Raw genomic sequence first — 97,178 nt, forward strand, 5'->3', positions numbered from 1 at the left:
CCAGGCCCTGCCCCAGGTCATCAACGGGCTGACGCCGCAGGGCCGCCGACCCACAGGGGAGGATATCCGGGGCTGGTGACCGCCCGTCAGGGCGAACCGAAGCGCATGCCGGGCTCGTAGAGCCGGAAGGTGTTGCGCCCGGAATCCTTGGCTTGGAACAGGGCGAGGTCGGCATTCCGGCACAACAGGTTGGGCTCGGTCCCGTCCTGGGGCGCCATCGCGACGCCGACGCTTACGCCGACGGTGACACTGGTGCCGTCGACGTCGATCGGCTGAGACACGACCTCGATCAGGCGCTGGGCCAGGGTCCGGATGCTGCTGCTCACCACGGGTCCGGTCTGGATGATCATGAACTCGTCGCCTCCGATCCGCGCGACGGTGTCCTCGGACCGGACCAGGGCGCGCAGGCGGTTCGCGACCGTCCGCAGCAGGATATCGCCGGCATGGTGGCCGAGGGTGTCGTTTACGAACTTGAAGCGGTCGAGATCGAGACAGAGGACGGCGAAGGTGGCCCCGCGACGCTGGCTCACGGCGAGTTCCTGGACGAGGCGCTCGCGGAACAGCGTCCGATTCGCGAGATCCGTCAGGGCGTCGTGCCGTGCCATGTGGGCGATCTGAAATTCCGCCTCCTTGCGCGCACTGATGTCGCGCGCCGCAGCCACGTAGCCGGTCGCACGCCCGCCGTCAGCATCGTAGGTCAGGTTGAAATTGACCTCGACCCAGATCCAGTTGCCGTCCTTCCGGCGGTAGCGCTGGGTCGACACCGCCCGGGTGACGCGCTCCGCGCCGAGATCGGACAGGAGCCGTCCATACGCCTCGGCATCGGCGGGATGGACCTGGTCCAGGGGCCGGGTGCCGATCAGTTCCTCGGCCTCGTAGCCCAGGAGGGTACGTGAGGCCGGCGAGACGTAGCGGCGCACGGTGTCGAGGGTGGCCCAGATCACCATGTCGGAGCTGTTCTCGGCGAGAAGCCGGTAATGGGCCTCGCGCTCCCGCAGCTTGGCCTTCGCCCGATGCAGGCTGAGCTGTGCCGCCACGACCGAGGCCAGATCTTGCAGCCGCGCGCGATCCTCCGGTGCGAACCGGCGCGGGACCTGATCGACGACGCAGAGGATGCCGACGCGCAACCCGGCCTCGGCGACGAGCGGGGCGCCCGCGTAGAACCGGACATGCGGCGGATTGATCACCAGGGGGCTCTCGCGAAAGCGCGGATCCGCCCAGGCATCCTCCACCACGAACACGTCGTCCGACAGGATGGCGTAGTTGCAGAATGCGCCCTCGCGCGCCGTCTCGTCGAGGTCGAGGCCACACTTGGCCAGGAAGTGCTGGTGGTCCTCCGCGATCAGCGAGACGTAGGAGATCGGCATGCCGAACAGGACCGCCGCCGTGCGGCAGACGGCGTCGAAATGCGGTTCGGGTTCCGCTTGCAGGATGTCGAGATCCTGCAGCGCCCTCAGGCGCTCGGCTTCGTTGCTCGCTTTGGGGTACATGCGTGCCCTGAATTCCAGCGGACCGGCGAACCCGACCGGCTGGGCCCGGCACCTCCGGGGTGCCGGGCCCAGCCGATTGCATCGGGCTGAAAGCGCTCATCGTGTAGTTGGACGGACAGTCTTCCGAAGAACCGGATGCCCATTCGCCGGACATCATGTTCGCATCCATTTACGAAATGAGCTTTAACGAGCCAGGTCCGAGCATTTCCAGAACGAAGGTGCGGCACGTCATCATCCCCCGTTATTTTGTCGGACGGATCTGGCAAGTCGCGCAAAAGAATGTCGATCGCCCGGATTGGACGATCCGCTCGATCGTGCCAGTACATCCCCGCGCTCCACAACGGTGACCAACCCGGTCGTAGACCCGGAACGCGTGTTGAAACGCGCCGCTGCCGCCATCGGTATGGGCGTAATCGCGCAGGGTCGATCCTCCGGCCGCCACGGCCTCGGTCAGAACCTCGCCGATGACCTTGGCGAGCCGCCGGGCCTTCGGTGTCGGCGTCCCGTCCGGTCTGGCGAGTTGTCCCGCCCGCATCTCGGGGTGCAGCCCCGCCCGATGAAGGGCCTCGCAGACGTAGATGTTGCCGAGACCGGCGATCAGTCGCTGGTCTAGGAGGGCGGCCTTCAGCGGCGTGATCCTGTTGCGGAACAGGCGCGCGACGGCGTCCGCGGTCAGGGCCTCGCTCAGGGGTTCGATCCCCATGCCGGCGAAGTGCCGGCTCTCGCCCAGGGCGGGGGTCGGAACGAGATCCATGAAACCGAAGCGCCGGACGTCGTTGTAGGTCACGGTGGCGCCGTTCGACATCGCCATGACGACATGGTCGTGCTTGGCGTTGCCCTGTGCGCCCTCGAGGTAGAAATCGCCGGGTGAGAGATTGCGCCCGTCCGGCAGGGCCACGTCGAAGCGCCCGCTCATGCCGAGATGCATGATCAGCGACTCTCCCGAATCGAGACCGGCCACGAGGTACTTCGCCCGACGGGCGAGGTCCGTGACCGTGCGACCCTCCAGGCGCTCGGCGAAGCGGTCGGGGAACGGGAAGCGCAGGTTCGGACGTCGCAGGATCACGCGGCTGAAGCGGGACCCCACCAGGGCCGGGGCGAGGCCGAGCCGTACGGTTTCGACTTCCGGGAGTTCGGGCATGCGTGCGATCGGGTTCTTCGGTGCGGCATCGCCGATGGGGCACGTGCGGCGTCGCCGATGGGGACTGGGCTCGGATGGCAGATGGCGATTTCGGCCACGTTTCGCTATGAGCGTCCGCGAGAGGGTGGTCCATGAGTTCGGTGAAACGGTCGGTCGATCAATCCGCGGACGAGGCGAGCACGCATTTCGGCTTCGAAAGCGTGTCCCTCGACGAGAAGCAGGGGCGCGTCGACGACGTCTTCCGCTCCGTCGCCAAGCGCTACGACCTCATGAACGACCTGATGTCGGGTGGGCTGCACCGCGCCTGGAAGTCGCACCTCATCTCGATGCTGCGGCCGCCGCGCAACCGGCCCTTCCGGCACCTCGACGTGGCCGGCGGCACCGCCGACATCGCGTTCCGCGCCCTGGAGGCCGGCGGCCCCGCGACGCACACCACCGTGCTCGACATCAACGAGGCCATGCTGCGCGTCGGCGCCGAGCGGGCCGGGGACCGCTTCACCGGGCGCATCGACTTCGTCACGGCCAATGCCGAGGCGCTGCCCCTCCCGGCGGAGCGGTTCGATGCCTACACCATCGCCTTCGGCATTCGGAACGTACCCCGGATCGACAAGGCGCTCGCCGAGGCGCACCGGGTCCTGAAGCCCGGCGGCCGGTTCCTCTGCCTCGAATTCTCGAAGGTCGACCTGCCGGTGCTCGACCGGATCTACGACGCCTACTCGTTCCACGTGATCCCGCGCCTCGGCGCGCGCGTGGCCGGCGACGCGGATTCCTACCGCTACCTCGTGGAATCGATCCGTAAGTTCCCCTCCCCCGGGCGTTTCGCCGGCATGATCGAGGCGGCCGGGTTCCGGCACGTCAGCCACCGGCCCCTGACGGGCGGCATCGTGGCGATCCATTCGGGCTGGAAGGTCTCGTGACGGCGGGTTTCGTGACGACGCGGGCGGCCTGATGCTCGGCGCCGTCGTTCACCTGGCCCGCGGCGCGCATGTCGGCTTCGTGCTGGCGCGCGAGGGCGCCCTCGCCCTGGTCGACCCGACCGAGTTGCCGCCGCACCTCCGCCTCGTCCTGCGGATCGGCCGGATGCTGGAGCGTCCCGGCCTGGGGGTCGGCGCCGGCCCGCTCCAGCGCGCCCTGACGCGCCTCGGACCGAGCTACGTCAAGTTCGGCCAATTCCTCGCCACCCGCCCCGACATCGTCGGCATGGCGGCGGCCCGTGACCTCGAAACCCTGCAGGACCGGGTCCCGCCGTTTCCGCAGGAGACGGCGATCCGTCTCGTGGAGGCGGCCCTGGGCAAGCCGGTGGCGCATCTCTTCGTCTCGTTCAGCCCGCCCATCGCGGCGGCCTCGATCGCGCAGGTCCACAAGGCCCATTGCCTGGACCTCGACGGCACCGAGCGCGTGCTGGCGATCAAGATCATGCGCCCGGGCGTGCGCGAGCGCTTCCAGCGCGACCTTCAGGTCATGCGCTTCATGGCCCGCGTGGTCCACGTGCTCTCGCCCAAGGCTGAGCGCCTGCGCCCCCGCGAGGTGGTGGAGATCCTCGCCCGCTCCGTGATGATGGAGATGGACTTCCGGCTCGAAGCGGCCGCGATGTCCGAGCTGGCGCAGAACACCCGGGACGACGCGGATTTCCGCGTGCCGAAGCCCGACTGGGAGCTGACCGCCCGCGACGTGCTCGCCAGCGAGTGGATCGAGGGCATCCGCCTCAACGACCGCGCCGCCATCGTGGCGGCCGGACACGACCCGAAGGCCCTCGGCCGGGCCGTGATCCAGTCGTTCCTGCGCCACGCCATCCGGGACGGCTTCTTCCACGCCGACATGCATCCGGGGAACCTGTTCGTCGATCCGACCGGAACGCTCGTGGCCGTCGATTTCGGCATCATGGGCCGGCTCGGGCACATGGAGCGGCGCTTCCTCGCCGAGATCCTGCTCGGCTTCATCCTGCGCGACTACAAGCGCGTGGCCCAGGTGCATTTCGAGGCCGGCTACGTGCCGGCGCACCATTCGGTCGAGGATTTCGCCCAGGCGATCCGAGCGATCGGCGAGCCGATCCATCAGCGCAAGGCCGACGAGATCTCGATGGCCAAGGTGCTCACCCTGCTGTTCGACATCACCGCCCTGTTCGACATGAGCACCCGCACCGAACTGGTGATGCTGCAGAAGACCATGGTGGTGGTCGAGGGCGTCGCCCGCTCGATCGATCCGCAACTCGACATGTGGACCGGCGCGGAGCCCGTGGTGCGCTCCTGGATCGCCCGCAACCTCGGGCCGGTGGGCCGTGTCGAGAGCCTCGGCCGCGCCGCTCTGACCATCACCGACGTGGTCTCGGACCTCCCCGACCTCGCCCAGCGCCTGCGCCGCATCCTGGTGCGCCTCGACGAGCGGGGTTCCAGCGACGCCGGTCGCCTCGACGCCTTCGCCCGGGCCGAGCGCAAGCGCGCGATCTGGTCGACGGTGGCCCTGTGGGGCATCGCCATCGGTGCGCTGGTGATGGCGTTCCGGTAGCCTGCCTTGCAACGCTCCGTCAGGCTCGCCTCCCGAGGGGTTCGACCATGACCCGCCCGCTCCAGAACCGCCGCATCCTCCTCGTCATCGGGGGCGGCATCGCCGCCTACAAGGCGCTGGACCTGATCCGGCGCCTGCGCGAGCGCGGGGCACAGGTGCGCCCGCTCCTGACCAAGGGGGCCCAGGAATTCGTGACGCCCCTGGCGGCGGCGGCCCTCGCCGGTGAACGCGCCCATACGGACCTGTTCGACCGGGCCGAGGAAGCCGACATCGGTCACATCAAGCTTGCCCGGGACGCGGACGCCATCGTGGTCGCGCCGGCCACCGCCAGCCTGATGGCCCGCATGGCCACGGGCGATTCGTCCGACCTCGCCGCCACGGTGCTGTTGGCCACGACCCTGCCGATCCTGATCGCGCCCGCGATGAACGTGCGGATGTGGCAGCACCCGGCCACGCAGCGCAATCTCGCGACCCTGCGCGGCGACGGCGTCCGCGTCGTCGGTCCCAATGAAGGCGCCATGGCCGAAGCGGAGTTCGGGCCCGGCCGCCTCGCCGAGCCCGCCGAGATCGCCGACGCGGTGGAGACGATGCTGGCGGAGGCCCGTCCAGCCTCGGGCTTCGGCTTCCTGGCGGGACGCGGCGCGACCGCCGAGGCGGCGTCCGGCCCCTTGGCCGGCCGGCGCGTGCTCGTCACCTCCGGGCCGACCCACGAGCCGATCGACCCCGTGCGCTACCTCGCCAACCGCTCCTCCGGTCGCCAGGGCCATGCCATCGCGGCCGCCGCGGCGGCGGCCGGCGCGACGGTCATCCTGGTCTCCGGGCCGGTGGCGATTCCCCACCCGCCCGGTGTGCAGGTGGTCCCGGTCGAAACCGCCCGCGCGATGCTGGCGGCGGTGGAGGCCGCCCTCCCCGCCGACCTCGCCATCTTCGCCGCCGCCGTCGGCGACTGGCGACCGGCCGAGACGCGCGCGTCCAAGATCAAGAAGGACGGCTCCGCGCCGGCGCCCCTCGCCCTGGTCGAGAACCCCGACATCCTCGCTACCATCGCGGGACGCTCGGCCGGGCGCCCCCGCCTCGTCGTCGGCTTTGCGGCGGAGACCGACCGGGTTCTCGAGAACGCCCGCGCCAAGATCGCCCGCAAGGGTTGCGACCTCATCGTCGCCAACGACGTGTCGCCGGCCGGCGGAGTGATGGGCGGCACCGCCAACACCGTCCATCTGGTCGGGCGCGACGGCATCGTCGAGACCTGGCCGACCCTCGACAAGGACGAGGTCGGTCGAAGGCTGATCCAGCGTTTCGCCCGCCTCCTCGACGCCTGATCCACAGGCTCGGGACAAGCGTGCGGAGCCGATCGCGGGCTGGCGCGTTAAGGCTTGACTAACGCCTCTCGCCGCATCATTTCGGCGTCGTTCGCACGTGCAGCAGATCCGCTCGCCCGCGCAACTCCACAGGAACTCCCGACCCCAATGCCCAGCGACAGTAGTCGATGGACCGCGCCGCCGATGGCCCTCCGCGAGACCCGCGCCTGATCGCTTGATCCGGCTCGCCCGCGACCGGCCCCGATGGCCCGGTCGAACGAGGTGAGCTCATGACCTTCTCGAATGCCTTTCCACGCCTGCGCGTCGCCGTGGCGCCCGTGCGGACCCTCAGCTTCCGCCGCGCGGATGGCTCCAAGCTCGTGCGCGTCAAGGCGCGCCGGCCCAGGACACGGCGTTCCACGCCGGGCGACGCCAGCGTCGCGCTGATCATGGCCGTGATGATGACACTGGTGTTCGGCCCTGTGATCGGCGTTCACCTGATCGCCGCCTTCGCGGCGGACGTTCCCCCGCAGGAGATGGTGGCCCGGGGCAGCGGAGCGGCACTGCCGCCGGGCTGAGCGTCCGGCCGTATCCCTTCTCCTGCACGGGGGCGGCCCCTCGCTCAGGCCCGCGCCGCCTCCAGCTCCGCCGAGAGAGCGGCCTCGGCCGCCATGATCTTGCGGACCGCCGGACGGGCGTTGATGCGGGCGAGGTAGGCCATGATCGCGGGCTCTTCCGGCACCAGCTTGAAGCTCGTGGTTCAGCTGAGCGCGGCGCCCCAGAGCACATCGGCGGCGGAGTGCCGGTCGCCGAGGAGGTAGGGGCCCGGCGTCAGCGCCTCCACCACCGTCCCCAGCACCGCGTCGAAGTCGCCGTAGGGCGACATCGCCCTCGGACCGGGCTCGCGCTGAAGTGCCCGGTCGACCACCGCCGGCTCGAAGGTCGAGCCATAGAAGACCATCCAGCGCAGGTACGGCCCGCGCAGCGGGTCGCCGATGGGCGGAGCGAGGCCCCGCTCGGGAAACAGGTCGGCCAGGTAGAGGTAGATCGCCGCCTGCTCGGTGATCAGCGCCTCGCCGTGGCGCAGGGCCGGCACCTTCCCCAGGGGATTGATCCGCAGGTACTCGGGTTCCCGCCCCCGTCCCGACGGCAGGTCCAGAACGTCCAGGGTGTGCGGCGCGGCGAGTTCCTCGAGCAGGATGCGCACGCCGGAGGATCGCGTCTGGGGGGCGTGGTAGAGCGTGAGATCGGGTTCCAAGCGGCAGACCTTCCGGGTGAATCGGTCGGCGCAGGCTCTGCGCCGGGACCGCTTAGGTCAACCGTTCGAACCAGTGCCCGATGCGGCGCCGGGCCCGGGAGGGTGCGGGTCTGCGCTCGCCTGAGGTCGCGCACGCCCGCTATCAGACTAATATCCAGGCTTGCCCGCGTCCCATTCTCGTCGGTGAGCACCGATTCGGTTCGTTCCCGGCGATTCAGCGCGAGAGGGTTCTCAACCGGTCCGCCGGACATCCGTGTGTCGGCCGCTCGCTCAACCCGATCTGTGTGCCTCGACCGCCTCGGCGAGGAGACAGAGGATCTCGAAGGCAAGAGTCGCCCCCGCGAGCGCCGTCACACCGGAGGGATCAAGGGGCGGTGCGACCTCGACCACATCGGCACCCACGAGATCCAGGCCGCGCAGGGACCGCACGATCTGCAGCGCCTCGCGCGCCGTGAAGCCCCCCATCTCCGGCGTGCCGGTGCCGGGCGCATAGGCGGGATCTAGGGCGTCGATGTCGAAGCTCAGGTAGGCCGGCAAGGGGCCGATCACGGCGCGGGCCTCGGCCAGGACCGCTGGCAGGCCGCGATCGATCACCGCCTCCATCGGCAGGATGCGTACGCCCTGGGCCAGGGCCCAGTCGAGCTCGTCCGCCGAATCGGTACTGCCGCGCAGGCCGATCTGCACCATCCGGCGGGGATCGAGGACGCCGTCCTCGATGGCGCGGCGGAACGGCGTGCCGTGGGTCAGGCGCGTGCCGTCGTACTGCGCGTCATCGGTGTCGCCGTGGGCATCGATGTGGATCAGGCCGACGGGACGCGCTCCTCCGAGGGCCCGGAGCACCGGGTAGGTGACGAAGTGGTCGCCCCCGACCGAGAGCGGAACGATCCGGGCATCCGCCAGGGGCCGGTAGAAGGCCTCGATGGCCCGGGCCGTGGCGGCCACGTCGACGGGATTGACGGGAACGTCGCCGAGATCGGCGCAGGCCGCGAGGTCGTAGGGTGCCACGCCGGTGGCGGCGTTCCGGGCGCGGGTGCCGGTGGAGGCCTCGCGCACGCCGCGCGGACCGAGCCGCGTGCCGGGCCGGTTGGTGGTCGCGCCGTCGAAGGGAATGCCGATGAGGCCGATATCGATTCGCCCCGGAGCTTCGGACGGGTCGATCACTGGCAGGCGCATGAAACTGGCGAGCCCCGAGAATCGCGGGGTCGCCATGCCCGATTGGGGTCGATGCCGCGCGATCCGCGCCCGATCCGCCTCGCTCCGCATCCGCTCTCCTCTCGCGCTCGGGTGGCGCGTCGACAGCCCCCCTGGGCGCCGAACCGACGACGGCACGATGACGTTCCGTTGACGGATCGGCAACGCGTGGCTATAGAGCCCACATCGCCGACGGACGCGCACTCCGCGATCGTCGGCTTCGCCATTGCCCGAACAACCTGCACGCGATCCACCGACACTCAAGCCCGCGGGCCCGTCGCGATCGCCTCAAACGTGACGAGGATGCCCCATGGCCAACACCGTGTCGGCCAAGAAAATGACCCGCAAGATTGCGAAGCGCACCGCGGTCAACCGCTCGCGTCGCAGCCGTATGCGCACCTTCGTCCGCAAGGTCGAGGAGGCCATCGCCGCCGGTGATCAGTCCAACGCGCTGACCGCCCTCCGCGCCGCCGAGCCCGAGATCATGCGGGCCGCCCAGCACGGCATCGTGCACAAGAACAACGCCTCCCGGAAGGTCTCGCGCCTCGCCGCGCGGGTGAAGGCGCTCGCCGCCTAAGCCATCCTTCCAGCAGAGATGCGAAAAAGCCCGGCAGCGATGCCGGGCTTTTTTCGTTTCGGCTTCTGCGGCCCTTGCGCGGAACACGCGCCCGCCGCGACCGAGACCATGCGAGACGACGCCCCTTACACGCCCGAATCGGGACAGATCCGGTGACACGGCGTTAACGCTAACTGGAATCTGTCTTGTTGCGACCTGTCGAGGGCGAGTGTAGCTTAACGATGTGTCACGATGAACCAACAAATACCCGGTCACGGCGAGTCCAGGGCGAATCGTACACAAGTTGGGAGCGTCGCCTGGACTCGGCACCGGAACCCCGCGTCGGAATTGCTGCAATTTTAGCTATCCCCGTAAGTCCCGTTGTTAGGAGAACCGTAGCTTATTGTTGATAGGCTTGCTTCATCGACAAAAGCCTTCCCGGAGGCAGTTGACTCTGGTCCGGCAATATGGGTCTCGCGAATGCCTCGCGGGGCGCAACGTCAGTCAAGTGTGCGTACGTACCGGTGGCGGCCCTCCGCTCTCGGGACGAGGAGAGCGATGATGCATGTCGACGGTAGCGTGTCCGGCAATGCCGAGATGGGCATGAGCGGCGTGAGCGGTCCCGATACGGTGGCTGCCTGGGCCCGGGTGAAGCGGCGCCTGCGGGCGGAATTGGGCGAGGATGTGTTCGCGAGCTGGTTCGCCCGCCTCGAACTGGTGGAAGTCCTGGACGGAACCGCCCGCCTCACGGTGCCCACCCGATTCCTCAAGAGCTGGATCGAATCCCACTACCTCGACCGGGTGCTGAACACCTTCCGCAGCGAGGTCGAGACCGTGTCGCGCCTCGACGTCTCGGTACGGGGTCCCTCCGCCGCGGCCCGCCCCGTTCCCAGCGTCCCGAAGACGGCGAGCAGCGCCGCGAGCCCCCTCGCCCGCCTCCAGGCCGCCGGCTCGGCGATGCCGTCGCACGGGGACGGCCTGAACGTCTCCGAGGGCGAGTCGGCCCAGGCCCCGCGCGGCGAGGCCGGCGGCGACCTCAACGGCGCCCCCCTCGACAACCGCCTGACCTTCGCGAGCTTCGTCGTCGGCCGTTCGAACGCCCTGGCCCACGCCGCCGCCGAGCGCGTCGCCCGCCACGACGGCCAGGGTGCCCTCTACAACCCGCTCTACTTCCATGCCGGCGTCGGCCTGGGCAAGACCCACCTCCTCCACGGCATCGGCCATGCCGCCCGGGAATCCGGCCGCCGGGTGATCTACCTCACCGCCGACCGCTTCATGTACGGCTTCGTCAACGCGCTGAAGACCCAGAACGCGCTGGCCTTCAAGGAGCGCCTGCGCGCCATCGACCTCCTCATCCTCGACGACGTCCAGTTCATCCAGGGCAAGTCAATCCAGGCCGAGTTCGGCCACACCATCAACGCGTTGATCGATGCCGGCCGCCAAGTGGTCGTCGCCTCGGACCGTCCGCCTACCGAGCTCGAAGCCCTGGAGGAGCGCGTGCGCTCGCGCCTGGCCGGTGGCCTCGTGGTGGAGATCGGCAGCCTCGACGAGCAGCTGCGCGCCTCGATCCTCTCGGCGCGCCTGGCCGCGGTGCAGGTCTCGCATCCGAACTTCGAGGTGTCCCCGACGGTGGCCACCTACGTCGCCCGGGCGATCACGGCCAATGGTCGCGATCTCGAAGGCGCCGTGAACCGTCTCCTGGCCCACGCCACCCTCACGGGCACGGCCGTGACCATGGAGACCGCCGAGACGGCGATCCGCGATCTCGTGAAGAACCGCGAGCCCAAGCGCATCAAGATCGAGGACATCCAGAAGCTGGTGGCCTCGCGCTACAACGTCTCGCGCTCCGACATCCTGTCCGAGCGGCGCACCGCCGCCGTGGTCAAGCCGCGCCAGATCGCGATGTACCTGTCGAAGGTGCTCACCCTGCGCTCGCTGCCCGAGATCGGCCGCCGCTTCGGCGGGCGCGACCATACCACCGTGCTGCACGCCGTGCGCAAGATCGACAAGCTGATCGGCGAGGACAACGTCCTGAACGACGAGGTCGAGCTTCTGAAGCGCATGCTGCAGGATTGAGCGCGCCGGGGTGTCGCGCCGTCGTGCGACGCCCCGAAACATCCGCGGATAGCCGGCCTCTCGCACTTGCGTTCGCCCGGAGGCTTCGCCAAGTTCGACGGCCACGGTGCCAGGGCGCACGTGGAACCGGAGCGCTTCGATCGCGCCCGTTCCGGCGACGTCCGACTAGAGACCACGAGTTCAGACCATGAGAGTCACTGTCGAGCGTGCGGCCCTTCTTCGGTCGCTCGGCCACGTGCACCGCGTGGTGGAGCGCCGCAATACCATCCCGATCCTGTCCAACGTCCTCCTCCGCTGCGACGCAGGCAGCCTGGAGTTGCGGGCGACCGACCTCGACATCGAGGTGACGGAGACCATTCCGGCCGACGTGGTGGATGCCGGCGCCACCACGGTGCCCGCCCACGTCATCTACGACATCGTGCGCAAGCTGCCGGACGGCGCCCAGGTCTCGCTCGAGACCAGCGGCGAGACCGGGCAGATGACCATCCGTTCGGGGCGTTCGCGCTTCTCGCTCGGCGCCCTGCCCGAGGGTGATTTCCCCGATCTCGCGGCCGGCGAGCTGCCGACCCGCTTCGTGATCGCGGCCTCCGACCTGAAGCGCCTGATCGAGAAGACGCAGTTCGCGATCTCGACGGAAGAGACGCGCTACTATCTCAACGGCATCTATCTCCACACCATCGAGGTCGATGGGACCCTGCGCATGCGCGGCGTCGCCACCGACGGGCACCGCCTCGCCCGCGTCGAGATCGAGGCGCCCGAGGGCAGCCGCGACATGCCGGGGATCATCGTGCCCCGCAAGGCGGTGGCCGAGATCATCAAGCTGGTGGAGGATGGCGGCGAGAGCGTCGAGATCGACCTGTCGCCGGCCAAGATCCGCTTCAAGTTCGCCAGCGGCGTGGTGCTGATCTCGAAGCTGATCGACGGGACCTTCCCGGATTACCAGCGCGTGATCCCGTCGGGCAACGACAAGTTCCTCACTGTCGAGCGCGACGTCTTCGCCAAGGCCGTCGATCGCGTCTCGACGATCTCGTCGGAGCGCGGCCGGGCGGTGAAGCTCGCCGTGCAGGAGGGCCGCCTCGCCCTCTCGGTGAACAACCCCGATTCCGGCAGCGCCACCGAGGAACTCGACGTCGATTACGACGCCCCCGCCCTCGATATCGGCTTCAACGCCCGCTACCTCCTCGACATCACGAGTCAGCTCGAGGGCGACACCGCCCTCTTCAAGCTGGCCGATCCGGGCTCCCCGACCCTGATCCAGGACCGCGAGGGCGCCGCCGCCCTCTACGTGCTGATGCCGATGCGGGTGTGATCGCCGCTCGTGGCGTCGCGGTGCGAGACAGGCCGCGGGTGATCGGCTAAGGGCAGGCGGGTGCGTCTCACCCGTCTGATCTGCCGCGACTTCCGGAACCACGCCGACCTCGACCTCGCGGTCGACCGTCGCTTCGTCGCCCTGGTGGGCGAGAACGGGGCCGGCAAGACCAACCTTTTGGAAGCGATCTCGCTGTTCTCGCCGGGACGCGGCCTGCGCCGCGCCGACCTCTCGGCGATGCCGCGGACCGGCGGGCCGGGCGGCTTCGCCGTGTCCATGACCCTGGCGGGGGATGAGACCGAGCATCGGATCGGCACCGGCTACGAACCGCCCGGCCTCGACGGCCGCGCCGCCCGCCTGTGCCGGATCGACGGGGCCACCGCGCCCTCGCCCGTGGCCTTCTCGGAGTTCCTCCGGGTGGTCTGGCTGACCCCGGATCTCGACGGTCTGTTTCGCGGCCCGGCCGGTGACCGGCGCCGCTTTCTCGACCGCCTCGTCCTCGCGGTGGACGCGAGCCACGGCGCCCGCGTCAACGCGATGGAGCGCGCCCTGCGCTCGCGCAACCGCCTGCTCGACGAGCGGCCCAACGATGGCCAATGGCTCGACGCGATCGAGCGGGAGGTGGCCGAGCTCGGCGTCGCCGTGGCGCTGGCTCGGCGCGAGACTGCCGAGCGCCTGGATCGGCTCATCGCCGAGACCCGTGACGATGCCCAGCCCTTTCCCTGGGCCGGCCTGCGCCTGGAAGGCGACCTCGACGACCTCGTGGCGGTCTGGCCCGCGATCGAGGCCGAGGACCGCTTCCGCATGGCCCTGCGCCAGGGCCGCAGCCGCGACCGCGCCGCCGGCCGAACCCTGAGCGGACCGCAGACCAGCGACCTCGTGGTCCGCCACGGCCCGAAGGACGTGCCCGCCGCCACCGCCTCCACCGGCGAGCAGAAGGCACTCCTCATCGGCCTCGTCCTCGCCCATGCCCGCCTTGTCCAGGCCATGAGCGGCCTGTCGCCCGTGATCCTGCTCGACGAGGTCGCGGCCCATCTCGATCCGCGCCGGCGCGCCGGGCTCTTCGATGCCCTCGAAGCCCTGCAGGGGCAGGTCTGGATGACGGGGGCCGACCCGGCCCTGTTCGGCGAGCTGGACGGGCGGGCCGATATGGTCAAGGTCGCGGACGGGCGGATCGCCCGGGATTGATTCGTGGCGGGACCATGCCCCTTTCCAGCCTTCTCCTCTTCGCGCTGATCTACGCCGGCGCCGTAGCCTCGCCGGGGCCTGGAATCGCCGCACTCGTTGCTCGCGTGATGACCTCGGGCACCCGCGGCATTCTGGGATTCATCCTCGGGATGATCGTCGGCGACCTCACGTGGTTCACCATCGCCGCCTGCGGTTTCGCGCTCCTGGCCCAGGCTTTCGCACCCGCCTTCGTGGCCCTGAAGGCAGGCGGCGTCCTCTACCTCGTCTACTTGGCCTGGAAGACCTGGAACGCTCCGGTGGGCACAACCGCTCCGGCTGCTTCGCCGCGCCAGGACGCCGTGCGCGCTTTCCTGGGCGGCCTCACGATGACCCTCGGCAATCCGAAGGTGATCCTATTCTTCCTCGCCCTCCTCCCCAGCGTCGTCGACCTTCCGCACCTTTCGACGCTTGGCCTCTTGACGATGGCAGCGACCCTGGTTTCGGTGCTCGGGACGGTGCTCGGACTCTACGTTCTCGCGGCCGACCGCGCCCGCCGGGCCTTCACCTCACGGCGCGCCCGCCGCCGGATCAACCAGGGCTCCGCGACCGTCATGGCCGGCGCGGCGGCCGCCATCGCCCTGCGCTGACATCCGGCGAGGGCCGATGCGATGTCGGTCTGCGAAAAGTCGTGGCCGATGAACTCCTGTGCGAGGGCCCGGCGCACCGCTTCGGTCTGGCTCGTCTTGGCCAGGTCGTCACCTTCTCGGCGAGGCGATTGACCTCCTCGCTTCGGATGGTCAGAGGCATTATGCCGATCCCCGGATCGACGCGTCACCCGTGTAGACGCGTCGAGCGTCTTGCCGACACATCGGCGCCGCAAGCGGCCCGCCCGCTCACCATCAGGCCAGGATGCCCATGACAAGCCGCCTCGACGAGGCTCGCGCCGCGTTGAAGACCACCTTCGGCTACGACGATTTCCGGCCGGGCCAGGACGAGGTGATCGGCGCCGTCCTCGACGGGACCGACGTGTTCGCCGTGATGCCCACGGGCTCCGGCAAGTCGATGACCTACCAGTTGCCGGCGCTCGTCGAATCGTCGCTGACCGTCGTGGTCTCGCCGCTGATCGCCCTGATGCACGACCAGGTGCAGCAGATGCTCGGCTTCGGTGTGGCCGCCGCGACGCTGAACTCGTCCGTCGCCGAGGCGACCTCCCGTGAGACCTGGCGGCAGATCCGCTCCGGCGACCTGCGCCTGCTCTTCGTCTCGCCCGAGCGGCTGATGATGGAGGGGCTCATGGATGCCCTGCGGGGCGCCGGCGTGCGCCGGCTCGCCGTGGACGAGGCGCACTGCGTCTCGCAATGGGGTCACGACTTCCGTCCGGAATACCGGGACCTCGCCCGGGCCCGCGAGGCCCTGGGCAACGTCCAGACCGTGGCGCTCACCGCCACTGCCGACAAGGCGACCCGGGCCGACATCACCGAGCGGCTGTTCCCGGCGGGTCGCGAACTCAAGGCCTTCGTCCATTCCTTCGACCGGCCGAACATCCGCTTGACCTTCACGCCGAAGGACAACCCCACCCGCCAGATCGAGCGCTTCCTGCGCCACCGGCGCGCCGAGAGCGGAATCATCTACTGCTCGTCCCGCAAGCGCACCGAGCAACTGGCCGAGACCCTGGCCAAGGACGGCTTCAACGCCCTGCCCTACCATGCCGGCCTCGACCAGGGCACGCGCATGCGGAACCAGGACACCTTCCTGCAGGAGGACGGCGTAGTGATGACCGCCACGGTGGCCTTCGGCATGGGCATCAACAAGCCCGACGTGCGCTTCGTCTGCCATGCCGACATGCCCTCCAACGTCGAGGGCTACTACCAGGAGATCGGCCGCGCCGGCCGCGACGGCCTGCCCGCCGACACCCTGACCATCTACGGCCTGGACGACATGGCCCTGCGCCGCCGCCAGATCGACGAGAAGGACGTGCCGGACGAGCGCCGGCGCGTGGAGCGGCGCAAGCTGGAAGCCATGATCGCGCTCTGCGAAGGGGCCACCTGCAGGCGCCAGTCGCTGCTCGGCTATTTCGGCGAGGCGAGCGAACCCTGCGGGCGCTGCGACCTCTGCCGCAGCGGCGTCTCGCTCATCGACGCGACGGTGCCGGCCCAGAAGCTGCTCTCGGCCATCGTGCGCACCGGCCAGCGCTTCGGCGCCGCCTATGTCTGCGACGTGGTGCACGGGAAGGAATCCGACACGATCCGGCGTAACGGCCACGCGGCGTTGAAGACCTTCGGGGTCGGTGCCGACAAGCCCATCGCCGCTTGGCGCGCGATGCTGCGCCAGCTCTTCGCCGCCGGGGCCGTGACCGAGAACGGCGACGGGTTCGGCGGGCTCTCGCTCACCGACAAGGGCGAGGCGATCCTGTTCGGCCGCGAGGCCATCCAGATGCGGCCCGACCCTGAGCCGAAGGTGGCCGAGCCGCGCGACCGCAAGCGCGGGGCGGCCCGCGAGGACGCGAGCCTGGATCTCGATCCCGCCACCGAGGCCCTGTTCCAGCACCTGCGCGGCCTGCGCGCCACCATCGCCCGGGCCGAGGGCATCGCCGCCTTCATGGTCTTCCCCGACCGGACCCTGATCGAGATGGCGCGCACCAAGCCCGTCGACCTCTACGCCCTGCGCACGGTCCACGGCGTCGGCGAGCGCAAGCGCGAGGCCTACGGCGAGCGCTTCGTCGCGGCGGTGGCGGATTTCCTGTCCCACGCGCCGGCCACCCGGTAGGACGTGCGGCCGGGGCGCCCCGACGGCGCCCGGATGCGCTTTCGCACTCGTCTATCCGGATCGCCATCGTGTAGGGACGGGCGCGGCCAGCGACCGCCAGCTTCGAATCGGACGGGTCCCCATCATCACGCCTTCAGAACCGCCCGCACCGGCTGCCCGTCAGGTCTTCTACATGCCGGGCTTCGATCCCCGCGAACCCGAGACCTATTGGGGTCTGTTCCGGCGGGAAGCCCGGCTCACGGCCGTCCGGCGCGGACTGGCGATCACGGTGGGCGATCCGGAGCGGAGCGCGGACGGGCTGGCCGTCGACTGGCGCGTGGATCTCGACGGACACACGACGCACTACACTCTCCTGCGTTGGGACGACATCGTCGCGGCCCGGTTCCCCCGCACCAACGGACGCCGCCTGCTCGAGGTGCCGGCCCTGTGGTGGCGCCTGATCCGGTCGGGCTACGTCGCTCCCTTCCGGCGTGAGGCCCGGCGCTTCGCCCGGGTCATCGTCGGCGTCCACCTGATCTACCTGTTCCTCGTCGTCCTGAGCCTCGGCCTCGCGTCGGCTGCCGTCGCCCTGGTGCCTGGCCTGTCCGGGATCTGGGGGCTCCTGGCGGTGCCCGTGCTGGCCTACGGGCTCCTCGCGCTGCTCATGCGGGCGACCCGCGGCAAGCCATTCTACGTGGCGCATCTCGTCGACGACACCGCCTTCACCCACGATCACGCCAGCGGCGCCGACACCCGGATGCGCGCCCGGCTCGACGCCTTCGCGTCGATCATCCGGGGCGCGGAGGGCCAGGCCTCCGAGATCGTGGTCATCGGCCATTCCTCGTCGAGCTTCCTCGGACTCGAGGCGCTCGACCGGGTGCTCGTCGCCGATCCCGAATTCGGCCGGCGCGGCACGCCGGTCTCCTTCGTGAGCATCGGCAGCGTCATCCCGTGGATCACCCTCGATCCCCGCGCCACCGAGACCCGCGGCGCCCTCGCCCGGGTGGCGGCGAGCGATGCGATCCGCTGGCTCGACGTCCGGGCCAAGTGGGACTGGCTCTCGGTCCACCAGCGCAATCCGCTCAGCGCCTCGAAGCTTCCGGCGCCCCTGGCCCATCGCCCCGTCGAGATTCACGTCCGGATCGAGGATCTGATCGAGACGCGCATCATCGCCCGGCGCAAGTGGAACCTGTTCCGGATGCACTTCCAGCTGCTCATGTCGAGCCGCGACCCGGAGGCCTTCGACTACGTCGCCTTCGTGGCCGGCCCCGAACCCGTCCATGCGCTGATCCGGCGCTGGCGCGACGTGAAGGAGCAGCCTAAGGGGCGATTCATCGCCGAAAGCCCGGAGGATTAGGGCCGCGGATCGCGCTCGCGCCACGATCGCGTGTTGCCACGGCGCGGCGTTCCGCTTTAGAGCCGTCACGCACGGCCGGACCCGGACGGGGGCGGTGCCGAGAGGGTCGCATGTTCCGCAACGATGTTCCGATCACCCCCGAACTGGTCCGCCAGCACGGCCTGACGCCGGACGAGTACGCGCGCTTCCGTGGCCTGATCGGGCGCGACCCGACCCTGACCGAGCTCGGCATCGTCTCGGCGATGTGGAACGAGCATTGCTCCTACAAGTCGTCCCGCAAGCACCTGCGCGGCCTGCCGACCTCGGCGCCCTGGGTGATCCAGGGCCCGGGTGAGAACGCCGGCGTGATCGACATCGGCGATGGGCTCGCCTGCGTCTTCAAGATGGAGAGCCACAACCACCCGAGCTTCATCGAGCCCTACCAGGGCGCGACGACCGGCGTCGGCGGCATCCTGCGCGACGTGTTCACCATGGGCGCGCGCCCGATCGCCGCCCTGAACGCCCTCCGCTTCGGCTCGCCGGACCACCCGCGCACCCGCCACCTCGTCTCCGGCGTCGTCGCGGGCATCGGCGGCTACGGCAATTCCTTCGGCGTGCCGACGGTGGGCGGCGCCATGGGCTTCCACCCGCGCTACGACGGCAACATCCTCGTCAACGCCATGGCGGTGGGCCTCGCCCGCACCGACGGCATCTTCTACGCGGCCGCCACCGGCGTGGGCAATCCGATCGTCTATCTCGGCTCGAAGACCGGTCGCGACGGCATTCACGGCGCCACCATGGCGTCTGCCGAGTTCGACGACGCCTCCGAGTCGAAGCGCCCCACCGTGCAGGTCGGCGACCCCTTCGCCGAGAAGCTGCTGCTGGAGGCCTGCCTCGAGCTGATGGCCTCGGGCGCCGTGATCGCGATCCAGGACATGGGGGCCGCCGGCCTTACCTGCTCGGCCGTCGAGATGGGCGCCAAGGGCGACCTCGGCGTCGAGCTCCACATCGAGAAGGTGCCGGCCCGCGAGGCCGGCATGACCGCCTACGAGATGATGCTCTCCGAGAGCCAGGAGCGGATGCTCATGGTGCTCAAGCCCGGCATGGAGGCCGAGGCCGAGGCGATCTTCGTGAAGTGGGGCCTCGACTTCGCGATCATCGGGCACACCACCGACACGCTGCGCTTCGTCGTGAAGCATGACGGCGTCGTCATGGCCGACCTGCCGATCAAGGAGCTCGGCGACGAGGCGCCCCTCTACGACCGGCCCCACATCGCCAACACGCACCAGCCGGTGCTCGCCGCCGCCGACGTGCCCGAGACCGTGGGCAGCGCCGAGGCTCTGAAGCGCCTGGTGGGCTCGCCCGACCTCTCGTCGAAGCGCTGGGTCTACGAGCAGTACGACCATTTCATCGGCGGCAACACCGTGCAGAAGCCGGGCGGCGACGCGGCCATCGTGCGGGTCGAGGACGGTCCGCGCGGTCTCGCCATGACCGCCGACGTCACCCCGCGCTACTGCGAGGCCGATCCCGTGGAGGGCGGCAAGCAGGCCGTGGCCGAGGCCTGGCGCAACATCACGGCGGTTGGCGGACGGCCGCTGGCCATCACCGACAACCTGAACTTCGGCAACCCGGAGAAGCCCGAGGTGATGGGCCAGCTCGTCGGCTGCCTGAAGGGCATCGGCGAGGCCTGCAGGGCCCTCGACTTCCCCGTCGTCTCCGGCAACGTCTCGCTCTACAACGAGACCAACGGCGTCGGCATCCTGCCGACCCCCACCATCGGCGGCGTCGGCGTCCTCGACGACGTCACGCGCCACGCCACCCTCGACCTCAAGCGCGCCGGCGACGTCCTGGTGCTGATCGGCGAGACCGCCGGCTGGCTCGGCCAGTCGGTCTACCTCTCGGTGATCGCCGGGCGCGAGGAAGGGGCTCCGCCCCCGGTCGACCTCGCCATCGAGAGGCGCAACGGCGACTTCGTGCGCGGGCTGATCACGTCGGGTCTCGTCGACACCGTCCACGACCTGTCCGACGGCGGCCTCGCCGTGGCGCTGGCCGAGATGGCGATGGCGGGCGGCATCGGCGCCGCCCTCCCCGAGGTGCCCCAGGGCCTGGCGACCCATGCCTACCTGTTCGGCGAGGACCAGGCCCGATACCTCCTGGCCGTCGACCCCGAGACCGCACCGGACCTGCTCTACAGCGCCTCGGCCCAGGGCATCCCGGCGGCCGTGATCGGCGTGACGGGCAACGACCATTTGACCCTGCCGCACGGCGAGACCATATCGGTGGCCACCTTGCGCGAGACCCACGAGGGCTGGCTGCCGGCCTACATGGCGAGCCAACCGGCGGGCGTCCCGGCCTGAAGCCCCCCCTTTCCGACCGTCAGGAGCCAACCCGATGCCGATGGATGCGCGCGAGATCGAGGCGATGATCCGTGAGGCGCTGCCCGACGCCCGGATCGAGATCAAGGATCTGGCCGGCGACGGAGACCACTACGCCGCCACGGTCCTGTCCACGGCCTTCAAGGGCAAGACCCGCGTCGCGCAGCACCAGATGGTCTACGGCGCGCTGCAGGGCCGGATGGGGGGCGTGCTGCACGCCCTTGCGCTCACCACGGGCGTCCCGCAGGATTGAGGTCTCCCCGGAGGCGGACCGTATGGACCAGCCGAGCCTCTACGACGACGACATCGTGACCTGGGCCGAGCAGCAGGCCTCGACCCTGCGCGCTCTCGCGCGTCGGCCGGACCTGTTGAACATCCTGGATTGGGAGAACGTCGCCGAGGAGATCGAGAGCGTGGGTCGATCCCAGGTCCAGGCCGTGGAGAGCCTGCTGGTACAGACTTTGGCGCATCTGCTGAAGCGGTTGTCCGCGCCGGACGCAGCAGCCCTCGACCACTGGTACCAGGAAGCCGGGACGCTCCAGATCACGGCGATGAATCGATACGAGCGCTCCATCCGTCAACGCCTGGACTGGGATAAGATCTGGTCGTCTGCGCAGTTCCTGGCGAAGTTGAGCCTGAGGCGCTACGGCGATACCTTGATTCCGAACCTACCGGCGCAATGCCCTCTCGGTTCGGACGAACTTCTCGTGCTTCCGTGTGATTGGGATGCGGCACTGCGTCGGATCGCAGGATCGACGGCCTTGAAATCCGCGCCGGAATCCTGAACTCAAGCGCGAGCTTCCACGACCCGAGACGAACGAGGACTCCCATGAGCGACGTCAACACCGCGATCGAGAACGAGATCAAGTCCCAGGACGTGGTCGTCTTCATGAAGGGCACGCCACAGTTTCCGATGTGCGGTTTCTCGGGCCAGGTCGTCCAGATCCTCAATTACCTGGAAGTGCCGTTCAAGGGCGTCAACGTCCTCGACGATGCGGCGGTCCGGGACGGGATCAAGGCCTTCTCCAACTGGCCGACCATTCCGCAGATCTACGTGAAGGGCGAGTTCGTCGGCGGCTGCGACATCACCCGCGAGATGTTCCAATCGGGCGAGCTGCAGCAATTCCTTTCCGAAAAGGGCATCCCCGTGAAGGCTCCGACCGCCGCCTGAGGCGCGCCGCCCCTGGGGAACGGAACGAGGGCGCGCGAGCGCCCTTTTTCCTGTTCCGGGGGGCCTTCACCGAACCTCCCCCCGTGTCCGACCGTTGATCCTCGGACAGGTCAGGCCGGGGAGCGGGCGATATGCGCGACGTCATCATCGTCGGCGGCGGCCCGGCGGGCCTCAACGCTGCGCTCATCCTCGGGCGCTGCCGCCGCGACGTGCTCCTCTGCGATTCCGGCCAGCCCCGCAACGCGGTCACGCCGCGGAGCTGGGGGGTCTTCACCCGAGACGGCACGCCGCCCTTGGAGCTAAGGGCCCGGGCCGAGGCCGATCTGGACCGCTATCCCACGGTGGAGCGCCGCGCGGTCGAGGTCACCCAGGCCCGGGGCTGCGACGAAGGCTTCTGCGTCACCCTGGCCGACGGCAGCCACGAGACGACGCGCAAGCTGGTGTTAGCGACGGGCCTGCATCAGGCCCTGCCCTCGGTGGAGGGCTTCGACCTCTACTGGGGCCACGGGGTCCATTCCTGCCCCTATTGCGACGGATACGAGAATCGAGACCGGCCCCTCGTCGTCTATGCCCATGGCGAAGCGGCCAAGGGCATGGCCCTCGAGTTGACCGTCTGGAGCGACGACGTCACCCTCTGCACCGATGCGCAGCCGACCGTTCTCTCCGACCACGATCGCGCGCGTCTCGCCCGCCACGGCGTCCGCATCGTCGAGACGCCGATCCGGCGCCTCGACGGCGACGGCCGCCAACCGCAGCGCCTCACCTTCGCGGACGGCACCAGCCTGCCCTGCCACGCGGTGTTCCTGATGACGATGCCGTGCGAGCCGTCCGACCTCATCACGCAGCTCGGCTGCGACCTGACCCGAAAGGGCGTGGTGCCGACGGGCGAGTACGAGACCACCAACGTGCCCGGCCTGTTCGTCGCCGGGGACGCCTCCCGCCGGGTGCAATTCGCCGTGGTCGCCGCCGCCGAGGGGGCCATGGCGGCCTTCGCGGTCAACACCGAGCTCCTGCGCGAAGACGTCGCCTGACCGACGTCTCCGGAGCGGAGTGCCGCTCCCCCGTTCAAGCCCCTGCCGAGCCCGGAGCCCGACCCGATGACCCTGCGCGTCCATCCGCACACGCCCCGCGTCGCCGTTCCCTGCCGCTGCGCACTCGGCGAGGAACCGACCTGGGACGCCCGCTCTGGCACGCTCAGCTGGGTCGACGTCGAGACGCCGACGATCTGGCGCTACGACCCCGCGAGCGGGGCGACCCAGCGCTATCCGCAGGACGAGAAGCTCGGATTCGCGCTTCTCACGGAAGATCCCGGCACGGTGCTCGCCGGCTTCGAATCCGGTGTCGTGCGGCTTCACTTGGAGAGCGGCCGTCGGGATCCGCTGGTGGCGCCCGACGATCATCGCTCGGGCAACCGGCTCAACAGCGGCCATGTCGGACCGGACGGCGCCCTCTACTTCAGCACCATGGACGACGCCGAGGCGGAGCCCACCGGCACCTTCCACCGCTGGCACGGTGGGCGCCTCGATGCCTTCGGAGGGCGGGTCGCCGTGTCGAACGGACCGGTGATGACGGCCGACGGCAGCCGGATCTACACCGCGGATACCGCCGAAGGGGTGATCCGGGTCCATCCCATCGCGGAGGACCGCATCGGACCGCCCCAGCCCTTCGCGGCCTTCGAAGCCGATTGGGGCAAGCCGGACGGCCTGACGGTCGATGCCGCCGGGTATCTCTGGGTCTGCCATTACGGCGGATCGCGCATCACCCGCTTCGATCCGGAGGGGCAGATCGAGCGCGTGCTGCCGGTGCCCACCGCGCTCGTCACCAAATGCGCCTTCGGCGGCCCGGATCTGACGACCCTGTTCATCACCACCGCCCTGCGCGGGCGCGACCCGGCCGACGACCCGCTGGCCGGCCACCTCCTCACCGTCGAGACCGACATCCGGGGCCTTCCCGCGGCGATCTACCGGGATGCGCAAACACTGTAATCAGGTGCGCTGCCGCACCGGGTTAACCTTCGGTCCGGCGCAGAGGTGAATTAACGGTAAATAATCGTGGGCTTTCGGAACTTATTGCCGCTGTCCCCATTATCTGCCAATGACGGGTCCTGAGGCTCCCTCCGGGGGCCCTTCAGGACCTCGGGTCCGGTGACCGCCATGCCAGTGTTCGAAGCCAAGAACCTCGATTCCGACTTCGAAGGCTTTGCCTTCTTGACCGCCATCCTGCATCCGTCGGCGGAAGCGCAGACGCGGGCACTGACCCATGGGCGCAACCGCGCCGCGCGGGGGTCGATGATCGCGGATCGCCTGACGATCGAGCCCCGCTTTCCCGTGCGGAACGCCGAGACCGAGATCGAGGCCCAGGCGTCCTGACCGCGGTTCGTCAGGTCGGCCGAACTCGGCCCGGCATCACCACGCTTGCGGGGTGATGATGCCCTGCTTGGTGACGACGACCCAGCTCTTGCCCCGCCGTTCGATGCCCTCGATGCGTCCGACACCCGGAACGGTGTCGCCCGGGCCGACCTCCACGAGGCGGCGTTTGCGATCCTCCAGGACCGCCACCCCATCGTAGACCTCCCGCACCGCCCAGCCCTCGGCGGGCGACGGTTTCGGCTTGTCCGGAAGCGCGCCCGTTTCGGTGGGCTCGGGGGCGGCAGATTTGGCGGCCTGGGGCGCGACGACGGGCGGCGGAGCCGGGGCCGCCGTGCGCTTCTCGATCTGCAGGGTGAGGGCGGCGAGGCGGGCGCTCTGGTCCTTCTCCGCCTGCTCGAGGCGGTCACCGGTGGCGGCGAGCTTCGTGGCGAGGCCCTGCTCCGCGCGGCCGAGGCGCTCGGCGAGATTCGTGTGGCGCGCCTTGGCCTCCTGGCGGCCGGCTTCCGCAATGTCTTGAAGTTGTGCGAGGCCCTTGGCCAGGCGCTCGACCTGCCGCTCGGATTCGGTGCGGCCGATCTCCATCTGGTGGCGGATCTGCGCCAGGGTCTCGCTGCCGTCCGCCCCGCGCGGGGCTGCGAGGCTCATCGCGCCGGCCCCCATGAGGGCACCGAGCCCGAGGCTTGCCGCGGCGATGGCGAGGAGACGCGGCTCGGGGCGGAGCTTCGCGGTCCAGGGGGCGCCGCCGGCGACGGGCGGCGCAGCGGCCTTCTCGGCCGACGCGCGGGCGCCGAGGATCGCTTGCTTGAGCAGGGTGTCGGGCGAGGGGTCGGCCGATGCCGCGAGGGCCTTATCCGTCATGACCAATGCTTCCTGATGGGGCAGGAAGCATTGGTTAAGGCTGTTTCTTTACGAAACCGTTACCCTGTCTCCCGCGTGGCGGGTCGTCAGGCCGCCAGCCCCCGCTGGCGCAGGAGCGGGTCGATGCTCGGCAACCGCCCCCGGAAGGCGGTATAGGCCTCGCTCGGATCACGCAGGTTGCCGGACCCGTACACGTACTTGCGCAGCCGCGCCGCGGTCTCCGGATGGAAGATGTCCCCGGCCTCGCGGAAGGCGTCGAAGGCGTCGGCATCAAGCACCTCGGACCAGAGGTAGCTGTAGTAGCCGGCCGCATAGCCGTCGCCCGAGAAGATATGCGCGAAATGCGGCGTCCGGTGCCGCATCGCGATCTCGGCCGGCATGGCGATGCGCTTGAGGGCGTCCGCCTCGAAGGCCGCGACGTCGAGCCCATCCTCGCCGGCGCTCGACAGGTGCAGCGTCATGTCGACGATCGCCGAGGCGGTGTACTCGATGGTGGCGAAGCCCTGGTTGAAGGTCCGGGCCGCGAGCAGGCGCTTCAGCAGGTCCTCGGGCATCGGCTCACCGGTGCGGTAGTGCCGGGCGTGCTTGCGCAGCACCTCCGGCTGTTCGAGCCAATGCTCGTAGAGCTGCGACGGCAACTCGACGAAGTCGCCCGCCACCGCGGTTCCGGCGAGCAGCGGGTAGGTCACGTCGGAGAGGAGGCCGTGCAGGGCATGGCCGAACTCGTGGAACAGCGTCCGGGCATCGTCGAAGGAGAGCAGCGTGGCCTCGCCGTCCGGCGCCTTGGCGAAGTTCATCACATTGACGATGATCGGTTTGATGTCGCCGTTGAGCCGCTCCTGCGACCGGAAGGCGCTCATCCAGGCGCCGCTGCGCTTCGTGGCGCGGGCGAAGTAGTCGCCGAGGAACAGGCCGACCTCGGATCCGTCCGCGTTGCGCACGGCCCAGGCGCGCACGTCCGGGTGATAGCGCGGCACGTCGGGCAGTTCTTCGAAGCGCAGGCCGAAGAGCCGCTCGGCCGTGTCGAAGGCCGCCGCGATGACGCCGTCGAGGGGCAGGTACGGCTTGATCTCGCTCTCGTCGAGGTCGTGCTCGGCCCGGCGCAGCTTCTCGGCGTAGTGACGCCAGTCGTGCTTGGCGAGATCGAAGTTGTGGCCTTCCGCCTGGACCAGCGCCTGCAGCCGGTCCCGCTCGGTGGCGGCCTGGTGGTGCGCCGGCGTCCAGACGTTGCGCAGGAGGTCCATCGCCCGGTCGGGCGAGCCCGCCATCGTGTCCGAGAGCTTGAAATGGGCGAAGCTGTCGTAGCCGAGCAGTCGGGCCCGCTCGGCTCGCAGCGCGACGATCTCGGCGATGAGGCCGCGGTTGTCGGTGGCGCCGCCGCTCTCACCGCGGCGGGTCCAGGCGTCGTAGGCCTTCTCACGCAGGTCCCGGCGCGTGGAGAAGACGAGGAACGGCTCGATCAGCGAGCGCGACAGGGTGATGACGTGGCCGTGCGCGCTGGCCCGCTCCCGGGCCGCCGCCGCCGCTGCCGCGCGCAGAAAGGGCGGCAGCCCGGCAAGATCGTCCTCGGTCTCCAGGGGCAGGGCGAAACTGCTCTCGTCGGCGAGCAGGTTCTGGCTGAAGCTGGTGCCGAGCTCGGCCATGCGGGCGGCGATCTCAGCCATCCGATCCTTGGCCTCGGGCGCCAGATCGGCACCCGAGCGGCGGAAGCGGGTCCGGTAGCGGTCGAGCACCCGACGCTCCTCCGGTCCGAGCTGCTCGGCCCCGGGATCCACCGCGGAGATGCGGGCCCAGAGGGCGGCATCGAGGTAGATCGCACTGCCGTGGCGGGCCAGGCGCGGGGTGATGGCCCGCTCGACCGCCTGCAGCTCGGGGTTGGTGTGGCTTCCACTCAGGTTGAAGAACACCGAGGCGACGCGGTCGAGGTCGTGCCCCGCTCGCTCCAGAGCCGCGACCGTGTTGGCGAAGGTCGCCGGGGCGGTGTCGGCCGCGATGGCGTCGATCTCGGCCCGGTGGCTGGCCAGCGCCGCCTCGAAGGCCGGGAGATAATGGGCGGGCACGATGTCCTCGAACGGCGGCAGGCCGTGGGGCGTCGACCAGGCCGGGTCGGCGAAGGGGCCGATCCGCGCCGCGGCGGCGGTCGTCTCGTGAGCCATCTCCTGGGAAGCGTCTGGCGTGCCAGTGGTCATTCGCAGTCCTTCGTCCGGTTCATCGCGCGTCGCGCCGCAAGGTAAGCACCCAGGCGCGAAGCGCAAATGCGGGCCTACGCCCGCAAGCGACACGGCGTCGGTTTCGTCTCTGGGTTGACGCGGTAAAGGCCCCGCTCGAACCCGCAGCGCCTCCCGACCGTTACCGGCGGTCCGGGGCCCCGGACCAGATGGAAAACGAGATGCGTCACCGACCCGCCCGTCGCCTTGCCGGAGCCGCGATCCTCGTCCTCGCCGGCCAACTCGGCCTCACGCGCGACGGTTCGGCGCAGGAGAAAGGCGTGCCGTCGGATGCGACGGCGATCCCGATGCTACCGCCGGCGCCCCCGCCGCGCCCAACCGAGCTCGCCCCGCCGGCCCAGGTCGAAGCGCCGCGCCCACCCGAACGACCGGCGGAGCTGTCGCCGCCGGCGGGGGTGGCAAAGGCGCGCGAGGCCGAACCGGTGAAGCCCACGGACGGCGGGGAAGTGCCGGCACCGCCCCCGCGACCCGCCGAACTCTCGGCCCCCGCCCTGGCCATCACCGTGGCGCCCGTCGACGACGGCGCCTGCCGGCGTCGCCTGGAGCGCCTCGGCGCACGCTTCGAGCCTCTGCCGGCCATCACGAACGGTCAGTGCGGGGCAGCCAGGCCCCTGAAGGTCACGGCGCTGGCCGACGACCTCACCCTGGCGCCGCCGGTGACCCTGGTCTGCGAAGCCGCCGAATCCCTCGCCCGCTGGGCGACGGAGGCGCAGGCGGCCGCCGAGCGCGACCTCGGCCAGCCGCTGAAGGGGCTGACGATCGGCACCTCCTACGAATGCCGGGGCCAGAACCACGATCCCGATGCCAAGCTCAGCGAACACAGCTTCGCCAACGGCGTCGACGTGATGGGCTTCACCTTCGCCAACCGCCCGGCCCTCTCGGTGCTGGCCGCGCCGGAGGGAACGCCGGAGGCGAACTTCCTGGCCGCCGTACGCGGCCGGGCCTGCACGTTCTTCCGCACGGTCCTCGGCCCGGGCTCGGATGCGGCCCACGCCAACCACCTCCATCTCGACGAGCGGCAGCGGAATGCCGGCCACCGCCTCTGTCAGTGAAGGGCGGAACGCCGGACGGCCCCGCGCGCTTACTCCCGCGCCATCAGGCGGATAGCGCAGGAGTTCTTCGGTGATCAGGTATCCTTCGACACGCATCGGCGGCGGTCTCGCCGCCCTCGCCCTGGTCGCCCTGGCGGGCGGCGCGCAGGCCGAGACGAAGGACAAGGCGGAGGGACCGGCGCTGACGCGCGAGGCGGTGGAATCCGCAGCCCTGGCGCCGACCGGGGATGCCGCGAAGGCCGACGCCCAGGGCGGCGAACCGAAGACGGGCGCGGCGAAGAGGACGGACAGGGCCGAGTCGAAGGGCGAGGCGGCCAAGCGCAGCGGAGCGACGCGCCCGGAGCCGGCGCTCGTGAAGGCGCAGATCCTCCTCGACCGGGCCCATTTCTCGCCCGGCGCCATCGATGGCCGGGACGGCGACAACCTGCGCGGCGCCTTGGCGGCCTTCGCCTCCGCCAACGGCCTGAAGGCCGAAACGGAGATCGCGCCCGACCTCGCCGACACGCTTCAGGCGACGAGCCGTGATCCGGTGCTCACCGAATATACCGTCACGGAGGCCGATGCGGCGGGGCCCTTCGTCGAGAAGATGCCGGCGAAGATGGAGGAGCAGGCCGATCTCGACGCGCTGGGCTATACAAGCCCCCGCGAGATGCTGGCCGAGCGCTTCCACATGGCCCCGGATCTCCTCGGCGCGCTCAACCCCGACGCGGATTTCGGCAAGGCCGGTACGGTGATCCTGGTCGCCGCGGTGAAGCCGCTGGAGACCGGCAAGGCGACGACGGAGGAGAAGGCCGCGAAGAAGCAGGCGCAGGAGGCCGGCAAGACGGAATCCGGCAAGAGAGATTCCAGCGAGAGGGAGTCCAACAAGGATACCGGCAAGGCGACGGACACGAAGGGCTCGAACGCCCAGGCGGTCGATCCCGAGGCGCGCGACGCGAAGGACGTGACCCGCATCGAGGTCGACAAGGAGAGCCGCGCCGTGCGGGCCTTCGACCGGGACGGCAAACTCGTCGCGTTCTATCCGGCCTCGATCGGCAGCGAGGAGAAGCCGGCCCCGTCCGCCGAGGCGAAGGTGGAAGGCGTCGCCTACGCGCCGACCTACACCTACAATCCGAAGTACCAGTTCGCCGGCGTGAAGGCGAAGACTAAGTTCACCATCCCGCCCGGCCCCAACAATCCGGTCGGCGTGGTCTGGATCGACCTCTCGATCCCCTCCTACGGCATCCACGGCACACCGGAGCCGGAGAAAGTGGGCAAGACCGAATCCCACGGCTGCATCCGCCTGACGAACTGGGATGCGCGCGACCTCGCCAACCGCGTCAGCCGCGGCGCGCAGGTGGTGTTCAAGGACGAATAGCGCGCCACCCGCCGACGCCGGCCAGCAGCGCGGCGTCGGCCAGGAACGCCAGGGCAGCCGTGGCGGCGGTGCCCTGGAGCATCGCCACGGTGTTCTGGTTCTGCAGGCCCGACACGATGGGCGTGCCGAGGGTCGAGGCCCCCGCCAGGGCGCCGACGGCGGCGGTGGCGATGGCGAGCACCAGGGCGGTGCGCAGGGTCTCGACGATATCGGGGGCGGCCAGGGGCAGTTCGATCCGTGTCAGGATCTGGAGCCGGGTCAGGCCGATCGCCCGTCCGGCCTCGCGGACCTCCGGTGCCACCCCCGCGATGGCGCCCGCCGTCCCCCGCAGGACCGGCATGATTCCGTAGGCGACGAGGGCGAGCAGCGTCGGGGGACCTCCGAAGCCGAGGATCGGCAGGGCGAGCGCGACCACGACCACCGGGGGCACCGCCTGCGCGGCCGCCGCGAGTCCATCGATCATCGGCCGCCAGGGTTCTGCGAAGCGGCGCGTGATCAGGATGCCGAGGCCGATCCCCAGGACGGCCACGAGGGTGAGGCCGGTTCCGGCCAAGGCGAGGTGCTTCCATGCCAGGTCGAGGAGGCGCTCCACCGACAGGGGACGCCGCGCCGGCTCCCCCAGGGCCTCGGTGATCCAGCTCGCCACCCTGGGATGACTGGCCACGGCGAGGCCGAGGCCCATGAGGGCGAACCCGAGGGCCGCGGTTCGTCGCGACCGGCTCATGCGTGCCACCGCCGCCGCGCGGCGGCCTCCACTCGGCTGAGACCGCGCTCGGTCAGCAACGAGAGCACCACGACCGGGATCGCCCCGAGGAGGATCAGGTCGGGCGCGAACTGCGCCATCCCGTCGAAGACGATGCGGCCGAGGCCGCCGGCCCCGACAAGGGCGCCGAGGGTGGCGAGGCCGAGGCCCTGAACGGCCGCGACCCGCACGGCCCCGACGAGGATCGGCGCACCGATCGGCAGACGGACCCGCGCCAGCACCTGTCCCCGCGAGAGGCCGAGGGCCTCGGCAGCCTGCAGGGTGTCGTCGTCCGGCGCCCGCAGGGCCAGGGTCAGCCCGCGCCAGAGGGGCAGGGCCAGATAGGCGGCGATGGCGACGATGGCGGGGACGGGGCCCAGCGCTGAGAGACCGAGGTCCCGCAGGATCGGAACGGCGCGGAGGAGGCCCGACATCACGGCGACCATTCCCCCGAGGAGGGCCACGGCGGGCACGACTTGAATCCCGCCGAGGACCAGGGCCACCAGCCCCTGCGGGAGCAGCGACAGCCCGACCGCGAGGAGACCCGCGAGAATGAGGGACGCGCCCGCGAGGGCGAGATGCTCCGCGAGCGCCGCGTTCACCGTCTCGCGCCGCGCCGCGTACTCGACCGCGAGCGAGAGGGCATCGAAGGCGCCCGACCACCCGAGGACGACGAACGCCAGGCCCAAGCCGATGCCGATGGCGAGGCCGAAACCCGGTTTGCGAGACCGCCGAACCGCGAGGCCGAGGGCGCCGGCGAGGAGGAACAGGCCGAGCAAGGATCCCGATCCGAGACTGGCCCGCGCGGCCGGCGGGAGTCCGGCGAGGGACCGGACGGCGCCGGCGCCGAGGCCCTGTCCGAAGGCCAGGATGGCCAGGAGAAGCAGAAGCGTGGCAAGCGCCGCCGCCGCCCGCTTGCGCGAGACCACGAGGGCGATGGCGAGGGCGGTCATTGCGAGAACCAGGGCACCGGTTGCGCCGAGCGCCTCCGAGCCGGTCCGCGGATCCCCGAGCGCGAGCCGGTTCCGCGCGATGGTGAGCACCGGCAGCCAGGTCAGGGCGAGCGCCAGGGCACCGAGCCAGGCGGTGCCGACGAGCAACGCGAGGACGCGCCCGATCCCGACCGTCCGCAGCGCGCTTCCCGATGTCCCCGCCGTCACGGCAGCAGCCCGTTCTCGGACAGGTAACGGGCTGCCACCGCTTCGGCCACGTCGCCGTCCACGGTGATGCGCGCGTTCAGCCGCCGCAGGGTCTCGGCGTCGAGGCGGGTGAACACGCGCGCCAGGGCGGGCGCGATCTCGGGGTGGCGGACGAGGTCGGCCTGCCGGATCACCGGGGCCACCTCGTAGACGATCTGGGCATCCAGGGGATCGCTCATGACGACGAGGTCGAGCGCCGCGAGGGCCCCGTCGGTCCCGTAGACCATTCCGGCATTCACGCCGCTGATCCCCTGCGCGGCCGCTCGCGCCGTGACGGACGTGTCACCGCCGGGCAGACTGATGATGCGATTCAAGGGCAGGGCGAAGCCATAGGCCGCCTCGAAGGCCGGCAGGGCCGCCGGACTCTCCACGAACTCGGTGGAGGCGGCGAGCCGAATGAGGCCGCGGCGGACCGCTCCGGCGAAGTCGGTCATCGTGGTTAGGTGCTCGCGCCGTGCCAGGTCCCCGTTGACGGCGATCAGCCACGTGTTGTTGGCCGGTGCCCGGGTCAGCCAAGCGAGGCCGCGCTCGGCGTCGCGCCGCCGGATGGTGTCGTAGGCGCCCTGCGGCGACTTCCAGATCGGATCGGTCTCCGTGCCGGTGAAGAAGGCGCCGTTGCCGGTGTATTCAGGATAGATCGCGATCTCGCCGGACAGGAGGCTGTTGCGAACGATCAGGGTCGGCCCGAGTCCGAGCTTGCGCAGGACGGGCAAGTTCAGTTTCTCCAGAACCTGGGCGATCATGGCGCCGGTCAGCGCGCCCTCGGTATCGCTCTTCGAGGCGACCACGAGGGGAGACCCGGCCGTGGCCGAGTCGGGAGCCCGCACGCCGGAGAGCGCGAGCCAAGCCATCGCGGACCGTCGCGTCCAGTCTCGCACCCCGGACCGTCCCGTTAACATAGGTTGTTGGCATTCCAGGGGGGGCTGCCTACCGGTAGGAGTCGGTGGCGCAGAAATGTTTCAGACCGTAACATTGCTGCCCCGCAGACGGCCTTTGACGAGGTTCAGGCGCTTGACACGCCCCACGGAACGGGCGACGGCTCGCTCTGTGCCGGGCTGTTCAAAGGGCCTTGCCGGCTTGCTCAGGCCCTGCATCATTCGCATGTTGCGAGCCTGATTGCACACGGTGGGAGCGAACCCCTGAACACCTTCGGCGGAAGGCGTTCCGGATTTCCAAGTCGATCGAAGGGAAGAAGCCCCGGCGTGAGTGCTCAAGTGGACGAAGACCTTCTCAATGGGGCTCGCGTGCTTGTCGTCGAGGACGAAGCCGCGATCTCGATGCTGCTCGAAGACATGCTGCTCGATTTCGGTTGCACCGTCGTCGGCCCCGCCGCGCGTCTGTCGACCGCCCTCGAGATGGCGGAGAACGAGAGTTTCGAGGTCGCCATCCTCGACGTCAACGTGGCGGGCGAGCCGATCTATCCGGTGGCCGAAGCCATCGTGAAGCGCGACCTGCCCATCGTATTCTCGACGGGCTACGGCGGCGCCGGCATCCGTGAGCCGTTCCGCGATCGTCCGGTCGTGCAGAAGCCGTTCAGCCAGGCCGACCTCAAGCGGACGCTGATCGCAGCCGTGGCGGCCGCGCGCGCCTGAGATCATCGGATCGGAAAGGCGTCGGCCACGTGCCGGGGCCAGGCCCAGGGCGAGACGAACACCGCGTCCGCCCGAAACGTCGCCGCGTCGGTGTTCGGGTGCCGACTGATCCAGGCCCGGACAGCCCGCGAGAATCGGGCGACCTTGCGGGCGTCGATGGCGCCTTGCGCCGCCTCCAGCGTGCTGCGCGCCTTCACCTCCACGAACGCGATCGTCGCCCCGCGCCGGACGATCAGGTCGATCTCGCCCCCCGCCGCGCGAAAGCGCGACCCGAGCGGCCGGTACCCCTTCAGCATCAGGGCGAGGAGCGCGAGGGTCTCGGCCGTCCGGCCGCGCAGCTCAGTGGCGCGCCGGCGCTCGGCCGCAGGGCCCTCAGGTCTCATCGTCGCGCCGGGCCAGGGCCAGGGCACGGGCATAGACGACCCGGCGGGGCTGGCCGGTCTCCTCCGCCACCAGGGTCGCGGCGTCCTTGATCGAGTGCCGGGCGAGCGCCGCCGTCAGGGCCGCATCGAGGCCCGCATCCGTCTCGGCGGCGTCGGGCACCTCGTCCTGCGTGCCGATGATCACCACCACCTCGCCCTTCGGCGCGCCCTCCTCCGCGTAGAGCGCGGCGAGATCGCCGAGGCTGCCGCGCCGGATCGTTTCGTAGAGCTTGGTCAGCTCGCGAGCGACCGCTGCCGGGCGCGTGGGCCCGAGGACCTCCACGGCGTCGACCAGCATCTCGGGCAGGCGATGGGGCGATTCGAACAACACCAGGGTGCCGGGGATGCGCCCGAGCGCCTCCAGGCGGTTGCGCCGCGCGCCGGACCTGGCCGGCAGGAAGCCCTCGAAGAAGAACCGGTCGGTGGGCAGGCCGGCGGCCACGATGGCGGTCATCACCGCCGAGGGGCCCGGAATGGGCGTGACGCTGAGGCCGGCCTCGATCGCCGCCTGCACGAGCTTGAAACCCGGATCCGACACGAGGGGCGTGCCCGCGTCGGAGACCAGGGCCAGGGCCTCGCCGCCCTGCATCCGGGCGATCATCCGCTCGCGCACCGCCGCGTTGGAATGCTCGTGATAGGCCACCAGGGGCGTGGTGATCCCGTAATGCATCAGCAGCGTGCGGGTGACGCGGGTGTCCTCGGCCAGCACCGCATCGGCGGCGGCGAGCGTCGCCAGGGCGCGGAACGAGACGTCCTTCAGGTTTCCGATCGGGGTCGCCACCACGTGGAGACCGGGCTCGATCGCCTCGGCCTCGGCGGCGAGCCCGAAGGCCGTGAAGGTGGCGGGTGGGCGGGCGCCGGGCCCCGTCGCGGCCGGGTCGCGCCGCCGCCGGGTCCGCGTGTCGATCTTCTGGGTCATGGCCGCGACCTTGCCACGATCGGGGCTCCCTGCGGAATGCTCGGCGGCGCGTCGGTTCACATTTACTTTTGGCCCCTAGGCTGCAAGCCTGGGTCGTCAGCCGGCGACAGGGGGGCCACCGATGACGCACGCCAACAGGCTGAAATCCGGGCTGGTCGGGATCTCGACCCTGCTCCTGCTCGCGGCCTGCGTCGGAGTGCCGGACGGCGGCGGTCGCGTCTCGAACCGGGTCCCGCCACCCCAGGCGGAAGGCCCGGGGCCCGACGCGCCGATCGCTGCCGCCGGGGGGCGGATCGGCACCGGATCGGTAAAGGTCGCCCTGGTGGTGCCGCTCACCGGACCGGGCTCGGCGGTGGGCACGGCGATGCGCAACGCGGCCGAAATCGCCATCGAGGATTTCCAGAAGTCCGACCTGCAGATCCTGGTGAAGGACGACCGCGGCGCGCCGGACGGCGCCCGCGAGGCGGCCCAAGCCGCCGTGGCGGATGGGGCCGAGGTCGTCCTCGGCCCGCTCTTCGCCGCCAACGTCCAGGCGGCGGCCGGCGTGGTACGCGCGGCGGGCAAGCCCCTCATCGCCTTCTCGACCGATGCCGGGGTCGCGGCCCGCGGCACCTACCTCCTGAGCTTCCTGCCCCAGGCCGAGGTCGACCGGGTCGTCGACGAATCCGTCGCGTCCGGCCGCAAATCCTTCGCGGCGATGATCCCGGATTCGAGCTACGGAAACGCCGTGGAGGCGCAGTTCCGCGAGGCGGTAGCCCGCAAGGGCGCGCGCCTCGTGGCGATCGAGCGCTATCCCGTCGGCAATCCGGCCCCCGCCATCGGGCGCCTCGGCGGGCTGATCACCGGGCCGGCGGCTCAGGCCGACGCGTTGTTCCTGCCGGATACGCCGGATGGCCTCGCCACCGTCGCCCCGGCCCTGACCAAGGCCGGGTTCGCCCCCGGCCGGGTCCGGCCGATCGGCACCGCCGTCTGGAACGATCCCCGGATCTTCGCCCTGCCCGCCCTCCAGGGCGGCTGGTTCGCGGCCCCGGACGCAGCCGGCTTCACCGGCTTCTCGCAGCGCTACCAGGCGCGGTTCGGCTCGGTGCCGCCGCGCGTCGCCACCCTGGCCTACGACGCGGTCTCGCTGATGGCGGCCCTGTCGCGCCAGTTCGGCTCGCAGCGTTTCGCCGACACCACGCTCACCAACCCGTCCGGCTTCTCCGGCGTCGACGGGACCTTCCGGTTCCGGCCGGACGGCCCGAGCGACCGCGCGCTGGCGGTCTACGAGATCCGTTCGGGTGCGCCGGCCATCGTCAGCCCGGCGCCGCGCACCCTCGGCCCGTCGGGCACCTGATCAGGCGGCGAGCGCGGCCACCAGCGCGTTGAGCACCGGCGCGCCGGCGGGCGTCGCGGCGATGCGGCCGCCCGCATGTCGGGCGATCAGCCCCTCGGCGATGAGGCCGTCGATCCGCCCCGGGTCGAGGGCCCTCCCCTTCAGGGCGGCGTAGCGCGCGGGGTCGATGCCTTCGCGCAGGCGCAGACCCATCATCAGGAACTCGTCGCCCTGGTCCGAGGCGGCCAGCGTCTCGGTCTCGACGATGCCGTGACCCCGCCCCTCTACCCGGGCGAGCCAGGCTTCCGGCGCCCGCTCGGTGACGGTGCCGATCCGGCCTGCCGCTTCGACGAGGCGTCCGTGGGCGCCGGGGCCGATGCCCGCATATTCGCCGTAGCGCCAGTACAGGAGGTTGTGCCGGGATTCCGCGCCGGGCCGGGCGTGGTTGGAGATCTCGTAGGCCGGCAAGCCGGCCCGGTCGCAGACCTCCTGGGTCACGTCGTAGAGGGCACGCGCGGCATCGTCGTCCGGCGGCACCAGCTTGCCGGCGGCGGCGAGGCCGTAGAACGGCGTGCCCGGTTCGATGGTGAGTTGGTAGAGCGACAGGTGCTCCGCCGCCCGGGCGATGGCACCTTCGAGTTCGGCCCGCCACGCGGCCGGACCTTGGTCGGGCCGGGCATAGATCAGGTCGAAGGAGTAGCGCTCGAAATGCGCCGCCGCGACCCGCACCGCCGCCATGGCCTCGGCTGCGCTGTGCAGGCGGCCGAGCTGCTTCAGGGCGGCGTCGTCCATGGCCTGGACGCCGAGGGAGACGCGGTTGACCCCGGCGGCGCGGTAGCCGCGGAAGCGCTCCGCTTCGACGCTGGTGGGATTGGCTTCCAGGGTGATCTCGACGTCGGGCGTCACGGTCCAGGCGCCGCCGATGGCGTCGAGCAGGCCCGCCACGGTGGCGGGCTGCATCAGGGAGGGCGTACCGCCGCCGAGGAAGACGCTCGACACCGTCCGTCCGGGCGTCCGCGCCGCCACATGGGCGATCTCGGCCCGGAAGGCGTCCAGGAAGCGGCCCTCGTCCACGGGCGCGTGGCGCACGTGGCTGTTGAAGTCGCAATACGGGCACTTCGCGGCGCAGAAGGGCCAGTGGACATAGACCCCGAACCCCGCATCGCGGGTCGGGTGGTCCGGGCCTGTCGGTTCGGTCATGACGCGGATGTGCGCGCGGGACCGCCGTTTGGCAATCCCGCGGCCGGTCTCAAGGGCGCCGCAGGCAGTTTACGGACGCCGCAGGCAGGTCTGGGCCAGGAGCACGAAGGCGCGGGCGCGATGCGACAGGGCGTTGCCGGTCTGCCAGTCGACGCCGTGCTTCTCCGCGGAGGAGATCTCCCCGAAGGTGCGGTGGTCGCCGTCGGGCTGGAACATCGGGTCGTAGCCGAACCCGCTCGCGCCGCGCGGCGGCACGAGTTCGCCGAAGACCCGGCCCTCGAAGGTCTCGGTGTGGCCGTCCGGCCAGGCGATCACCAGGGCGGAGACGAAGTGCGCCCGCCGGGTGGTGGCGCCGCGCTTGTCGAGTTCCGCGGCGATCCGCGCCATGGCGCCGGTGAAATCCTTGGACGGCCCGGCCCAGCGGGCCGAGAACAGCCCGGGTGCCCCGTCGAGGGCGTTGACGCAGAGGCCGGAATCGTCGGCGAAGGCCGGCAGGCCCGAGGCCGTCGCGGCGGCGTGCGCCTTGATGGCCGCGTTCTCGGCGAACATCGTCCCGGTCTCGTCCGGCTCGGGCAGGCCGAGTTCGCCGGCCGAGACCGCGTCGACGCCGAAGGGCGCCAGCAACTCGCGCATTTCGACGAGCTTGCCGGCATTGTGGGTCGCGATGACGACGCGACCCGTGAGGATGCGGTGCTCGCTCATGCGGAGACTCACTGCGCCACGGCCTGCTTCTGGAGGGCGACGAGGGACTGGATGCCGCCCTGGGCGAGGCGCATCAGCTCGAATAGCTCCTCCTCCGAGAACGGCTTGCCCTCGGCGGTACCCTGGACCTCGACGAGGCCCCCGGTGCCCGTGATGACGAAGTTGGCGTCGGTCTCGGCCGCGGAATCCTCCAAATAGTCGAGGTCGAGGACGGGCTTGCCCTTGTAGATGCCGCAGGAGACGGCCGCCACGTGGTCGCGCAGGGGGTCGACCGAGATGATCGAGCGGCCGCGCATCCAGGTGAAGCACTCGTGCAGGGCGACCCAGGCGCCGGTGATCGCCGCGGTGCGGGTGCCGCCATCGGCCTGGATCACGTCGCAATCGACGGTGATCTGGCGCTCGCCGATCGCCGGCAGGTTGGTCACGGCGCGCAGGGAGCGGCCGATCAGGCGCTGGATCTCCTGGGTGCGTCCGGAGGGCTTGCCGGCCGTCACCTCGCGCCGGGTGCGCGCGTGAGTGGCGCGCGGCAGCATGGCGTATTCCGCGGTGACCCAGCCCTTGCCGGAGCCGCGCAGCCAGCCAGGGCCGCGCTCTTCCAGGGTGGCCGTGCACAGCACCTTGGTGTCGCCGAAGCTGACGAGGCATGAGCCTTCGGCGTGGCGGGAGACGGCGCGCTCCAGGGTGACCATGCGCAGTTCGTCGTTCGCGCGCTTCGAGGACCGCATGCCGCTCTCCTTACCGGTGTCGATGGAGTGCGGCTTTACGGTTCCGGCCCCCGCCCGGCAAGCGAGGTCGGGCGGATTGCCGGCGCCGCCGGTGAGCCCGAGGTGCGGAACGCCTTCCGCGGCCAAGCGGTTTCTCGTATTCTCCCTGCGTCCGCCAGGGGCGACGGTGGACGGCATTGTGTAAAGCACGGGAGACCGTCACACTCTCCGCCTCAGGAATGGAATGTGACCGAGCCCGCCCGCCCCTTCTCCACATCGCAGCAGATGCAGGTTCTCAGCGCGCTGAACGAACGCTCGCGTGAAATCTTCCGGCAGATCGTCGAGAGCTATCTGACGACCGGCGAGCCGGTCGGCTCGCGTAACCTCGCGCGCATCCTGCCCATGGCCCTGTCGCCGGCCTCGATCCGGAACGTCATGGCGGATCTCGAGCATTCCGGGCTGATCTTCGCACCCCACGCCTCGGCCGGCCGTCTGCCCACGGAGCAGGGCCTGCGCTTCTTCGTCGATGCGATGCTGGAGCTCGGCGATGTCGGGCGTGAGGAGCAGGAGCGGATCGAGGCGCAGATGCGCGCGGCCGCCTCGGGCCATACCTTCGATTCCGCCCTGGCCGAGGCCTCGATGCTGCTCTCAGGGATCTCCCGCGGGGCCGGCGTGGTGCTCACCACCAAGACCAACGTCCACCTGAAGCATATCGAGTTCGTCCGCCTCGACCCGACCCGGGCGCTGGTCGTCCTGGTCTCCGACGACGGCTCGGTGGAGAACCGCCTCCTCGACCTGCCGGCGGGCCTGCCGGCGGGGGCTCTCCAGGAGGCCTCGAACTACCTGAACGCCCGGCTCCAGGGCCGGACCCTGGGGACGCTCCGCGCCGAGATCGAGTCGGGCCGGCAAGCGATGAAGCGCGAACTCGACGTGATCACCGAGCGCCTCGTGGATGCCGGCCTCGCCGTCAGCGTCGGCCCCTCGGATGCCCGGCAGCTCATCGTGCGCGGTCAGGCCAATCTCCTGGACGACCTGCGGGCCGCCGAGGATCTCGACCGCATCCGCCTGCTGTTCAACGACCTCGAGACCCAGAAGGACGTGATCGAACTCCTGTCCCGGGCCGAGGGCGGCGAGGGCGTGCGCATCTTCATCGGCTCGGAGAACAAGCTCTTCTCGCTCTCAGGCTCCTCGATGATCGCGGCTCCGTTCCGCGACGGGTCGCAGAAGATCGTCGGCGTGGTGGGGGTCATCGGCCCGACGCGCCTGAACTATGCCCGCATCGTGCCGATGGTCGACTACACCGCACGGGTGGTCTCCGGCCTCCTCGACCGCAAGCGCTGAGCGGAAAACGCGAAGGGGCGGAGCCTGAAGCCCCGCCCCCGACGCGGTTCCGATCGCTCGGGTCAGCCGCGGATCACGTCGACGATCTCGTAGGTGTCGGGATCGACGATGACGATGTCGTCGTCCACCAGCACGTAGCGGTAATCCTCGTATTCCGGCGCGATCCGGACGATGTCCGGCGGCAGGTCGTAGAGGGTGTAGCTGCGGGCGATAGCCGTGCCGACGGTGAGCGCGAAGGCGCCGGCGGCGAGGCGTGGGATGCCCCGGCGGAACACGCTCTGGCGGAACTCGGTGCGCTGCGGCGCCCCCAGGCGGCCATAGGCGCCGCGGACGGCGCCGCGATCGCCACGGTCGCCGCGACCACCCCGGCCCTCGCGCTCGACGCGGCCGTCGCGACCGCCGCGCTCATCGCGGTCGGCCCGTCCACCGCGCTCCTCGCGGCCGTCGCGATCAGCCTTGCCGCCCCGATCGCCCTTGCCGTCGCGGTCCGCCTTGCCGTCGCGATCTCCCTTGCCGTCCCGGTCGCCCCGGCCGTCTCGTGCCGCGGCGCCACCGTCCTCGCGGCCGCCGCGCTCTCCGGCCGCCTGACCCGGACGACCGTCCTGCCGCCCTGCGCCACCCTCGGCGCCACGGCCACCGGCCTCGCCGCGCTGGGCACCACCGGCCGGACCGGCCCCGGTCTCCGCACCGCCGGCGCCGCCGCGCGTGCCTGCGCCGCCAGCCGCACCGCCGGCTTCGCCGCCCCGCATGCCGGCGCCACCGCCCGCACCGCCACCGGCGCCACCGCGCATTCCGCCGGCACCACCCGCACCCGGACCCGCGCCACCGGCGCCGCCGCCCGCGCCCATACCGGCGCCGCCACCCCCGGCACCGCCCGCGCCGCCCCCGGCACCGCCTGCCCCGCCACCAGCGCCGCCGCCCGGCCCGCCCTGCGCGAACGCGCTCGCTGCGCCGATCACCAGGGCCGCCGCCGTCACCGTGCTCCGAAAGAGCTTGCTCATGGGATCGTTTCCACTCTCGTTGTTGTCGGACGCCGCTCGACGTCGATGCCGTCCGCAACGAGGATCTTCGAGAAACCGTTCCCGGATTTCTTGCGCTGATCTTGCTGCTGATCGCGATCAGCCTATTGACTCGGTACAGCCAAGCTCAGGGGCACGTCTTCCACAGCGTGGTTTCATCGTCATCTTGGCCGTGTCCGACAACCCGCTGATCGCTCTTTGGAAATCGCGTTCGAGGCGATAACGTCCCCGTCAAGCAAGCCGCGGAACGGCATTGTTCAGAGCACAGGGATGAGACGTATGACAGGTGGGGCCGGGACCATTCCGACCAAGGCGGAGGACGCCGCGGACAACCGACGCCGGATCAAGGCGATCGTCGCCTCCTCGTCGGGCAATCTCGTCGAATGGTTCGATTTCTACTGCTACGCGTTCTTCGCGCTCTACTTCGCACCGGTGTTCTTTCCCGCCGGTGACAGCACCAGTCAGCTCCTGCAATCGGCCGCCGTGTTCGCGGTGGGCTTCTTCATGCGCCCGATCGGCGGCTGGCTGTTTGGGCGCATCGCCGACCGCCTCGGCCGCAAGACCTCGATGCTGATCTCGGTGCTGATGATGTGCGCCGGGTCGCTGATGATCGCGGTGCTGCCGACCTACGCCACGGTCGGGCAGCTCGCGCCGGCCCTGCTGCTGCTCGCCCGGATGATCCAGGGCCTGTCGGTGGGCGGTGAGTACGGCACCAGCGCCACCTACATGAGCGAGATCGCCGTGAAGGGCCGTCGCGGCTTCTTCGCCTCCTTCCAGTACGTCACCCTGATCGGCGGCCAGCTCCTCGCCTCGCTGGTGCTGATCATCCTCCAGAGCTTCCTCACCGCGCAGGAACTGACGGCCTGGGGCTGGCGCATCCCGTTCGTCATCGGCGCCATCGCGGCGGTTGTCGCGCTCTACCTGCGTTCGTCGCTGGCCGAGACGGCGACCAAGGAAGACATGGCCAAGAAGGATTCCGGCACCTTCGCGGCCCTGTTCAAGCACTGGCGCGCCTTCTGCGTGGTGCTGGCCTACACCGCCGGCGGCTCGTTGAGCTTCTATACCTTCACCACCTACATGCCGAAGTACCTCTTCAACACGGCGCATATCGACAAGGTCACGGCCTCGCAGATCTCCACCGCCGCCCTGTTCGTCTACATGATCATCCAGCCCTTCTTCGGCTGGCTGTCGGACCGGATCGGGCGCAAGGCCAACATGCTGCTCTACAGCGGCCTCGGGACCCTGATGGTGGTGCCGCTGATGACCGCCATCGGGTCCACGCAGAACGCGGTCCTGTCCTTCGCGCTGATCATGGTCGGCCTGATCGTGATCAGTTTCTACACCGGCATCAGCGGCATCGTGAAAGCCGAGCTGTTCCCGACGCAGGTGCGGGCCCTGGGCGTCGGCCTCTCCTACGCCATCGCCAATTCGCTGTTCGGCGGCACCGCCGAGATGGTCGCGCTCTACCTGAAGCAGGTCGGCTTCGAGAGCACGTTCTTCTGGTACGTGACCGTCATGCTCGGCGTCGCCTTCATCGGCTCGCTGATCATGCCGAACCCGAAGCGTCACGGCTACCTCGACGGCGACGGCACCGTCGAGGAAGCGCTGACCCGCAAGTCCCGCCTCTCGGCCGCCTGAGCCGTTTCCTCCTCGGGCGAACGACCGGCACGCGGTGAGCGATCACCGCGTGCTTTTTTGTGCCGCCGGCATCCGACTCGGAAACGGCTTGATGCACCTCCGCGTCTGGGCTGCTGTCAACGAATATTTGATGAACTGAACCTGACCAAACTTTAAGATGACATCTCGATTGGCCAAGACCACATTTGCTTCAGAAGAGATCGCCGGCGCAGGGAGATCAGTTCGATCCACGATCCAGGCGCGGCTCTTCTTCGGAGGCAGTGTGATGAATAAGACAAGAACAGTTGCCGCTTTCCTTGCCGCAACCTCGCTCCTCAGCGGTGTGGCACTGGCCAACGATGCGGTGAAGCCCGCGACGGCTCCGCCGGTGACGGCCGCGCAGCAGGCGGCGGACAGAGACGTGGGCAAGCTGTCGAAGGACGGCGCCCAGGCCTTCCGCGACCTGCACCTCGCCCGCATCGCCATCTTCGACGCCGATCCGACCCTCGCCAAGACCCTGATCGGCAAGGCGCAGGCGTCGCTCGCCAAGGCCAAGACCGACGAGGCGATCTACACCAAGGCGGAAGCAGACCTGCGGAGACCCGACAAGCACGCCGCGATGGCGAAGGCTTCCGATGCGAAGGCTTCCGATGCGAAGGCGGCCGACGCTAAGACCGCGGAGGCGAAGGCATCCACGCAGCCCACGGCCTGGCTGCCCGTCGACGGCCAGCTGACGCTCGGCGAGGATTTCGTCGCCACGCCGACCAAGGCGGCCGCCGTGGCGACCGCGAACAAGAGCCTCGAGAAGGGTGACCGCAAGTCGGCCATCGACCAGCTCAAGCTCGCCGGCGTCGACATGAACTTCGTCCTGGCCGTCGTGCCGCTGAACCAGACGACCACCGATGTCGATCAGGCGGCGAGCCTGATCGGACAGGGCAAGTATTACGAGGGCAACGCCCTCCTGAAGAAGGTGGAGGACGGCGTGCGCTTCGACGTGGTGAACGTGCTCGGAACCCCGCAGAAGGCGCCGGCATCCGCGGCGACGACGGGTTCGACCGCCGTCCCCAAGTGATCCTTCACTCGAGTGACCCCTGATGAAGGGGCCCTTCGACGAAGGGACCCTCTGATCAAGTGATCCCCTGATCCGACCCTGCCGGCGCCGCGTCCCGCCCAGGACCCGGCGTCGGCCCTTGCGCGCCCGCGCCGCGGCGCCCGGATCTCCTGCGTGGGAGGCGTTTCGTGATGAGTATCGGGATCAGCCTCGGGCTTCTGCTCTCCGCCGTCGTCACCGGTTTCGGCCTCGTGCTGGCCTCCGGCCTCGCCGGTCATCCGGTCGACGGGCAGGTGCCGAGCGACTGGGGCTGGAGCCTCCTGATGATGGGCGGGGCCAGCCTCTTCGCCTTCGGCTATGCCGGCTGGCGCCGGGCCACGGGGCGTCCGTGACCGCGCGGCGCTTTTCCGCCCGGCCAGTAATTCAGCTCGTCTCCCCCAGCACCGCCCTGCGCTGCCGGTCCAGTTCCTCGCTGTAGCGCTTGAGGGTGTGGCTCTCGGTGAGGAGGCCGATGACCTTGCGGCTCTTCAGGTCATCCACCACCGCCAGGGCCTCGCTCTCCGTCCGGTCGAAGATCGCCGTGGCGATCTTGGCGTTCATGTCGGCGGTGAGGACGTCGTGGGTGTGGCGCAGGAGCGCGGGGAGACCCGGCGCCTCGGCCTCCGCCTCCAGCAGGGCCGCGTGGGCTTCCGGCACGAGGATGATGCCGGCATAGCGCCCCTGCCCGTCCACCATCACCACCCGGGAGGGCGAGCCCAGGGGGTGCTTGCGCAGGAAGTTGGCGAGGCTCTGGTCGAGGGCGGCCGTCGGCACCTCGCGGCGCATCAGCTTGCCGACCGTGAGGGTCCGGATCCAACCGACATCGTGCGCGCTGCGGATGCTCTCGCCGCGCAGGTGGAAGCGCCAGGTCGCGAAGGAATAGCCGAAGGTCTTCCGCACGGTCAGCGACGAGGCGATCACCGCCACGAGCACCAGGCCGGCGATCGGAAAGCTGCCCGTGAGTTCGAGGGCGAGGAACGTCATGGTCAGCGGTCCGCCGATCACCGCCACGGCGAGCGCACTCATGCCGATCACCGCGTAGGCGAGCGGGGTCAGCCCGAACGCGGCGAAGCCGGGCAGGATCATCGGCATGCCGGCGGCGAAGATCTCGCCCACGATCGCGCCGAGGAAGAGCGAGGCGAAGAAGAGGCCGCCGCGGAATCCCGACCCGATGGAGACCGCCGAGGCCGTCGCCTTGGCGACGAACAGCACGATCAGGGCCGAGAGGCCGAGGGTGGTGCCATGGGCGTCGAGGTGCAGGTGCAGCGCCCCGTGTCCGCCGGAGAGGACCTGCGGCGAGGCGATGAGCGCCAGCCCGCCGACGCACAGGCCGCCGAGAATCGGGACGCAGAGGGTCGGCAGGCGGGTGGCGCGAAAGCCGGCTTCCACCAGGGTCACGCCGCGCATGATGAGGATGCCGAGGCCGGCGCAGATCAGTCCGAGGGCGAGGCTCGGAACCGTGTCGAGGGTGGTCAGGACCGTCGTGGTCACGGCATCGGCCCGTTCCACCGTAACGAGGGAGGTCTGGGCCACCAGGGCGCGGGCGACGACGCTGCCGCAGAGGGCGGCGACAACGACCGGGGTCAGCGTGGCGATGGAATAGGTGCCGATGATGAGCTCGAAGGCGTAGAACGCCCCCGTCAGCGGCGCCCCGAAGGCCGCCGCGATGGCCGCCGCCGCGCCGCAGCCGACGAGGGTCCGCTGATCGGCCCGGCGCAGCTCGAAGGCGAGGCCGAGGCGCGAGGCCAGTCCGGCGCAGAACTGCGTGTAGGCCGCCTCCATTCCCACCGAGATGCCGCTGCCGTTGGAGATGGTGTTCTGGATCACCACGATGGTGGAATCGCGGATCGACATCCGTCCGCCATGCAGGGCGTTCGCCTCGATCGGGTCGACCACCGGGCGCCGGGGCCGTCGCTGCCAGCGCAGGGCCAGGGTGAAGAGCGCGAGCAGAACGCCGCCGAAGGCCGGCGCCAGGAGAACCACGAGGGGCGGGAGATCGGTGGCCGCGCTCAGGCGCAAGCCCGGCGGCAGACCGTAGAGAAGCTCCCGCAGGGCCTGTGTCGCGCGGTTCATTCCGGCCACCGCGACGCCGCCGCAGCAGCCAATCAGGGCGGCCAGGACGATCAGGCCGATCTCGCTGCCGCGCACGAGGGCGCGCAGCTGGCCGGGCGCTTGCACGAGCACCCGCTGGGCGAGCGGCGGTCGGGAGGGGATGGCGTGCGGTGGCATCGACCGGTGAACGGGAGCGTGCGCCGGGAGGAACGCGCGCAGGGAGATGGACCCGCGCCCTGCTTAGCCCGTCGGCGGCCCCGGCGTCGACCGCTCGGCGCCGTCGCCCGCCCGGCGCCTCGGGCTCGACGGGAGAATGGTCCACACTTTTGCCGACGATCGAACGAAGGCGGCTTGAAATGCGGCGCGGGTCGGGATAGATCGCCCGCAGTGCCGCTGTAGCTCAGTTGGTTAGAGCGCTTGATTGTGGATCAAGAGGTCCCCCGTTCGAGCCGGGGCAGTGGTACCATTCCTTCTCGATGAGATTTGTTTGGCGGTCGTGCTCCGGCATGGCCGCGTTCGGCGTTTCGCGTCCCGCCCCGTCCGGCTGCGATGTGCGAAAACGCTCTGGACACCGTGCCAATCTTGCCACGGGATTGCCCCAAACTGGGCCGTGTTGTCGCCACATCTGTCAAGCTAATCTCAATCCGTCGCTTAGGAACGGGGTTGGGTCGCGCAGATGCAGGGTCGAAACGTCGGATCGTCACGGACCGTCTTCGCCAAGGGCCCCATCGCCAAGGGGGCGCCCGTCAAGGGCTCACTCGCACCGCGCTCCGGCCTCGGCGCCGCTCCGTCGTCATCGGATGCCCTCACCCTCGGCGGCCGCATCGGACGCGATCACGGCAGCCGTCCCGCCCTGGCCCGCTCCGTGCTCTCCATGGTGCTGCTGGCGGGTGGCCTCGGCGGAGTCCTGGTCTACGGCGTCGGGCCGGACACCGGCGTGGTGCAGTCGGCCCAGGCGATGACTGAGATCACCATGCCGCGTCCGCGCATCCAGCCGGTCCCGGTCATCCTGCAGACCTCCGCCCAGGCGAGCGCGCCCCGCGCGGTGATCACCGCCGCTTCCGCCTTCGCCCCGGTCCATGACCTCGACACCGAGCTCGGCTCCAATGCGGTGGACCGCGTCTCCTACGACTACCTCCTGACCGAGAGCTCGGTCGGCGACCCGAACGAGGTCCTCGAATTCGGGCCGATGAAGATCCGGCGCCACCTCGTGCAGAAGATCGTCCGCGCCGCGCAGGCGGTGGAAACCGACCCCGTCCTGCTGATGGCGGTGGCCGACAAGGAATCGAGCTTCAAGACCGAGGTCCAGGCCCAGACGTCCTCCGCGACCGGCCTGTTCCAGTTCATCGAGCGGACCTGGCTCGGCGTGGTGCGCGACTTCGGGCCGAAATACGGCCTCGCCACGGATGCCGCCCTCGTGGTCGCGGGCGACAACGGACGCCCCACAGTCCTCGATCCGGCCGACCGGACCCGCATTCTCGAGATGCGCCGCGACCCCTACCTGTCCGCGCTGATGGCCGGCGAGATGCTGAAGCGCGACGCCGCCCGCATCGCGCTCCGCATCGGCCGCGAACTCACCTTGGGCGAGGTTTACCTCGCCCACTTCCTCGGCCCGGACGACGCCGAGGACTTCCTCGCCACCGTGGTCGACACGCCGAAGGCCGCCGCCGCGCAGATGCTGCCCGGCCCGGCCCGGGCCAACAAGACGATCTTCTTCGCCGCCCAGCGCGGGCGCCGGAAGGCCGTCAGCCTGTCGGTGGCGCAGGTGCACGAGAAGTTCGAAGCGATGATGAGCACCCGCGGCGAACGCTACCGCGACGTGCGCTCCATGGCCGGAATCCTGGCCTATGCCGACGCGACGGCGGACTGATGAAACGCACAAGGCGGACAGCGTCCGGGATGATTTCCCGCAACTGACCGTGATCTCCCGGCTTTAATGTCGGCGAGCCCTTCTGGCCCGCCTCGAGACACACACCGCGGAGGCCCTGCTTGCCGGACCCGAAAGGTACGAACGCGGACGACACGTCCGCCGTCAGCCGGACATCGCTCGCGGACACGCTGAGTCCCGGGATGTCGCTCGACCGGATCGGCCAGGCCCTCGCCGCCTTCTACGACGACCTGATCGCCGAGGGCGTGCCGGAACACCTCGCGATCCTCGTGCGCAAGGTCGAACCGGAACCGGTGGCCAAGCCCAATCCGGCCAAGCCCCGCCCATCCAAGCTCGCCCTCGTGGTCGAGGACGACGCCGCCACGCGGGCGCTGGCCGAGGCGCTCCTGAGCGACACCGACCTGACCGCCATCGGCTGCGACAGCGCGGAGGCCGCGCTCACCATCATGCGCGAGCGCGGCGGCGACGTCGCCCTGGTCTTCGCGGATGTGAGCCTGGCCGGCGCGATGGACGGGGTCCAGCTCGCCTCCGCGGTCGCCCTGCTCTGGCCGGCGGCCCGCATGGTGGTCACCTCGGGCCGGCGGGCCGAACGACCCGGAACCCTGCCGGAGCAGGCAGTGTTCATTCCGAAGCCGTGGCGCCCGTTCGATCTCCTGAGCGAGGCGGAAATCGCCAGCACCGTGCCCCAGCCCATCGTGCCCTGACCCGGTCGGATCGCCCCGCCGAGAGGCGTTTCCGCCGCTCCCGCGGCGGGGCGCTCCGGCGCACGACTTGCATCGCCGAACCCAGCGTCCGCGCCGACTAGACCACGCCGATCCGGCGCGGTGGAGCCCCTCGCCTTGCCCATCCTGTCCGTCCGTCACCGCACCACCTACCGTTACCGGCAGCCGGTGGCCTTCGGTGAACACCGCATCCTGTTCCGGCCTCGCGACAGCTACGACCAGCGCCTGATCTCGGCGACCCTGAAGATCACGCCGGAGCCGAGCGGCCTGCGCTGGCTCCACGACGTCTTCGGCAACTGCGTGGCCGTGGCCACCTTCACGGGGCGGGCCGCGCAGCTCACCTTCGAATGCGCGATCACCCTCGACCACACGCCGGAATCGGCGCCGGTCTTCCCCATCGCCGCCCATGCGGCGTTCTACCCGTTCGGCTACGGAGCCGACGATATCCCGGATCTCAGCCGCTCGATGGAGCGGCAATACGCCGATCCGCGCAACGAGGTCGACGCCTGGGCCCGCAGCTTCGTGCCCCCCGCCGGACGGATCGGGACCCAGGACCTTCTGGCCGAGATGACCCGCAGCGTCCGGCGCAACTTCGCGTATCTGGCCCGCTCCGAGAAGGGCGTGCAGGATCCGGTGACGACGCTGCGCCTGAAGCGCGGAAGCTGCCGCGATTTCGCGGTGTTGATGATCGAGGCCGTGCGGGCCCTCGGCATGGCGGCCCGCTTCGTCTCGGGCTACCTCTACAACCCACGCGGGGATCGCGATCGGCACGTGGGCGGTGGCTCGACTCATGCTTGGGTGCAGGTCTACCTGCCCGGCGCGGGCTGGATCGAGTTCGATCCGACGAACGGCATCGTCGGAAACCGGGATCTGATCCGGGTCGCGGTGGCGCGAGACCCGCGCCAGGCAGTCCCGCTGCACGGGTCGTTCTTCGGGTTTCCGGCGGACGATCTGGGCATGACGGTGAGCGTCGATGTCCAGGAAGTCGAGCCGGGGGCCGGGGGGCCTCGGGCGACGGATCCGGATCTGGCGCGTTGACGCACCGGCGCGGTAACCGCCGCCCGGTCGCAAGTGAAGAGCGTGTGTTTCTCGACAGGATCAGGTGGTGGATATGAAGATCAGGACTGGGTTCGACATCGCCTTCGAATCGGTTCAGCCAACGCCGATGATCCTCGCGTTGAGCGTGCACCCCTCACGGATGCCGGACGTCCTGACCCCCCACGTCATCCAGTTCGATCCGCCGATCCCGTCGCAGGACTATCGCGACGTCTTCGACAACATCTGCACCCGCATCGTCACGCCCCCCGGCCGCCTGACGATCTCGGCCGATTTCGTGGTCCAGGATTCCGGCCTGCCCGACGCCTATGCGCCCAACGCCCAGCAGATCGAGGTGCAGAACCTGCCCAACGACGTGCTCGTCTATCTCCTGGGCAGCCGCTACTGCGACACCGACAAGCTGTCCGAGACGGCCTGGTCGCTGTTCGGCGGCACGCCCCTCGGCTGGGGCCGGGTACAGGCGATCTGCGACTACGTGCACGATCGCATCCGCTTCGACTACATGTGCGCCGATGCCACCCGGACGGCCTGGGACGGCTTCATGCAGCGCCAGGGCGTCTGCCGCGATTTCGCGCATCTCGCCGTCGCGTTCTGCCGCTGCATGAACATTCCGGCGCGTTACTGCACCGGCTACCTCGGCGATATCGGCATCCCGCCGGTGCCTGACCCGATGGATTTCTCGGCCTGGTTCGAAGTCTATCTCGACGGGACCTGGTACACCTTCGACGCGCGCCACAACACGCCGCGCATCGGCCGGATCGTCATGGCCCGCGGGCGCGACGCGACCGACGTGGCGATCACCACAAACTTCGGTTACGCGCACCTCGCCCGCTTCGACGTCCACACGGACGAGGTCTTCTGATCCGGCGGCGGGTCGGGACGGGTCTCCGCCGTACCGCTCGCCGGGGGGACGCGACTTACCTATCGAGATCCTGCGCCATCTTGAGGTGATGCGCGAGGGCCGGCTCGGTCTTGGCCGCCCAGGCCTTCAGGTCCGGATTGTCGCCGCCCTTCGCGTAGCGCTGGAACAGGTCGACCGCATCCTTGTGCGCCTTCACCTGATCGCTGTGATACTGCTTCGTGAAGGCGTCGCCCTGCAGGCCCTTCAGGGTGTCGAGCTTGCCCTGATGCGTGCTGTCGAGGGCCGTCGGGAGGGTGGCCTGGACCTTCCCACCCTGGACCATGGCCTTCAGCTCGCCCGTGGTCTTTTCGTGATCGGCGATCATCTTCTGAGCGTAGGCCTTGGTCGGCGCGTCGCTGCGCTCGGCCGCGAGCTGGCTGGTCTGGATCTCGAAGAGGTCGCTGACCCCGGCCTGGGTCACGAAATCGGCGGTGGAGGGGCTCACCCCGATCAGCGCATTCACCCCCGTCTTCTCGCTCACCGATTGCGCCGCGGCCGGTCCCGCGAGCAGCACCGCCACGGCGATCATGGCCCTGCGTGTCATCACACCCTCCTCCAGCGATCTCATGCCCGTGAACCTCGGCATCGGCCCCGTGTTCCGATTAAGCGGGAGATCAGCCGTCCCCTTTCGGGCGCCCGAACACGCTTCGCTTCACCACGAAGTCAGGTCGCAGGGACGAAAAAGGCCGCGTCGCGCGTTGCCCTTCTGCAAGCAGGAGAGACCGAGATGGATGCACGCCTCATCGCGATGAACAACGAGGCCAACCGAATCGCCTCCGAGCGCCTGCTGGAGCAGCTCCGGGACGAAGGCCTGCGCTACCGCCTGTGGGTCACCGGGACGCCGCAGGGCGATACCCTGCACCTGCGCGTGGACCAGCTCTGCCCCGAAATGCGCCAGCGGCTCGACAAGGTGCTGCGCGGACGCGGCCTGACCCTGGAGATCGCCGAGGCCTGAGCCGGCGGCTCACGCCGGGACGGTGCCGGTCCCGGCCGCCCAGGGCGCGGCCGAGAGGGCGTGGGCCAGATAGGCGATCAGGGCGCTGACCCGGGCCGGGCGCGGATCGCCCGGCGGGGTGACGAGGTGGAGGTCGATCCGCGGCGGCGTCCAGCCCGGCAGGGCCCGGACCAGGCGCCCGTCGCGCAGGTCCTCCCACACCATGAAGTCCGGCTGGACCGCGAGGCCCAGGCCGGCACGCAGGGCGGGCGCGAGGGCATCGGCATTGTTCGCCCGCAGGGGGCCATCCGGCACCACCGTGGCCTCCGCGCCGCCGGTCCCCAGGAAGCGCCAGCGATCCGGGCTCGGCAGGTAGGCGTAGCCGAGGCAGGCATGGCCCGCGAGATCGTGCGGATGGGCCGGCCATCCGTGCCGGGCGAGGTATGCCGGCGTGGCGACGAGCGAGCGGTGAATCGCGCAGAGCCGCCGGGCCCGGAGCGAGGAATCCGTCAGCGCGGCGATGCGCAGGCCGCAGTCGAAGCCGCCGCCGACGAGGTCGATCAGATCGTCGCCCAGATGCAGGTCGATGCTCAGGCCCGGATGTGCCGCGAGGAAATCCGGCAGGAGCGGCGCCACGTGCAGCACCCCGAACGACATCGGCGCGGCGAGCCGGACCTTCCCGCGCGGCTGCGCCGCCGCGTCCTGCGCCCGGGCCTCGGCCGCCTCGCCCTCGGCGAGGATGCGCGCGGCGGCCTCCCGGGCCGAGGCGCCGGCCTCCGTGAGAGCGAGCTTGCGCGAGGTGCGGTGGAACAGGCGCGCCCCGATCCGCACTTCCAGACGGGTCACCGCCTTGGAAACCGTACCCGTGGTGATGCCCAGCTCAGCGGCCGTACGGCCGAAGGATCCGGTCTCGACCACCTTGGCGAAGATGGCCCAGGCTTCGAAATCGGGAAGCTTCATCGATGGTCTTTCAGAAACGATGCGTTTCCATCGTTTCCATTTTCGAACGCGGTGGCAAGGCGCATCTTCCGGTCATCGCAGCACGGCCGGTCCCGGCGCGGTGCGGCCCCCAGGAGATCGTCCCATGTCGCAGAATGGCATCCACCACGTCACAGCGTTTTCCAGCGACGCGACCCGCAACGTCGACTTTTACACCCGGGTGCTCGGCCTGCGGCTGGTGAAGAAGACCGTCAACTTCGACGATCCGGGCACCTACCACCTCTATTACGGCGATGAGACCGGCCGCCCCGGCACGATCCTGACCTTCTTCCCGATCGCGCATGCGGCCCCTGGCCGGGTCGGGATCGGCGAGACCCAGGAGACCGCCTTCCGGGTCCCGCGCGCCTCGATCGGCTGGTGGACCCACCGCTTCATCGAGAAGGGCGTCGCCCACGAGACCCTGGTTCAGGTGCTGGGCGAGCCGACCCTGCGCTTCCGCGACCCCGACGGCCTGATGCTGGCCCTGGTCGGCACCGAGGCGGCGGAGACCGATGCGCCCTGGACGGGCGCGGAGGTTCCGGCGGAGCACGCCATCCGCGGGTTCCACGGCGTCACCCTGCTTCTCAAGGAGGCGGAGGGCACGGCGGCGATCCTGACCGAGGTGTTCGGCTTCCACGAGGCCGGACGCGAGGGGGCGGCGACCCGCTACGCCAGCGGTGCGCCCGCGGGTGGCTTCGTCACCCTGCGGGCGGTGGGCGAGTTCCTCCGCGGCCGGCAGGGCGCGGGCTCCGTGCACCACATCGCCTTCCGGGCGGCGGACGACGCGGAGCAGGCGCGGATGGTGGAGACGCTGACCCGCACCTACGGGCTCGGGGTCACCGAGCAGCGCGACCGGCAGTACTTCCGCTCGGTCTACTTCCGCGAGCCGGGCGGGGTGCTGTTCGAGATCGCCACCGACGTCCCGGGCTTCGCCGTCGACGAGCCGGTGGAGACCCTGGGCCGCGACCTCAAGCTGCCGGCCTTCCTCGAACCCCACCGGGCCCAGATCGAGGGGCACCTGCCCGAAGTGGCCTGAACGAAACCGGCCGAAGACAAGCGCTCGCTCCGTCCGGAGCGGGCGCGCTCCAACCGATCGTCGCGAGGTTGTCATGACCGAACCATCCTGGGGGGGAGCCCAGCGCTTCACCCATCGCTTCGAGCCCGCCGCCGAGGCCGGGCTGCCGCCGCTCCTCCTCCTGCACGGGACGGGCGGCGACGAGACCGACCTCCTGCCCCTCGGGCGGACCCTGCTGCCCGGCGCCGCGCTGCTCTCCCCCCGCGGCGCGGTGTTGGAGAACGGCATGCCGCGCTTCTTCCGCAGACTCGCGGAGGGCGTGTTCGACGAGGCCGATCTCCGCCGACGCGCCGCCGACCTCGCCGGCTTCGTCGCCGCGGCGCGGACGGCCTACGGCCTCGCCGCGCCGGTGGCGGTCGGGTTCTCGAACGGGGCGAACATCGCCGCGACCCTGCTGCTCCTGCACCCGGAGGTGCTGGCCGGCGCGGTGCTCCTGCGCCCGATGGTGCCCCTGCGGGAGACGCTACCGGTGGATCTCGCCAGCCGGCCGGTGCTGATGCTCTCGGGCGCCGCCGACCCGATCGTGCCCGCGGCCAATGTGGGGTCGCTCGCCGAACGCCTGCGGGCTGCCGGCGCCACCGTCACGCACGAGACCCTGCCCGTCGGGCACGGCCTTTCGCAGGCCGACGTCGTGCGAGCGGGCCCCTGGCTGCAGCGCCTCGCCGCGGCCTGACCTCAGGCCGATGCCCGCCCCGCGCCGCGGCGGGCATCGAGGAGGGTGTAGCCGACCGCGCCCAGGACCATCAGGGCGAGGACGTACCAGGTGATCGCGTAGACGAGGTGGTTGTCCGGAAACCGCACGATCGTCAGCCCGCCCACCGGCCAGCCGCCGGGATTCGGGGTGGCGTCGGCATCAATGAAGTACGGGGCGGCGTCGGCGAGCCCCCGCGCCGCCGCGATGGCGGCGACGTCGCGCGAGTACCAGCGCCCGGCCTCGGGGGCATTGCTGCGGAGGAAGGCCCCGCCCGGTTCACTCAGGCGCAGGAGCCCGGTGACGGTGGTCTCGCCAGCGATCTGTCCGGCCGCCCGCGCGGCCGGGTCTTGGCGGTCCGCGGGGACGAAGCCGCGATTGACCAGGATCGCGGTACCGTCGCTGCGCTCCAAAGGCGTCAGCACCCAGAAACCGGCGCCGAGATCGGTGACGGCCTGAACGAGAGTCTCGCGGTCGTTGCGAAAGTGCCCACTCGTCCGCACCCGGCGATAGGCGTCGGCATCCGCCTTCAGCCCGTCCCAGGTTCCGGGGCCCGGCGCCGCGACCGGATCGGCATGGACCCGGGCCTCGACCCGGGCGATCAGATCGTGCTTCCAGGTCCGGCGCTGGACCTGCCAGGTCCCCAGAGCCGCGAGGGCCGCCACGAGGATCAGCCCCGTGACGGCGAGGGCCGCGAGCGCGAAGATGGAGCGCCGCGCCCCCGGTCGTGGGCTGGCCATCAGCCCATGTGCATGTGCTGCGGCATCATGTTCGTGTTGAGGTGGTACATCACCCACAAGGAGCCCGCGAGCGTGATGATCACCAGCGTCAGGGTGAAGATCAGAGCCAGGATGGTCCAGCCGCCCTCGGACTTCGTGTTCATGTGGAGGAAGTAGATCATGTGCACCACGATCTGCGCCACCGCGAAGCCCATGATGACGATGCCGGTGATGCGGTCGTTGCCGAGTACGTTGCCCATCACCAGGATGAACGGGATCGCCGTCAGGATGACCGACAGCACGAAGCCGGTCATGTAGTCCTTGAAGGTCCCGTGGCTGCCGCCGTCGGCATGCCCGTGTCCGTGCCCGTGATCGTCGTGTCCTGCCTTCGACGCGGCGCTCATTGCAGGACTCCCATCAGGTACACGAAGGTGAAGACGCCGATCCAGATCACGTCGAGGAAGTGCCAGAACATGCTGAGGCAGAGCAGCCGACGCTTGTTCTCGGGCACCAGCCCGCGCTTGTGCACCTGCGCCATCAGCGTCACCAGCCAGACGATGCCGAGGCTGACGTGCAGGCCGTGGGTGCCGACCAGGGTGAAGAAGGCCGACAGGAAGGCGCTGCGCTGGGGCGTCGCGCCCTCGTGGATCAGGTGGTGGAACTCGTAGAGCTCCAGCCCCACGAAGGCGAGGCCGAACAGGCCGGTGATCGCCAGCCAGATCTGCACGCGGCTGAGGTCGCCCTTCTCCATCTCCAGCATGGCGAAGCCGTAGGTGATGGAGGAGAACAGCAGCATCGAGGTGTTCAACGCCACCAGCGGCAGGTCGAACAGATCCTTCGGCGAGGGCCCCGCGGCGTAGTTCCGGCCCACCACCGCATAGGTGGCGAACAGTGCCGCGAAGATGAGGCAGTCGCTCATCAGGTAGAGCCAGAAGCCGAGCATCGTGCTCCCTTCCGGGTGATGCTCGCCCTTGGCGTCGTAGAAGGCCGTCGGATCGACCTGGGGAATCGTCACCGACGGGCTTCGGCCGGGCTCGAAGTTCATGGCAGCGGAAGACTGGGTTGCCATGATCTCAGACACGCTCCGCCAGCAGGGACGTCCGCTGGCCTTCCGTCCGGACGACCTCGTCGGCCGGGATGTAGAAGTCGCGGTTGTAGTTGAAGGTGTGGCCGATCGCGACGACCGCGATCGCGGCGAAGCTGAAGGCCGCAAGCCACCAGATGTACCAGATCATCGCGAAGGAGAAGACGATGCTCAGCACGCCGAGGATGATGCCAGCCGCGGTGTTCTTCGGCATGTGGATGGCCTTGAACCCCTGAAGCGGCCGGGCGTAACCGCGCTTCTTCATGTCCCACCACGCGTCGTGATCGTGGATCACGGGCGTGAAAGCGAAATTGTAGTCCGGCGGCGGCGAGGAGGTCGCCCATTCCAGGGTCCGGCCGCCCCACGGGTCGCCGGTCGTGTCGCGCAGCTGCTCGCGGCGCAGGACGCTGACGACCAGGGTAATCGCGAAGGAGGCGATGCCGCAGAGGATCAGCACGGCGCCGAAGGCCGCGATGATGAACCAGATCTGGAGGGACGGGTCGTCGAAGTGCTGGACGCGGCGGGTGACGCCCATCAGGCCGAGGACATAGAGCGGCATGAAGGCGACCCAGAACCCGGTCAGCCAGAACCAGAACGACACCTTGCCCCAGAAGTCGTCGAGCTTGAAGCCGAAGGCCTTCGGGAACCAGTAGGTGATGCCGGCCAGCATGCCGAACAGCACGCCGCCGATGATGACGTTGTGGAAGTGGGCGATCAGGAACAGCGAGTTGTGCAGCACGAAGTCGGCCGGGGGCACCGCGAGCAGGACGCCGGTCATGCCGCCGATGACGAACGTCACCATGAAGCCGACCGTCCAGAGCATCGGGACCTCGAACCGGATGCGGCCCTTGTACATGGTGAAGAGCCAGTTGAAGATCTTCGCACCCGTCGGGATCGAGATGATCATCGTCGTGATGCCGAAGAACGAGTTCACGCTGGCGCCCGAGCCCATCGTGAAGAAGTGGTGCAACCACACGAGGTAGGACAGGATCGTGATGACGACGGTGGCGTAGACCATCGAGGCGTAGCCGAAGAGGCGCTTGCTCGAGAAGGTCGAGACAATCTCCGAGAACACGCCGAAGGCCGGCAGGATGAGGATGTACACCTCCGGGTGACCCCAGATCCAAACCAGGTTCACGTACATCATCGGGTTGCCGCCGAGGTCGTTCGAGAAGAAGTGCGTGCCGACGTAGCGGTCGAGCGACAGCAGCGCGAGAACGGCCGTGAGGATGGGGAAGGCGGCGACGATGAGGATGTTGGTGCAGAGCGCGGTCCAGGTGAAGACCGGCATCTTCATCATGGTCATGCCGGGGGCCCGCATCTTCACGATGGTGGCGATGAGGTTGATGCCCGACAGCAGGGTCCCGATGCCGGCGATCTGGAGCGCCCAGATGTAGTAGTCGACGCCGACCCCCGGGCTCATGGCGGGCCCCGAGAGAGGCGGATAGGCCAGCCAGCCGGTGCGGGCGAACTCGCCGACGAACAGCGAGGCCATCACGGTCACGGCGCCGCTCACCGTCATCCAGAAGCTGAAGTTGTTGAGGAACGGGAAGGCCACGTCGCGGGCGCCGATCTGCAGCGGCACGACGAAGTTCATCAGGCCCGTGACCAGCGGCATCGCCACGAAGAAGATCATGATCACGCCATGGGCGGTGAAGATCTGGTCGTAGTGGTGCGGCGGCAGGTAGCCCTCGTTCGGCCCGAAGGCCATCGCCTGCTGGGCGCGCATCATCAGCGCGTCGGCGAAGCCGCGCAGGAGCATGACCAGCGCGAGCACGATGTACATGATGCCGATCTTCTTGTGATCGACGGAGGTGAACCAGTCGCGCCAGAGGGGTCCCCAGAGGCGGAAATAGGTAAGCGCACCGAGCACCGCGACGCCGCCGAGGCCGACCATCGCGAAGGTGATGAGGAGGATCGGCTCATGAAGCGGCACGGCGTCGAGCGTCAACCGCCCGAACAGGAGCTTCTGGAGATCCGGATTGGAGAACATGGGACCTACTCGTGAGAGGAGTGTGCCGAATGGGGGTGCGGGCGACCGAAGCGTCCGCGTTTATCGATTCAGTTGACCGGGCGCGACGGAGTCCGAGCCCTTGGAATCCTTGCCGTCACCGGCCGGGCCGCCGTGGTGACCGCCGTGGTCGTGCCCGGAATGCTCCGGTGCCGAGTCCGGCTTCACCTCCGGTGCGATGCTCTTGGGCTTCATGCCCTCGGGCTGCTCCCGGCTGTGGGATTCGCGGCCGGAGCCGCCGACCGTGGCGCCCGGCGCCTCGATGCCCTGCTCGGCGTAGCGGTTGTCGTATTCCAGCCGCTCGCGGTTGGCGTGGCTCTCCTTGCCGGCCCCGCCCATGGCGTCGATGTGCATCATCTCGTTCATGCACATCTTGCCCGGCACGGCGCACATGTTGAGCACCGCGCCGTAGAGGCCGTTCTCCACGGTGGAGAAGTAGCGCACCGGCTCGCGCTCGCTCGGCTTCTCCAGGGCGAGGTAGCCCTGGCGGTCGAGGGGCTTGCCCTCGGCCCTCACCTTGGCGACCCACTGGTCGAACCCGGCCTGGTCGAGGCCGTGGAACTTGAAGTTCATCCGCGAGAAGCCGGAGCCGCTGTAATTGGCCGAGAGGCCCTCGTAGGTGCCGGCCTTGTTGATCACCGCGTGGAGCTTCGTCTCCATGCCGGCCATGGCGTAGATCTGCCCGGCGAGCGCGGGGATGAAGAACGAGTTCATGACGGTCGCGGAAGTGATCTTGAAGGAGATCGGCACATCGACCGGAGCCGCCAGTTCATTGACGGTGGCGATGCCCTGATCTGGGTAGAAGAACAACCATTTCCAGTCGAGTGCGACGACCTCGACCGTCAGCGGCTTGACCCCCGCCGGCAGCGGCCGGTCTGCGTCGAGGCGGCTCAGGGGACGGTAGGGATCGAGGGTGTGGGTGCTGATCCAGGTCAGGGCCCCGAGGGCGATGACGATGACCAGCGGCGCCGACCAGATCAGCACTTCGAGCTGCGTCGAGTGGTGCCAGTCGGGATCGTATTCGGCCTTGGTGTTCGAGACCCGGTAGCGCCACGCGAACAGCAGCGTGAAGGCGATGACCGGGATGATGATGAGCAGCATCAGGCCGGTGGAGGCCAGGATCAGGTCGCGCTGGCGCGTTGCGATGTCGCCGGAGGGCTGCATCAGGACCATGTTGCAGCCGGACAGGAGTCCGAACAGCGGGAGGAGCGCGAGCGTACGAAGGGTTTTGACCGGCATGGACTCGTCTGGCACCATCTCGGATGAGCGACGTCCAACGGCCCCGATTGACCGAAGGCGTTATCGTCGGGTCTCAATTCGCTGCATTGCATCAATCTGACAAGTCGCATGCGGCGCGTCTGATCAGCGCTGCGGGCATAGCCGATGCAGGACAAAGCACGCTATGGACCCTGCCACGATTTCACGGATCGCGCCAAAACACCGCGCTCTTTGTCCCGGGGCGCGTCACGCTGCGCTTTGACGCAGACAAATGGCAGGGCGTACACGTGTCCCATATCCCAGGGCCTCACGCGCCACCCGCGCCTGATTCGGCCTCGAACGCATGAAGCGAGTACGGTTTCCTTGATGAGCGCAGACTCCGCATTGCCCTCCTCCTCATCGCTGGAGCGCGACGCGCACGAGGCGTCGAGCGATCACAAAGTGGCGCCGGGCGAGATCGCCATCGGCGTCGTAATCGGGCGCGCCGCGGAGTATTTCGACTTCTTCGTCTACGGCATCGCCTCGGTTCTGATCTTCCCCGGCGTGTTCTTTCCCTTCGCCGATCCGCTGACCGGCACGCTCTACGCCTTCGCGCTGTTCGCCCTGGCCTTCATCGCCCGCCCGATCGGCTCGGTGATCTTCATGGAGATCGACCGGCGTCACGGGCGCGCGGCGAAGCTGACGATCGCGCTGTTCCTGCTCGGCGGTTCGACGATGGCGATCGGCTTCCTGCCGAACTACCACCAGCTCGGCGCCCTCTCGATCTGGATCCTGGCCGCCCTGCGCTTCGGCCAGGGCCTCGCCCTGGGCGGCGCCTGGGACGGACTTGCCTCCCTGCTGGCACTGAACGCCCCTGAGAAGCAGCGCGGCTGGTACGCGATGATCCCGCAGCTCGGTGCACCGGTCGGCTTCATGCTGGCGAGCGCCCTGTTCGCGTTCTTCCTCGGCAACGTCTCCAACGCCGACTTCCTCGACTGGGGCTGGCGCTACCCGTTCTTCGTGGCCTTCGCGATCAACGTCGTGGCGCTCTTCGCCCGCCTGCGGCTCGTGGCCACCGAGGAATTCTCGCGGATGCTGCAGATGCAGGAGCTGGAGCCGACCCCGGTGCTGGAGCTCCTGCGTACGCACGGCCGGTTCGTGCTCATCGGCGCCGTGGTGCCGCTGGCGAGCTTCGCCCTGTTCCATCTCGTGACGGTGTTCCCGATCAGCTGGATCCACCTCTTCACCGGCCGCTCGGCGGGCGAGTTCCTGCTGGTGCAGTGCTCGGGCGCCTTCCTGGCCGCCGGCACCATCGTGCTCTCCGGCGTCCTGGCCGACCGCATCGGCCGGCGGACCCTGGTTGGCGTGGCGGCCGGCCTGATCGGTCTGTTCGCCCTGGCCAGCATCGCCGCGCCCATCATCTTCGGTGACAGCGAGCTCGGCCAGACCATCTACGTGCTGATCGGATTCGGCCTGCTCGGGCTCTCCTACGGCCAGACCTCGGGCTCGGTGACCGCAAATCTCGGCACCCGCTTCCGCTACACCGGCGCCGCCCTCACCTCGGACCTCGCTTGGCTGATCGGCGCGGGCTTCGCGCCCCTGATGGCGCTCAGCGTCTCCAGCCGCTTCGGCCTGTCCTGGGTCGGCGTCTACCTGCTCTCCGGCGCGGTCGCGACGCTTTGCGCCCTCGCCTTCAACCGCCGCGAGACCGCCCGCCTCTGAAGGCCGCGCCGCCCGTCATGGATCGAGCCCCGGACGGCCGCTGCGCCGCCGGGGCTTTTTTCGTGTCCGAGCGACCGACCCGCCCCCGCAGGGCCGTTTCGGATGGAAAACCGGCCGCTTCGCGCGCGCGGTCTCTGCGGTAGGATGCCGGGGCGAGGCCGTCGGAGGCACGACGCCCGAGGGGGACGGAGGCACACTGCATCGTGGCGCAGCTCATCTACACCCGCCTCGAGGACCACCCGCGCGAGACCTACGTCATCACGAGCGGGGCGCTGATCGTCGGGCGGGTGGATTGCATCCGCGACGATCCCCCGCCCGCCGCGCAATGGACCTGGGGCCTGCACCTCGACATCGGGGCGTCTCCGTTCCGGCGAGGCGCGACCGTGTCCTCGCGGGACGCGGCCGTGGCGGCCCTGGAGCAGGCCTGGACCGAGTGGAAGCTCTGGGCCGGCCTGTGCGATGCGGATGGGCCCGACCCATCGGCCGGAACGCCGGCACCCCGCATCCTGCGCTGAGGCGGCGGCCTCGCGGCCGTCCTTCGTGGACGGCCGGGGAGGTCCTGTCGCGTCGGCCCGCCCCGGGCGGACGCCCGCCACGCCTTCGCTTCCGTGCCGTGGCCCGTCCCGTCGCCGCGACCGGAAGCGGAGGGTCCGGAGTCCCCGTGGCGTCACATTGATCCACCGCAAGGTGCGCGCCGGCCCCGCGGTCATCATCGCGACCGCAAACGGCAACAGGAGGCTCCGGTGACGATCGTCTTGCGATCCGCTTCCGTCCGGTCGGTCCAAGCGACGGGCGTGCCGCACATCCTCGGAGCGCGACCGTCGGCGGATCCGATCGTCGCGGACCTCTTTCGCCACCGGAGCATCGGCAGCCTCCAGGCGCTCGGTCTTGCGCTCCTTTCCGTGGTCGTGACCCCCACGCCGCTCCGGCTCATGCTGGCCCGTCCGACGTGAAGGCGAAGGGGGCCGCGGCCCCGATGCGGACGGCGCGGGGCGGCACCGACGATCGAGAGGATACGGGAGACGCCGCATGGCTGTCGACGACGAGCGAGTCTGGGGATCGCGGGGCCGGTCCGGACGCCCCCTGCCGCGCTGGTTGCGGGCGCGGCTGTCCCGGCGGCGGCGGACGACCGTCGACGGCCAAGGGCACGCCGGGCCGCGGGGCCAGGGGCCGGCCGAGCCGGCAGCGCCGCAGCCGGACGCAGGGACGGACCGTCCGATGGACGTCGCAGCCCTGCTCCGGGTCGTTCGGTCGGTGGCCGCCGAGGGGTTCGGTCCCGGTCCGGTCCCCTTGGCGAGACGCCTGCGCGATTAGGGGTCGCGAACAGGCCGGCACCACCACGCCACACCCCACCCCTTGCGATGGATCAAGGACCGGGCGGAGGGCGCGCCCCACGATGTCCCGTCCGGTCCGGACGGCCGGACCACGGGAGGCAGAGATGAAGATTTCGAGCGTCATGGTGTCGCTGGACCTCGGCGCGGCCGCCGCGGATCGGGTCCAGCTCTCCGCGAGCCTGGCCGAGCGCTTCGACGCGACCCTGACCGGTGTCGCCGCGCGGCAGGTGCCCGCCCTCATCGCCGTCAGCGACGTCCGCGAATCCGAACGCATCTACGAGATCGAGGACCGGCGTGCGCGGGAGCAGCTCGCGGAAGCGCGGGCGGTGTTCCTGCGCGAGGCTGGCCGCGGAATCCGCACGGCCTGGCGGGCGGCGCTCGCCGAACCCACGGCCTATCTCACGACCCAGGCGCGCGCCGCCGACGTGGTCGTGGTGGGTCGTCACGGGCCGGTCGACGGCGATCCCGGTCTCATGGGCATCGCCGCGGGCGCCCTCCTGATGGCGGTCGGCCGCCCGGTGCTCGTGGCGCCGCCGGGCGTCGAGCGCCTGACGGCGAAACGGATCGTGGTGGCCTGGAAGGACACGCGGGAATCCCGCCGGGCGGTGCAGGACGCCCTGCCGTTCCTCAGCCGGGCCGAGGCCGTCCACCTCGTGGTGGCGGGGCCCGGTGCCCACGAGGAGGGTGCGGAGGACGTGGCCGCCTACCTGTCCGGGCATGGAGCCGCGGTGACCACCCATCTCCTCCCGAGCCCCGGCGCCGAGGCCGCGGAGACGGTCCTGCAGTTCGCGCGGCGCGCCGACGCCGACCTCATCGTGATGGGCGCCTACGGGCATACACGGTTGCGCGAGTGGATCTTCGGCGGGGCCACCCGCGACGTCCTGCAGGCGACCACCCTCTGCTGCCTGATGAGCCACTGATGCGCCGGACAGCCCCCTCCGCCGCCTGGCACCTCCTGCTGGCCTCCCTCGCCCTCGGCGGCCCCGCGCTGGCCTGGGACCGGGCGGTACAGCGGGGCGCCACGATCGCACGCACCGACTGCGCCCGCTGCCATGCTGTCGAGCGAACTGGAGCGAGCCCGCTGCGCATCGCACCGCCCTTCCGCGAACTCCACGCCCGCTACCCTGTCGAGAATCTCGGCGAGGCCCTGGCCGAGGGAATCCGCACGGGTCACCCGAGCATGCCGGAATTCCGCTTCGATCCGGACGAGGCCGCGGCCCTGATCGCCTACCTGAAGTCCCTGGAGCGCTGACGCCGAGAAGGTCTCGCGTGCGAGCGATCGGTCCCGTCCGTGGCTCGTCCGGCGACAGCCCGGGCCGGGACCGGCATGCGGTTGAGACAGATCAAGGCCGGGCCTCGCCGCGGGCCGCACCCTGACGGCCTCTCGCGGTCGAGCCCAGGAGCGGATCCCATGTCCTATGCAAGCCTCATGGTCGCGGTGGATGACGGGCGTCACGCCGCGGCGCGGGTCCGCCTGGCGGCGGAACTCGCCCACCGCTTCGGCGCCCGCCTGATCGGCGCGGCCGGCTGCCTGCCGGAATATCCGCAGGGGTTCGGGGAGAGCATCGTGCCGGCGGGCATGGCCATCGAGGAGATCCGCCAGGCCGCCCTCGATCGGCTCGCGGGCGCGGAGCGGGTCTTCCGGCAGGCATCCTGCCTGAACGACCGGGTCGCCTGGCGCTCCGACCTCGCCGCCCCGGTGCCCTTCCTGGAGCAGCAATCCCGCGCCGCCGACCTCGTCGTGGTCGGGCGCGACGGGGAGGAGGCGGGCGTGTCGCCCGGCATGGCGGTCCCGGTCGGCGACGTGCTCATGGGCCTCGGTCGCCCGGTCCTCGCCGTCCCGCCGGGTCTCGAGCACCTCGCCGCGCGCCGGATCGTGGTCGGCTGGAAGAACACGCTCCAGACCCGCCGGGCCCTGTCGGACGCCCTGCCCCTCCTGCGTCGTGCGGACGCCGTCCAGGTGGTGCGGGTGGCCGAGACCCGCGACCGTTCCGAGATCGAGGACGTTGCCGCCTACCTTGCCCTGCACGACGTGCCGGCGACCGCGGAGGCGATGGCGCCCGCGGGTTGGTCCGTGGCCGAAACCCTGGAGGGCGCCGCCGGCGCCTTCGGGGCGGATCTCATCGTGACCGGAGCCTACGGCTACAGCCGCCTGCGCGAGTGGTTCTTCGGCGGGGTCACCCGCGATCTGCTGGCGCGGTCCACCGTCTGCTGCCTGCTCTCCCACTGACCTCGGGACGGGCCGCCACCCGCCCCGACCGAGCCCGGGCGGGACCCGTCTCGCCCTCCGTGGGGATGCCGGACGCGGAACCGACCCGCCGGCCTCAGGTCCCGAGGTGGAGCGCGCCCCCGGTGCGGGCGACCGGCCCGTTCAGGCCGAGATAGGCACCATCGAAGGTGGCGAACGCGCGCAGTTGCGCGAGATCGGGGATTTCCACCCGGCCGCGCGACAGGCACGCAAGTCCCGCCTCGCGCAGGATCCGCAAGGTGCGGTTCAGGTGGACGGTGGACAGCCCGACCGCATCCGCGAGGGCGGCCTGTCCGATCTCCAGGCGGAACGCGCCGCCCTCCGCCAGCCCCGCGGCCTGCAGGCAGGCGTGGAGCTCGCAGAACAGGTGGGCGGTTCGCTGCGGCGCCGGCATGGTGCCCGTGACGAGCCATTCCCGGGCCCGCGCGAGCTCATTCAGCGTCATCCACCAGAGGATGCGGTTGATGTTCGGCCGTTCCCGGGCCAGGGCCGTCAGGGCTTCGATCGGGATCTCCCCGACCGCGCATCGGCTCAAGGCCCCGATGTTCCAATCCGAGGTCTTCGGCGGCGCCTCGGGGAGCCGGCACAGATCCCCCGGCAGGACGAACGATGCGATCCGCCGCGAGCGGCCGTCCATGACCCGATACCGGCACATCACGCCCTGGAGCAGGACGAGCACCGTGCTGCGCCCCGGCTCGGCCGAGAGGTCCTGGCGGGCGGCCACGACGCGATGATGCGCGACGATCGACGCGATGGCCGCGCGATCCGCCGCATCGGTGTGGCCGCTGTACTCGAGCTTCGTCAGAAAGGGACCGTTCACGCCGCAGCCTTCGAGGGTTCGGGGTTTCGGGGCGATCGGTCGCCCCGATCTCATGCATCCCCGGCGCCGGGGGAAAAGCGGCCCACGATGGTCACGCCGATCACGCCGCATCGGAGCGCCGGACCGGCACGGGATGCCCCGGACCCGATGCCGTCGCCAGGGCCCCGAAGGCTCTGACGAGGTCCCTGTCGACTTTGCCGACCATGCCGGCGAGGATGCCGTAGGCCTCGCCGGGGTCGAGGGGCGCCTTGTAGGGGCGTCGTTCGATCAGGGCGCCGTAGATGTCGCAGATGGTCACCAGCCGGACGAGATCCGGGATGTCCGGCCCTTCGAGCCCGTCGGGATAGCCCGATCCGTCGAGGGCCTCGTGGTGCGAGCGGACCACGGCGAGCATGATCTCGGGGAAACCGCCCTGCTCCAGCAGCATCGCGTGTCCCAGGGCGGGGTGGGTCCGCATCACGGCCTGCTCGGCAGGATCCAGGCGCCCCGGCTTGTTCAGGATCGCGTGCGGGATCTGCGCCTTGCCGAGGTCGTGCAGGAGGGCGGCTTCCGTCAGTGCCCGGCAATCGGCCATCTTCAGGCCGAGATGGCGCCCGAACCCGGCTGCCAGACCGGCCACGAGCAGGCAGTGCTGGTGGGTCGCGTCGTCGAAGCGCCAGACGACGTCGAGCCAGCCCCGGATGTCGGCCTGGTCGAGGGCGCCGAGGACGAGGGTTGCGCCCTCCGCGAGAAGCGCCGGGTTCGGCGCCTGGCCCGACCGGCCGAGATCGAACAGGCGCGTCAGGGATTGCGCGGCCCCCGCCGCGGCCGTCGCGACCGCCGGCGCGGGGGCAGGCTCGGCGACCGGCTTGGGGGACGGGACGATCTCGGCCAGGAGGGCGGCGATCCGTTCGAAGGGATCGCGGGCCGAGATGACCCGGCTCGCGCCGAGGGCGTGGGCCTGGGCATGGGCGCGCGGCGATTCCTCGTGCAGGATGCAGAGGTAGGGGCGATCGACGGCGCCGAACCGCGTCAGGTACCGGCGGACCGAGCCCACCTCGACGGAATTCGCGAGGGGCACGTCGCTGATCACGGCCGCCACGGACGCGGGATCGATCGCCGTCGGTGCCAAGTCCGGATCGAGTACATCGACGACGATGATCTGCCAACGACCGAAGCTGAGGTCGTTCAGTCTCTGACTTCGCGCCGGCGAGTTGGTGAGCAGGACAACGGATCTCACGAATTCCTCGTCGTTCCCGAATTCGATCTGGTCGAACCTTAGACGGCTGCTCTCAAAGAGTCGTGAAAGGCAGTCCGGAATCGCCGGGGTATCGACGGGATGCGGTCGCGGTCGCGTGACCGGTATTGGACTTCTGGCGAATGGTTTCCCGGCACCATGCTCGATATCCTCGCATTTGAGAGCTCGTTCGGAGCCGCGTGGAAAGACCGATGCCGACCCGATCCCTGATGCGCAGCAACGCTGCCGCCGGACACGGCGGCTTTCGGGGCATGTCTTCGCGCCACTTCCTGAAGATGATCGAGGATACGGGCGAGGTCGGCTTCTGGTCGGCGGACCTGCGCAGGGACAAGCTCGACGCCTCGATCGGCCTCTATCGCATTCTCGGACTCGATCCCTCCACCGAGTTCACCTTCGGCTTCGCCCTCGACATGATCCACCCGGAGGACCGGGCGGTGCACGGCGACCAGATCGCGGTCCTGCGCAGCGGGCAGCCGATCAGCCGCGAATTCCGCATCATCCGGCCGGACCGGACGCAGCGCTGGATCCACCACCGCGCCGAGGTACTCCTCGGGCCGCAGGGCGAGCCCCATCAGGGACTGGGCGTGGTCTTCGACGTCACGGCGCGCCACGACACCCGCAAGGCGGTCGAGCAGCGCTTCGACCGCTACAACGCCCTCATCACCGCGACGGCGGCGGTGGTGTGGATCGTCAGCCCCGACGGGGAAGCGCTGGAAATGCCCCTCTGGCAGACCCTGACCGGCCAGAGCCACGGGGCCATGCAGGGTCAGGGCTGGCTCGATGCCATTCACCCGGAGGACCGCGAGCGCACGGCCGCCGCGTGGCGCACCGCCGTCTCGCACGTGGCGCCCTACAACACCGACTTCCGCGTGCTCTGCGCGGACGGCGTATTCCGCTGGTTCAACTCGCGGGGCGTTCCCGTCCTGAACCGGGACGGCTCGATCCGCGAATGGGTCGGCGTCTGCCTCACGGTGCCGGGGCAGAACCGCTTCGGCGCCCCGCGGATGCCGGACAAGCCGGCCGAGACCGGCCCGGGCGCGGGTCCGGTGATCACCCCGGCCCAGATCCGCGGGGCAAGGGGCATGGTCGGCCTGTCGAAGGACGAATTGGCCCGCCGCTCGGAGGTCTCCGTCTCGACGATCATGCGGCTGGAGGATGCGGCCTCCGGCGTCCGGCCGCGATCGGAGACGCTTCAGGCCGTCCGGCGCGTCCTGGAGCAGGCCGGGGTCGCGTTCACCTTCGAGCCGGGCGCGAAGCCCGGTCTCCGGGAGGCCTGAGGCCGGCCTCACCCCCGGAACGTCAGGCGGCTTGCGTCGACCGCGGGGTGGCGCAATTCGCCGGATCGCAGGCGGGATGGGCGATCACGCGGTCGATCTCGTCCTTCGGCATCGGCTTGCCGAACAGGTAGCCCTGTCCGAAAGCGCAGCCCTGGTCCGAGAGCCAGCTGGAACTGTCCTCCGTCTCGATCCCCTCCGCCGTGGTGACCAGGCCGAGGCTGGCGCCGAGCTTGATGATGGCGTCGACGAGCTTGGCGCGCTCGGCGCTCATCGTGACGCTGTCGACGTAGCTGCGGTCGATCTTCAGCTTGTCGAACTTCAGTTCCCGCAGGTGATACAGGCTCGAATACCCGGTCCCGAAATCGTCGAGAGCGACCCGGACACCGAGATTCTGCAGCGAGGTCAGGGTTCTGCGGGTTCCGTCCAGATCCTGGATCAGGGCCGATTCCGTGATCTCGACCTCCAGCCGGTGCGGCGGAAACCCGGTCTCGGTCAGGATCGCCAGGATGCGCTCGGCCATCCAGGCGTCGAGGAATTGCTGCGGGGCGATGTTCACCGCCAGGGTCAGCTCGGCCGGCCATTCCCGGGCGTCGAGGCAGGCGCGGCGGATCAGGCTGGAGCAGAGATCCGCGATCGAACCAGTTTCCTCGGCCACCGAAATGAACTCCGATGGGGCGAGCAGGCCCCGGATCGGGTGCCGCCAGCGCGCCAGCACCTCCACGCCGATCAGCTTGCGGCCGGGCAAGGATACGACGGGCTGGTAGAAGGGCTCGATCTCGCCGTTCTCGATGGCGGCCCGCAATTCCGTCTCGAGCTGCGCGCGGGCCCGCAACTCCTCGTCCATGGCGCTCTTGAAGACCCGGACGACGCCGCGGCCGTCCTTCTTGCCCTGGTACATGGCGAGGTCGGCGGCGTGCAGCACGGCATCGGCATCGGCGAGTTCGCCCGTCACGAAGGCGATACCCACCGTGGCGCCGACCTTCAGCTCGTTGCCGTTCCACAGGACCGGCGCCGAGAGGCTGGCGATCACCCGTTCGGCCAGGCGGAGCAGGCCCTCGCTGCCGCCCTCCAGCCGAAGCAGCATGGAAAATTCGTCGCCGCCCATGCGGGCGGCCATGCCGTGACGCGGCAGGACGGCACGCAGCCGGTCGGCGACGGCGCAGAGGACGGCGTTGCCGGCCGCGTGTCCGTAGAGGTCGTTCACCGGCTTGAAGCGGTCGAGGTCGATCAGGAGCACGGCCGAGGGTGGTCCCGGCTCGGGCTTCGTCTGCCAGCATCCGAGGGTTTCGAGGAAGAGCCTGCGATTGGCGAGCCCCGTGAGGGCGTCATGGCGGGCGACCTGTTCGGCCTGGGAGGCCGCGGCGTCGCGCTCGGCCATCGTCCGTCGCAGGATGATCGATTTCCGCACGAAGGCCCCCATGAGGGCGGCGCCCATGAAGGTCGCCAGCATCAGGAACTCGAGCAGGTTGTGCGCGAGGACGAAGGTGGTCAGCGTGTCGAACAGGCCGAGGGACACGCAGATCATCCAGAAACTCGTCCCGATGGAGAGAAGGCAAAGGCTCTCGTAGACCTCGCCCTGCCCCCAGGAATGGCGCACCGACGTTTTCGTCATCATCTCTCTCGCGAAGCAGGATCCGGGTGTCGAAGCGCCCCGCGCAGGAGGCCGCGCATTTCAGGCAGGGAGAGACGGGCTGACCCGGCACCGGCCGGAACGCGCGACCGCGCCGGGGTCGTCGTTGTGACCGACCGGAGCGCGTGGGGTCTCGGAGAGGGCGCGGTTGCGCAGGAACAGCCCGTCGATCGTGGCGATCAGATCCTTCACGCAGGCGATCAGGTTCGCCACGGCGTTGCGTGTCCGGAGGGCATCGGGATCCGGTTCGGGCCCGTCGCGGAAGACTTCGCCGGTCGTCCGCTCCAGCGCCCCGAGCAGGTGGGCGAGGGAAGCGGAGAGCGCCGCGATCTGGGCGCGCCGCGATCCGAGATCCACGCCGGCCGCGAAGTCGTGCTCCAGCTGCGCCTTCAGACGAGAGAGCCCGTCCGACGTCGTGGTTGGCGGAAATGCGAGGATCTGGGCCATGTCGAATTCGCTGTGCGCGGTGGACGATCGGGGAAATGGCACGGCGGGACCGAGCCTTCGCGGTGCCGGGGCGGTTTCGAATGTCGCTCCGGGTCGGGTTCCGTCTCATCGCCGAAGCGTATCGCCGGGGATCGCGAAAGCCGCATGCCGCGCAGACCAGGTTTTTGCGGCAAGATCTCCGATACCGGAAAGACTGAGATCGCGGGACCTCGGCTCTGACAACTGGATCTCAGCTCCGAAAATCATCGTCTCGATGTGATCCAAGATTACGTTGACTTTCGATGATTATCTTTTTGCGCCTCCTAAAAGAGTCTGAAAGCGATTATCCAAACCCGGCTTCCCGACCGACGTGTTTCCGAAGAAAAACAGAGCATTCCTGGATCAGTGCCCGCGCTGCGGCCGAGATGCCGGGAAATCGTTCATGAGGCGCTCAGGCTGTCGGAGGCGCTGCCCTTTCGGTCAGGGGGCGCGTTCCGCGAAGCAGACCCGGTTCCGGCCGGTGCGCCTGGCGGCGTACAAGGACCGGAATCGCCGTGACGGCCGGTCCGCTCCGCGGGGGCTCGAGATCCGACGACGCCGGGGCCCGGTACAGACCGGCCCGACCGTCCAGGGAAGCGACGGGAGTCGGGGCCTGAAACGGCCCCGACCCATCCATCCGGTACGGATCCGAAAGGTCCGGTGCGTCCTCGGAGAGGCCCCGGGTTCGAACGCTCCCCGCTTCCAGCAGGGCCGCCACATGGACTTGGACCCCGCGCGACAGGCCGCCGAGGTCGTATCCCCCCTCCAGCACGGAGACGAGGCGGCCGCCGCAGACCCGCTCGGCGAGGGCGAGGAGGTGATCCGTCGCCCAGCCGAAATTCTGCCGGCGCCCGTCCGAAAGGAGCTTGTCGGTTCGCACGACCCCGGAGACGACCTTGTGGAAGGTCGTCGCCCGGTCGCCTTCGGCGAAGATCTCCGCGTTGGCGGCGACGGTGCGGCGCATGCCGTGCACCGCATCGCGCGTCGCTGCCGGAACGATGGAATCGGTTTCCTGCGGAACGAAGACGGGCTTGAGGCCCATGGCGGCGAGAGCGGTCTACATGGACACCTCCGGACAACGGGTCGTGATTCCCTGACTGGGCTCACGGGAGGGACGGCAAGATTCCGGGTCTTCGCTCAAGGGGCTTTACGGACGCGCTCCCCGCCTCGGGACGATGCCGCGAGGGCCTCGTGGATCCCATCCAGGAGGGAGCCGTCCTCGAACGGCTTGTCGACCACACGGCGGAAGCCGGCGGCCTTGGCCCGGCGCTGCAGGTCGTCCGTCGGGCAGCCGGTGATCAGGATCGCCGGAAGATCGACGGCGCGGTCCCGCAGGCGCCCGACGAGTTGGACGCCGTCCATGCCGGGCATGCAGTAATCGACCAGCAGGCACCCGGCGGACGGCAGGGCGGCGTCGCCGAGGAGGTCGGCGCCATCCGCGTAGAGGCGGACGGCGTAGCCTTCGAGTTCCAGGATGAACTGGAGCGAGTGGCGGACGGCCGCATCGTCATCGACGACGAGCACCGGTCCCGTGTGCTTCGGCATGGTCGCGCCCGTTCTTGTTTCACGGGCATCTGACGGCGCCTGTCGGCGGCGCGCCTTGATCTGCCGCAAGGGGCGGCCCCGGCCGCGCCCGGACCGTCCGGCACCTCCCGGCCATCCGCTCGGCGCCCTCCCCGGGGGAGCCGTCGCGGCACGCGGCGGATCGGGGGCCGCGGCCGGCTCAGGGGGCCGGATCGCGCGACACCTCCATCACCAGGCGGGTTGCCAGGTAGAGGCGCGGCGTGATGCTGGCGAGCACGGCGAACTCGTCCGCGCTGTGATAGTGGCCGCCGACGATGCCCAGGGATTCAAGGAGGGCGGGCCTTGCCGGACTGTCGGGCTGGAAGGCGTAGCCCGCATCGGTGCCCCCACCGATCTCGGCGAGGGCGAGCGCGGAGCCGAGTTCGCCGTAGATCGCCCGCGCCCGTTCGCCCAGCGCCTGCGTCGCGGGGTTCTGAGGCAGCGGCGGGCGGCCCTTGGCAAGGTCGAAGCTCACCTGCGTGTCGGGAACGCGGTGCGTCCCGATGATCCGGCAGGCCTGGGTCAGCACACGGTCGTACTCGCTCGGCACGAAGTAGCGCATGTCACCCTCCGCCCGGGCCGCCTCGGGGATGATGTTCGGCTTGGTGCCGCCCTGGACCACGGTCCAGTGCAGGCTGGTGCCCTTGCCCGGATCGCCGAGGTTCTGCAGCTGCAGGATCTGGTGGGCGAGCTCGACCACCGCGTTGCGGCCGGCCTCCGGCGCGCCGCCCGCGTGGGAGGCGCGGCCCTTCACCGTCAGGCTGGCGTAGTTGATTCCCTTGGTCGCCACCGTGACCGCATCGACGCCGGCCTCGGCGAAGGAGGGCTCGAAGGACAGGACCACGTCCTGGTCGCGGGCGATTTCGGCGATGGCGTCGCGCGACCCGCGCGAGCCGCGCTCCTCGTCGGGGTTCAGCACCACCGTGAGGGTGCCGTAGCCGTCGAAGTGCAGTGCCTCCAGGGCGGCCAGGACGTGCAGGATCATGGCGACGCCGCCTTTCGCGTCGGCCACCCCGGGTCCATAGGCCCGGCCGTCCCGCTCGGTGTAGGGGCGCTTGGCCGCGTCCCCGGTGCCGAAGACGGTGTCGTAGTGGACCAGCATCATGATCCTGCGCGTGCCCTTGCCCGCGCGCGTGCCGATCAGGGTGTTGCCGCCGAAGGCGGGGGCGGCCCGGGTGCCGACCGTGAGCCCCGAAGCCTTCAGGCGCGCCGTCAGGATCGCCTCGACGGTGGACAGGCCGGGAACGTCGCCGGTGCCGGTATCGACGTCCACCAGACCCTTCAGGGTCTCGCGATAGGGGCCATCCTGCGCCTTCGCCGCGGCGAGCACGGCCTCGTTCGGTGCGGCCAGGGCCGGGACGGGCGCCGAGGCGAGGAAGAGCGCGAGGGCGAGACCGGCATTCGTGCGCATGGCGATCCTTGAAGTCGGAGCATCGGAGGGCATGGCCCTCGCAATGCTCCGAAAACGCCCGGGCCGCAATTCGCCGCCCCGGACGGGACCGCCGCCGGGCGAGGCCGGATCGGAACGTCCGCCCCGCGGCCCGCGCCGGAGTCGAAGGCGGGGGTCAGACCATCCCGAGGGCCTGCATGTAGAGCTCGAGGATGGCTTCCTCTTCCTGGCGCTCGGCATGGTCCTTCTTGCGCAGGGAGATGATCCTGCGCAGGGCCTTGGTGTCGAAGCCGGTGCCCTTGGCCTCGGCGTAGACATCCTTGATGTCGGAGGCGAGGCCGGCCTTCTCCTCCTCGAGGCGCTCGATGCGCTCGATGAAGCTCTTCAGCTGGTCGGCGGCGACGGAGGAAGCGTCGACGGCGGGTGCGGCGGATGCGGCCATGGTCGTCTCAAGTCCCTGATCTGCGAAGCGCGGGAGGCTGCGCCGGAACCGCCTCGATAAGCCGTCAAGCTTACCGGGACCTTAGTGCGGCCCCGCTGCGGCCTCAGTGTGGCTCCGCCGCAGCCTTCGCGAAGGCCGCCTGCTGCTCGGGCGTCGCCTCGGACTGGTGCAGGCGCTTCCACTCGGCGAAGGGCATGCCGTAGACGGCCTCGCGGCTCTCGTCCTTGGTCATCGGCAGGTCCTTGGCGTCGGCGGCGTCCTTGAGCCAGTTCGAGAGGCAGTTGCGGCAGAACCCGGCCATGGTCATCAGGTCGATGTTCTGCACGTCCGTGCGGGTCTGCAGGTGGGCGACGAGGCGCCGGAACACGGCGGCCTCGAGCTCGGTGCGGGTGACGTCGTCGATCTCGGTCATGCTGGGTCTCCCAATCTCCACCTGAGGTCGGCGCGCGCAAGCCTTCCGTCAAGCGCGGATCGGCAGCATCGGCCGGAGGAGGCGCGCGAATCGCTCCGCCCACGCGGCCTGTCCCGCCTCCGCGGCGATGAGGTCCTGGCGGATCTCCACCAGCGCGTTCGGCAGGCCGCGCGCCATGGCGTGGCGGTCGATGGTGTCGCCGGGCAGGCCCCCGCCATAGGGCTCGTTGTCGCCCACCGTCAGCCCGGCCGGATCGGCCCGCAGGCCCGCGATCAAGGGTGCGCTCATGCGGTCGTCCCGGTCCCACAGGATGCCGACCTCCCAGGGCCGCGGCACCCCGCGCCAGTAGGGCGTGAAGCTGTGGATGGTGACGATGGCCGGGCGCGTGCCGGTGGCCTCGGCCTTGGCGATCCCGGCGTCGATCGCCGCGTCGAAGGGTTCGTAGAAGCGCCGGATGCGCTCGGCCTTGCCGGCCTCGTCGATGCGGGCATTGCCCGGCACCACCGCCCCGTCGGAGAGGCGCATCACCAGGGTCGGGTCGGCCCGGCCCCGGTTCGGATCGATGATCAGGCGCGAGAACCGGGTCAGGATCGCCGGCACCCCGAGGGCCGCCGCCAAGGCGCGCGTCACCGCGGCGGCGCCGATGTCGTAGGCGATGTGGCGGGCGAATTCATGCTCCGGCACCCCGAGCTGGTCCAAATCCTCGGGGACGTGGTTGGAGGCGTGGTCGCAGATCAGGAGCAGGCCCCGGGCGGGATCGCCCAGGAGGGTCTCGACGGGATGCGGTGTCTGCATGGGGAGGCACGGTCCGGTTGAGCGCGGGCGGCATCGTTGTACCAGGCGGGACGCAAGGCTCCGGCCGCATCGCGGGGGATGCCCGCGCACGCGCGGCTTGCCGAGGCGGCGAGCGTCGGGCACAGCACGTATCGCGGATCGCGCCGCGACGGCAACAATCCGGCACCATGCCGGGGGCACAACACTCCGGAGGAGAACCACCGGGCCGCCTTCGCGATCGACCACCGGAATACGGAAACGCCATGACCGACTCCCCCTCGACCGAGACCGCCTCGACCGACGCCCGCCGCGCCCTCCTCCTCCACTGCCTCGACGAGGCCATCGCCGCCGCCCACCCGGCGCGCTGCCTCGTGCCGCACCTGCCAGCGCCCGGACAGGGCCGCCTCATCATCCTGGGGGCCGGCAAGGCCGGCGGCAGCATGGCGGCGGTGGCGAGCCGGTTCTACCGGGAGGAGCACGGCGTCGATCCGAGCCGCATCGTCGGCCTGGCGGTCGCCCGCCACGGCTACGGCGAGGAGGCGCCGATGATCCGCATGGTCGAAGCCGGGCATCCGGTGCCGGACCAGGCCGGCATCGACGCCACCATCGACACCCTGAAGATCGCCGCCGATGCGGGGCCGGACGACGACGTGCTGGTGCTGCTCTCCGGCGGCGGCTCGGCCAACTGGATCGCCCCGGCCGGGGAGCTGACCCTCACGGAGAAGCAGGCCATCACCAAGGCCCTGCTGCGCTCCGGTGCGCCGATCAACGAGATCAACTGCGTGCGCAAGCACCTCTCGCGGATCAAGGGCGGCCGCCTCGCCATGATGGCGCGCAACGCCCGCTCGATCCTGACACTGGCGGTCTCCGACGTGCCCCACGACGACCCGGCGGTGATCGCCTCCGGCCCCACCGTGCCGGATCCGACGACCCTGGCCGATGCCCGCGCGATCTGCGAGCGCCGCGGCATCCCCCTGCCCGAGACCGCCAAGGCGTTGCTGAACGATCCCGCCAACGAGACCCCGAAGGTCGGCGACCCCGCCTTCGCCCGGGCCGAGTACCGCATCATCGCCCGGCCCATCGACGCCCTGGAGGCGGCGGCGGCCGCCGCCGCCGCGGCCGGCTACGAGCCCGTGATGCTCGGGCCCGACCTCGAGGGCGAGGCCCGCGAGGTCGCCGCCGAGCATGCCCGCATGGCCCTCGACCTCGCGGGCGCCGGCCGCAAGGTCGCGATCATCTCCGGCGGCGAGCTCACGGTGACGATCCGCGGCGAGGGCCATGGCGGGCCAAACCAGGAATACGCGCTGGCTCTCGCCCTCGCCCTGGACGGCGCGGACAACATCCTCGGCATCGCCGCCGACACCGACGGCACCGACGGGGGCCGCGGCGAGGCCACCGACCCGGCCGGCGGCCTGGTCGACCCGACGACGCTGGCCCGCGCCCGCGCGGCCGGGCTCGATCCCGCCGCGATGCTGGCCGACAACGATTCGACGAAGTTCTTCGCCACCATCGGCGACCTCGTTCAGCCGGGTCCGACACGCACCAATGTCAACGATTGCCGCATCATCCTCGTCGGCTAGGGCGTTCGCGCGCCTGATGGGACGCACGCGTTTCCAGTCCCGATTAACGCGCGTTCCCCTCTCCCCTTCGCGGGAGAGGGTGGCCCGCGAAGGGGGTCGGGTGAGGGGAGCGCCTGACTCGGAGGGGGCGCCCTCCTTCCCGCCTGCCCCGCAGGCACCCTCCCCCGCCGAGGGGAGAGGGACGAACCCGTGCCTGGACCGGCGCTCGTCGGAAATGGATCCCACCGCGCCGAACGGCTCGCCTGACCGCAGCGGGAGCCCTGTTCGGCTCGATGCCCGCGCTCCGATGGACCGCCCCCGGCGCGTCGGCAGCGCGCAGCGGGCCTTCGCGGGCGCGTCCCTCCTGGCCGTCACGCTGCTCCCGGTGCCCGCCCGGGCCGACCTGCGCATGTGCAACCAGACCGCCAGCAAGGTCGGCATCGCGCTGGGCTACCGCGATCCGCAGGGCTGGGTGACGGAGGGCTGGTGGGACGTGGCGCCGAAGGTCTGCGAGACGCTCCTGAAGGGCTCCCTCGCGGCGCGGTTCTACTACGTCTACGCGGTGGACTACACGCGCGGCGGCGAGTGGAACGGCCGCTCGCTGATGTGCACCAAGGACCGCGAGTTCACGATCCGCGGCGTCGAGGACTGCCTCGCCCGCGGCCTCGACCGCAACGGCTTCTACGAGGTCGATACCGGCGAGCAGAAGAGCTGGACGATCCAGCTCACCGACCCGAACCAGCCAGTGGCGCCGACGCCCTGAGGCGTGGCGGGGGTTCGGCTGTGGCGGCTTCCGGTCTCACGCTGTCGATCCGGTTCGTCTCGAGGGGGGTATGGCCTTTTTTCCAAGCCTCCTGCTGCTGGTTCGGCTGGGATCGGCAGCGAGCGGCGACTTTGGGGGCCATGAGCGAACGGTCCGTCTTCGACCCACCCCAGTCGTACGGGCCCGCGTCGGTGCTTCCCGAAAGCGGTGATTCGCCGGACGTCCGGCTGCTTCGGTTCGGGGTGGTCAGTAGACCCTGGCCTTTCTCCTCGAAGCGGACGTTCCGCCTCTGACCCAACAGTCGATGTCGACTGCGCAGCTACCGTGACGGGTCTGCGGGGATGCTTTCACCGGACCGGGCATCGACCAGCCTGCGGATCTGCTCCCTGACGGACGGCGTGGTGGAGTTGTAGACGATCAGGCCGAGATCGGGGCGACCGTCGACGGCGAAGGACGAATATTCCAGCTCGATGGCGCCGAGGATCGGGTGCTTCAGCCGCTTCGTCCCCTCACCGTGATGGTGCACATCGTTCTCGCGCCACAGCGACGCGAAGTCCTCGCTCGTCCGGCACAGTTCCTCGACCAGCGCGCCGACCTCGGACGCCGCGCCGGCGCGGGCGGCGTCCGCACGGAACGCTCCGACCACGTACCGGGCCACGCTGTCCCAGTCGTGCTGGATCGCGCGCACATGGCTGGAGCCGAACATGCGGCGCAGGATGTTGCGCTCCTCCGGAGGGACCGTGTCCCAATCCGTGAGCACGACGGCAGCCGCCTGGTTCCACGCGACGACGTCCCAGGTGGCGGTCTTGATCAGCGCCGGGCTGGTCTCCAGCGTGTCGAGCAGCCGCTGCAGCCGGGGCGTGATCCCTTTGGCGGCCGCGTAGCGGACCTCCGGCGGGCGTCCGAGGCCGAGCATGAACAGGTGCTCGCGCTCGGCATCGGTCAACATCAGCCCCGCGGCGATGCGGTTCAGCACGTCCGCGGAGGGCGCGCCGCCGCGGCCCTGCTCAAGCCACGTGTACCACGTCGCACTGATGTTCGAGCGCTGGGCGACCTCTTCCCGGCGCAGGCCCGGCGTCCGCCTGCGGCCCGCGAACCCGAAGGAGGACGGGTCCAGCTTTGTCCGACGGTCCCGCAGATAGGCGCCGAGGGAGTTCTCCGAGCCGGCCGGCATGGCGATCCTGTAAGCAATTATACCCTGATACGGTCACGTATTTTATGGTGTCGGGCGCTGCGGGAAAGAGGGTCTCCCTCATGACGCGGACGAACACACATGCGCGTATTTCTCACTGGCGCCACCGGCTTCATCGGCTCGGCGCTCATCCCGGAACTCGTCGCCGCCGGGCATCAGGTCATCGGACTGACGCGGTCCGAGGCAGGTGCGGCGGCGCTGCGGACGGCGGGGGTCGAGCCGCATCGGGGCGACCTCACGGACTCGGACAGCCTGCGCGAGGGAGCCGCCCGGGCCGACGGCGTGATCCATGCCGCGTTCGATCATGACGACTTCTCGGACTTCGTGGCCAACTGCGAGAAGGACCGGCGGGCCATCGAAGCCCTCGGTTCTGCGCTCAAGGGCTCGGACCGGCCCCTGCTCATCACGTCCGGCGTGGCGATGGGCTGCCCGGCGCCCGGCCGTCCGGCCACCGAGGACGTCTTCGACCTGGACCACCCGAACCCCCGGGTCGCCTCCGAACGGGCGGGTGCGGCGTTGCTGGACGCGGGCGTCAACGTGTCGGTGATGCGGCTCCCGCAGGTGCACGACACCGTGAAACAGGGACTCGTGACCTACCTCGTCGCCCATGCCCGGGCCAAGTGCGCCTCCGCCTATGTCGGGGATGGCGCGAACCGCTGGGCGGCGGGGCCGAGGCGCGACGTCGCCCGCCTCTACGTGATGGCCCTGGAGCGTGCCGAGGCGGGGGCCCGGTACCATGCCGTCTCCGAGGAGGGCGTCCCGCTCCGGGCCATCGCGGAGGCCGTCGGCCGGGGCCTGGGCGTCCCGGCGGTCTCCGTGGCGCCCGACGCGGCCGCCGCGCATTTCGGATGGCTGGCGGGGTTCGTCGGGGCCGACATGACGGCGTCGAGCGCACTGACGCGGTCCCGCCTGGGCTGGCAGCCGAACGGCAGGGGCCTCATCGCCGACCTCGACGCGATGGATGACGCCCGCGGGACGGCGTGAACCACTCCCGTCCGCCCGTACCGTCCGCGACGGTCGGGCGTCCGGATGGCGCGCTCCGGCTATGGCCGCGCGACGGTGTGTGGCGTGATCGTGTAGCCGAACGGGTCACGGAACGCGAAGTAGCGGCCGAACGGCCCGTCCTTGGGCGGGAAGACGATCGTCGTGCCCCGCTGGGCAAGGTGATCGTGCAGGGCGTCGGCGTCGTCGCAGCCGAACCAGATGGCGATGCCCCGGCCAAGGTCTTCCGCGTCCCCCAGGTCGATCACGGGGGTTCGGACGGCGAACGGGATGGGCTTGGTGTCGAAGACCACGGCGCCGGGCGGACTTTGAGCGGCTGCCTTCAACCCGACGACGTCCGTGTAGAAGGCCCGCGCGGCCTCAATGTCGACGACCTGGATACCGATGAAATCCGGTCCAATCAGATGAGGCACGATGGGTCTTCCCTAAGCCGACGCTCGACGCTATTGTCAGGGCCCTGATACATATAAGGGAACTGATATGTCAAGCGAGGCCGCCGTGTCCGGCATGGGTGATCCGTACGAGACCGTCGGGTTCGCCTTGAAGCAGGCCCAGCACGCGCTCCGCGTCCGTCTGGACGCCGAGCTTCGTGAAATCGGGCTGACCATGCCGCAATACGCGGTCCTTGCCTGCCTTCAGGGCAAGGCGGGCGCGTCGAACGCCACGCTCGCGAGGACCGCCTTCGTCACCCCGCAGACGATGCAGGCGATCCTCGTCGCGCTCGAGCGCAACGGCTTCATCGTGCGGACGGCCCACCCCGAGCACGGGCGCGTTCTGAAGACCGAACTGACGGCGTCGGGTCGTGGCATCTTGGACAGGGCTTCCGGGATCGTGACCGATACGGAAGATCGCATCCGGACTGCCGTGGCGCCCCTCGACCCCCGTATCGTCACCGCGACGCTACTCCGGATCGCGGAAGCGCTTCGTTAGGCGGCGCACTTCCGCGCAGGTCGAACGTCCGGTCCAGCTGTCCCACGTTTCGAAGCAGACCGGCGGAAAGCGACCGACTCCAGCCTTCGGTTCTGACTTTACCCATTGCCACGACGCGGACTTTTCCGGGGCGCAGCGGGTTGAGGCGAGCCCAAGCGTCGGCCCATGACAGTACCCATCCGGGAAGGGTCCGTTGAGTCGCAGGACACGACTCGGTCGCTCTCACCCCGGTACGGGCCGCCATCAGGCTGGCCACCGACGGTATCGCGACAAGCGTCCGCCATCGATCACGGCCAGGATACCGCACGAAAATCTTGACAATATTCCTATTGTATGCTCTTTTGCCGTCACTCGCCTCCCCCGATGGGAGGCCCGCTGGCGGACCGGGTCGGCGGGTTTGGGAGGAGGAGACGGCGCCCGCGTCGATGGCCCGGTCTCGCCATCGCCCCGGGCGGCACCGCGCGACGCAAGGTGTTCCGGATGGAGGGCCGTTTCGGCGGCCCGGCATCTGGGGCATCCCCAGACAACGGACGGCCCGCCCACTACGAGGCGGGTCCGGGGCCTTGGGCCATGATCAGCCGGCCGCCGGGGCCGTCGATCCCGCAAGGGATCGGGGCACCGGAGGGGGGCCGCCACAAGCCGAGTCGCCAGCGCCGTAGACAGACGTCGTGACGTGACGGGTTCGGGCCTCCGGGGCCGGGCCCAGGGACGCCGGGGAACCGGCTTTCGTTCTGTTCCCGTGGTTTCGCGGCGTCCCGCGTCTCCCGCCATGGATCCCCCGCGCCGGAATCGGCGGCGGGGCCGCGCGCGCATGCAGGCAGCGCAGTGCGACGGCGTCCGTCGGGCGCCGGCACGGTCCGGCGTTCTTGACGCGCCGGCCCCATCGGTGCTTGTGGCCCTTCGCTCAACGCCGGTCGTCCGAAACCGGCGAGGCTGGTATTGGGGATGGAGACCACAGTGAAACGTTCACGCCGCACGAAGATCATCGCGACCCTGGGCCCGGCCTCCGACACGCCGGAGATGATCGAGAAGCTGTTTCGCGCCGGCGCGGACGTCTTCCGTCTCAACATGAGCCACCTTCCCCGCGAGAAGCTGCCCGAGAAGATCGAGGTCATCCGCACGATCGAGCGCGAGCTCAAGCATCCGATCGCGATCCTCGTCGACCTCCAGGGGCCGAAGCTGCGCGTGGCCGCCTTCGCCGAGGGCGCCGCCATCCTGCAGAACGGCGCCACCTTCGTGCTCGACAGCGACCCGACGCCCGGCGACGTCTCGCGGGTCTACCTGCCCCATCCGGAGATCCTCTCGGCCCTGGAGCCCGGCCACGTCGTTATCATCGACGACGGCAAGCTGCGGCTGACCGTGACCGAGGTGTCCGAGGGCCGTGCCGTGACCCGCGTCGAGATCGGCGGCCGCATCTCGAATCGCAAGGGCGTCTCCCTGCCCGACACGGTGATTCCCGTCGCCGCCATGACCGAGAAGGACCGGGGCGACCTCGAAGCCGGCCTCGCGGCAGGCGCCGACTGGATCGCCGTCTCCTTCGTGCAGCGTCCCGAGGACGTGGCCGAGGTGAAGAAGGTCGCGGCCGGCCGGGCGCTGGTGATGGCCAAGATCGAGAAGCCGCAGGCCCTGACCCGCCTGGAGGAGATCATCGAGATCTCCGACGGCCTGATGGTGGCCCGCGGCGATCTCGGCGTCGAGATGCCGCTCGAGCAGGTGCCCGGCGTGCAGAAGCGCATCACCCGCGCCTCGCGCCGCATGGGCAAGCCGGTCGTGGTCGCGACCCAGATGCTCGAATCGATGATCACCGCCCCGGTGCCGACCCGCGCCGAGGTCTCCGACGTCGCCACCGCCGTCTACGAGGGCGCGGATGCGGTGATGCTCTCGGCCGAGAGCGCCTCCGGCACCTTCCCGATCGAGGCCATCTCGATGATGAGCCGGATCGCCGAGCAGGTGGAGCGGGATGCCCTCTACTGGACCATCCTCACGGCCCAGCGCTCCGAGCCCGACGCCACCGCCTCCGACGCCATCGCGGCGGCGGCGCACCAGATGGTCGACGCCCTGAACCTCACGGCCATCATGGCCTGGACGCATTCCGGCTCCACCGCCCTGCGCCTCGCCCGCTCCCGGCCCAACGCGACCATCATCGCGCTGACGCCCAAGCGCGAGACGGCGCGCCGCCTCGCCCTGTGCTGGGGCACGCACCCCATCGTCACCAAGGATGCGAGCGACGTGGACGACATGGCGTTCCGGGCGGCGAAGTTCGCCGTGCGCGAAAACTTCGCCGAGATCGGCGGCCGGATCATCGTGGTGGCCGGCGTGCCGTTCGGGACGCCCGGCGCGACGAACCTCGTGCGCATCGCCTTCGTCACCCGCGAGCACGCGGCGAAGGCCTGACCCGGCCGGGGGCGCGCCGGGCTCCGGGCCCGACGCGCCTCAGGGAGCGGGCAGCGATTCGGCGAGGCGCACGACCTCGTCGACCACGGCCTGCGTGGCGACGACGTGGACCATGTGGCCGATCCCGGGCAGGACCACGAGCCGGGCCCCCGGGATTAGGCGTGCGAGCGGCCTGGCGTGCCGGTCCGCCGGGACGATGCCGTCGCAGTCGCCCGTGATGATGACGGTCGGCGCGGTGATGCGGTCGTAGGCGGCGCTCTGGCGCGTCAGGGCCTCCGGCAGCGCCATCAGGTCCTGGACGTTGGCGAGCATCGTGGCCGGACGCAGGACCAGGGCGGCCCGGCTCGCCTCCAGGTAGCCGGCCGGCGCCTCCTGGGGCCGGAACACCGACCGGCCCGCCGGCGCCAGGTAGTAGAGCCCGATCGGCGTCGCCACCGTCCGGCTGAGGAGCCAGGTCACCGGCGGGACCAGGGCCAGCCGGTAATACCAGGGGATCGGTCCGAGTGCGGGCAGCGGCATCACCGCCGGCGCGAGGAGGACGAGGCCCGCGACCCGATCGGGATGATCCAGGGCGAGCGCGGTCGCCAGGGCACCGGCCCAGGAATGGCCGACGATGAGGGAGGGCCCGACACCGAGGTTCGCCAGGGCCTCGGCGATCGCCGCGGCCTGGGCCTTCGGCGTCGCCATGGCGCCGCCGGTCAGGCGGTCGCTCCAGCCGAAGCCCGGCCGGTCGAGGGCGACGACGCGGAATCCCTCCGCGGCGAGGCGGCGGCCGAGATCCGCCATCGGGTCGGCCGCGTTGGCCGAGGCCCCGTGCAGCAGGACGACCGTACCCCGGGCGGACGGGTTCGGACCGGCCTGGATCGTGGCGATGCGCCCGCCGGTCACCGACGCGAACGGTCCGGCCGGGGGATAGCGCGCGTCGATCCGCGCCGCGATCAGCAGGGTGACGCCCGCGGCGACGAGCGCGAGGACGACGCCGCCGGCCAGGAGGCCGGCGATCAGCTTGAGCAGGAGCATGATCGGCTACAGGTCGCGGCCGTCGACGTCCGGCGACAGCCGGTCGATGGCCTGCTGCAGCCGGTCCATCCGGGGATACAGCGCCGCCGCCCGGCGGAAGGCCTCCAGGGCGCGGCGCTTGTCGTCGAGGGTCTGATAGATCCGCCCCAGGGCCGCCCAGGCCTCGTAGTGACGCGGCTCCAGCACGAGGGTGCGCTGCAGGTCCGCGATCGCCGCGGAGGGGTCCGACAGCATCCAGAACACCGTCGCGCGCCGGTTCCAACCCTCCGACCAACCGGGCTCCAGGGTCGTCGCCCGGTCCATCAGCTCGATCGCCAGGGGGAGATCCTGACTGGACATCGCCTGCCGCGCCCGCTCGGTGAGCAGGTCGGCCGTGGCGCTGCCGGATCGGCCCAGGCGCTGCTCGATCAGCCGCGCGATGCCCTTCGCCTCGGCCTCGTCGCCCGCCGCCTTCAGGCGCGCGTAGAGGTCGTCGAGGGTCAGCGGCTGCGCCTTCTTCGGCGGCGGCGCCTCCGGCGTCGGCCGGGCTCCGGCGGGGACAGCGAGGAAAACGCAGAAAGCCGCGACGAGCGCGGCTTTCAGGCAGGATCGATGCGGAGAGGGTCGCGACATGGTCGGAGCTTCCTCGCCCCGGATCGCGACGTCAACGTGCGCGCTTGCCGCGTCTGGCGGCCAAGCACCCCGTGGCCTCAGCCCTGGCGGGCCTTGAAGCGCTTCTGGGTCTTGTTGATGACGTAGACGCGGCCCTTGCGACGCACGATCTGGTTGTCGCGGTGACGGCCACGGAGGGACTTGAGGGAGTTGCGAATCTTCATCGGTCTCACGTCGGTCGGGAACGAGCCCGCCGCCTGTCCATAAGGTCTCGGGAACGAGGCACCTGACGGCGGCCTCGGCGATGTGTCGATGCATCGCGGAAAGGCGGTTGCCTTATCAGGATTCGCGCCGGCAAGGCAAGGCGTCCCGCCCTATTCCGGATCGAAGCTTTGCCGGAATGGGCCGTTCAGGCCGCGTGGAGGCTTGATCACGGTCGGGTTGCGCTCCGCGCACCGCCGCCGCCCTCCCCGGCCGTGACCGCCTGCGACGCGCCGCCGACTCATCGCCAAGCGGAGCGTGCGGCGGGCGATATCCGTCTGTAAAGACTTCCGCTGCTAGCATGCGCCGACGCGCACGGTGCGCAAAGACGGAACCCCGTGACGACCCGCATGGAGCAACCCGAATCAGCGGCGCCGATCCCGCGGCGCGAGGAGCGCAGCCCGACGAACTGGATCGCGACGATCCGGTTTCGGGACGGCACCGAGATTCCGTGCAGCGTGAAGGACGTCTCGAAATCGGGCGCGCGGATCTGCGTCGGTGCGAGCCAGGCACTCCCGCCCGTCTTCCTGCTCCGGATCATCGGGCGCGACTTCCTCTGCCTCGTCCGGATCGCCTGGCGGCGCGGCGACTATGTCGGCGTGCGCATCGAGCGCGTGGGCAAGCTGCCGCAACCCACATCCGTCACGACAGCGGCCGTGCCTGTGCCGGCGGCACAGACAGACGTCCCCACCCCGGAGGAGATCGCCAGCGGCGGAATCGGCGTCCCGTCCCGGAAGCGCGGCATCTCGGCCTTTTAAGGCGCCTGCCGCGAGATTCCCCGCGCAGCCAGCACCCGGGCGACAACGAAAAACCCCGCCCTGCCGAAGCAGAGCGGGGCTTTCACTGTTCGCGGATGGCGGCGCCGAACCTGGATCAGGCGGCGCTGCGGTTGCGTGCTTCGCGCTTGGTGTCGACACCCGAGGCTTTGATCTCGGACAGCTTCTGGGCGACGTTGCGCGAGAACACGAACTCGGCTGGACGCTGGTTCTCCAGGCTGACCTCGGGGGCCATCTCGCCCTCGGTCTTGATGCCGCGGAGGGCGTGCACCAGGGGCTTCCAGGGCTTCTTCACGGAGTCGACGACCGAAGAGGCCTCATAGCCCGAATGGACCATGCAGTCGGCGCACTTCTCGTAGTTGCCGGTGCCGTAGGAGTCCCAGTCGGTCTCCTCCATCAGCTCCTTGAAGGTCGCCGCGTAGCCCTCGCCGAGGAGGTAGCAGGGCTTCTGCCAGCCGAACACGGTGCGGGTCGGGTTGCCCCAGGGCGTGCAGTGGTAGGTCTGGTTGCCGGCCAGGAAGTCCAGGAACAGGCCCGACTGCTGGAAGGTCCACTTCTCGCGACCCTTCTCCTTGCCGTGCCGGAACACGCCGCGGAAGAGCTCCTTCGTCGCCTTGCGGTTCAGGAAGTGCTTCTGATCGGGCGCCCGCTCGTAGGCATAGCCCGGCGAGACGGTGATGCCGTCGATGCCCATCTTCGTCACGCTGTCGAAGAAATCGGCGATCTTGTCGGCGGACGAGTTGTTGAAGAAGGTGCAGTTGATGGTGACGCGGAAGCCCATCTCCTTGGCCTTCGCGATCGCCGCCACCGCCTTGTCGTAGACGCCGCGCTGACACACCGACTGGTCGTGCATCTCCTTGTCGCCATCGAGATGGATCGACCAAGTAAAGTACGGGCTGGGCTTGTACTCCTTGATCTTCTTCTCGAGCAGAAGCGCGTTCGTGCAGACGATGGCGAACTTCTTCTGCGCGATGATGCCCTCGACGATCTGGGGCAGATCCTTGTGCAGCAGAGGCTCGCCGCCGGCGATCACCACCACGGGCGCACCGCACTCGCGCACGGATTCCAGCGCGTCGGCGACCGGCAGCCGCTTGTTCAGGATCTCGTCGGGGTAATCGATCTTCCCGCAGCCGGCGCAGGCAAGATTGCAGCGGAACAGCGGCTCCATCATCATCACGAGCGGGTAGCGCTTGCGACCGGTGAGGTGCTGCTTCAGGATGTAGCCGCCAATCTTCGCGACGTACCGGATAGGGATGCCCAAGACGCGGCTCCTTGTTGTTGGCCCCGATGTATCGGGCTGCTTAGCGTGAAAAAAGGCCAAATTCCAGCGAGCTAGACTGGAACCAATCCGAAAGGCTCCGAATGGATGCCGTTCGCGCAAGTTCTCCGGGTGCTGCAACAATCCGGCCACAGACGGTGACCCGGATCCTTCGGTCAGCCGGAACGCTCCGGCGGCATATAGCTCCGCCGGAAGCGCTTATTCCTAGTCCTTGTCTGCATGCCTGGGCCGCAGCTTGGCTGTACGCCACCGCCTCTCCGATCCACCAAAGCTTGGGTCGTGGAGAAGTGCGGTGCGAAAGCGCACGCCTGGACGAACCGGAGACTGATCGATCCGTTCGCGTTGCATTACAGACATTTGCTCGCTAGGTGAGCGCCACGGTGAAGCAAATTCGTGTGAGCGATGCGATTCGTTCGATGATCCGAGGACCGTCGCTCTCCGGCCGATCGCGCGCCGGATTCGGGTTTTGCACCAACAGGTGATAACCGGCGTCACAAGACAGATCGATTCCCGTCCCGTGGCCGTACTGGCCTCGGCGCCCACATGTGGCGCGGCCGGGCGGCAATCGGATCGCTCAGGCAGGTAGGATACTCGTGATCGAACGGCTCGTCGCGTTTTCCGTCCAGCGTCGCTGGTTGGTCATAGCTCTCGTCGCACTCGTCACCGTGGCAAGTGCCGGTGTGGCGGCTCACCTCTTCAAGATCAATACCGACGTCGAGCGGTTGATCGACAAGGATGTGCCCTGGCGACAGGACGAGATCAACTACGAGAAGGCCTTTCCGCAACGCACGGGCACCCTCGTCGCGGTCATCGACGGCAAGACGCCCGAGGAGGCGGAGGAAGCGGCGGCCGAGTTCTCGGCGGCCCTCGTCAGCCACAAGGACATGATCGAGTCGGTCTACCGTCCGGACGGCGGTGCCTTCTACGAGAAGAACGGCTTCCTCCTGATGTCGCAGGAGGAGCTGACCAAGACCACCGAGCAGCTCGTGCAGCAGCAGGGTCTGCTGGGTCCGCTGGCCGCCGATCCGTCCCTGCGCGGTATCATGCGGGTGCTGGGTCTCGGCGCGCGCGGCATCAAGAGCGGCGATGCCAAGCTCGAGGATCTCGAGCGGCCGATGACGCAGATCGATGCGACCGTGCGCAAGGTGCTGGCCGGCGAGCCGGCGCGGATGTCCTGGCAGATGCTCCTGTCGAACGGGCAGACGCAGAGCACCGACCTGCGCAAGTTCGTGATGATCCAGCCGGTGCTGGACTACAACGCTCTGCAGCCCGGCGCGAACGCCACCGAGGTGGTGCGCAAGGTCGCTTCCGATCTCAAGATCAACACCCTGGGTGGTCCTGAATTCGCCGGTGCGCCGCGCATGCGGCTGACCGGGCCCGTGGCGGTGGCGGATGACGAATTCGCCACCCTCTCCGAAGATGCGCTCCTGAACTATAGCGTCACGGTCGGGGCGATCGTCCTGTTCCTCTGGCTCGCCCTGCGCTCCGCGCCACTGATCGGCGCCGTGCTGATCACCACCTTTGCGGGCCTCATCGTCACCGCCGGCCTCGGCCTGCTGATGGTGGGCGAATTGAACCCGATCTCGGTGGCGTTCGCGGCGCTCTTCGTCGGCCTCGGCATCGATTTCGGCATCCAGTTCGCGGTCCGCTACCGTGCCGACCGCTTCGAGCAACCCGACCTCCTCTCGGCCATGCGGGCCGCCGCGCACGGAGTCGGCTGGTCGCTGACCCTGGCGGCGATCTCCCTGATCGCCGGCTTCTTCGCGTTCCTGCCCACCGCGTTCCGCGGCGTCTCCGAGCTCGGCCTCATCGCCGGTGTCGGCATGATCGTGGCCTATCTGTTCGCCCTCACGCTGCTGCCCGCGCTCATCGCGGTGTTCAAGCCGAAGGGCGAGCGCGAGGCCGTCGAGACCACCTGGCTCGCCGGCGTCGACCCGTGGATCATCCGCAACCGCAAGCCGATCCTGATCGGCGTCGGCGTGATCACGCTGGCGGGCACTCCGCTTCTCTTCAAGCTGCCTTTCGACTCCAACCCGATGCACCTGCGCAGCCCGAAGGTGGAGTCGATCTCGACCTATCTCGACCTGATCAAGGATCCGGCGACCAGCCCGAACATCATCGACGTGATGGCGCCCTCCGTGGAGGCTGTCCCGGCCCTGGCCGACAAGCTCACGAAGCTGAAGTCGGTGGCCAAGGTGATCGACATCAACACCTTCGTGCCGCCGGATCAGGACCAGAAGCTCGCGACCATCGCCGAGACGGCGCAGCTCCTCGGTCCCGTGCTGAATCCGGGCCGCAAGCCGCCGCCGCCCACGGATGCGGACAACGTCAAGGCGATCAAGGAGGCGGTCACGGCCCTGCGGGGCATCGTGTCAGGTTCCGATGCACCAGGCGCGAAGGCGGCGGGCGACCTCGCCACCGACCTCGACAAGCTCGCCGCCGCACCGGTCGGCACCCGCGAGGCCGCCAGCGTCGCGCTCACCACCGACCTGAAGACGCTGCTGACCCGCCTCTCAGGGCTCCTGAACCCCGAGAAAGTTACGCTGGACAACCTGCCGCCGAAGCTCAAGGCCGAGTGGGTCGCCGCCGACGGACGCTCGCGGATCGAGGTCCACCCGAGCGGTGACGCCAACGACAACCGCGTCCTGCGGAACTTCGCCAAGGAGGTCCAGAGCGTCGCGCCGCACGCGACCGGGGCTCCCGTCGCGACGACCTCGTCGAGCTACACCATCCTCGGCGCGTTCCTGCAGGCCGCGATCACCGCCCTGGTCCTGATCTTCATCATCCTGTCGGTGGCGCTCCGGAAGCCGTGGGACGTGGCGATGACCCTGGGGCCCCTGGTGCTGGCGACCCTGTGGACGCTGATGGCGCTGCACATCGTCGGGATGCCGCTGAACTTCGCCAACATCATTGCGATGCCGTTGATGCTCGCCGTCGGCGTGGCCTTCCACATCTACTACGTCATCGCCTGGCGGGCCGGCGTCACCGACATGCTGGCCTCCAGCCTGACGCGGGCGATCTTCTTCTCGGCCCTGACCACCGGCACCGCCTTCGGCTCGCTGGTGCTTTCCAGCCATCCGGGCACGGCCAGCATGGGCAAGCTCCTTGCCCTGTCGCTGTTCTTCACCCTGGTAGCCGCGTTCTTCGTGGTCCCGGCCTTCCTTGGCCCACCGCCCAAGCACCCCGATCCGAAGCGCCCCGAAGGCGACGCAGCCCTGCCGCCGACCGCACGGGCTCAGACGGCGGAAGCCGTTCCCGCGAAGTAGGCCGCTACTTTCAAAGCAAAACGAAAAACGGGCGCGGATCGAATCCGCGCCCGTTTCCGATCCGGAAGCGCGATCGGCGACGGGCCGTTCGAACCCTCACGTCAGAAAGTCCGAGAACCCGCCACGCGGGATCCCGGCGACGGCCGCCGAACTTTCCGGAGCGATGAGCGCGTCGCGCTCGGCCGCGTAGGCATAACCCGGAGCCTCGCCCGGGAACCCGCCCCCGGTCGCCGGGTGGGTATAAAGTTCGGTGAGACCGTCCGGCAGATGTGTCAGAAGGCCCGCCACACGGGCCGGCGTCATTGCTCCCGACCAAGCGAGACCAAGCGTCCGATCGGGGATCAGGAGGCCGGCCTGGCGTGCGCGGACCGCGAGGAGCGCGGCCCAGGGTGCCGTGTCCAGGGCCGCCTTCGCCTGCGTCCCCGGCTCGGCCGCCCGCAGGACCGCCCGGGTCTCCCGCGGGACGCGGATCGCCCGCATGCCGTGCCGAGCGCCGGCCGCCAGGACGAGCCCGGCGATCAGCGGGTGCACGTGGAAGTGCTTGTGGGCGTTGACGTGGTCGAGGGACAGGCCCGTCGCCGCATAGGCGCGGAACTGCGCCTCGATCTCTGCAGCGAGCTGTCGGCGCGCCGATGCCTTCAGCGCGAGATCCAGACCCAGCCGGCCCATATCGCTGCGAATCTGCCCGTCCGGCCCGACGAGATCCGGCAGTTCGGCCGGCGGCAAGGTCGGCCAAGCCTCCACCATCACGAGATGCAGACCGACCCGCAGGGACGGCAGGCGCTTGGCCCGTTCCACTGCATCAGCGGCGGCCGGCGCCGAGACCATCAGACTCGCGGCAGTGAGGATACCGTCACGGTGGGCCTGCTCCACCGCCTCATTGACCTGAAGGCTGAGGCCGAAGTCATCGGCCGTGACAACCAATCGCTTCATACAGCGGCTCCGGTTGGCGGACGAGATCCCCGTCCGCGGCTGGGGACCTGAACCCCGAAACGCGAAACGGCCGGGCTTTCCAGCCCGGCCGTCTCACATCGAACTGGCGTCGCGCTCAGGCGGCGGCGCTGGTCTGACGCTCCTTGAGGAAGCGGTAGAACTCCACGCCCTCGCGCAGGCGACGCTTCATCATGTCGGGGGACCGAACCATCTCGGAGACGATCGAGGCGATCTTCGGCGCACGGAAATAGAACTTCTTGTAGAATTCCTCGACGGCCGCGAAGATTTCCGTATGCGACAGGTGCGGATAGTGAAGCGGCGCGATCTGAACGCCGTTCTCATCCACCAGTTCAGCATTCTCGACGTCGAGCCAGCCGTTCTCGACGGCCTGCTTGTAGAGGAACGTACCGGGATAGGGCGCGGCCAGCGAGACCTGGATCGTGTGCGGGTTGATGCGCTTGGCGAAGGCAATCGTCTCCTGGATCGTCTCCTTCGTCTCGCCCGGGAGGCCGACGATGAAGGTGCCGTGGATGGCGATACCGAGTTCGTGGCAGTCCTTCGTGAACTTCTCGGCCACCTCGACGCGCATGCCCTTCTTGATGTTGTTCAGGATTTTCTGGTTGCCGGACTCGTAGCCGACCAGCAGCAGGCGCAGGCCGTTATCCTTCAGGACCTTCAGGGTCTCGCGGGGCACGTTCGCCTTGGCGTTGCACGACCAGGTCACGCCGAGCTTGCCGAGCTCGCGAGCGATCTCCTCGGCGCGGGGCAGGTTGTCCGTGAAGGTGTCGTCGTCGAAGAAGAACTCCTTCGTCTGCGGGAATTCCTTCAGGCAGTACTTGATCTCTTCGATCACGTGCGCGACCGAGCGGGTCCGATAGGTGTGGCCGCCGACCGTCTGCGGCCAGAGGCAGAAGGTGCAGCGCGACTTGCAGCCACGGCCCGAATAGAACGAAATGTAGGGGTGCTTCAGGTAACCGATGAAGTACTTCTCCATCTCGAGGTCGCGCTTGTAGACCGACGTCACGAACGGCAGCTGATCCATGTCCGTCATGATCTCGCGGTCCTCGTTATGGACCACGACGCCATTGGCATCACGATAGGACAAGCCCTTGATCTCGGACATCGGGGTGCCGTCGGCGACTTCCTTGACGGTGAAGTCGAACTCGTTGCGGGCACAGAAATCGATGCAGGGGGCCTGCGCCATGGAGCCGGCGGCGTCCACCGCCACCTTCGCGCCGATCAGGCCGGCGATGAGCTTCGGGTTGGCAGCCTTCAGCGCCTCGACGGTCTTCACATCCGACTTGAACGACGGAACCGAGGTGTGAAGCACCACGAGATCGAAATCGTGCGCCTGCGCGACGATTTCGTCGAGTTTGATGTTGTGCGGCGGGGCGTCGATCAGCTTCGAGTTCGGCACCAGAGCGGCCGGCTGAGCGAGCCAGGTCGGATACCAGAACGACTTGATCTCGCGCTTGGCCTGGTAGCGGGAGCCGGCGCCGCCATCGAAGCCGTCGAAGGTGGGGGCCTGCAGGAAGAGGGTGCGCATGGGGTTCAAGGCCTCAGCGAGATCAGGGGAAAGATGAAACGAGGGTCGAGGCGAAGGTCAGAGCGACGATGCACCAGCATCGCGGCCGAGCGTCGTCTCCGGGATCAAGGTACCGTCTGCAACCACGCGATAATCGTGGCCCTTCCATGTCACCGCACCTGAGACGAAGCTCCAGGTGAAGTTCATGAAGGAGAGGATGTCACGTATCGGCAACAGCCAGTAGGGGTGCGCGGCGAGGCCGAAGGCACGTTCCAGCCGGACGCAGAGGACGATGCGGCAGGCGAGCGCGAAGGCGGCGACCGCGAGGGCAGTGGTGCCAGCCCCGGGAATCAGCGCGCCGATCAGGGCCAGCGGAAAGGCGTGCGTGACGAACGAACCGGCGTATCCGGCCGGATCGACGTTTCGGATGGTGCGGTTCCAACGCAGTTCGTGGCTCCACAGGCTCGCCAGGTCGGTATCGACGCAGGTGTGCCCGATGCTGAAGCTCGGGATCGCCACGAGGCCGCCCTGCGCGCGCAGGGCCTCGCCGATGGCATAATCGTCCGCGAGATCGTCCCGAAACGCCTCGAAGCCGCCGATCGCCGCCAGCGCCTTCGTGCTGAAGGCGATGGTCGAGCCGAAGCACGGGTTGGCAAGGCCGAGGGACGTCCCCATCACCACGTTGGGGAGGAACTGGACATCGATGGCGAGCGCAGAGAGGTGGGCCCAGATGCCCCGATGCGCCGGTACACCGTGATAGAGGCAGGTGACGCCGTTGACGCCCGGCTGGCCCAGCGCAGCGACGATGCGGGCGAGGTAATCCGGCTTCACAACCATGTCGCTGTCGGCGAGGACGACGACGTCATGGGCGATGCGGGCCGACATGTTGATCAGATTCGAGACCTTGCGGTTCGAACCGTGTTGGCGGGCGTCGATCACAAGATCCAGGCGAGCCGCCGGATAGGTGGCCTGCAACCGGCGGACCACCGGGATCGCCGGATCGGCGGCGTTCTGGACACCGAACACGATCTGGACCGGCGCCGGATAGGCCTGTTGGCAGAACGTCTCGAGATTCTCGTAGAGGTTCGGCTCGATCCCGCAGAGGGGCTTGAGGATCGTGACCGTCGGGACCGTAGATCCGAGCTTCGGCTCGGGCTTCTGCGCGAACCGGGTGGCCAGGGCAGCCGCCGCCAGGCCGTAGAAGCAGCCGACCAGGGCGATCAGCGGCAGAAGGTGCGAGAGCCAGGTCAGGTCCATGAAGGGCATCGCTCGGTCACGGGTCTCGTGAGAGTGCCGCGGTAGCGAGCGGCGCGAATCGTCGAAGGCGGGGAGAGGAACAAAGTCCGGCGTGTTTCACCCGACTCTAAGGCGCTGGTTTGACGGCGAGCATTCCCGTGGTGCGATCGCGCATGAATGTGAGGAGGCCGTCCGCACCGCCGATCTTCAGCGGCTCGGTGAAACTGCCGCGCAGGCTCGCCACTTCGCTGACGTTACCGTTGAGATAGACGTCCTGCACCCGGTTGCCGGAACCGACCAGGAAATCGACCTGGGAGGTGTCGCCGTCCTTGTTGGCGACTTCGGTCTGGACGACGCGGTTGGCACCCCGCGCTTCGCTCTGCGGTTTCACCGTGAACTTGCCGCCGGCCGCCTGCGCGAGTCGTGTGGCATAGGTCGCGGTGAAGTATCGGCCGAAGGCCTCGGTCAGCGCGCCCTGCTGCTCCGGCGTGAAGGTCTTCCACTTCGGTCCGGCAGCCAGGCGGATCATGGCCGGGAAATCGAAGGTCTCGCTCAGGGTGGGACCGATGCTGGCCGCACGCGCCCCGACATCCTTCGGAGCCTCCTTCAGGGCCGCTTCGAAGATCGTATAGACCTTGCTGATCGACTCCACCGCGGCATCGTCCGCCGCGCGCGCGGTCGGGCTCAGGTGCAGCAGGCCGAAGAGGAGGGCTGCGAGAACGACGCGATTTAGGCGCACTTCTTGAGATCTCCCAGATCGGCCTCGGCGCGAGCGCGGCTGCCGAAGTCATTGGCGAGCACCGGGACGAGAAGGTCGTGCCGCAGGGCGGGTTCGGCCCGCGCCTCCGCCGCCACCGGCTCGACGGCCTGGGTGCCCTCCAGCGCATGCCAGGCGAAGAGGCCGGGAACACCCACCAGAAGGTCGGCGAGACGCTTGACCAGGGACAGCGCCAGGGCCGCCTCAGCGGGGATGCCGAAGATGGCGCAGAGCGCGATGAGGCCGCCCTCCTGGGCGCCGAGGGCGCCCGGGACCGCGAAGGCCGCGCCGCGAACCGCCTGGGCGAGGCTCTCGATCACCACCGCCTCGACGATGCTGACCGGATAGCCCATGAAATGCAGGGCGACATAGACCTCGACCGTGCCGATGAACCAGCCGATCAGGTGGATGCCGAGGCCACCGGCGACGCGGCCGCGGTTGCCGTATAGACGCTTCAGGCTGTCGTAGAGTACGTCGATGGCGCCGAGGGCCCGCCATTCGCGCGAGCCGGCGAAGCGGCTGACCAGGGCCTGGATGACCTGATGGCCGCTCCGGCGCTGGATCAGGTAGAAAGCGCCGAGAGCGGGCGCCGCGAGGGCGAGACCGCCTGCCACCGTCCGGACGATCGGACCATCGCCGGCGATCCAGACCAGGAGCAGGACGCCCGCGACGGTGAACAGGAACTGGGTGACCGCCTGGGTCATCAGGTCGACGAACATGCTGGCGCCCGCGATTCCGCCGGGCACACCGCGCTTGGTTAGGAGCCGGGCACCGACGAAATCGCCGCCGACCTGGGCCACGGGGAGGAGCGTGTTGATGCCCTCACGCACGAAGCGCAGGGTCATGCAGTCCCAGAGCGTCGGGCGCGCCGCTGCCGGAAAGATCACGAACCAGCCGAGGCCGGCCCAGGCCACCGCGACGGCGCGTGCGACGACCACGATCAGGGCACCCCAACCGGCGCTGACCACAGCAGCCGCGACGTCTTCCAGTCCCGAGGACAGGAACAGGCCGACGACCGTGCAGAGACCGGCGATCAGGGCCAATGTCGTGAGACGTTTCATGGGCCCCTTTCGGCCAGCAGCACAGCGAATCGCAGCTTAGATCCGCCGTGTTTCCGACCGGAAAAAACCGTCGGAAACGGTGAACGTCTCCGGAAGTTGCAGCTTTGGGAACCGTTGTCTATCACCCCGGAGACACAGTCAGAACCAAAGCGGCACAGGGCGGAAGGCCCGAGAATCAGCCGTCGGGGCGGACAGGGGAACGGAATTCGATGGACCGCGAATCACACATCACGACCGGTGAGGTCGTGCACGACGACGCGCAGGTGGAGCGCTACGCCGGAAGCGCCTACGGGGCGACCCGCGATCCTGCGCCGAGCTCTCCGGTCATGGCCTGGAACGAGTGGGACCCGCTGGAGGAGGTCATCGTCGGAAGTCTCGACGGTGCGACCATTCCGACACACCACCTGACGGTCATCTTCAACCTTCCGCGAGCGGCACAGCCGTTCTATCGCTTCGCGTCCGGGTTCCGGTACCCGAAGTTCATGAAGACGCTCGCGCAGAAGGAGCTCGACAACTTCATCTCGATCCTGGCCGGCGAGGGCGTGAAGATCCGCCGTCCCGACTCGCTCGACTTCTCGCGGAAGTACAAGGCGCCGCGCTGGTCCTCCCGCGGCTTCTGCGTCGCCTGCCCACGCGATCCGTACCTCGTGATCGGCGACGAGATCATCGAGAGCCCGATGTGCTGGCGCTCGCGCTACTTCGAGGGTGATGCCTACCGCTCGCTGTTCAAGGAGTACTTCCGGAACGGTGCGCGCTGGACCTCGGCGCCCCGGCCGCAGCTCACGGACGAACTCTACAACTACGACTACCGGGTGCCGAACCTGAAGGCCGGCGAAGCGATGCAGTTCACCGTCAATGAGTTCGAGCCGGTCTTCGACGCAGCCGATTTCGTGCGCTGCGGCCGCGACATCTTCGTGACGCGCTCCAACGTGACCAACCTGATGGGCATCGAGTGGCTGCGCCGCCACCTCGGCTCCGGCTTCCGGGTCCATGAGATCGAGAGCCGCTGCCCGCAGCCGATGCACATCGACTCGTCGTTCATGCCGCTGGCGCCCGGCAAGGTGCTGGTCAACCCGGACTACATCGACGTCGAGAAGCTGCCCGCCGTCCTGAAGAAGTGGGACGTGCTGATCGCGCCCCGGCCCGATCCCGTCGAGGGCTTCATGAGCAAGATCTCGATGTGCTCGCCCTGGACGTCGATCAACGTCCTGGCGCTCGACGAGAAGAAGATCGTCGTCGACGCGAGCCAGCCGACACTGATCAAGGCGCTCAAGGATTGGGGGTTCGATCCGATCCCGGCGCCGTTCTTGTCCTACGGCCCGTTCGGTGGTTCGTTCCACTGCGCCACGCTGGACGTCCGCCGCCGCGGCACGCTGAAGTCCTACTTCTAGGATCAGGTACGTCGGTGAACGAAGGGAGGGGGCGCAGCGAGCGCCCCCTTTTTCGTGTCAGCGCGAGACGCTGTAGACCGACGCCGCCGCCGAGACCGGTGCGGTGACGGTTGAGAAGACGGAGAGGACCTTTTGGACCTCGGTGAAGGGGGCGTTGGAGACGTAGACGAGGTCGCGGTTGCGCATGCGGAAGGCCTGGGTCAGGAACAGGCTGTTGGGGTCGCGCATGTTGATCNTGGACCTCGGTGAAGGGGGCGTTGGAGACGTAGACGAGGTCGCGGTTGCGCATGCGGAAGGCCTGGGTCAGGAACAGGCTGTTGGGGTCGCGCATGTTGATCCGGTAGACCACCGGSACCAGGGGCGTGCCCAGCAGGGGRCTGCCCGGCTTCAGRCGCCGCACCACCGCGGCCGGCTCGAAGCGGAAGATGAAGGTGCCCGAGGGATCGGCCTGGAAGTCGGACAGGCCGCGCGCCTTGGCCAGCGCCTGGGCCAGGGTGATGCCCTCGGCCTGGAACGGGATCTCGGTGGAGTTGCCCAGCGCGCCCACCGCCAGGAAGGTCTGGGGATCGCGCACCAGGGTCAGGGTGTCGCCCGGGCGCAGGAAGATGTTCTCGACCGGGTTCGACACCACCGTGGTCAGCGGCACCGTGGCGGTCTGCTGGCCCCGCGAGAGCCGCACGAAGGTCTCGTTGACCGGCGCGCGCACGCCCCCGGCGGTGGCGACCACGTCGAGCAGGCGGTCSCCCTTGCCCGAGAGCGGCACCCGGGCCCCGGCCACGACCTCGCCGGTGACGGTCACCGTCTGGGACACCGCCTTGGTGACCGAGACCAGCACCTGGGGCTGGATCGCCTTGCCGGCGAGCTCGGTYTCGATCAGGGCCTGCACGTCCTGGGGCCGGCGCCCGGCCACCTGGATGCGCCCGGCATAGGGCACGCTGATGGCCCCGTCGCGGGGCACCACCTGCTCGGGGATGAGGGCGGACTTGGAGCCGGCCGAGAAGCGGTCGGCCACCAGGGGCCCGGAGAACAACCCGCCCGAGCCGGCCTCCCAGACCGAGACGGCCACGTAGTCGCCCACCCCGATCACGGGCTCGAGGGAGGGGCGCCGGTCCCCGAAGGAGGCCAGCAGGCTGTCCAGCGCMCGCCCGCGCAGCGCCTCGATCGTGGCCGCCGACAGGTCCACGATCTCGTAGCGGGCGAACGTCCCCTCGCTCGTGGACACGTCCGCCCCCTCCACAACCGCCCCCGTCGTCGGGCCGGCCGCAGGCAGAAGCGA

The 97,178-nt window shown here is 69.7% G+C and carries 91 protein-coding genes, 1 tRNA gene and 3 pseudogenes (1 of these 95 cut by a window edge); 49 read left to right on the top strand and 46 right to left on the bottom strand.

The genetic code is table 11. The features are described from left to right. Nucleotides 1-79: the final stretch of a YidB family protein gene (locus ASG63_RS23400; RefSeq protein ID WP_056222687.1), read on the top strand. Its footprint begins 635 nt before the window's first position; the window shows 79 of its 714 coding nt (coding positions 636-714); its start codon lies beyond the left edge, outside the window; the stop codon is at nt 77-79. 7 nt (nt 80-86) lie between these two features. On the opposite strand, the gene ASG63_RS23405 is transcribed toward ASG63_RS23400, so the two are convergent. Together ASG63_RS23405 and mutM are read right to left on the bottom strand one after the other, a co-directional pair. Continuing rightward, nucleotides 87-1,490 carry a sensor domain-containing diguanylate cyclase gene (locus ASG63_RS23405; protein WP_082559477.1) on the bottom strand — a complete coding sequence of 468 codons (1,404 nt, stop codon included), beginning with the start codon at nt 1,488-1,490 and terminating at the stop codon, nt 87-89. A 241-nt stretch (nt 1,491-1,731) separates the two neighbouring features. Further along, nucleotides 1,732-2,631 carry a bifunctional DNA-formamidopyrimidine glycosylase/DNA-(apurinic or apyrimidinic site) lyase gene (gene mutM / locus ASG63_RS23410; protein ID WP_056222690.1) on the bottom strand — a complete coding sequence of 300 codons (900 nt, stop codon included), beginning with the start codon at nt 2,629-2,631 and terminating at the stop codon, nt 1,732-1,734. Nucleotides 2,632-2,762: 131 nt separating this feature from the next. Between mutM and ubiE the strand changes: the two genes are divergently transcribed. The 4 genes from ubiE to ASG63_RS23430 all read left to right on the top strand — a co-directional run bounded on the left by ubiE (nt 2,763) and on the right by ASG63_RS23430 (nt 7,012). Next, nucleotides 2,763-3,548 (top strand): bifunctional demethylmenaquinone methyltransferase/2-methoxy-6-polyprenyl-1,4-benzoquinol methylase UbiE, encoded by a 786-nt coding sequence (ubiE, locus tag ASG63_RS23415; protein ID WP_056222692.1) that lies wholly within the window; start codon nt 2,763-2,765, stop codon nt 3,546-3,548. A gap of 31 nt (nt 3,549-3,579) precedes the next feature. Then, nucleotides 3,580-5,136 (top strand): 2-polyprenylphenol 6-hydroxylase, encoded by a 1,557-nt coding sequence (gene ubiB, locus ASG63_RS23420; protein WP_056222696.1) that lies wholly within the window; start codon nt 3,580-3,582, stop codon nt 5,134-5,136. Nucleotides 5,137-5,183: 47 nt separating this feature from the next. Continuing rightward, nucleotides 5,184-6,455: a bifunctional phosphopantothenoylcysteine decarboxylase/phosphopantothenate--cysteine ligase CoaBC gene (gene coaBC / locus ASG63_RS23425; protein ID WP_056222698.1), complete on the top strand. Its 1,272-nt coding sequence runs from the start codon at nt 5,184-5,186 to the stop codon at nt 6,453-6,455. A 269-nt stretch (nt 6,456-6,724) separates the two neighbouring features. Continuing rightward, complete coding sequence (locus ASG63_RS23430; protein ID WP_244480013.1) at nt 6,725-7,012, top strand: hypothetical protein; 288 nt, start codon at nt 6,725-6,727, stop codon at nt 7,010-7,012. Between the two features lie 44 nt (nt 7,013-7,056). On the opposite strand, the pseudogene ASG63_RS23435 reads toward ASG63_RS23430, so the two are convergent. Next, a pseudogene (locus ASG63_RS23435) lies at nt 7,057-7,692 on the bottom strand (glutathione S-transferase family protein). 270 nt (nt 7,693-7,962) lie between these two features. Beyond that, nucleotides 7,963-8,955, bottom strand: coding sequence for an agmatinase (speB, locus tag ASG63_RS23440; protein ID WP_056222701.1), 993 nt, complete (start codon nt 8,953-8,955; stop codon nt 7,963-7,965). Between the two features lie 238 nt (nt 8,956-9,193). On the opposite strand from speB, the gene rpsT reads away from it, so the two are divergent. The 14 genes from rpsT to ASG63_RS23510 all read left to right on the top strand — a co-directional run bounded on the left by rpsT (nt 9,194) and on the right by ASG63_RS23510 (nt 23,987). Continuing rightward, on the top strand, nt 9,194-9,460 hold the full coding sequence (rpsT, locus tag ASG63_RS23445; RefSeq protein ID WP_055951936.1) for a 30S ribosomal protein S20: 267 nt from the start codon (nt 9,194-9,196) through the stop codon (nt 9,458-9,460). Between the two features lie 540 nt (nt 9,461-10,000). Continuing rightward, nucleotides 10,001-11,515: a chromosomal replication initiator protein DnaA gene (gene dnaA, locus ASG63_RS23450; RefSeq protein ID WP_056223003.1), complete on the top strand. Its 1,515-nt coding sequence runs from the start codon at nt 10,001-10,003 to the stop codon at nt 11,513-11,515. 187 nt (nt 11,516-11,702) lie between these two features. Further along, complete coding sequence (gene dnaN / locus ASG63_RS23455; RefSeq protein ID WP_056222704.1) at nt 11,703-12,824, top strand: DNA polymerase III subunit beta; 1,122 nt, start codon at nt 11,703-11,705, stop codon at nt 12,822-12,824. Nucleotides 12,825-12,884: 60 nt separating this feature from the next. Beyond that, on the top strand, nt 12,885-14,012 hold the full coding sequence (gene recF, locus ASG63_RS23460) for a DNA replication/repair protein RecF (protein WP_056222707.1): 1,128 nt from the start codon (nt 12,885-12,887) through the stop codon (nt 14,010-14,012). A gap of 14 nt (nt 14,013-14,026) precedes the next feature. Beyond that, on the top strand, nt 14,027-14,638 hold the full coding sequence (locus tag ASG63_RS23465) for a LysE family translocator (protein ID WP_056222710.1): 612 nt from the start codon (nt 14,027-14,029) through the stop codon (nt 14,636-14,638). Between the two features lie 268 nt (nt 14,639-14,906). After that, nucleotides 14,907-16,757, top strand: a complete 1,851-nt coding sequence (recQ, locus tag ASG63_RS23470; RefSeq protein WP_056222713.1) for a DNA helicase RecQ — start codon at nt 14,907-14,909, stop codon at nt 16,755-16,757. A 172-nt stretch (nt 16,758-16,929) separates the two neighbouring features. Continuing rightward, nucleotides 16,930-18,093: a hypothetical protein gene (locus ASG63_RS23475; protein WP_056222716.1), complete on the top strand. Its 1,164-nt coding sequence runs from the start codon at nt 16,930-16,932 to the stop codon at nt 18,091-18,093. A gap of 110 nt (nt 18,094-18,203) precedes the next feature. Further along, nucleotides 18,204-20,429: a phosphoribosylformylglycinamidine synthase subunit PurL gene (gene purL / locus ASG63_RS23480; protein ID WP_056222719.1), complete on the top strand. Its 2,226-nt coding sequence runs from the start codon at nt 18,204-18,206 to the stop codon at nt 20,427-20,429. A 34-nt stretch (nt 20,430-20,463) separates the two neighbouring features. Further along, nucleotides 20,464-20,700, top strand: coding sequence for a BolA/IbaG family iron-sulfur metabolism protein (locus ASG63_RS23485; protein WP_056222722.1), 237 nt, complete (start codon nt 20,464-20,466; stop codon nt 20,698-20,700). Nucleotides 20,701-20,722: 22 nt separating this feature from the next. Continuing rightward, nucleotides 20,723-21,232, top strand: coding sequence for a DUF29 domain-containing protein (locus tag ASG63_RS23490; RefSeq protein ID WP_056222723.1), 510 nt, complete (start codon nt 20,723-20,725; stop codon nt 21,230-21,232). Nucleotides 21,233-21,276: 44 nt separating this feature from the next. Next, nucleotides 21,277-21,618 carry a Grx4 family monothiol glutaredoxin gene (gene grxD / locus ASG63_RS23495; protein ID WP_056222726.1) on the top strand — a complete coding sequence of 114 codons (342 nt, stop codon included), beginning with the start codon at nt 21,277-21,279 and terminating at the stop codon, nt 21,616-21,618. Nucleotides 21,619-21,749: 131 nt separating this feature from the next. Next, nucleotides 21,750-22,649, top strand: a complete 900-nt coding sequence (locus tag ASG63_RS23500; protein ID WP_056222729.1) for an NAD(P)/FAD-dependent oxidoreductase — start codon at nt 21,750-21,752, stop codon at nt 22,647-22,649. Nucleotides 22,650-22,715: 66 nt separating this feature from the next. After that, nucleotides 22,716-23,603, top strand: coding sequence for an SMP-30/gluconolactonase/LRE family protein (locus ASG63_RS23505; protein ID WP_056222732.1), 888 nt, complete (start codon nt 22,716-22,718; stop codon nt 23,601-23,603). 168 nt (nt 23,604-23,771) lie between these two features. Beyond that, a complete protein-coding gene (locus ASG63_RS23510; protein ID WP_056223005.1) occupies nt 23,772-23,987 on the top strand; it encodes a hypothetical protein in 216 nt (71 codons plus the stop codon). Nucleotides 23,988-24,023: 36 nt separating this feature from the next. Here ASG63_RS23510 and ASG63_RS23515 read toward each other — a convergent pair whose 3' ends face one another. Together ASG63_RS23515 and ASG63_RS23520 are read right to left on the bottom strand one after the other, a co-directional pair. Next, nucleotides 24,024-24,845 carry a hypothetical protein gene (locus ASG63_RS23515; protein WP_056222735.1) on the bottom strand — a complete coding sequence of 274 codons (822 nt, stop codon included), beginning with the start codon at nt 24,843-24,845 and terminating at the stop codon, nt 24,024-24,026. A gap of 86 nt (nt 24,846-24,931) precedes the next feature. Next, nucleotides 24,932-27,001, bottom strand: coding sequence for a M3 family metallopeptidase (locus ASG63_RS23520; protein WP_056222737.1), 2,070 nt, complete (start codon nt 26,999-27,001; stop codon nt 24,932-24,934). Nucleotides 27,002-27,234: 233 nt separating this feature from the next. Between ASG63_RS23520 and ASG63_RS23525 the strand changes: the two genes are divergently transcribed. After that, a complete protein-coding gene (locus ASG63_RS23525; protein WP_056223009.1) occupies nt 27,235-28,125 on the top strand; it encodes an extensin-like domain-containing protein in 891 nt (296 codons plus the stop codon). A 70-nt stretch (nt 28,126-28,195) separates the two neighbouring features. After that, nucleotides 28,196-29,482, top strand: a complete 1,287-nt coding sequence (locus ASG63_RS26715) for a L,D-transpeptidase family protein (RefSeq protein WP_244480014.1) — start codon at nt 28,196-28,198, stop codon at nt 29,480-29,482. On the opposite strand, the gene ASG63_RS23535 is transcribed toward ASG63_RS26715, so the two are convergent. The 3 genes from ASG63_RS23535 to ASG63_RS23545 are packed head-to-tail and all read right to left on the bottom strand — an operon-like array spanning nt 29,469 to nt 32,274. Continuing rightward, the gene (locus ASG63_RS23535; protein ID WP_056222740.1) at nt 29,469-30,206 is read right to left on the bottom strand and encodes an ABC transporter permease; all 738 of its coding nucleotides are present in this window, start codon (nt 30,204-30,206) and stop codon (nt 29,469-29,471) included. The genes ASG63_RS26715 and ASG63_RS23535 overlap by 14 nt on opposite strands. Further along, a complete protein-coding gene (locus ASG63_RS23540; RefSeq protein ID WP_082559478.1) occupies nt 30,203-31,384 on the bottom strand; it encodes an ABC transporter permease subunit in 1,182 nt (393 codons plus the stop codon). The genes ASG63_RS23535 and ASG63_RS23540 overlap by 4 nt, the downstream gene beginning before the upstream one ends. Then, the gene (locus ASG63_RS23545) at nt 31,381-32,274 is read right to left on the bottom strand and encodes a glycine betaine ABC transporter substrate-binding protein (protein ID WP_082559479.1); all 894 of its coding nucleotides are present in this window, start codon (nt 32,272-32,274) and stop codon (nt 31,381-31,383) included. Before ASG63_RS23545 ends, ASG63_RS23540 begins: the two co-directional genes overlap by 4 nt. 351 nt (nt 32,275-32,625) lie before the next feature. Between ASG63_RS23545 and ASG63_RS23550 the strand changes: the two genes are divergently transcribed. Continuing rightward, nucleotides 32,626-33,015: a response regulator gene (locus ASG63_RS23550; protein WP_056222745.1), complete on the top strand. Its 390-nt coding sequence runs from the start codon at nt 32,626-32,628 to the stop codon at nt 33,013-33,015. Nucleotides 33,016-33,017: 2 nt separating this feature from the next. Here the strand turns inward: ASG63_RS23550 and ASG63_RS23555 are convergent, their stop codons facing one another. Continuing rightward, a complete protein-coding gene (locus tag ASG63_RS23555; RefSeq protein ID WP_056223020.1) occupies nt 33,018-33,398 on the bottom strand; it encodes a YraN family protein in 381 nt (126 codons plus the stop codon). Next, the gene (gene rsmI, locus ASG63_RS23560) at nt 33,388-34,356 is read right to left on the bottom strand and encodes a 16S rRNA (cytidine(1402)-2'-O)-methyltransferase (RefSeq protein WP_056222748.1); all 969 of its coding nucleotides are present in this window, start codon (nt 34,354-34,356) and stop codon (nt 33,388-33,390) included. Before rsmI ends, ASG63_RS23555 begins: the two co-directional genes overlap by 11 nt. A gap of 121 nt (nt 34,357-34,477) precedes the next feature. On the opposite strand from rsmI, the gene ASG63_RS23565 reads away from it, so the two are divergent. Next, on the top strand, nt 34,478-35,692 hold the full coding sequence (locus ASG63_RS23565) for a penicillin-binding protein activator (RefSeq protein ID WP_056222751.1): 1,215 nt from the start codon (nt 34,478-34,480) through the stop codon (nt 35,690-35,692). Here the strand turns inward: ASG63_RS23565 and hemW are convergent, their stop codons facing one another. The 3 genes from hemW to rph form a co-directional block, all read right to left on the bottom strand. After that, nucleotides 35,693-36,871, bottom strand: coding sequence for a radical SAM family heme chaperone HemW (hemW, locus tag ASG63_RS23570; protein WP_056222754.1), 1,179 nt, complete (start codon nt 36,869-36,871; stop codon nt 35,693-35,695). It lies immediately after the preceding gene. Nucleotides 36,872-36,940: 69 nt separating this feature from the next. Next, nucleotides 36,941-37,573 (bottom strand): RdgB/HAM1 family non-canonical purine NTP pyrophosphatase, encoded by a 633-nt coding sequence (rdgB, locus tag ASG63_RS23575; protein WP_056222757.1) that lies wholly within the window; start codon nt 37,571-37,573, stop codon nt 36,941-36,943. Nucleotides 37,574-37,581: 8 nt separating this feature from the next. Beyond that, the gene (gene rph, locus ASG63_RS23580; protein WP_056223023.1) at nt 37,582-38,298 is read right to left on the bottom strand and encodes a ribonuclease PH; all 717 of its coding nucleotides are present in this window, start codon (nt 38,296-38,298) and stop codon (nt 37,582-37,584) included. A 264-nt stretch (nt 38,299-38,562) separates the two neighbouring features. Between rph and hrcA the strand changes: the two genes are divergently transcribed. Then, nucleotides 38,563-39,618: a heat-inducible transcriptional repressor HrcA gene (gene hrcA, locus ASG63_RS23585; RefSeq protein WP_200917560.1), complete on the top strand. Its 1,056-nt coding sequence runs from the start codon at nt 38,563-38,565 to the stop codon at nt 39,616-39,618. 62 nt (nt 39,619-39,680) lie between these two features. On the opposite strand, the gene ASG63_RS23590 is transcribed toward hrcA, so the two are convergent. After that, nucleotides 39,681-40,619: a DUF1236 domain-containing protein gene (locus tag ASG63_RS23590; RefSeq protein ID WP_056222764.1), complete on the bottom strand. Its 939-nt coding sequence runs from the start codon at nt 40,617-40,619 to the stop codon at nt 39,681-39,683. Nucleotides 40,620-40,907: 288 nt separating this feature from the next. Here ASG63_RS23590 and ASG63_RS23595 point away from each other — a divergent pair, with 288 nt between their 5' ends. The 3 genes from ASG63_RS23595 to ASG63_RS23605 all read left to right on the top strand — a co-directional run bounded on the left by ASG63_RS23595 (nt 40,908) and on the right by ASG63_RS23605 (nt 43,697). After that, nucleotides 40,908-42,275 (top strand): MFS family transporter, encoded by a 1,368-nt coding sequence (locus tag ASG63_RS23595; protein ID WP_274534762.1) that lies wholly within the window; start codon nt 40,908-40,910, stop codon nt 42,273-42,275. Between the two features lie 265 nt (nt 42,276-42,540). Continuing rightward, a complete protein-coding gene (locus ASG63_RS23600) occupies nt 42,541-43,326 on the top strand; it encodes a YfdX family protein (protein WP_056222770.1) in 786 nt (261 codons plus the stop codon). 170 nt (nt 43,327-43,496) lie between these two features. Beyond that, nucleotides 43,497-43,697, top strand: coding sequence for a hypothetical protein (locus ASG63_RS23605; RefSeq protein WP_056222772.1), 201 nt, complete (start codon nt 43,497-43,499; stop codon nt 43,695-43,697). Nucleotides 43,698-43,728: 31 nt separating this feature from the next. On the opposite strand, the gene ASG63_RS23610 is transcribed toward ASG63_RS23605, so the two are convergent. Beyond that, nucleotides 43,729-45,573, bottom strand: coding sequence for a chloride channel protein (locus ASG63_RS23610; protein WP_056222775.1), 1,845 nt, complete (start codon nt 45,571-45,573; stop codon nt 43,729-43,731). A gap of 212 nt (nt 45,574-45,785) precedes the next feature. Here ASG63_RS23610 and ASG63_RS23615 point away from each other — a divergent pair. From ASG63_RS23615 to ASG63_RS23635, 5 genes are all read left to right on the top strand, one after another. Next, nucleotides 45,786-45,862 (top strand) — tRNA-His (locus ASG63_RS23615). 210 nt (nt 45,863-46,072) lie between these two features. Continuing rightward, complete coding sequence (locus ASG63_RS23620) at nt 46,073-47,266, top strand: transglycosylase SLT domain-containing protein (RefSeq protein ID WP_056222778.1); 1,194 nt, start codon at nt 46,073-46,075, stop codon at nt 47,264-47,266. A gap of 200 nt (nt 47,267-47,466) precedes the next feature. After that, the gene (locus tag ASG63_RS23625; RefSeq protein WP_056222780.1) at nt 47,467-47,988 is read left to right on the top strand and encodes a response regulator; all 522 of its coding nucleotides are present in this window, start codon (nt 47,467-47,469) and stop codon (nt 47,986-47,988) included. A 135-nt stretch (nt 47,989-48,123) separates the two neighbouring features. Beyond that, complete coding sequence (locus tag ASG63_RS23630; protein ID WP_056223026.1) at nt 48,124-49,044, top strand: transglutaminase family protein; 921 nt, start codon at nt 48,124-48,126, stop codon at nt 49,042-49,044. Between the two features lie 73 nt (nt 49,045-49,117). Then, nucleotides 49,118-49,924 carry a transglutaminase-like domain-containing protein gene (locus tag ASG63_RS23635; protein ID WP_056222782.1) on the top strand — a complete coding sequence of 269 codons (807 nt, stop codon included), beginning with the start codon at nt 49,118-49,120 and terminating at the stop codon, nt 49,922-49,924. Nucleotides 49,925-49,979: 55 nt separating this feature from the next. Here ASG63_RS23635 and ASG63_RS23640 read toward each other — a convergent pair whose 3' ends face one another. Continuing rightward, nucleotides 49,980-50,507, bottom strand: coding sequence for a DUF4142 domain-containing protein (locus ASG63_RS23640; RefSeq protein WP_056222785.1), 528 nt, complete (start codon nt 50,505-50,507; stop codon nt 49,980-49,982). A 183-nt stretch (nt 50,508-50,690) separates the two neighbouring features. On the opposite strand from ASG63_RS23640, the gene ASG63_RS23645 reads away from it, so the two are divergent. Further along, nucleotides 50,691-50,918, top strand: coding sequence for a hypothetical protein (locus tag ASG63_RS23645; RefSeq protein ID WP_056222788.1), 228 nt, complete (start codon nt 50,691-50,693; stop codon nt 50,916-50,918). Nucleotides 50,919-50,927: 9 nt separating this feature from the next. Here ASG63_RS23645 and ASG63_RS23650 read toward each other — a convergent pair whose 3' ends face one another. Next, a complete protein-coding gene (locus tag ASG63_RS23650) occupies nt 50,928-51,857 on the bottom strand; it encodes a LysR family transcriptional regulator (RefSeq protein WP_056222791.1) in 930 nt (309 codons plus the stop codon). Between the two features lie 124 nt (nt 51,858-51,981). Between ASG63_RS23650 and ASG63_RS23655 the strand changes: the two genes are divergently transcribed. Both ASG63_RS23655 and ASG63_RS23660 read left to right on the top strand, forming a co-directional pair. Then, the gene (locus tag ASG63_RS23655) at nt 51,982-52,911 is read left to right on the top strand and encodes a ring-cleaving dioxygenase (protein ID WP_056222794.1); all 930 of its coding nucleotides are present in this window, start codon (nt 51,982-51,984) and stop codon (nt 52,909-52,911) included. 73 nt (nt 52,912-52,984) lie between these two features. Then, entirely contained in the window at nt 52,985-53,623 is a 639-nt protein-coding gene (locus ASG63_RS23660) for an alpha/beta hydrolase (RefSeq protein ID WP_056222796.1), read from the top strand. A gap of 2 nt (nt 53,624-53,625) precedes the next feature. Here ASG63_RS23660 and ASG63_RS23665 read toward each other — a convergent pair whose 3' ends face one another. Genes ASG63_RS23665 through cyoA form a run of 5 tightly spaced genes read right to left on the bottom strand, consistent with a single transcriptional unit; the run spans nt 53,626 to nt 58,694 of the window. Then, nucleotides 53,626-54,381 carry an SURF1 family protein gene (locus tag ASG63_RS23665; RefSeq protein WP_056222799.1) on the bottom strand — a complete coding sequence of 252 codons (756 nt, stop codon included), beginning with the start codon at nt 54,379-54,381 and terminating at the stop codon, nt 53,626-53,628. After that, nucleotides 54,381-54,764 carry a cytochrome o ubiquinol oxidase subunit IV gene (cyoD, locus tag ASG63_RS23670; protein ID WP_056222804.1) on the bottom strand — a complete coding sequence of 128 codons (384 nt, stop codon included), beginning with the start codon at nt 54,762-54,764 and terminating at the stop codon, nt 54,381-54,383. Before cyoD ends, ASG63_RS23665 begins: the two co-directional genes overlap by 1 nt. Next, nucleotides 54,761-55,405 carry a cytochrome o ubiquinol oxidase subunit III gene (cyoC, locus tag ASG63_RS23675; RefSeq protein WP_156389669.1) on the bottom strand — a complete coding sequence of 215 codons (645 nt, stop codon included), beginning with the start codon at nt 55,403-55,405 and terminating at the stop codon, nt 54,761-54,763. Before cyoC ends, cyoD begins: the two co-directional genes overlap by 4 nt. Nucleotides 55,406-55,433: 28 nt before the next feature. Then, complete coding sequence (cyoB, locus tag ASG63_RS23680; RefSeq protein WP_056222817.1) at nt 55,434-57,437, bottom strand: cytochrome o ubiquinol oxidase subunit I; 2,004 nt, start codon at nt 57,435-57,437, stop codon at nt 55,434-55,436. 60 nt (nt 57,438-57,497) lie between these two features. Continuing rightward, nucleotides 57,498-58,694, bottom strand: a complete 1,197-nt coding sequence (gene cyoA, locus ASG63_RS23685; RefSeq protein ID WP_056222822.1) for a ubiquinol oxidase subunit II — start codon at nt 58,692-58,694, stop codon at nt 57,498-57,500. Nucleotides 58,695-59,039: 345 nt separating this feature from the next. On the opposite strand from cyoA, the gene ASG63_RS23690 reads away from it, so the two are divergent. The 5 genes from ASG63_RS23690 to ASG63_RS23720 all read left to right on the top strand — a co-directional run bounded on the left by ASG63_RS23690 (nt 59,040) and on the right by ASG63_RS23720 (nt 63,938). After that, nucleotides 59,040-60,374 carry an MFS transporter gene (locus ASG63_RS23690; RefSeq protein ID WP_056222825.1) on the top strand — a complete coding sequence of 445 codons (1,335 nt, stop codon included), beginning with the start codon at nt 59,040-59,042 and terminating at the stop codon, nt 60,372-60,374. A gap of 203 nt (nt 60,375-60,577) precedes the next feature. Then, on the top strand, nt 60,578-60,889 hold the full coding sequence (locus tag ASG63_RS23695) for a hypothetical protein (RefSeq protein ID WP_056222827.1): 312 nt from the start codon (nt 60,578-60,580) through the stop codon (nt 60,887-60,889). Between the two features lie 923 nt (nt 60,890-61,812). Next, nucleotides 61,813-62,628, top strand: a complete 816-nt coding sequence (locus tag ASG63_RS23710) for a universal stress protein (RefSeq protein WP_056222835.1) — start codon at nt 61,813-61,815, stop codon at nt 62,626-62,628. Next, nucleotides 62,628-62,960 carry a c-type cytochrome gene (locus ASG63_RS23715; protein WP_056222837.1) on the top strand — a complete coding sequence of 111 codons (333 nt, stop codon included), beginning with the start codon at nt 62,628-62,630 and terminating at the stop codon, nt 62,958-62,960. Before ASG63_RS23710 ends, ASG63_RS23715 begins: the two co-directional genes overlap by 1 nt. Before the next feature lie 159 nt (nt 62,961-63,119). Then, nucleotides 63,120-63,938, top strand: coding sequence for a universal stress protein (locus tag ASG63_RS23720; protein WP_056222839.1), 819 nt, complete (start codon nt 63,120-63,122; stop codon nt 63,936-63,938). Between the two features lie 94 nt (nt 63,939-64,032). Here the strand turns inward: ASG63_RS23720 and ASG63_RS23725 are convergent, their stop codons facing one another. Together ASG63_RS23725 and ASG63_RS23730 are read right to left on the bottom strand one after the other, a co-directional pair. Continuing rightward, a complete protein-coding gene (locus ASG63_RS23725) occupies nt 64,033-64,776 on the bottom strand; it encodes a Crp/Fnr family transcriptional regulator (RefSeq protein WP_056222842.1) in 744 nt (247 codons plus the stop codon). A 100-nt stretch (nt 64,777-64,876) separates the two neighbouring features. Continuing rightward, nucleotides 64,877-65,995: an HD-GYP domain-containing protein gene (locus tag ASG63_RS23730; protein WP_056222843.1), complete on the bottom strand. Its 1,119-nt coding sequence runs from the start codon at nt 65,993-65,995 to the stop codon at nt 64,877-64,879. 209 nt (nt 65,996-66,204) lie between these two features. Here ASG63_RS23730 and ASG63_RS23735 point away from each other — a divergent pair, with 209 nt between their 5' ends. After that, entirely contained in the window at nt 66,205-67,290 is a 1,086-nt protein-coding gene (locus ASG63_RS23735) for a PAS domain-containing protein (RefSeq protein ID WP_156394326.1), read from the top strand. 22 nt (nt 67,291-67,312) lie between these two features. Here the strand turns inward: ASG63_RS23735 and ASG63_RS23740 are convergent, their stop codons facing one another. The 8 genes from ASG63_RS23740 to ASG63_RS23775 form a co-directional block, all read right to left on the bottom strand. Beyond that, on the bottom strand, nt 67,313-68,905 hold the full coding sequence (locus ASG63_RS23740; protein WP_056222846.1) for a putative bifunctional diguanylate cyclase/phosphodiesterase: 1,593 nt from the start codon (nt 68,903-68,905) through the stop codon (nt 67,313-67,315). A gap of 57 nt (nt 68,906-68,962) precedes the next feature. After that, the gene (locus tag ASG63_RS23745; RefSeq protein WP_056222849.1) at nt 68,963-69,367 is read right to left on the bottom strand and encodes a hypothetical protein; all 405 of its coding nucleotides are present in this window, start codon (nt 69,365-69,367) and stop codon (nt 68,963-68,965) included. Between the two features lie 430 nt (nt 69,368-69,797). Beyond that, a complete protein-coding gene (locus ASG63_RS23750; protein WP_056222851.1) occupies nt 69,798-70,427 on the bottom strand; it encodes a hypothetical protein in 630 nt (209 codons plus the stop codon). A gap of 95 nt (nt 70,428-70,522) precedes the next feature. Further along, nucleotides 70,523-70,930 carry a response regulator transcription factor gene (locus tag ASG63_RS23755; protein WP_056222854.1) on the bottom strand — a complete coding sequence of 136 codons (408 nt, stop codon included), beginning with the start codon at nt 70,928-70,930 and terminating at the stop codon, nt 70,523-70,525. Nucleotides 70,931-71,108: 178 nt separating this feature from the next. Beyond that, the gene (locus ASG63_RS23760; protein ID WP_056222857.1) at nt 71,109-72,359 is read right to left on the bottom strand and encodes a glutamate carboxypeptidase; all 1,251 of its coding nucleotides are present in this window, start codon (nt 72,357-72,359) and stop codon (nt 71,109-71,111) included. A gap of 154 nt (nt 72,360-72,513) precedes the next feature. After that, nucleotides 72,514-72,780: a DUF2312 domain-containing protein gene (locus ASG63_RS23765; protein WP_055951813.1), complete on the bottom strand. Its 267-nt coding sequence runs from the start codon at nt 72,778-72,780 to the stop codon at nt 72,514-72,516. A 103-nt stretch (nt 72,781-72,883) separates the two neighbouring features. After that, nucleotides 72,884-73,192 (bottom strand): DUF1244 domain-containing protein, encoded by a 309-nt coding sequence (locus tag ASG63_RS23770; RefSeq protein WP_056222868.1) that lies wholly within the window; start codon nt 73,190-73,192, stop codon nt 72,884-72,886. Nucleotides 73,193-73,240: 48 nt separating this feature from the next. After that, nucleotides 73,241-73,987: an N-formylglutamate amidohydrolase gene (locus tag ASG63_RS23775; protein WP_056222871.1), complete on the bottom strand. Its 747-nt coding sequence runs from the start codon at nt 73,985-73,987 to the stop codon at nt 73,241-73,243. A 242-nt stretch (nt 73,988-74,229) separates the two neighbouring features. Between ASG63_RS23775 and ASG63_RS23780 the strand changes: the two genes are divergently transcribed. Together ASG63_RS23780 and ASG63_RS23785 are read left to right on the top strand one after the other, a co-directional pair. Then, on the top strand, nt 74,230-75,546 hold the full coding sequence (locus tag ASG63_RS23780) for a glycerate kinase type-2 family protein (protein WP_056222874.1): 1,317 nt from the start codon (nt 74,230-74,232) through the stop codon (nt 75,544-75,546). 286 nt (nt 75,547-75,832) lie between these two features. Then, nucleotides 75,833-76,288 carry a DUF1036 domain-containing protein gene (locus ASG63_RS23785; RefSeq protein ID WP_056222876.1) on the top strand — a complete coding sequence of 152 codons (456 nt, stop codon included), beginning with the start codon at nt 75,833-75,835 and terminating at the stop codon, nt 76,286-76,288. A gap of 319 nt (nt 76,289-76,607) precedes the next feature. On the opposite strand, the gene ASG63_RS23790 is transcribed toward ASG63_RS23785, so the two are convergent. After that, a complete protein-coding gene (locus tag ASG63_RS23790; protein WP_056222879.1) occupies nt 76,608-77,462 on the bottom strand; it encodes a helix-turn-helix transcriptional regulator in 855 nt (284 codons plus the stop codon). Between the two features lie 99 nt (nt 77,463-77,561). Between ASG63_RS23790 and ASG63_RS23795 the strand changes: the two genes are divergently transcribed. Next, the gene (locus tag ASG63_RS23795) at nt 77,562-78,464 is read left to right on the top strand and encodes an SDR family oxidoreductase (RefSeq protein WP_056222882.1); all 903 of its coding nucleotides are present in this window, start codon (nt 77,562-77,564) and stop codon (nt 78,462-78,464) included. Between the two features lie 59 nt (nt 78,465-78,523). Here ASG63_RS23795 and ASG63_RS23800 read toward each other — a convergent pair whose 3' ends face one another. Next, complete coding sequence (locus tag ASG63_RS23800) at nt 78,524-78,895, bottom strand: VOC family protein (protein ID WP_056222890.1); 372 nt, start codon at nt 78,893-78,895, stop codon at nt 78,524-78,526. A 94-nt stretch (nt 78,896-78,989) separates the two neighbouring features. On the opposite strand from ASG63_RS23800, the gene ASG63_RS23805 reads away from it, so the two are divergent. Together ASG63_RS23805 and pyk are read left to right on the top strand one after the other, a co-directional pair. Further along, nucleotides 78,990-79,412: a MarR family winged helix-turn-helix transcriptional regulator gene (locus ASG63_RS23805; RefSeq protein ID WP_056223032.1), complete on the top strand. Its 423-nt coding sequence runs from the start codon at nt 78,990-78,992 to the stop codon at nt 79,410-79,412. 957 nt (nt 79,413-80,369) lie between these two features. Then, nucleotides 80,370-81,806, top strand: a complete 1,437-nt coding sequence (gene pyk / locus ASG63_RS23810) for a pyruvate kinase (protein ID WP_056223036.1) — start codon at nt 80,370-80,372, stop codon at nt 81,804-81,806. A 39-nt stretch (nt 81,807-81,845) separates the two neighbouring features. Here the strand turns inward: pyk and ASG63_RS23815 are convergent, their stop codons facing one another. From ASG63_RS23815 to ykgO, 3 genes are all read right to left on the bottom strand, one after another. Further along, complete coding sequence (locus ASG63_RS23815) at nt 81,846-82,826, bottom strand: alpha/beta fold hydrolase (protein WP_056222893.1); 981 nt, start codon at nt 82,824-82,826, stop codon at nt 81,846-81,848. A gap of 6 nt (nt 82,827-82,832) precedes the next feature. Then, a complete protein-coding gene (locus ASG63_RS23820; RefSeq protein WP_056222895.1) occupies nt 82,833-83,438 on the bottom strand; it encodes a tetratricopeptide repeat protein in 606 nt (201 codons plus the stop codon). 77 nt (nt 83,439-83,515) lie between these two features. After that, on the bottom strand, nt 83,516-83,641 hold the full coding sequence (gene ykgO / locus ASG63_RS23825) for a type B 50S ribosomal protein L36 (protein WP_056222898.1): 126 nt from the start codon (nt 83,639-83,641) through the stop codon (nt 83,516-83,518). A 375-nt stretch (nt 83,642-84,016) separates the two neighbouring features. On the opposite strand from ykgO, the gene ASG63_RS23830 reads away from it, so the two are divergent. Beyond that, entirely contained in the window at nt 84,017-84,436 is a 420-nt protein-coding gene (locus ASG63_RS23830) for a PilZ domain-containing protein (RefSeq protein ID WP_244480015.1), read from the top strand. A 115-nt stretch (nt 84,437-84,551) separates the two neighbouring features. Here the strand turns inward: ASG63_RS23830 and hpnH are convergent, their stop codons facing one another. Beyond that, on the bottom strand, nt 84,552-85,715 hold the full coding sequence (gene hpnH / locus ASG63_RS23835) for an adenosyl-hopene transferase HpnH (protein WP_055951783.1): 1,164 nt from the start codon (nt 85,713-85,715) through the stop codon (nt 84,552-84,554). A gap of 611 nt (nt 85,716-86,326) precedes the next feature. Between hpnH and ASG63_RS23840 the strand changes: the two genes are divergently transcribed. Continuing rightward, a complete protein-coding gene (locus ASG63_RS23840) occupies nt 86,327-88,999 on the top strand; it encodes an MMPL family transporter (protein ID WP_056222912.1) in 2,673 nt (890 codons plus the stop codon). Nucleotides 89,000-89,095: 96 nt separating this feature from the next. On the opposite strand, the gene hpnK is transcribed toward ASG63_RS23840, so the two are convergent. From hpnK to ASG63_RS23865, 5 genes are all read right to left on the bottom strand, one after another. Further along, entirely contained in the window at nt 89,096-89,932 is an 837-nt protein-coding gene (gene hpnK / locus ASG63_RS23845; RefSeq protein WP_056222915.1) for a hopanoid biosynthesis-associated protein HpnK, read from the bottom strand. A gap of 115 nt (nt 89,933-90,047) precedes the next feature. After that, nucleotides 90,048-91,478: a hopanoid biosynthesis associated radical SAM protein HpnJ gene (hpnJ, locus tag ASG63_RS23850; RefSeq protein ID WP_055951775.1), complete on the bottom strand. Its 1,431-nt coding sequence runs from the start codon at nt 91,476-91,478 to the stop codon at nt 90,048-90,050. 57 nt (nt 91,479-91,535) lie between these two features. Beyond that, nucleotides 91,536-92,714 carry a bacteriohopanetetrol glucosamine biosynthesis glycosyltransferase HpnI gene (hpnI, locus tag ASG63_RS23855; RefSeq protein ID WP_056223039.1) on the bottom strand — a complete coding sequence of 393 codons (1,179 nt, stop codon included), beginning with the start codon at nt 92,712-92,714 and terminating at the stop codon, nt 91,536-91,538. Nucleotides 92,715-92,820: 106 nt separating this feature from the next. Then, the gene (locus ASG63_RS23860; protein ID WP_056222918.1) at nt 92,821-93,432 is read right to left on the bottom strand and encodes an MlaC/ttg2D family ABC transporter substrate-binding protein; all 612 of its coding nucleotides are present in this window, start codon (nt 93,430-93,432) and stop codon (nt 92,821-92,823) included. Further along, complete coding sequence (locus ASG63_RS23865; RefSeq protein WP_056222921.1) at nt 93,423-94,511, bottom strand: flippase-like domain-containing protein; 1,089 nt, start codon at nt 94,509-94,511, stop codon at nt 93,423-93,425. The genes ASG63_RS23860 and ASG63_RS23865 overlap by 10 nt, the downstream gene beginning before the upstream one ends. A gap of 209 nt (nt 94,512-94,720) precedes the next feature. Between ASG63_RS23865 and ASG63_RS23870 the strand changes: the two genes are divergently transcribed. Next, a complete protein-coding gene (locus tag ASG63_RS23870; RefSeq protein WP_056222924.1) occupies nt 94,721-95,902 on the top strand; it encodes a hypothetical protein in 1,182 nt (393 codons plus the stop codon). Between the two features lie 57 nt (nt 95,903-95,959). On the opposite strand, the pseudogene ASG63_RS26720 reads toward ASG63_RS23870, so the two are convergent. Together ASG63_RS26720 and ASG63_RS23875 are read right to left on the bottom strand one after the other, a co-directional pair. Next, nucleotides 95,960-96,137: pseudogene (locus ASG63_RS26720) on the bottom strand (polysaccharide biosynthesis/export family protein); the annotation flags it as partial. Between the two features lies 1 nt (nt 96,138). Beyond that, nucleotides 96,139-97,178: pseudogene (locus ASG63_RS23875) on the bottom strand (polysaccharide biosynthesis/export family protein); the annotation flags it as partial.

This window comes from Methylobacterium sp. Leaf94, assembly GCF_001426045.1.
In the GTDB taxonomy this organism is placed as follows: domain Bacteria; phylum Pseudomonadota; class Alphaproteobacteria; order Rhizobiales; family Beijerinckiaceae; genus Methylobacterium.

Bases quoted from the DNA above. Each gene is read 5' to 3' on its own strand.
- hemW (WP_056222754.1), bottom strand. From the start codon at position 36,871: ATGACCGAACCGACAGGCCCGGACCACCCGACCCGCGATGCGGGGTTC.
- ASG63_RS23610 (WP_056222775.1), bottom strand. From the start codon at position 45,573: ATGCCACCGCACGCCATCCCCTCCCGACCGCCGCTCGCCCAGCGGGTG.
- ASG63_RS23715 (WP_056222837.1), top strand. From the start codon at position 62,628: ATGCGCCGGACAGCCCCCTCCGCCGCCTGGCACCTCCTGCTGGCCTCC.
- ASG63_RS23645 (WP_056222788.1), top strand. From the start codon at position 50,691: ATGGATGCACGCCTCATCGCGATGAACAACGAGGCCAACCGAATCGCC.
- ASG63_RS23820 (WP_056222895.1), bottom strand. From the start codon at position 83,438: ATGTCGCGACCCTCTCCGCATCGATCCTGCCTGAAAGCCGCGCTCGTC.
- coaBC (WP_056222698.1), top strand. From the start codon at position 5,184: ATGACCCGCCCGCTCCAGAACCGCCGCATCCTCCTCGTCATCGGGGGC.
- hpnI (WP_056223039.1), bottom strand. From the start codon at position 92,714: ATGGACCTGACCTGGCTCTCGCACCTTCTGCCGCTGATCGCCCTGGTC.
- ASG63_RS23770 (WP_056222868.1), bottom strand. From the start codon at position 73,192: ATGACCGAGATCGACGACGTCACCCGCACCGAGCTCGAGGCCGCCGTG.
- ASG63_RS23790 (WP_056222879.1), bottom strand. From the start codon at position 77,462: ATGCCGGCCGGCTCGGAGAACTCCCTCGGCGCCTATCTGCGGGACCGT.
- hpnJ (WP_055951775.1), bottom strand. From the start codon at position 91,478: ATGCGCACCCTCTTCCTGCAGGCCCCCACCTTCGACGGCTTCGATGGC.
- ASG63_RS23735 (WP_156394326.1), top strand. From the start codon at position 66,205: ATGCCGACCCGATCCCTGATGCGCAGCAACGCTGCCGCCGGACACGGC.
- ASG63_RS23605 (WP_056222772.1), top strand. From the start codon at position 43,497: ATGAGTATCGGGATCAGCCTCGGGCTTCTGCTCTCCGCCGTCGTCACC.
- ASG63_RS23545 (WP_082559479.1), bottom strand. From the start codon at position 32,274: ATGGCTTGGCTCGCGCTCTCCGGCGTGCGGGCTCCCGACTCGGCCACG.
- ASG63_RS23780 (WP_056222874.1), top strand. From the start codon at position 74,230: ATGACCGACTCCCCCTCGACCGAGACCGCCTCGACCGACGCCCGCCGC.
- ASG63_RS23600 (WP_056222770.1), top strand. From the start codon at position 42,541: ATGAATAAGACAAGAACAGTTGCCGCTTTCCTTGCCGCAACCTCGCTC.
- ASG63_RS23520 (WP_056222737.1), bottom strand. From the start codon at position 27,001: ATGGCTCACGAGACGACCGCCGCCGCGGCGCGGATCGGCCCCTTCGCC.
- recQ (WP_056222713.1), top strand. From the start codon at position 14,907: ATGACAAGCCGCCTCGACGAGGCTCGCGCCGCGTTGAAGACCACCTTC.
- purL (WP_056222719.1), top strand. From the start codon at position 18,204: ATGTTCCGCAACGATGTTCCGATCACCCCCGAACTGGTCCGCCAGCAC.
- ASG63_RS23650 (WP_056222791.1), bottom strand. From the start codon at position 51,857: ATGAAGCTTCCCGATTTCGAAGCCTGGGCCATCTTCGCCAAGGTGGTC.
- mutM (WP_056222690.1), bottom strand. From the start codon at position 2,631: ATGCCCGAACTCCCGGAAGTCGAAACCGTACGGCTCGGCCTCGCCCCG.
- ASG63_RS23485 (WP_056222722.1), top strand. From the start codon at position 20,464: ATGCCGATGGATGCGCGCGAGATCGAGGCGATGATCCGTGAGGCGCTG.
- rsmI (WP_056222748.1), bottom strand. From the start codon at position 34,356: ATGACCCAGAAGATCGACACGCGGACCCGGCGGCGGCGCGACCCGGCC.
- ASG63_RS23635 (WP_056222782.1), top strand. From the start codon at position 49,118: ATGAAGATCAGGACTGGGTTCGACATCGCCTTCGAATCGGTTCAGCCA.
- ASG63_RS23475 (WP_056222716.1), top strand. From the start codon at position 16,930: ATGCCGGGCTTCGATCCCCGCGAACCCGAGACCTATTGGGGTCTGTTC.
- ASG63_RS23745 (WP_056222849.1), bottom strand. From the start codon at position 69,367: ATGGCCCAGATCCTCGCATTTCCGCCAACCACGACGTCGGACGGGCTC.
- ASG63_RS23555 (WP_056223020.1), bottom strand. From the start codon at position 33,398: ATGAGACCTGAGGGCCCTGCGGCCGAGCGCCGGCGCGCCACTGAGCTG.
- ASG63_RS23760 (WP_056222857.1), bottom strand. From the start codon at position 72,359: ATGCGCACGAATGCCGGTCTCGCCCTCGCGCTCTTCCTCGCCTCGGCG.
- ASG63_RS23815 (WP_056222893.1), bottom strand. From the start codon at position 82,826: ATGCTCCTGCTCAAGCTGATCGCCGGCCTCCTGGCCGGCGGCGTCGTC.
- ASG63_RS23665 (WP_056222799.1), bottom strand. From the start codon at position 54,381: ATGGCCAGCCCACGACCGGGGGCGCGGCGCTCCATCTTCGCGCTCGCG.
- ASG63_RS23595 (WP_274534762.1), top strand. From the start codon at position 40,908: ATGAGACGTATGACAGGTGGGGCCGGGACCATTCCGACCAAGGCGGAG.
- ASG63_RS23535 (WP_056222740.1), bottom strand. From the start codon at position 30,206: ATGAGCCGGTCGCGACGAACCGCGGCCCTCGGGTTCGCCCTCATGGGC.
- ASG63_RS23515 (WP_056222735.1), bottom strand. From the start codon at position 24,845: ATGACGGATAAGGCCCTCGCGGCATCGGCCGACCCCTCGCCCGACACC.
- cyoA (WP_056222822.1), bottom strand. From the start codon at position 58,694: ATGCCGGTCAAAACCCTTCGTACGCTCGCGCTCCTCCCGCTGTTCGGA.
- ASG63_RS23795 (WP_056222882.1), top strand. From the start codon at position 77,562: ATGCGCGTATTTCTCACTGGCGCCACCGGCTTCATCGGCTCGGCGCTC.
- ASG63_RS23865 (WP_056222921.1), bottom strand. From the start codon at position 94,511: ATGAAACGTCTCACGACATTGGCCCTGATCGCCGGTCTCTGCACGGTC.
- ASG63_RS23755 (WP_056222854.1), bottom strand. From the start codon at position 70,930: ATGCCGAAGCACACGGGACCGGTGCTCGTCGTCGATGACGATGCGGCC.
- ASG63_RS23785 (WP_056222876.1), top strand. From the start codon at position 75,833: ATGGACCGCCCCCGGCGCGTCGGCAGCGCGCAGCGGGCCTTCGCGGGC.
- ASG63_RS23775 (WP_056222871.1), bottom strand. From the start codon at position 73,987: ATGCAGACACCGCATCCCGTCGAGACCCTCCTGGGCGATCCCGCCCGG.
- ASG63_RS23690 (WP_056222825.1), top strand. From the start codon at position 59,040: ATGAGCGCAGACTCCGCATTGCCCTCCTCCTCATCGCTGGAGCGCGAC.
- ASG63_RS23720 (WP_056222839.1), top strand. From the start codon at position 63,120: ATGTCCTATGCAAGCCTCATGGTCGCGGTGGATGACGGGCGTCACGCC.
- ASG63_RS23805 (WP_056223032.1), top strand. From the start codon at position 78,990: ATGGGTGATCCGTACGAGACCGTCGGGTTCGCCTTGAAGCAGGCCCAG.
- rph (WP_056223023.1), bottom strand. From the start codon at position 38,298: ATGCGGTCCTCGAAGCGCGCGAACGACGAACTGCGCATGGTCACCCTG.
- speB (WP_056222701.1), bottom strand. From the start codon at position 8,955: ATGCGGAGCGAGGCGGATCGGGCGCGGATCGCGCGGCATCGACCCCAA.
- ASG63_RS23500 (WP_056222729.1), top strand. From the start codon at position 21,750: ATGCGCGACGTCATCATCGTCGGCGGCGGCCCGGCGGGCCTCAACGCT.
- ASG63_RS23750 (WP_056222851.1), bottom strand. From the start codon at position 70,427: ATGGGCCTCAAGCCCGTCTTCGTTCCGCAGGAAACCGATTCCATCGTT.
- rdgB (WP_056222757.1), bottom strand. From the start codon at position 37,573: ATGAGCGAGCACCGCATCCTCACGGGTCGCGTCGTCATCGCGACCCAC.
- cyoB (WP_056222817.1), bottom strand. From the start codon at position 57,437: ATGTTCTCCAATCCGGATCTCCAGAAGCTCCTGTTCGGGCGGTTGACG.
- ASG63_RS23505 (WP_056222732.1), top strand. From the start codon at position 22,716: ATGACCCTGCGCGTCCATCCGCACACGCCCCGCGTCGCCGTTCCCTGC.
- ASG63_RS23565 (WP_056222751.1), top strand. From the start codon at position 34,478: ATGACGCACGCCAACAGGCTGAAATCCGGGCTGGTCGGGATCTCGACC.
- ubiB (WP_056222696.1), top strand. From the start codon at position 3,580: ATGCTCGGCGCCGTCGTTCACCTGGCCCGCGGCGCGCATGTCGGCTTC.
- ASG63_RS23655 (WP_056222794.1), top strand. From the start codon at position 51,982: ATGTCGCAGAATGGCATCCACCACGTCACAGCGTTTTCCAGCGACGCG.
- ASG63_RS23490 (WP_056222723.1), top strand. From the start codon at position 20,723: ATGGACCAGCCGAGCCTCTACGACGACGACATCGTGACCTGGGCCGAG.
- ASG63_RS23405 (WP_082559477.1), bottom strand. From the start codon at position 1,490: ATGTACCCCAAAGCGAGCAACGAAGCCGAGCGCCTGAGGGCGCTGCAG.
- cyoD (WP_056222804.1), bottom strand. From the start codon at position 54,764: ATGAGCGCCGCGTCGAAGGCAGGACACGACGATCACGGGCACGGACAC.
- ykgO (WP_056222898.1), bottom strand. From the start codon at position 83,641: ATGAAGATTCGCAACTCCCTCAAGTCCCTCCGTGGCCGTCACCGCGAC.
- ASG63_RS23590 (WP_056222764.1), bottom strand. From the start codon at position 40,619: ATGAGCAAGCTCTTTCGGAGCACGGTGACGGCGGCGGCCCTGGTGATC.
- ASG63_RS23710 (WP_056222835.1), top strand. From the start codon at position 61,813: ATGAAGATTTCGAGCGTCATGGTGTCGCTGGACCTCGGCGCGGCCGCC.
- dnaA (WP_056223003.1), top strand. From the start codon at position 10,001: ATGCATGTCGACGGTAGCGTGTCCGGCAATGCCGAGATGGGCATGAGC.
- ASG63_RS23765 (WP_055951813.1), bottom strand. From the start codon at position 72,780: ATGGCCGCATCCGCCGCACCCGCCGTCGACGCTTCCTCCGTCGCCGCC.
- rpsT (WP_055951936.1), top strand. From the start codon at position 9,194: ATGGCCAACACCGTGTCGGCCAAGAAAATGACCCGCAAGATTGCGAAG.
- ASG63_RS23740 (WP_056222846.1), bottom strand. From the start codon at position 68,905: ATGATGACGAAAACGTCGGTGCGCCATTCCTGGGGGCAGGGCGAGGTC.
- ASG63_RS23625 (WP_056222780.1), top strand. From the start codon at position 47,467: ATGTCGCTCGACCGGATCGGCCAGGCCCTCGCCGCCTTCTACGACGAC.
- ubiE (WP_056222692.1), top strand. From the start codon at position 2,763: ATGAGTTCGGTGAAACGGTCGGTCGATCAATCCGCGGACGAGGCGAGC.
- ASG63_RS23620 (WP_056222778.1), top strand. From the start codon at position 46,073: ATGCAGGGTCGAAACGTCGGATCGTCACGGACCGTCTTCGCCAAGGGC.
- hpnK (WP_056222915.1), bottom strand. From the start codon at position 89,932: ATGAAGCGATTGGTTGTCACGGCCGATGACTTCGGCCTCAGCCTTCAG.
- ASG63_RS23525 (WP_056223009.1), top strand. From the start codon at position 27,235: ATGCGTCACCGACCCGCCCGTCGCCTTGCCGGAGCCGCGATCCTCGTC.
- ASG63_RS23465 (WP_056222710.1), top strand. From the start codon at position 14,027: ATGCCCCTTTCCAGCCTTCTCCTCTTCGCGCTGATCTACGCCGGCGCC.
- ASG63_RS23510 (WP_056223005.1), top strand. From the start codon at position 23,772: ATGCCAGTGTTCGAAGCCAAGAACCTCGATTCCGACTTCGAAGGCTTT.
- hrcA (WP_200917560.1), top strand. From the start codon at position 38,563: ATGCAGGTTCTCAGCGCGCTGAACGAACGCTCGCGTGAAATCTTCCGG.
- dnaN (WP_056222704.1), top strand. From the start codon at position 11,703: ATGAGAGTCACTGTCGAGCGTGCGGCCCTTCTTCGGTCGCTCGGCCAC.
- ASG63_RS23660 (WP_056222796.1), top strand. From the start codon at position 52,985: ATGACCGAACCATCCTGGGGGGGAGCCCAGCGCTTCACCCATCGCTTC.
- ASG63_RS23430 (WP_244480013.1), top strand. From the start codon at position 6,725: ATGACCTTCTCGAATGCCTTTCCACGCCTGCGCGTCGCCGTGGCGCCC.
- cyoC (WP_156389669.1), bottom strand. From the start codon at position 55,405: ATGAACTTCGAGCCCGGCCGAAGCCCGTCGGTGACGATTCCCCAGGTC.
- ASG63_RS23870 (WP_056222924.1), top strand. From the start codon at position 94,721: ATGGACCGCGAATCACACATCACGACCGGTGAGGTCGTGCACGACGAC.
- ASG63_RS23640 (WP_056222785.1), bottom strand. From the start codon at position 50,507: ATGACACGCAGGGCCATGATCGCCGTGGCGGTGCTGCTCGCGGGACCG.
- grxD (WP_056222726.1), top strand. From the start codon at position 21,277: ATGAGCGACGTCAACACCGCGATCGAGAACGAGATCAAGTCCCAGGAC.